Annotated in this window: 73 protein-coding genes and 21 pseudogenes (1 of these 94 running past the window's edge); 78 read left to right on the top strand and 16 right to left on the bottom strand. The window is 50.0% G+C overall.

All coding sequences use genetic code 11. The annotated features are described in order from the left end of the window. Nucleotides 1–705: 705 nt before the first annotated feature. A complete protein-coding gene (locus P378_RS14780) occupies nt 706–1,938 on the bottom strand; it encodes a tyrosine-type recombinase/integrase (RefSeq protein ID WP_099083783.1) in 1,233 nt (410 codons plus the stop codon). 373 nt (nt 1,939–2,311) lie between these two features. Here P378_RS14780 and P378_RS24300 point away from each other — a divergent pair. Then, nucleotides 2,312–2,605: pseudogene (locus P378_RS24300) on the top strand (site-specific integrase); the annotation flags it as partial. 98 nt (nt 2,606–2,703) lie between these two features. Continuing rightward, nucleotides 2,704–3,255 (top strand): annotated as a pseudogene (locus P378_RS14770) (tyrosine-type recombinase/integrase); the annotation flags it as partial. 195 nt (nt 3,256–3,450) lie between these two features. Here the strand turns inward: P378_RS14770 and P378_RS14765 are convergent. Further along, nucleotides 3,451–4,608 (bottom strand): annotated as a pseudogene (locus P378_RS14765) (IS256 family transposase). A gap of 42 nt (nt 4,609–4,650) precedes the next feature. Between P378_RS14765 and P378_RS14760 the strand changes: the two are divergent. The 19 genes and pseudogenes from P378_RS14760 to P378_RS14665 all read left to right on the top strand — a co-directional run. Beyond that, a pseudogene (locus tag P378_RS14760) lies at nt 4,651–5,412 on the top strand (AAA family ATPase); the annotation flags it as partial. Between the two features lie 479 nt (nt 5,413–5,891). Next, nucleotides 5,892–6,233: a hypothetical protein gene (locus P378_RS14755; protein WP_099083779.1), complete on the top strand. Its 342-nt coding sequence runs from the start codon at nt 5,892–5,894 to the stop codon at nt 6,231–6,233. A 75-nt stretch (nt 6,234–6,308) separates the two neighbouring features. Beyond that, nucleotides 6,309–6,734, top strand: a complete 426-nt coding sequence (locus P378_RS14750; protein WP_099083778.1) for a hypothetical protein — start codon at nt 6,309–6,311, stop codon at nt 6,732–6,734. 104 nt (nt 6,735–6,838) lie between these two features. Then, on the top strand, nt 6,839–8,503 hold the full coding sequence (locus P378_RS14745; protein WP_099083777.1) for a recombinase family protein: 1,665 nt from the start codon (nt 6,839–6,841) through the stop codon (nt 8,501–8,503). 520 nt (nt 8,504–9,023) lie between these two features. Next, on the top strand, nt 9,024–10,145 hold the full coding sequence (gene steA / locus P378_RS14735; RefSeq protein WP_099083775.1) for a putative cytokinetic ring protein SteA: 1,122 nt from the start codon (nt 9,024–9,026) through the stop codon (nt 10,143–10,145). Between the two features lie 13 nt (nt 10,146–10,158). Next, entirely contained in the window at nt 10,159–11,091 is a 933-nt protein-coding gene (locus P378_RS14730; protein WP_099083774.1) for a copper transporter, read from the top strand. Next, nucleotides 11,048–11,752, top strand: a complete 705-nt coding sequence (locus tag P378_RS14725) for a glycosyltransferase family 2 protein (RefSeq protein WP_099083773.1) — start codon at nt 11,048–11,050, stop codon at nt 11,750–11,752. The genes P378_RS14730 and P378_RS14725 overlap by 44 nt, the downstream gene beginning before the upstream one ends. Nucleotides 11,753–12,113: 361 nt before the next feature. Beyond that, the gene (locus P378_RS22110; RefSeq protein WP_238473274.1) at nt 12,114–12,428 is read left to right on the top strand and encodes a hypothetical protein; all 315 of its coding nucleotides are present in this window, start codon (nt 12,114–12,116) and stop codon (nt 12,426–12,428) included. 17 nt (nt 12,429–12,445) lie between these two features. After that, on the top strand, nt 12,446–12,751 hold the full coding sequence (locus P378_RS22105) for a hypothetical protein (protein ID WP_238473273.1): 306 nt from the start codon (nt 12,446–12,448) through the stop codon (nt 12,749–12,751). A 364-nt stretch (nt 12,752–13,115) separates the two neighbouring features. Then, on the top strand, nt 13,116–13,406 hold the full coding sequence (locus P378_RS14715) for a hypothetical protein (protein ID WP_238473272.1): 291 nt from the start codon (nt 13,116–13,118) through the stop codon (nt 13,404–13,406). A gap of 95 nt (nt 13,407–13,501) precedes the next feature. After that, nucleotides 13,502–13,720, top strand: coding sequence for a 4Fe-4S binding protein (locus P378_RS14710; protein WP_099083772.1), 219 nt, complete (start codon nt 13,502–13,504; stop codon nt 13,718–13,720). Then, nucleotides 13,717–14,784: a 3-methyl-2-oxobutanoate dehydrogenase subunit VorB gene (locus P378_RS14705; protein ID WP_099083771.1), complete on the top strand. Its 1,068-nt coding sequence runs from the start codon at nt 13,717–13,719 to the stop codon at nt 14,782–14,784. Before P378_RS14710 ends, P378_RS14705 begins: the two co-directional genes overlap by 4 nt. An 11-nt stretch (nt 14,785–14,795) precedes the next feature. Continuing rightward, nucleotides 14,796–15,531 (top strand): annotated as a pseudogene (locus tag P378_RS14700) (thiamine pyrophosphate-dependent enzyme). Beyond that, complete coding sequence (locus P378_RS14695) at nt 15,532–16,080, top strand: 2-oxoacid:acceptor oxidoreductase family protein (protein WP_099083770.1); 549 nt, start codon at nt 15,532–15,534, stop codon at nt 16,078–16,080. A gap of 121 nt (nt 16,081–16,201) precedes the next feature. Then, a complete protein-coding gene (locus P378_RS14690; protein WP_099083769.1) occupies nt 16,202–17,332 on the top strand; it encodes a M20/M25/M40 family metallo-hydrolase in 1,131 nt (376 codons plus the stop codon). Nucleotides 17,333–17,675: 343 nt separating this feature from the next. Next, a pseudogene (locus P378_RS14680) lies at nt 17,676–18,752 on the top strand (DUF3866 family protein). Between the two features lie 68 nt (nt 18,753–18,820). After that, the gene (locus P378_RS14675) at nt 18,821–19,492 is read left to right on the top strand and encodes a hypothetical protein (protein ID WP_099083767.1); all 672 of its coding nucleotides are present in this window, start codon (nt 18,821–18,823) and stop codon (nt 19,490–19,492) included. A gap of 319 nt (nt 19,493–19,811) precedes the next feature. Continuing rightward, nucleotides 19,812–20,444: a stage II sporulation protein M gene (spoIIM, locus tag P378_RS14670; protein ID WP_238473271.1), complete on the top strand. Its 633-nt coding sequence runs from the start codon at nt 19,812–19,814 to the stop codon at nt 20,442–20,444. A gap of 128 nt (nt 20,445–20,572) precedes the next feature. Then, complete coding sequence (locus tag P378_RS14665) at nt 20,573–20,854, top strand: alpha/beta-type small acid-soluble spore protein (RefSeq protein ID WP_238473270.1); 282 nt, start codon at nt 20,573–20,575, stop codon at nt 20,852–20,854. A gap of 48 nt (nt 20,855–20,902) precedes the next feature. Here P378_RS14665 and P378_RS14660 read toward each other — a convergent pair whose 3' ends face one another. Then, entirely contained in the window at nt 20,903–21,358 is a 456-nt protein-coding gene (locus P378_RS14660) for a DUF441 domain-containing protein (RefSeq protein ID WP_099083766.1), read from the bottom strand. A 101-nt stretch (nt 21,359–21,459) separates the two neighbouring features. Continuing rightward, nucleotides 21,460–21,696 (bottom strand): hypothetical protein, encoded by a 237-nt coding sequence (locus tag P378_RS14655; protein WP_099083765.1) that lies wholly within the window; start codon nt 21,694–21,696, stop codon nt 21,460–21,462. 170 nt (nt 21,697–21,866) lie between these two features. Between P378_RS14655 and P378_RS14650 the strand changes: the two genes are divergently transcribed. From P378_RS14650 to P378_RS14590, 13 genes and pseudogenes are all read left to right on the top strand, one after another. Continuing rightward, nucleotides 21,867–22,133 carry a hypothetical protein gene (locus P378_RS14650; RefSeq protein WP_099083764.1) on the top strand — a complete coding sequence of 89 codons (267 nt, stop codon included), beginning with the start codon at nt 21,867–21,869 and terminating at the stop codon, nt 22,131–22,133. A 74-nt stretch (nt 22,134–22,207) separates the two neighbouring features. Then, a pseudogene (xerD, locus tag P378_RS14645) lies at nt 22,208–23,097 on the top strand (site-specific tyrosine recombinase XerD). A gap of 27 nt (nt 23,098–23,124) precedes the next feature. Further along, complete coding sequence (locus P378_RS14640) at nt 23,125–24,306, top strand: phosphopentomutase (RefSeq protein WP_099083763.1); 1,182 nt, start codon at nt 23,125–23,127, stop codon at nt 24,304–24,306. 28 nt (nt 24,307–24,334) lie between these two features. Then, a pseudogene (locus P378_RS14635) lies at nt 24,335–25,665 on the top strand (pyrimidine-nucleoside phosphorylase). A gap of 489 nt (nt 25,666–26,154) precedes the next feature. Continuing rightward, entirely contained in the window at nt 26,155–27,408 is a 1,254-nt protein-coding gene (locus tag P378_RS14630; protein ID WP_099083762.1) for a D-alanyl-D-alanine carboxypeptidase family protein, read from the top strand. A gap of 132 nt (nt 27,409–27,540) precedes the next feature. Continuing rightward, nucleotides 27,541–27,879 (top strand): anti-sigma F factor antagonist, encoded by a 339-nt coding sequence (gene spoIIAA, locus P378_RS14625; protein ID WP_099083761.1) that lies wholly within the window; start codon nt 27,541–27,543, stop codon nt 27,877–27,879. 14 nt (nt 27,880–27,893) lie between these two features. Beyond that, nucleotides 27,894–28,340: an anti-sigma F factor gene (spoIIAB, locus tag P378_RS14620; RefSeq protein WP_099083760.1), complete on the top strand. Its 447-nt coding sequence runs from the start codon at nt 27,894–27,896 to the stop codon at nt 28,338–28,340. Between the two features lie 18 nt (nt 28,341–28,358). Then, nucleotides 28,359–29,141 (top strand): RNA polymerase sporulation sigma factor SigF, encoded by a 783-nt coding sequence (gene sigF, locus P378_RS14615; protein WP_099083759.1) that lies wholly within the window; start codon nt 28,359–28,361, stop codon nt 29,139–29,141. Nucleotides 29,142–29,757: 616 nt separating this feature from the next. Continuing rightward, nucleotides 29,758–30,214: pseudogene (gene spoVAC, locus P378_RS14610) on the top strand (stage V sporulation protein AC). A 17-nt stretch (nt 30,215–30,231) separates the two neighbouring features. Then, complete coding sequence (gene spoVAD / locus P378_RS14605) at nt 30,232–31,245, top strand: stage V sporulation protein AD (protein WP_099083758.1); 1,014 nt, start codon at nt 30,232–30,234, stop codon at nt 31,243–31,245. Nucleotides 31,246–31,257: 12 nt separating this feature from the next. Then, complete coding sequence (gene spoVAE, locus P378_RS14600) at nt 31,258–31,611, top strand: stage V sporulation protein AE (RefSeq protein WP_099083757.1); 354 nt, start codon at nt 31,258–31,260, stop codon at nt 31,609–31,611. Between the two features lie 8 nt (nt 31,612–31,619). Continuing rightward, nucleotides 31,620–32,195 carry a stage V sporulation protein SpoVABEA gene (gene spoVAEA / locus P378_RS14595; protein ID WP_099083756.1) on the top strand — a complete coding sequence of 192 codons (576 nt, stop codon included), beginning with the start codon at nt 31,620–31,622 and terminating at the stop codon, nt 32,193–32,195. Next, nucleotides 32,177–33,708: pseudogene (locus tag P378_RS14590) on the top strand (spore germination protein). Before spoVAEA ends, P378_RS14590 begins: the two are co-directional and overlap by 19 nt. 128 nt (nt 33,709–33,836) lie before the next feature. Here P378_RS14590 and mobA read toward each other — a convergent pair. After that, on the bottom strand, nt 33,837–34,358 hold the full coding sequence (mobA, locus tag P378_RS14585) for a molybdenum cofactor guanylyltransferase (RefSeq protein WP_238473269.1): 522 nt from the start codon (nt 34,356–34,358) through the stop codon (nt 33,837–33,839). A gap of 473 nt (nt 34,359–34,831) precedes the next feature. On the opposite strand from mobA, the gene tatA reads away from it, so the two are divergent. The 10 genes and pseudogenes from tatA to fdhF all read left to right on the top strand — a co-directional run bounded on the left by tatA (nt 34,832) and on the right by fdhF (nt 47,300). After that, on the top strand, nt 34,832–35,083 hold the full coding sequence (tatA, locus tag P378_RS14580) for a twin-arginine translocase TatA/TatE family subunit (RefSeq protein ID WP_099083755.1): 252 nt from the start codon (nt 34,832–34,834) through the stop codon (nt 35,081–35,083). A gap of 49 nt (nt 35,084–35,132) precedes the next feature. Next, nucleotides 35,133–38,251 (top strand): annotated as a pseudogene (gene fdnG / locus P378_RS14570) (formate dehydrogenase-N subunit alpha). A 29-nt stretch (nt 38,252–38,280) separates the two neighbouring features. Then, complete coding sequence (locus P378_RS14565) at nt 38,281–39,096, top strand: 4Fe-4S dicluster domain-containing protein (RefSeq protein ID WP_099083753.1); 816 nt, start codon at nt 38,281–38,283, stop codon at nt 39,094–39,096. A gap of 36 nt (nt 39,097–39,132) precedes the next feature. Then, nucleotides 39,133–40,298, top strand: a pseudogene (nrfD, locus tag P378_RS14560) (NrfD/PsrC family molybdoenzyme membrane anchor subunit). A 24-nt stretch (nt 40,299–40,322) separates the two neighbouring features. After that, nucleotides 40,323–41,018, top strand: coding sequence for a hypothetical protein (locus tag P378_RS24555; RefSeq protein WP_476588334.1), 696 nt, complete (start codon nt 40,323–40,325; stop codon nt 41,016–41,018). Continuing rightward, nucleotides 40,952–41,134, top strand: coding sequence for a hypothetical protein (locus tag P378_RS24550; RefSeq protein ID WP_476588333.1), 183 nt, complete (start codon nt 40,952–40,954; stop codon nt 41,132–41,134). Before P378_RS24555 ends, P378_RS24550 begins: the two co-directional genes overlap by 67 nt. A 36-nt stretch (nt 41,135–41,170) precedes the next feature. Beyond that, nucleotides 41,171–41,974: a twin-arginine translocase subunit TatC gene (gene tatC / locus P378_RS14550; RefSeq protein ID WP_099083752.1), complete on the top strand. Its 804-nt coding sequence runs from the start codon at nt 41,171–41,173 to the stop codon at nt 41,972–41,974. Nucleotides 41,975–42,172: 198 nt separating this feature from the next. After that, nucleotides 42,173–42,646, top strand: coding sequence for an NADH-quinone oxidoreductase subunit NuoE (gene nuoE / locus P378_RS14545; RefSeq protein ID WP_238473268.1), 474 nt, complete (start codon nt 42,173–42,175; stop codon nt 42,644–42,646). A 14-nt stretch (nt 42,647–42,660) separates the two neighbouring features. Then, a pseudogene (locus tag P378_RS14540) lies at nt 42,661–44,608 on the top strand (NADH-ubiquinone oxidoreductase-F iron-sulfur binding region domain-containing protein). Nucleotides 44,609–44,622: 14 nt separating this feature from the next. Next, nucleotides 44,623–47,300 (top strand): annotated as a pseudogene (gene fdhF, locus P378_RS14535) (formate dehydrogenase subunit alpha). A gap of 653 nt (nt 47,301–47,953) precedes the next feature. On the opposite strand, the gene P378_RS14530 reads toward fdhF, so the two are convergent. From P378_RS14530 to P378_RS14510, 5 genes and pseudogenes are all read right to left on the bottom strand, one after another. Then, nucleotides 47,954–48,292, bottom strand: a complete 339-nt coding sequence (locus tag P378_RS14530; RefSeq protein ID WP_099083751.1) for a hypothetical protein — start codon at nt 48,290–48,292, stop codon at nt 47,954–47,956. 49 nt (nt 48,293–48,341) lie between these two features. Then, complete coding sequence (locus P378_RS14525; protein WP_238473267.1) at nt 48,342–48,506, bottom strand: ATP-binding protein; 165 nt, start codon at nt 48,504–48,506, stop codon at nt 48,342–48,344. A 16-nt stretch (nt 48,507–48,522) separates the two neighbouring features. Then, a complete protein-coding gene (locus tag P378_RS14520) occupies nt 48,523–48,744 on the bottom strand; it encodes a hypothetical protein (protein ID WP_099083750.1) in 222 nt (73 codons plus the stop codon). Further along, nucleotides 48,726–48,911, bottom strand: a pseudogene (locus P378_RS24295) (IS3-like element ISHahy4 family transposase); the annotation flags it as partial. The gene P378_RS14520 and the pseudogene P378_RS24295, both read right to left, overlap by 19 nt. A 105-nt stretch (nt 48,912–49,016) precedes the next feature. Next, nucleotides 49,017–49,550: a helix-turn-helix domain-containing protein gene (locus tag P378_RS14510; protein ID WP_099083748.1), complete on the bottom strand. Its 534-nt coding sequence runs from the start codon at nt 49,548–49,550 to the stop codon at nt 49,017–49,019. Nucleotides 49,551–49,846: 296 nt separating this feature from the next. Between P378_RS14510 and P378_RS14505 the strand changes: the two are divergent. From P378_RS14505 to P378_RS14485, 5 genes and pseudogenes are all read left to right on the top strand, one after another. Then, nucleotides 49,847–51,271 (top strand): annotated as a pseudogene (locus P378_RS14505) (PocR ligand-binding domain-containing protein); the annotation flags it as partial. Nucleotides 51,272–51,350: 79 nt separating this feature from the next. Next, nucleotides 51,351–51,578, top strand: coding sequence for an HD-GYP domain-containing protein (locus P378_RS24290; protein ID WP_099083746.1), 228 nt, complete (start codon nt 51,351–51,353; stop codon nt 51,576–51,578). 89 nt (nt 51,579–51,667) lie between these two features. After that, a complete protein-coding gene (locus tag P378_RS14495; RefSeq protein WP_099083745.1) occupies nt 51,668–52,132 on the top strand; it encodes a CHASE3 domain-containing protein in 465 nt (154 codons plus the stop codon). A 14-nt stretch (nt 52,133–52,146) separates the two neighbouring features. Beyond that, entirely contained in the window at nt 52,147–52,644 is a 498-nt protein-coding gene (locus P378_RS14490) for a PAS domain-containing protein (RefSeq protein ID WP_099083744.1), read from the top strand. Next, the gene (locus P378_RS14485; RefSeq protein ID WP_180261122.1) at nt 52,623–53,786 is read left to right on the top strand and encodes an HD-GYP domain-containing protein; all 1,164 of its coding nucleotides are present in this window, start codon (nt 52,623–52,625) and stop codon (nt 53,784–53,786) included. Before P378_RS14490 ends, P378_RS14485 begins: the two co-directional genes overlap by 22 nt. Before the next feature lie 105 nt (nt 53,787–53,891). On the opposite strand, the gene P378_RS24285 is transcribed toward P378_RS14485, so the two are convergent. Together P378_RS24285 and P378_RS14475 are read right to left on the bottom strand one after the other, a co-directional pair. Then, nucleotides 53,892–54,323 carry a tyrosine-type recombinase/integrase gene (locus P378_RS24285; RefSeq protein WP_420796010.1) on the bottom strand — a complete coding sequence of 144 codons (432 nt, stop codon included), beginning with the start codon at nt 54,321–54,323 and terminating at the stop codon, nt 53,892–53,894. Nucleotides 54,324–54,566: 243 nt separating this feature from the next. Further along, entirely contained in the window at nt 54,567–56,006 is a 1,440-nt protein-coding gene (locus P378_RS14475) for a [FeFe] hydrogenase, group A (protein ID WP_099083790.1), read from the bottom strand. A 229-nt stretch (nt 56,007–56,235) separates the two neighbouring features. Between P378_RS14475 and P378_RS19795 the strand changes: the two genes are divergently transcribed. Together P378_RS19795 and P378_RS19790 are read left to right on the top strand one after the other, a co-directional pair. Continuing rightward, nucleotides 56,236–56,373 (top strand): hypothetical protein, encoded by a 138-nt coding sequence (locus P378_RS19795; RefSeq protein WP_180261120.1) that lies wholly within the window; start codon nt 56,236–56,238, stop codon nt 56,371–56,373. Nucleotides 56,374–56,421: 48 nt separating this feature from the next. After that, on the top strand, nt 56,422–56,565 hold the full coding sequence (locus tag P378_RS19790) for a hypothetical protein (RefSeq protein ID WP_180261119.1): 144 nt from the start codon (nt 56,422–56,424) through the stop codon (nt 56,563–56,565). An 18-nt stretch (nt 56,566–56,583) separates the two neighbouring features. On the opposite strand, the gene P378_RS14470 is transcribed toward P378_RS19790, so the two are convergent. Then, nucleotides 56,584–56,823 carry a hypothetical protein gene (locus tag P378_RS14470; protein WP_099083741.1) on the bottom strand — a complete coding sequence of 80 codons (240 nt, stop codon included), beginning with the start codon at nt 56,821–56,823 and terminating at the stop codon, nt 56,584–56,586. 158 nt (nt 56,824–56,981) lie between these two features. Between P378_RS14470 and P378_RS14465 the strand changes: the two genes are divergently transcribed. From P378_RS14465 to P378_RS14455, 3 genes and pseudogenes are all read left to right on the top strand, one after another. Then, entirely contained in the window at nt 56,982–57,962 is a 981-nt protein-coding gene (locus P378_RS14465) for an acyl-CoA dehydratase activase-related protein (protein ID WP_099083740.1), read from the top strand. Further along, entirely contained in the window at nt 57,959–59,059 is a 1,101-nt protein-coding gene (locus P378_RS14460; protein WP_099083739.1) for a CoA protein activase, read from the top strand. Before P378_RS14465 ends, P378_RS14460 begins: the two co-directional genes overlap by 4 nt. Continuing rightward, nucleotides 59,059–60,044: pseudogene (locus P378_RS14455) on the top strand (acyl-CoA dehydratase activase). Before P378_RS14460 ends, P378_RS14455 begins: the two are co-directional and overlap by 1 nt. Nucleotides 60,045–60,208: 164 nt before the next feature. On the opposite strand, the gene P378_RS23145 reads toward P378_RS14455, so the two are convergent. Further along, nucleotides 60,209–60,331 (bottom strand): hypothetical protein, encoded by a 123-nt coding sequence (locus P378_RS23145; protein ID WP_274378735.1) that lies wholly within the window; start codon nt 60,329–60,331, stop codon nt 60,209–60,211. Nucleotides 60,332–60,463: 132 nt separating this feature from the next. On the opposite strand from P378_RS23145, the gene P378_RS14450 reads away from it, so the two are divergent. The 9 genes and pseudogenes from P378_RS14450 to scpB all read left to right on the top strand — a co-directional run bounded on the left by P378_RS14450 (nt 60,464) and on the right by scpB (nt 70,897). After that, nucleotides 60,464–62,626: a Tex family protein gene (locus tag P378_RS14450; RefSeq protein WP_180261118.1), complete on the top strand. Its 2,163-nt coding sequence runs from the start codon at nt 60,464–60,466 to the stop codon at nt 62,624–62,626. A gap of 146 nt (nt 62,627–62,772) precedes the next feature. Continuing rightward, a complete protein-coding gene (locus tag P378_RS14445) occupies nt 62,773–63,030 on the top strand; it encodes a hypothetical protein (protein WP_238473278.1) in 258 nt (85 codons plus the stop codon). 262 nt (nt 63,031–63,292) lie between these two features. Continuing rightward, entirely contained in the window at nt 63,293–63,460 is a 168-nt protein-coding gene (locus tag P378_RS14440; RefSeq protein ID WP_099083737.1) for a spore protein P, read from the top strand. A 280-nt stretch (nt 63,461–63,740) separates the two neighbouring features. Next, nucleotides 63,741–65,081 carry a diaminopimelate decarboxylase gene (lysA, locus tag P378_RS14435; RefSeq protein WP_099083736.1) on the top strand — a complete coding sequence of 447 codons (1,341 nt, stop codon included), beginning with the start codon at nt 63,741–63,743 and terminating at the stop codon, nt 65,079–65,081. Between the two features lie 160 nt (nt 65,082–65,241). Beyond that, nucleotides 65,242–67,956, top strand: a pseudogene (locus P378_RS14430) (CBS domain-containing protein). Nucleotides 67,957–68,206: 250 nt separating this feature from the next. Next, nucleotides 68,207–68,572, top strand: a complete 366-nt coding sequence (locus P378_RS22095) for a site-2 protease family protein (protein ID WP_338013936.1) — start codon at nt 68,207–68,209, stop codon at nt 68,570–68,572. Nucleotides 68,573–68,590: 18 nt separating this feature from the next. Next, on the top strand, nt 68,591–69,580 hold the full coding sequence (gene trpS / locus P378_RS14420; RefSeq protein ID WP_099083734.1) for a tryptophan--tRNA ligase: 990 nt from the start codon (nt 68,591–68,593) through the stop codon (nt 69,578–69,580). Nucleotides 69,581–69,593: 13 nt separating this feature from the next. After that, a complete protein-coding gene (locus P378_RS14415; RefSeq protein ID WP_099083733.1) occupies nt 69,594–70,346 on the top strand; it encodes a segregation and condensation protein A in 753 nt (250 codons plus the stop codon). Between the two features lie 2 nt (nt 70,347–70,348). Beyond that, the gene (gene scpB / locus P378_RS14410) at nt 70,349–70,897 is read left to right on the top strand and encodes an SMC-Scp complex subunit ScpB (protein ID WP_099083732.1); all 549 of its coding nucleotides are present in this window, start codon (nt 70,349–70,351) and stop codon (nt 70,895–70,897) included. 4 nt (nt 70,898–70,901) lie between these two features. Here scpB and P378_RS14405 read toward each other — a convergent pair whose 3' ends face one another. Continuing rightward, nucleotides 70,902–71,132 carry a hypothetical protein gene (locus tag P378_RS14405; protein ID WP_099083731.1) on the bottom strand — a complete coding sequence of 77 codons (231 nt, stop codon included), beginning with the start codon at nt 71,130–71,132 and terminating at the stop codon, nt 70,902–70,904. Between the two features lie 154 nt (nt 71,133–71,286). On the opposite strand from P378_RS14405, the gene P378_RS14400 reads away from it, so the two are divergent. The 13 genes and pseudogenes from P378_RS14400 to P378_RS19780 all read left to right on the top strand — a co-directional run bounded on the left by P378_RS14400 (nt 71,287) and on the right by P378_RS19780 (nt 80,893). After that, the gene (locus P378_RS14400) at nt 71,287–72,156 is read left to right on the top strand and encodes a Gmad2 immunoglobulin-like domain-containing protein (RefSeq protein WP_099083730.1); all 870 of its coding nucleotides are present in this window, start codon (nt 71,287–71,289) and stop codon (nt 72,154–72,156) included. A gap of 371 nt (nt 72,157–72,527) precedes the next feature. Then, nucleotides 72,528–73,034, top strand: a complete 507-nt coding sequence (locus P378_RS14395; RefSeq protein WP_238473266.1) for a DUF2953 domain-containing protein — start codon at nt 72,528–72,530, stop codon at nt 73,032–73,034. After that, nucleotides 72,982–73,411, top strand: a pseudogene (gene ytfJ / locus P378_RS14390) (GerW family sporulation protein). Before P378_RS14395 ends, ytfJ begins: the two are co-directional and overlap by 53 nt. A 109-nt stretch (nt 73,412–73,520) precedes the next feature. Next, nucleotides 73,521–75,266 carry an ATP-binding protein gene (locus P378_RS14385; RefSeq protein ID WP_420796008.1) on the top strand — a complete coding sequence of 582 codons (1,746 nt, stop codon included), beginning with the start codon at nt 73,521–73,523 and terminating at the stop codon, nt 75,264–75,266. Between the two features lie 51 nt (nt 75,267–75,317). Continuing rightward, on the top strand, nt 75,318–75,908 hold the full coding sequence (locus P378_RS14380; RefSeq protein WP_099083727.1) for a nucleoside recognition domain-containing protein: 591 nt from the start codon (nt 75,318–75,320) through the stop codon (nt 75,906–75,908). A gap of 5 nt (nt 75,909–75,913) precedes the next feature. Beyond that, nucleotides 75,914–76,444, top strand: coding sequence for a spore maturation protein (locus P378_RS14375; RefSeq protein ID WP_099083726.1), 531 nt, complete (start codon nt 75,914–75,916; stop codon nt 76,442–76,444). Between the two features lie 81 nt (nt 76,445–76,525). Continuing rightward, nucleotides 76,526–77,530, top strand: coding sequence for a pseudouridine synthase (locus P378_RS14370; RefSeq protein ID WP_338013934.1), 1,005 nt, complete (start codon nt 76,526–76,528; stop codon nt 77,528–77,530). Between the two features lie 114 nt (nt 77,531–77,644). Further along, nucleotides 77,645–77,860, top strand: coding sequence for a hypothetical protein (locus P378_RS19785; RefSeq protein WP_180261113.1), 216 nt, complete (start codon nt 77,645–77,647; stop codon nt 77,858–77,860). Nucleotides 77,861–77,946: 86 nt separating this feature from the next. Continuing rightward, nucleotides 77,947–78,381, top strand: a complete 435-nt coding sequence (locus P378_RS14365; RefSeq protein ID WP_420796009.1) for a hypothetical protein — start codon at nt 77,947–77,949, stop codon at nt 78,379–78,381. 56 nt (nt 78,382–78,437) lie between these two features. Beyond that, nucleotides 78,438–78,905, top strand: a complete 468-nt coding sequence (locus P378_RS14360; RefSeq protein WP_099083724.1) for a hypothetical protein — start codon at nt 78,438–78,440, stop codon at nt 78,903–78,905. Nucleotides 78,906–79,011: 106 nt separating this feature from the next. Next, entirely contained in the window at nt 79,012–79,434 is a 423-nt protein-coding gene (locus P378_RS14355; protein ID WP_099083723.1) for a HutP family protein, read from the top strand. Between the two features lie 19 nt (nt 79,435–79,453). Next, nucleotides 79,454–79,752: pseudogene (gene aroH, locus P378_RS14350) on the top strand (chorismate mutase); the annotation flags it as partial. A 988-nt stretch (nt 79,753–80,740) separates the two neighbouring features. After that, entirely contained in the window at nt 80,741–80,893 is a 153-nt protein-coding gene (locus P378_RS19780) for a hypothetical protein (RefSeq protein WP_180261117.1), read from the top strand. Between the two features lie 44 nt (nt 80,894–80,937). Here P378_RS19780 and P378_RS14345 read toward each other — a convergent pair. Next, nucleotides 80,938–82,124 (bottom strand): annotated as a pseudogene (locus tag P378_RS14345) (pyridoxal phosphate-dependent aminotransferase). Nucleotides 82,125–82,423: 299 nt separating this feature from the next. On the opposite strand from P378_RS14345, the gene aroF reads away from it, so the two are divergent. Then, entirely contained in the window at nt 82,424–83,437 is a 1,014-nt protein-coding gene (aroF, locus tag P378_RS14340) for a 3-deoxy-7-phosphoheptulonate synthase (RefSeq protein ID WP_099083722.1), read from the top strand. Between the two features lie 147 nt (nt 83,438–83,584). After that, nucleotides 83,585–83,713, top strand: the 5' portion of a protein-coding gene (locus P378_RS14335) for a prephenate dehydrogenase (RefSeq protein WP_099083721.1). 807 nt of this gene lie beyond the right edge of the window; 129 of the gene's 936 nt are visible here — the first part of the coding sequence; the start codon lies at nt 83,585–83,587; its stop codon lies beyond the right edge, outside the window.

Here is an 83,713-nt window from a genome sequence, read left to right as displayed (position 1 = left end):
CAGCTATACCTGGGAAAAGTTCCTATTGCTGCTCAAAGTTAAGCCGCTACCCAAACCGAAAATTTATTTCAGTATATTATCGGCTTAGTAGTGCTTAGGCATAAGTGCAAATCTCCAAGTGAGGAGCCGTGTGCGTGAATAGCGCAAGCACGGTTCTGTGAGGGTTGTGTGTTCAATTTAGCCATGGAGCAAATATTGTGGCACTCCCAGAGGAAACGGGGAGAAACGGTGAAAACAAACCTGCTTCTAAAGTTAGAGAGACGCACTTCTACTCGACATTGGATTATTCCKTTATGATKTTGGGTAGGCTTWWAGTGGCTCTTACCTGYCGGGAGGATAGGGCAATRCTKKGGAGCAACCCGAGCGCCCCGCAGGGTTCTGCCGGAGATAGCTGAGGATATTATTCCCAGCTTTCTTCCTTTTATGACTATCTCCGGGAGAACTAAAGCGATATTATATAAAGCTTTTCATAATATCGCTTATCGAAAGTTTTACATTATCTAAAGTTCACTCCAAAACAAACGTATATAGTTCAAAAACAGGCAAATAACTTTTCATAATGTATTATCTCCTTTGAATTCAATTTAAAGGAGGTTACATTATGTACACAACATTTTCGGCCTATTTGCCGGAGCAAGTAGAAGCCACAAGGAAGTATAAGAAATATAGCCTCAATGAGCGGGGCTAAAAAGGATTGGAATTGCTTCATACCGACACCCCCTTCCGCAAGGGGAACTGTTCTATGCTGAGCGAACATTCCTTAAGGTGTGAAAAATCTGCGCTCAAGTAAGTGTCCAGCGAGGCAGGGGAAGAATGCCCCAGTGCCCTGCTGATCACTGGCTGTGGGATTCCGTTTCCCAGAAGTGTCGTTGCAAGATGGTGCCGGAAAATATGAAAGCCTTTCCTGTCACCATTTGCGCCCCTCACATTTRCGGCTTTCATGATCTTATTGGCGACATTGGACAGGCTTCTGCTTTTCAGTCCGGCATATGGGTGACATTGGGAAATGAAGATTTCCAGATGGTCAACCTGAGGGCGCTCCTTGGTTAGATAGTCATAGATGGCATTGCCTACAACCGCAGTGAGGGGCAATTCCAAGGGAACATCCGTTTTTTGCTGTCTGATGTGAAGTCGGTCATTTGTCCAGTCTATAGAATCCATAGTCAGGGCGGCGATGTCGCAGCACCGCAGACCTGTGTACAGGGTGAGTAGCCCAATTGCTTTGTCCCGAAGGGAAAGGGACGATTCTTCCGCTGTCAATGCAGCCTTGATCCGGCTAACTTCCTCAGATGTAAGGTACTGAATGTTCATCCTCTTTTCCCGGAGCGCTGGCAGGAAGGACAAAACCCTTGTGCAGGTACCTTCGGGGAAGAAAGGAGCACATGCCTTGAATACAGCTGCAATATTTTTCTTATAAGAGCAGCTTCGTGATACTTTACCGTCGGGAGATGCAAACACGTCAATTACTGCCTTTTCCGTAATCTTCTCCAGAGTATCCATGCCTTTGTGTCGTAGCGATAATAAGAACGAGGTGGCGTTATGTGACTCTGTATAGATGGTCGATTCCTTTTTGCCCCTTGTTCTTTCAGTCTTGCAATAACAGTCAATGACAGATTTGAATTCCTCGGGCAAAGAATTGTATCCGGTCCTTCTTAAGATTCCATGCCTGCGTCTGCCGTCCGGACATTGCCCAAAGATGTCAAAGTTTTCAATCGCTCCGATAATTGTCCGCTTGTTACGGAGATAGGATGGGGAATGGGATGTTTTGGTATAAGCCAGATAAACATCCGTATAGGATTTCCAACCTTTTGAATCCGACAAAAGAAGGATTCGTTTAATCTCTCTCCTGAATCTGACTACATRCGATTCTGAATAACCGTTCTCTGTCATGTAGGAAATGAGTCTGGGATAGTTCTCCCGTAAATTTTGCACATTCATATATGCGTCCTCCTTATATAYTTGATATAAGGAGTATATAACTTTAGTAAAATATCCAAACCTTTTTTTAGTGAATCCACCAATAATTAAATGCTATCCAAAAAAGGTTTGATTTTATTTAAGTTTTGATAACGAAGAAAATCCAGACGTTTGGATTTTATTCGGCACACATTTATTGTTCACTCATATGCGAGAATGACCGGGGAGCTTGGGCTGGACCTGTACACTACTATGCCGATCATAGCGGCATACGCAGGTCATACCAACATTAAAGATACTGAGAGGTATATTCACCTTCCGGAATTTGACTATTCAAACATCACGACTGCTGGCGCACCTTTTTTGGATGCCTGTGTACCGGAGGTGACGTTTGATGTCTAAGCAGTCAAAACCTGACTTTGCTGACTATATCTATTCGTACTTTATGAAGTACCTCCCACTCCAAAGAGGATTGAGCCCCAATACGATCTCCTCTTACAGCTGTTCGCTGATGCTGTTATATCAGTTCTGCAAAAGTGAGAGGGGGATTCCATATGAGAAACTGTCATTGGACAGAATAGACAAGCAAGTTGTGGATGATTACTTGCTCTGGTTGGAAGCCAGCAGGAATAATTCAGCAGCAACCAGAAACCAGCGTTTATCCGCACTCAAATCACTGTTTCAGTACATTCGGTCTGAATCGGTTGTTTATACCGCTCTTTGCTGTGATATCCTGTCCATACCRGAGAAGAAGACCCCGACTGCCCCCCTAAATATTTATCTGCTGGAGAAATGGAAGTGCTGTTCTCTATGCCGGATATCCAAACCAAGCATGGCCGCAGGAATCTTAYTCTTTTACTGCTTCTTTACGATACCGCAGCACGCGCTGGTGAATTGGTTGAGCTTAAAGCTGGAGATATTTCCTTTGGGAAAACTCCGACCGTAAAACTGTTTGGAAAAGGTAACAAGACGAGAGTCGTTCCTATCACACAAAAGACATCTGATATATTACAGGGGTATATCAAGGAAAATCGAATCAGCAAAACGGAACAATATTTGTTTGAAAACCGAAGCCACGAAAAGCTGACAACCGTGGGTGTTTCCTACATCCTCAAAAAATATGTGGAGATGGGGAAGCAGATTCATCCGGATATGTTTCATGTGTCCATCTCTCCCCATTTGCTGCGGAGTACCAAAGCCAGCCACTTGATTCAAGGCGGTGCAAATATCTATTACATCCGGGATTTTCTTGGACACGCATCTGTAGTGACAACCGAGAGGTATGCGAAAAACAATCCCGAAGTTGTCCGGAATGCAAATCGGCAAGGCATCGTCTGATTTGACAGGCGATACAGAGTATTTCGATGACAGCGAAAAATCGGCAATGCTTGAATTCCTGAAGTCGTTGCAGTGAATTTGATTATTTAAAGTTGAGCTTGCGGTTTTCCTGCATTTTCGTGGGTAATTGCACTCAACTTTAAATAATGTAAAACTTTCGATAAGCGATAAACCCGTTACCTAACCCATTGTTTTTTAGGCAATCCCTRGCTGAATTCTATCCCCAAAGTAAATTGCAAGTTGGGAGATACAATTCCTCCATTCCCGGATTGGCATAGTCCACTTCTTTGAGATTGATTCTGTTGCCAGGTAAATAATCTTTTTCAAAGCATCATCCGTTGGGTAGCAGTTTTGGTTTTTGTCACCTTTCTTAACTGCCGGTGGTATCCTTCAATGATGTTGGTGGTGTAGATCATTTTCCTGATCTCATAAGGGTATTCAAAATATGCCGTTAGTTCCAGCCAGTTGTTTTCCCAAGACTTGATGATGATGGGGTGTTTCTTACCCCATTTCTCCTTAAATTCCTCAAAGGCAAATTCGGCTTCTTCAAGGGTTAATGCCTGGTAAACCTTCTTAAGGTCGGCCATTACCGCCTTCTGCTCCTTGTAGGTTACATATTTCATAGAGTTACGAATTTGGTGAATAACACATAATTGTATCCTTGTCCTGGGGAAAACAGCGTTAATGGCCTCGCTAAAGCCGGAAAGACCGTCTTTACAGGCTATTAAAATGTCTTCAACCCCCTATTTTTGAGGTCATTACATACGCCAAGCCAGAAACTGGCACTTTCATGCTCGCCAATCCAGATGCCTAGTATTTCTTTTTGGCCGTTCATATTAATGGCCAGTACACTATAGGCTGCTTTATTGACAATGCGGTTATCCTTACGCACTTTGAAGTGAATAGCATCAAGGAAGACTACGGGGTAAACCCGATCCAACGGTCTGGATTGCCATTCTGCAATCATAGGTAGGATTTTATCAGTCACTTTGCTGACCATAGCTGCAGAGACTTCAATGCCATAAATATCCCGCATATGGTCCTCTATATCCCTGGTGGACATGCCCTTAGCATACATGGCAATAATTTGTTCTTCCAGTTCATTGGCCGTAGTTTCGTATTTCTTGATGATTTGTGGTTCAAACTCGCCGTTACGATCACGGGGAATCTTAATTTCTGTTCTGCCCATTTGGGTCTGAACAGTCTTTTACTGTATCCGTTCCTACTGTTGCCAGAAAGATCCCCGGCAGGGTCATGTTTTTCATAGCCCAGGTGGGCATCCATTTCCGCCTCGAGAATTTTTTGAATGGTGTCCTTAAAAAGATCCCTCAGCATGTTATGGACATCATCCATGCTTTTGCATTCCTTAGCTAATTCTGTAGCCAATCTGTTCTTTACAGAGTCATCTACCAGTCGGCGGAGGATGGTCTGGCGGATACCATTAAGCCGAGGCTGGAGGCATCCGGCGCTGACTGTTCCCATGTACTGGTCATTGATGAAACTGACAAGGAGCTGACATTATGCGATGAACGGCTGGAGCAGGCTGTGCGGGAAACGGGCGCAAAGCTGATTGTCCTTGATCCGCTGCAGGCGTATCTCGGCGATAACGTGGATATGCACCGAGCCAATGAAGTGCGTCCTGTGTTCAAGCGTCTGTGCGCCATGGCTGACCGGACAGGCTGTGCCATTATACTCATCGGACACATGAACAAGGCGCAGGGATTGAAATCATCCTACCGTGGACTTGGCTCCATCGACTTTCGAGCGGCGGCAAGGAGTGTGCTTCTGGTCGGCAGACTGAAAAGCGATCCCGCTGTTCGTGTCGTTGCTCATGATAAAAGCAGTCTGGCGCCGGAGGGTAAATCCATCGCTTTCTCTCTGGATGCTGAGAACGGCTTTCAGTGGATTGGTTATTGCGATGTATCGGTGGACGATGTTCTCTCCGGCGTAGGTTCGGTGCAAACCAAGACAGCGCAGATGGAGGATGAACTCAGAAGGATGCTTGCCAAGCCTGTTCCAGCGGACGATGTGCTTCGCCGTGCAGCAGAGCTGGGTATCTCCGAACGGACAGTCAACATTGCAAAGAAAAATGTCGGAGTGGATTCGTATAAGGTCGGAAACCGTTGGTACTGGCGGAAATCTGATTCAAGGATGTAAGGGTGCAATGTATTATATACTTTGCACCCTTGCACCCTTCCCGAGAATACCTGAACAGAAAAGTAACCATGTTGGCTCACTTTATATGCCGCCAGTATCATATCAGCGAAAAAGCAATCCATCATGGCTCACTTTCTCGGTCAGAGCGTGTGTCGCGAGAATATGGCTGATGGACAGAACCGATACTCTGCAGTGGCATAAAAACGCCGAATTGGGGGTGAACCATGGGGTCGAAAACCATGCAGGTTAAAGGCGAGGTGCTGTAAGAGGTTCCCCGCGCCGGAAACACCGCCCCGCAATGCGGGTCGGGGACCGTACCTCTTAGGTGGTCGTTAATCGCCTCTTGGTACCTTAAAAGGTGGTTGTAAGAAAAGGCTCTATTAGAATAATCCGCCTCATTACGGCATTTGGCATGGAGTCGTAGGTGTACATTTAGTGGTACCTTATCAAAATTACAAACGGAAAGGAGAAAACCATATATGGATCAAAGAGTAAAAACAGGGCTGGCTTTAACGCAGAAACATCTTTCTCTCTGCGATGAAAACCGCCGCAAAGCGCATGCCGATTCACGCAATACCTTCGTAGAAAAGGCCATCGAATTCTACTCCGGATACCTAAACGCGGAGCAAAATCCTAAATTCTTTGATGACATATTTGCCACAAAAGTACAGCAAAGGGTGGAGCAAATCGGAAAAACCTTCGGCACAGGACAGTACAAAATTGCCGTTGAGCTTTCGATTTTCAGCCACCTGCTTGCCTCACAAATGAAGGTGTCGGACGATACGATGCGCAGCTGCGCCATATTTGTTCAGATGAAGTAAGGAAGCTCGAAAGCCTGCCGACCTTCGAAGAGATCTATAATTTTCAGCATGAAAACAGAAAGGAAGAATGAAATCATGAAACCACAACAGGAATGTATCACCGCTTATGTTTTTCCTGAGTACATTTTTTTGCTCCCGAATGGGCATCCGAGCAGACCAAAAATCGAGGAACTGTTTAAAGAGATGGGCATACGGAAGCACCGGCTATGGGGCAGGAAAACCAAAATAGAATCCCAACACTACATCGAAACCGGCGTCTGGGGTAGCTACGAAACGGTGGGAATCAAGGACAGAACGCTTGATGGTAAACCTATTCCGCTGTTTGGGGATACGGAATTAAAGGAGCAGTCCGACAGTATATGTCTCGAACGCCACATGATTGTGGGCGGGAAAAAGTTCGCCGTAAGCTCTGTGTTCCCCAAAGCCGCCGCCTCATTACCCACAGATAAGCTCCTCTCCCTGATCGATAAGGAGCTGGAAAAAGAGCGAAAATCTTTCTGAAAATTCAGTAGACTTCTGGCAAACTCTTCGGTATGCTTGGGATTGCGGAGCAATCCGCAGTCCCAACATTCCGTATCGGTTTGCCAGACGAAAAGGAGGTATTTATGAAACGGGCAAACCAAAAATACACAATACTCTATGGCAGGCTGAGCCAGGAGGACGAGCGTGAGGGCGAATCCAACAGCATCCAGAATCAAAGGCTGATGCTAGAGAAATACGCCGCCGACAACGGCTTTGAGAACATTCTCTTCCTTTCTGATGATGGCTACAGCGGCACAAACTTCAACCGCCCTGCGTGGAAAGAGCTGATGAAGATGGTGGAAAACGACGAAGTGGCTACGATTATCGTTAAGGATATGTCCCGTCTCGGCAGAGATTATTTACTGGTTGGGCAGTATACTGAGATGATATTCCCCAGCTACGGAGTCCGCTTCATCGCCGTCAACAACAACGTGGACAGCCTCTATGGTGATAACGATTTTACCCCGTTCGTTAATCTGTTCAATGATTTCTACGCCAAAGACACCAGCAGGAAAATCCGCGCAGTCGTGAAATCCAAGGCGGAACGGGGCGAGCGTGTGGCAACCAGGGCACCCTATGGTTACAAGAAGGATGAGAACAATCCCAAAAGCAAGATTGTTCCCGATGAGGATGCTACACCAGTTGTTCAGAGGATATTCAGTCTCTGTGTCGGAGGGAAAGGCCCTACTCAGATTGCAAAACAGCTTAACAAAGAGCAGGTATTCTCTCCCGGTTATTATTACTACAGCAAGACCGGCGTCCTTCTGACCAATGTAGATGTAACAAGACCATACACCTGGAACAACACCATGGTAGCCAAAATTCTGGAAGATGAGGTTTATATCGGTCACACCATCAGCCTGCAGTATACAACGCTGTCCTATAAAAATAAGAAGCGGATTGACCGTCCCAAGTCAGAGCATCTGAGGTTTGAAAACACGCATGAACCGTTAATTACAAAGGAAACATGGGACATCGTGCAGGATATCCGTAAGCGCAGAAGGCGCAGGGCGAACATGGCTGAACAGGATATGTTCTCTGGTCTGGTTCGGTGCATCGACTGTGGTGAAAAGATGGTACTCCATCGGGCGCATACAATGGCTGCCGTAAAAAACAACTTCATGTGCTCTACCTACAGAAAACGCGGTAAGGAAAAGTGCAGTGCACATTACCTTCGGGAAGTCCATCTGGCGGCAATCGTCCTGGATGATTTGCTGAGAGTTACTCACTTCGCAAGGCAGCGGGAGGCGCTATTCATCCAGTACATTAACCGGAAAAACAATGCCGAAACTCGACGTGAGATTGAGCGGCTCCAGAGAGAACTGGAATTGATGCGCCGAAGGGACACAGAGCTCAGTACTTTGTTTAAACGGTTATATGAGGATAATGTGCTTGGCAAGGTGACCAACGAGCAGTTCAGGATGCTGTCCGGAGATTACAACGCAGAACAAAAAAGCCTGAAGGAGCGAATCCCTCAGATTGCGGAGCGGATCGAAGAACTACAGGACTCCATCTCCAATGTCACCAGGTTTATCGATAAGGCGAAACGGTATACCGAGATAAACGAGCTAAGCGGTGAACTGCTGAACGTATTTATCGAGAAGATCGAGATCGGCGAACGAGCGGAAAGGTACTCCAGAACTGCAGAGCAGGAAATCATAATTCACTACCGTGACATTGGCGTTGTCGGTGCTTTCGCTGAAGAAGCCGAAAAGATAGCCGAACAACGGCAAAGGCAGACAGCTTAATCTGCTGTCTGCCTCACACAATATCCATGGTTCATAAAATGTCCCTATGGAAATGCGCCTAAAGGACGTGTTTTTTACTTTAGCATTCAGGTTCTCGAAGGACAAAATCCTGGCAATCGGGAATGGACTTATTTAACAGACTCTCTATCTTTTCCCTACCGTACTTATTTACCAGTTCAAATCCACTGACGTAGGTACATTTTTTTGTCACTTCCGGTATGGCTAAAATACAGGACGGGTAAACCTGTTTGTTTAGGATAATTTTTCTCTGAAACTTGCAGTTTTCACAGGACACAAAGCATCACCTCTGTCACCCATTTAAAAATGAATATAGAAAAAAGCATAACATAATACAGACAAATGTCAATCAATGTTAAGAAAAATTTATCTGTGGGATTGGCAAAGGTTTTTGAAATTTCTACCTTTTAGGGAAAATAATAGCATGAAACTCCTATGGGTATACTTGACTTAACGTATTTATAACATTAGAATGAAAGTTGGTAAGGTGGTGATTTGTGTAGTGAATTGTAAAGCAATCGCCCGAGTTGATAAAAGAACGAAAGATTTAGCCAAAAGAATACACACCAATGAGATTGCTGTAATCTGTCATCATGAGCTTGATAAAGTTGCCGCTGATTCGCTGATTGCCGCGAAGGTAAAGGCTGTTATAAACGCTGCGCCTTCACTAAGCGACGATTATCCCAACCAGGGCCCCATTACTCTGTTGAAGGCTGGTATTCCCATCCTTGATAATGTCGGTAAAGACATTATGGAGAAAGTAATTGAGGGGGATGAACTGGAAATACGGGACAACGTTGTTTTACGAAATGGCGAGACCCTGGCAACAGGAACCCCCTTGACCTTGAAACAGGTTAAAGAACACATGGAGCAATCCCGCAGCCGTATGGACCGGGTGTTATCCCGGTTTATTCACAATACACTGGACTACGCCCGCAACGAAGTGGATTTTGTTTGTGGGGGACTGAACATACCGGAGGTAAACACTTCTTTTAAGGGCAGGCATACCCTAATTGTGGTAAGAGGTCATAATTATAAAAAGGACCTGAATGCCATTAAATCTTATATTGATGAGGTTCAACCCATACTTATCGGGGTGGACGGGGGAGCCGACGCCTTGTTGGAATTTGGTTATACCCCGGATCTGATTATCGGTGATATGGACAGCACCACCGACAAAGCCCTTTGCAGTGGTGCGGAACTGGTGGTTCACGCCTATCCCGACGGCAGGGCGCCGGGCATGGAAAGAATCAAGGCCCTTGGTTTAAACGCGAAGGTCTTTCCGGCCCCCGGCACAAGTGAAGACATTGCCATGATGTTAGCCTATGAAAAGGGTACCGAGCTGATCGTAGCAGTAGGTACCCACTCCAATATGTTGGACTTTTTGGAAAAGGGCCGCAAGGGGATGGCCAGTACATTCCTGGTCCGCCTGAAGGTTGGAGACATCCTGGTGGATGCCAAAGGTGTCAGTCAGCTTTATAAAAACCGTGTCAAAATGAAATATGTGGGTCAGATATTGCTTGCCGGCCTGGTGCCGCTTGCAGTGGTGATTGCCATGGCGCCACCCACCAGGGAATTGTTCAGGTTGCTGGTTTTGAACGTAAGATTAATCTTTGGTGTTTAGGAGGAAGTTCTGAGTGATAATTGATTATCGCTACCATATTGCCTCTTTGGTGGCTGTTTTTATCGCCCTGGGCATAGGCATTTTAGTTGGTAGTGCAGTACTGGGAAATGAGGTTATTGTAAAAAGGCAGCAGCAGTTGGCCGACAGGCTGGAAATTCAATTGGAAGAATTGCGCCAAAAAAATGAAGCTGTACAAGCCAGGGCCAACAACCTGGAAATTGACAATAACATTCAGAAACAGTTTGAAAAGCAGGTTTTACCGCCGCTGGTTGCCGGAAAGCTGACCGGCAAACGGTTGGCCATTGTGGAGACCAACAGTTACGGGTTCCGGGATGACCTGGTCAATACGTTAACCATGGCCGGGGCCACCGTCCAGTCCGTTACCACCGTCCTTGACGGGTTTGATTTGACCGGGCGCAAGGACAGGCTGGTCAGTGAGTTAAACCTCAAGGAAGCGGATGACAATGCCCTTGTTAAGCAGCTGGCCGCGGAAACCGCCAGAGGCATTTTAACCGGTGAGAAGCAAGCGTTGTTGAATACATTGGCCCAGGCAGAACTGCTTAAGTTATCCGGTGATTATGGTGTGCCGGTTGACGGGGTAATATTCATTGGCGGCAGTCAGGACCGATCATTGGTCAAGACGGAAATTCTGGATTATCCTATGATTGATTATTTCTTGCAACAGAAACTGCCGGTTTTTGGGGTTGAAGAGACAGACGTAACGTATTCCTATATGAAGGACTATCAAAAGAAACGGGTCAGCACGGTGGATAATGTGGAAACACCTCCCGGTCAACTGGCGTTGGTGCTTGCCATTGCCGGAAAACCCGGGCATTACGGGGTAAAACCCACTGCCAAACAGTTGCTGCCACCCATTGATACCGCCACTGGAGGTGTGGGTAATGTCAAACCTGGCCAAAGTGTCAGTGGTAATTCCCGCACATAATGAAGCGGCACGCATTATCGATACCGTGAAAGGAGTCCTGGCGATTCCCGAAGTATCGGAAATTATTGTAGTGGATGACGCATCTTCGGATGAAACTGCGGAACTGGCCAGGCAGGCAGGGGCCACGGTTATTTCACTGCCGAATAATATGGGAAAGGGCGGGGCCCTCAATACCGGAGTGGCCAAGGCCACCGGTGATATCGTGGCCCTTTTGGACGGTGACCTGGGCAGCAGCTCCCTGGAGGCCAGGGCGCTCATTTTGCCGGTTCTGCATAACACCGCCGACATGACCATTGCGCAGTTTCCCCGGGCCAAAAAGAAAGGCGGCTTTGGCCTGGTAAAAAATCTGGCCCGGGCGGGTATCCGTCGTTTCGCCGGTTTGGAAAGCAATGCCCCTTTATCCGGCCAAAGGGTGATGACCCGCAGGGTTCTGGAAAAGGTGGTTCCCTTTGCTTCCGGTTACGGTGTAGAGGTAGCCCTTACCATTAAAGTGGCCCGGGCAGGTTTTCGGGTGCTGGAGGTTCCCACTCAAATGTCTCACGCCGAGACCGGCAGGGACCTGAAAGGCTTCCTGCACAGGGGCAAACAATTTGTCCACGTAGCCAGAGTCCTCGCAGGCTGCTTTATGAAATACGGCTTTACGCGGGTACGGAACCAGTAATAAACGGTTGATAATAAAAAACCGATCAATAAGGTGCCAGGCCACTTCACTTCAGAGGATCAATGAAGGGCCTGGCACCTTACAGATTTAAAAAGTAAAATATCCCTAAATTTTGGCAATAATAGGTATGCGTAGTTTTACATATATGGAAAACTAGCCTACGCGAATAAGGTTTACATAAAATATATGTTAAGTTAGCCAACTTCATGCCGTGAACGGGAATAACAAGATATCCTCTTGACTTACTTTTTCATCTGTCCTAAAATTGGCTGATGGCTGATGGCTGATGGCTGATGGCTGATGGCTGATATTTCCGGCGTCCGACGACTGACGACCGACGTCCGATTTTCGAGGTGTTCCTATGTTCCAAAATGCTTACTGGACCATGTTTCCGGCCGCACTTGTGGCCTATGGAGTGGCAAAGTTTCTCCTGCCCAGCGTGTTAAAGTTAATTAGCGAGGCAGGATTCGTCAGGCCTAACTTTCGGGGCGACAGCATCCCTGTAGGGGCGGGTTTTTTATTTTTTCTCAGCGCCCTTTTGCCCACCGGCCTGCTTTTATTCATCCAACCGGAACATTATCGCACAACAGGGTTCATTTATCTCTTTGTCCTTGGTTCTATGACCTTGCTCGGCATGGCCGATGATGTCTTTGGTTCCCGGGCGGACAGCGGCTGAAGGGGCACATCAAAAAAATGCTGCGAGGAGAATTAACCACCGGGGGACTGAAACTGGCGGCGGGAGGCTTGATGTCCCTGGCGGTGGCCGTCGCCATCAGCCATGGCTGGCAGCAAGTCATCATCAACACCCTGGTCATCGCCCTGTCGGTAAACGCCATTAATTTGCTGGACCTCCGTCCGGGCAGGGCCGGCAAAGGATTTTTGCTGGGGGTCATGCTGTTATTCCTTGGGGGTTGGCCCGCCGGCGATTTGATTTGGGCTGTCATAACCGCAGGGGCCTGTTGGCCTATTTACCTACGGACCTGCGGGCCGGGGCCATGATGGGGGACACCGGCTCCAACGCCCTGGGAGCAACCATCGGGATCACTTCGGTGCTGGTTTTGCCGGAGGCGGTTAAAATCGGTTACCTGGTTTTTTAATTGTTTTTCACCTGTTTACCGAGAAATACAGTCTTACCAAGGTCATTGAGAAAAACAAAATGCTGAATTACCTGGACCAGTTGGGGCGGAATTAACCAAAGTGCCTCAACCGGTCATTTTTTACGCCCGCCGGGGAAGGTTTTTTGTGAGATTAGACGAAATATTTAGTAAACAGCGGAGGTTTTGTTCAATGCAAATTAACATAAAACCAGTTACAATTTTTACCGCCAATCTTGGCAGCGGCAAAACGGAGATTTTCATTAACTTTGCCCGCATGCTGCACCAACGGGGAGAGAAGGTCTCCCTGGTGGACCTGGATATTATCAGTGACGGGCCTTGTCAGCAATACCAATCTGAGCCATCACACCGACGCTCAGGTGATGGTGGAAGGTTACGGTAAAGTCTCGGAGATGGCCGCAAGACTTGGCCTGCCGGTGGCCTTTCTGGCATCCCCCGGGCCGCTGGAAAGGAAGTTGAAGCAAAGTTACCGGGGGTTCCCATTCTGCTTGGAGTTTTATATGAAAACCCCCTGGGAGGAAGCTTTCGGCGAAGGCTAACGGGGTCAGACCCCAGTAAAAATTGTCGAATCATTGGCGCAACGCCAGCTAATTTTTACCATAGATCAATTAACGAATCAAGGAGGGAATAGAACTTGGCCACAGTATCATTCCGGGAAGAGCGCTGCAAAGGCTGCGAACTATGCATCACGGTTTGCCCAGAAAAGATCATTGTCCGGGCAGAACACTTTAATGCCATGGGTTTTCACCCGGCAACGGTGGTAGAGATGGATAAATGCAAGGGCTGTGCCATGTGTGCCCGCATGTGTCCGGACGTGGTAATTGAAGTCGTAAAAGAGGAGAAACAGGCTTGAGCAAGGTGCTGATGAAAGGGAACGAGGCCATCGGCGAGGGAGCCATTCGGGCCGGCTGCCGTCATTTCTTTGGTTATCCCATTACCCCCCAGAGTGAGTTACCTCACTACCTGGCAAAACGTATGCCTGAGGTAGGAGGCGTTTTTTTACAGGCGGAAAGTGAAACCTCTTCCATTAACATGGCATACGGAGCTGCCGGTGCCGGTTTCAGAGTACTGACTTCATCCTCCAGCCCCGGGTTAAGTCTCATGCAGGAAGGGATTTCCTACCTGGTTGGGGCTGAGCTGCCCTGTGTGATTGTGAACGTTATGCGGGGGGGTCCCGGCCTTGGCAACATTGCCCCGGCCCAGTCCGACTATTTCCAGGCTGTCAAAGGCGGTGGCCACGGCGATTATAAGCTGGTTGTACTGGCCCCTGCGTCCGTACAGGAAATTATCGATTTGATGCAGGTGGCCTTTGACGTAAGCGATAAGTACAGGACACCGGTGATGCTGGTTGGGGACGGTATCCTCGGGCAAATGATGGAACCGGTGGAACTGGCCGATGAGGTCACAGTGCCTGAGATTCCTGCCAAGCCCTGGGCTGCCGGCGGTTTAAAGGGCAGAGGAAAACCCAATATTATCAATTCCTTATACATTGTGCCTGAGGTCTGTGAAGAACTGAATAAAAAACTGTATGCCAAGTATGAAGTGATTGCCGCCGAGGAAACCCGCTGGGAGGAATACCAGCTGGACGATGCGGAAATTGTCTTAACGGGATTTGGCACCGCGGCCCGTATCGCCAAGTCCGTGGTGGATAAAGCCCGGGCGGAAGGCATTAAGGCCGGTTTGATTCGGCCCATTACCCTGTGGCCTTTCCCGTCCGAGGTTTACGCCAGAGCTGCGGAGCACACTGAAAAGTTTTTATGTGTTGAGATGAACATGGGCCAAATGGTTGAAGATGTAAGGCTGGCTGTCAACGGCAAAAAGCCTGTCTGCTTCTATGGCCGCAGCGGCGGTATGGTGCCCCTGGCCAAGGATGTTTTGGCAGAGGTTAAGAAAATCATGGCAGGGGGTGCTGAATAATAGATAAGGTTATGTTTAAGCGTCCGGAAACCCTGACGGATAAGCAGTTCCACTATTGCCCCGGCTGCACCCACGGCATTATCCACCGCCTGGTGGCCGAAGTGATTGACGAGATGGGAATCCGGGATAACACCGTGGGTGTTTGCCCCGTTGGCTGTTCTGTGTTTGCCTATGATTATTTTAACATCGACATGTTCCAGGCTGCCCATGGTCGTGCTCCCGCCGTGGCTACCGGGATCAAGCGCACACTGCCTGACCGGATGGTGTTCACCTACCAGGGGGACGGCGACCTGGCCTCCATCGGAACCGCCGAAATTGTTCACGCCGCTGCCCGTGGCGAGAAAATTACTACTATATTTGTTAATAACGCCGTTTATGGCATGACCGGCGGTCAAATGGCACCCACTACCCTGCCGGGCCAGAAGACAACCACCACCCGAAGGAAGGGAAAAGGATGCTGCCGGCCTGCCGGTGAAGGTTTCTGAAATGCTGTCCACCCTGGACGGGGCGGCTTATATTGCCCGTGTTTCGGTACATGATCCCAAGCATATCATGCAGGCCAAGAAGGCCATCCGGAAGGCCTTTGAAGTTCAACAGGCCGGGCTGGGCTTTGCCCTGGTGGAAGTTCTTTCCACCTGTCCTACCAACTGGGGCCTGTCACCCAAAGAGTCTCTCAAGTGGCTGGCGGACAACATGCTTCCGTACTATCCTCTCGGTGTATATAAAGAACCGGCGGAGGTGAAGTAAATGCTGCAGGAAATTTTGATTGCAGGCTTTGGCGGCCAGGGGGTTCTCTCCACCGGTCAATTGCTAGCCTACGCAGGAATGATTGAAAATAAACAGGTGGCCTGGATTCCTTCCTATGGTCCGGAAATGCGCGGCGGTACCGCCAACTGTGGTGTCACGATTTCCGACGATCCCATCAGTTCGCCCCTGGTCACCGAACCCACCACACTGATTGTGATGAACCGCCCCTCCCTAGATAAGTTTGAAAAGGCCGTGGTGCCCGGGGGATACATTCTGATCAATTCCTCACTGGTTGACCAGAAGGTAAAACGGGATGACGTTCAGGTAATGGAAATTCCGGCCAACCAGATTGCCGAAGAGTTAGGCAATACAAAAGTTGCCAACAACGTTATTCTTGGCGCTTTAATTGAATTAACCGGCATTGTCTCTATTGAGTCTGTGGTGGAATCTTTAAAGAAGGTGCTGCCTGCCAGGCGTCACAACATGATTCCGGTTAACCAGCAGGCCCTGGAGAAGGGTGTGCAGTTGGTCAGGGAGATGAAAAAGTAAAAAGAATCCAAAATCAGTCAAGCCGGTGGCATAGAATGAAATGTATGCTTCCGGCTTGACTTTCTTTTAACCATGTATTAAGTTGGTGGACAGCAGGTAGAAAATTCTGGAGGTGACCCCTTTGGTTAACGCAGAAAGGGTAGTTCAGGAATTTATGGAACTGGTCCAGGTGGACAGTGAATCCGGTGCAGAACGGCAGCTGGCCGACCTGCTCAAGGAGAGACTGGCGGCCATGGGTCTTGAAGTGATTGAGGATAATGCCGGTGATCATGTAGAGGTAGGCCGGGGAACCGGCAATGTCATTGCCACCCTGCCAGGGAACGGGGGAAAAGGACCCATGCTGCTCTCCGCCCATATGGATACCGTAAAACCGGGCAAAGGAGTCAGACCCAGGCGGGAAAACGGTGTCATCACCTCCGCCGGCGACACCGTTTTAGGCTCGGATGACAAAGCAGGCATCGTGGCCATACTGGAGTGCCTGCGGGTGGTTAAGGAAAAGAATATCGCCCACGGCGGCATTCAGGTGGTCTTTACCGTAGCAGAGGAAATCGGCCTGGTGGGCGCCAAAAATTTGGACTACAACTGTATTCAGGCCAAGATTGGTTTTGTTCTTGACAGCGGGGGTCCCCCGGGGGAAATCATTATCCAAGCCCCTACCCAGTACAGCTTGACTGCCACCATTAAAGGAAAAGCAGCCCATGCCGGAATTGCCCCGGAACAGGGCATTAACGCCATCGTGGTGGCATCCCACGCCATTGCCGGCATGAAGGTAGGCCGCATTGATGAAGAAACCACTTCCAATATCGGCGTGATTGCCGGCGGGGTGGCCACCAATATTGTGCCGGAACAAACCACCATCAAAGGTGAAGCCCGCAGCATTAACCCTGCCAAAGCAAAGGACCAAATCGATCACATGGTGGATGAAATAAACAAAGCAGCGGAGAAATTCGGAGCCACAGCGGTGATTAAGGTGGAAAAAGAATACGACCCGATCAATCTGGCGCCGGAGGCCCTGCCGGTCCGCATTGCCATGCAGGCAGCGGAAAACATCGGGGTCAAGCCGTTCCTGGGGCAAACCGGCGGTGGCAGTGACGCCAATATTTTCAACGGCCAGGGCATCGCCTGCGCCAATCTGGGTATTGGCATGTCCAAGGTCCATACCACGGAGGAATTTATTACCGAAGAAAACCTGGTGGCAAACGCGCAACTCATGGTTGAGATCATCAAGGTGGCCCAGGCAATAAAGGAGTAGTGCCATGGAAAGTTTAGGTTTTAACGCGACCTTGCTAGCCCAGCTTTTCAATTTTATTGTTCTTGTGGTGATTATGGTAGTGTTGGGTCGTATGGCTTGTGTTCTATTAACAGGCCGTACCTCTAAGAATCATTTCGGGAAAATAGAGGAGGAGTTGCGTGAAATAAGAACCGTCTGGGTGAGATTGAGAAAAAGTTGGATAAAAGTTAGACAACTAAACAAAAGTTTAGAGAGAAGATATTATGTAAATAATTGCATTAGGTAGAACTGGTTTTAGTTTACATAAAATTCCACGACCATACTATTGAGTTATAACCAACCTTAAAATCAAGGAGGTCTTTTTTTGATTCGTACTCGTTTGGGGGTCGTAAAAGAAATCACCGGCAACAGAAAGGGTATTACGGAATGCCTGGTAGAAATGCAGGGCGAGACCCAGCGGGCTGTTAACTATGATGATCTCACAGGACCGTGCAGCCGGGGGATAAGGTGATTTTAAATACCACCGCCGTTTATAAAAAGTTGGGCACCGGAGGTGCTCATTTTGTTATGGGAAACCTGTCCAGCCCGGAAAAAGATGTTTCCGAAGAAGGACATATTATGAAACTGCGTTACAGCCCCTGTCAGGTAAAGGTCCTGGCGGTGGAGGAACCGGACAGTCCCTATGCGGAGATCATGCAGCAAACGGATTCCCTGGAGGGGACCCCTGTGATTATTGGCACTCTCCACAGCATGCTTGCCCCGGTGGCAGCCGCCATTAAAAAACTGGGTGGCGGCAAGCTGAAGGTAGCTACCTAATGACCGACGGTGCAGCCCTTCCCATGGCCCTGTCCAGAATGGTTTTTGAACTCAAAGAAAAGGGCCTCCTTCACCAAGCCGTCACCTGCGGCCATGCCTTTGGGGGCGATCTGGAGGCCATCAACATCTATACGGGTTTGCTGGCCTGTAAGGCCGTGGCCGGAGCGGATGTTATCATTGCGGCCATGGGACCGGGCATTGTGGGCAGTGGTTCCCGCTACGGCTTTACCGGGGTGGAGCAGGGCGAGATTATCAATGCCGTCACTGTTCTGGGCGGCAAACCCGTTGCCATCCCCCGCATCAGCTTTGCGGATGTCCGGGAAAGGCACCGGGGCATCAGCACCATACCCGTACCGCCCTGGGGAAGATCGCCTTAACCAAAGCCACGGTGGCCCTACCGAAGCTGGAGCCGGCGAAGCTGGAACTGCTGCTGCAGCAGGCTGCAGAGAGCGGCATCAGTCAGAAACATGATATCGCCGTTGTTGACGCCCAACCGTCCCTGGAGGCCCTGCAAGAATACAACATCAAAGTCACCACCATGGGCCGGACTGTGGAGCAGGACCGGGAATTTTTCCTGGCTGCCGGAGCCGCCGGCATCTATGTCACAAATAACTTAATATCTTAGGTACCAGGCACCGTTTTAATTTTAGATTTCTTAGTACAATGCACAATCTTTGGAAAGGAGTTAGCAGGATGAAATTTGTTACCCTGACGGCCAATGCCAGCGGGGCCGCCCGGGCTGCCCGGGAGGGGTTGGTGGTAGTGGTGGTGGACGTCATTGATATGTCCACCACCCTGGAATCTGCCCTGGATGCCGGGGCACTGGCCGTTTTGGGAGCCAGTCCGGACGGCGCTTCCCCGCCGGTGGAGCTGAACCCTGAAGCCGTTGGCAGGCGGGCAGCGGAAATCGCCCTGGCGGCGGGCAGTAGTGTGGTCCTGGTGACGGAACCCCGGGTGGGGACCGACCGGGAAAGGGCCGAAAATGCATCCAGGCTGCTGGCGGGGGTGCGCCAGGGTGGCGCAGAAGTAACCGCCATTATTCCCAACCTGGGGGCTGAAACATCCAAAATCTGTGACCTGTCGGGCAAAGTTGTGGTGGCTGCCACCGGAACCGGGGGTGTTGCCTATGATGCCGCCTTTACCGCCGGCGCTCCGGCAGTGACCACCGGCACGGTGGCCAGAACCCTGAGAAAAAAAGCTGCCGCCCCGGCCAGGGCCGCCGCCCGGAGAGCCATCGAAGCGGCCCATCAGTACAATACCGGCATTTGCGTGGTGGCGGCCAGCGCCAACTCCCTGGAAGACCTGCTGGCGGCGGAATACATTATGAAGGCGATTATCGAAGAAGGTTTCTTGGCTGGCAAATAAATGGCTCCTGACCAAACGATAATCACAGAGTATGCATACCCGGGGGGCGGGGTGGGTTCTGTTATCCCCGCTCTCTCCAATGCTCCGCACCGACAGCACTACGGCTCGCTCCGGGCACAAGACTGTTTCCGGTGCTCCGCCAAGTCGTTCGCTAAGGATAACAGAACCCACCCCTGCAAGTTCAAGGCACTTTGTTAATACTTAGCACCCGACCAAGCGGTACGGGGCTTTCTTTAACCTTGGGTACTATTTGACCAATCTCCCCGCATAGATATGTACAGGAGTTGTCAACAGTTCTTGGACATGGCGGGGTGATGGCTTGGCAAATAGTTTCAAAAAAATGTGGAAATCCTCCCTGCGTGAGAGCTGGCCCATTTATTTGTTAGCCCTGGTAACTCTCACAGCCGGCATTTGCTTTGGCAACTGGGGAGCCCACAACCTCGACAGCGGGCAGGCCGGACAGCTTTCGGTGGTTCTGGACAGCTTTGTCAACCAGGTAGGCACTGTTGCGGTGGACCGTTCCCAGGTGGTGAAAAGCACCATTACCAATAACCTTTTCTTTATCGGTCTTATTTATTTCCTGGGACTCACCGTCATTGGAACACCGGCCATCCTGGCCCTGTTGTTTGCCAGAGGGTTTTCCCTGGGATTTACGGTGGGTTTTCTGACCAAGGAAAGGGCCGGTGAAGGAGTGGTCATTGCCTTAACCTCGGTGCTGCCGCAGAATATCCTGCTCATGCCGGCTGTTTTTATGGCCGGTGTGGCGGCTTTGTCCTTTTCCTGGCTGCTGATCAGAAGGTTTCTTAATTCCAGAAATCCTGTGCTGCCGGGCCTGATCGGGTACCACCTCCTGATCCTGGTTGTTTGCTGTATCGCTGCGGCGGCAGGCCTGGTGGAAGCTTTTATCACGCCGGACTTAATCAAAGCAGCCGTGAATATTTTGATTAAATAGAGGAATTTAATGCAAACAATTGTAAAAAGTTCCTACATAATTTCTGTTTTTTAAGGGCATAATACTATCAAACAAAGGGAAAGCTAATTTCTTACCTTAAAGCAAATCTTTCTAGGAGGGAAAACAGCATGTCAAAAGAGTTGATCCCGCTAGATTTGCCCTATGATCTTATTAAAGCAACAGCCTTTTCAGGATTGGTGCCGGTGGAATTAGTTCCCTATGTAAAACCCGCCCTGGAAGAATTTCGCAACGAAATGGCTGCTGAGTTGGGTATGCCCGATTATGCACAAATCGATAAAGGAGAACTGCCAAGCCGGCGCAACGGCCAGGTCGGGGGCGGTATGACCAAAAAATGGTTGCCTTTGCCGAGGCTGTGCTGGCCTGGCATTATAAAAACAGGTATCTTTTAAAGGAATAAAAAATAGGCTCCGGCCAAATCACACAGGCGGGAGCCTATTTTATTTAAACCAGTAAATGACTTCCAAAAATAACGCCGTTAAACCCGCCGCCATTAAAGGGCCGATGGGGATGCCGCCCAGAAAAACAATCCCTATAATTGAACCGATAACCATGCCAAAAATCAACTGGGGGTCCAGCTTCAGCAGTTTAAGACCTTCACCGTTCATATGGGTGGCCAGCGCTCCCCCAATAAATGCCAGGATGCCCTGGGGGGAAATGGTATTTTTAAGCAAGTCCATATAAATAACATTGTCATGGGCCAACGGCACCAGAACAGATAACATTAAAAAGATCAGCCCCACCTCAAGACCCCGTCGTTCTAAAATGCCAATAAACCGGTGCAGCTTGCTTAATTTCAAGATTAACAAGATACAGGCAGCAGTGGCCAGCAAAGTGGAGTCAGCAGCAAAGCCCATCAATAATAAAATCAGCAAGAAAATATTCCCCTTTTGCAACCGCTCACCTCCCAACTTCCACCACCCTCAACTCATCCTATGCTGATTCAAGAAAACAATATGCCAAAAAAAAGGCCCTGCATTGAGGGCCCGGCAGAATACTATTTTTTTTGTTGTAACTCCATCAGATGAGTATGAAAGGACAACATATTGGCCTGCATGTTTTCAAAACCTCCCCGAATGCTTTCCAGGGAACGCTTGGTTTCCAAAACAAAGGTTTTTGCATTTTCGAGGTAGCGTTCTACTTCCTGCTCGGTACCTAATATTAATAAAATTAAAATTAAAAAAAGAGTAAAGGGACTCTGACCGTCCAGGGTACGTAAAAGGTTTTGATTCACTGGGGAACACCTCCGGTAATATTGTATCCTTACTGTCAGGATATGGGTACATTTCTAGTTTTGTGATAGTCCTAATTTTTGTTTGGTCTAAAAACCGGCGTATTAGCATAGTTTTGAAGATAGCCCGACAGCGAGTCATTTTTATCCCTGTAATAAAAGGAGGGAAATACGTGCTGGTCGTCTTTGTTACCAGGATAAAACATAAAGTACTAAAGGGATTACGGTTTGCCCTGGTCCTGACCATACTGGCCATTTTGCTGGTGCAACTGGCCAGTTTGTTGAAGACGTCCGGGTTTTCCACACAGGAGAAGATACCCAGCGGCAACCCCATGAAAGTGAGTGCACCGGTTGTCGAGGCCTGTGACCATGAAAGGGAACACGGAATTTTGGAAAAATTAATAGAACAATTACTAAAATATAAGCAGGGAGAAAAATAAAAAAAGGAAATCTATGGATTTTGTTGAAGTAGTCCTAAAATTTTGGACTACTTTTTATGTTAAGGAGGAGGAGAATGGAACGCTGGTTGGAAGAATTCATCCATTACCTGGCAGTTGAGAGGGGTCTGGCCCAAAATACCTTAGCTCCTACCGAATAGACCTCAGCCAGTATCTGATGCACCTACGAAAACAAGGGATTACTTCCCTGTCACAGACAGACCGGAACCAGATTTTGTCGCATCTTTATAAAATACAAAAGGAGGGGAAGGCACCTGCCACCATCTCCCGGCATCTGGCAGCTCTCAAGCATTTCTATCGTTTTTTGCTGGCCGACGGGGTGATTTCGGAAGATCATACCACCAGCCTGGAATCTCCTAAGCTGGCCCAGCGGCTTCCCCAGGTGCTCTCAACCACTGAAGTGGAAACCCTGCTAAGCCAACCGCAGTTGGCGGATCCTGTCGGGATCAGGGATAAAGCAATGCTGGAACTAATTTATGCCACCGGCATCCGGGTTTCTGAATTGGTATCCCTGAACCTGCAGGATGTAGAGCTGGATATGGGGTACATTCGCTGCTTCGGCAAGGGGTCCAAGGAACGCATCATCCCTTTTGGTTCGGTGGCGGTGCGCTATGTGCGGGAATACCTGTCCAGATCGAGGGTCAAACTAACCAAAGGAAAAACCGAACACCCGGCACTCTTTGTCAATGTGCAGGGGAAAAGATTGACCCGGCAGGGTTTTTGGAAGATTATCAAAAAATATGCCCGGGAAGGGAAAATCGATAAACCGATCACACCTCATACGTTAAGGCACTCCTTTGCCACTCACCTGTTGGAAAACGGAGCAGACCTACGGGCGGTGCAGGAAATGTTGGGCCATGCGGATATTTCCACCACCCAGATTTATACTCACCTGACGAAAATCCGGCTGAGAGAGGTTTACACCAACGCCCACCCGAGAGCTTGAGAGACCATTGCATAAGGGGTGATCCTGTTGAGTCAAAGAAAAGTGAACAGAGTAACATTGATCGTCTTAGACAGTGTGGGAATCGGAGAATTACCGGACGCCTGTGATTACGGGGATCAAGGGTGCAACACACTGGCCAACGTAGCCAAGACAGTAAAGGAATTAAAGCTTCCCAACCTGGGCCGGTTAGGACTGGGCAATATCCATCCCATTGAGGGAGTCCCGCCGGCTGCCGAGCCCCTGGGAGCCTATGGCAAAATGGCTGAAAAATCCAAGGGCAAAGACACCACCACAGGGCACTGGGAACTGGCCGGCATTATCCTGGAAAACCCCTTTCCCACCTATCCCCAGGGATTTCCCCCGGAAATTATTGCGGAATTTGAAAAAAGAATTGACCGCAAGTCGCTGGGCAATGTGGTGGCTTCCGGCACCCAAATCATTGAGGAATTGGGAAAGGAACATATGGCCACCGGTTTTCCCATTGTGTACACCTCGGCAGACAGTGTGTTCCAGGTGGCGGCCCATGAAGAAATTATTCCCCTGGAGGAATTGTACCGGATTTGTCAAATTGCCCGGGAACTGCTGGACGGTGAGCACCGGGTGGGCCGGGTCATTGCCCGCCCCTTTGTGGGACAGCCCGGTTCCTTCAAGCGGACCGCCAACCGGCATGACTATGCGGTGCCCCCGCCAACTCCCAATATTCTTACGGTCCTCCAGGAGGCCGGCATTAAGACCATGGGTGTGGGCAAAATTTACGACATTTTTGCCGGAGTCGGCATTTCCGAGTCTGTTAAAGCCAAAGACAACATGGACGGTGTGGACCAAACCATTAAATTAATGCAAAACTCCCGGCAGGGCCTGATTTTTGCCAACCTGGTGGAATATGATTCGGTTTACGGGCACCGCAACGATCCGGTGGGTTACGCCAGGGCGCTGGAGGAATTTGATCAAAGGCTGCCTCAAATTATGCAGGCCATGCTGCCGGACGAGGTATTAATTCTTACAGCCGATCACGGCTGCGATCCCACCACCGACAGCACCGACCACAGCCGGGAATATGTTCCCCTGCTGGTGTACGGCAAACCGGTGAAGTGCGGCGTTGACCTGGGTGTCCGGGCGTCTTTCAGTGATGTGGCGGCCACCCTGGCGGATTTCTTCGGCCTGCCCTTTAAGGTCGGGTCAAGCTTTGCTGCCGAAGTATTACTTTAAAGGAAGGTAGAAGAGAGGGATTTATTCTATGCGCATGGTGGATATCATTCTTAAGAAAAGACGGGGACAAGAACTGAGCACAGAAGAAATAAACTTCTTTATCGAGGTTATACCAGGGAAAACATACCGGATTACCAGGCCGCTGCCTTCCTGATGGCGGCCTTTTTTCAGGGCTTAACCCCCCGGGAAACCGGGGATTTAACCATGGCCATGGCCCGTTCCGGGGACCAGGCAGATTTGTCTGCCATACCGGGCATTAAAGTGGACAAACATTCTACAGGCGGGGTGGGCGATAAAACCACACTGGTACTGGGACCGCTGGTGGCAGCCGCAGGCGTCCCGGTGGCAAAAATGTCCGGCCGGGGGCTGGGCCATACCGGCGGCACCATTGATAAGCTGGAGTCTATCCCGGGCTTTCAGGTGGCCATGGACAACAGGAGCTTTTTGGCACAGGTAAACAGGGTAAAGCTGGCGGTGGTAGCCCAAACCGGGCACCTGGCCCCGGCGGATAAAAAACTTTATGCCCTGCGCGATGTCACCGCTACGGTGGACAGCATTCCTTTCATTGCAGCTTCGGTCATGAGCAAAAAAATTGCTGCCGGGGCGGATGCCATTGTGCTGGATGTGAAGGTGGGCAGTGGGGCCTTTATGAAATACCCCGAGGAGGCCTTTACCCTGGCCGGGACCATGGTGGACATCGGAACCCGGGTGGGGCGGCAAACCGTCGCCCTGGTCACCGACATGGACCAGCCCCTGGGTTACGCCGTCGGCAATGCGCTGGAAGTCAGGGAGGCCATTGATACACTCAAGGGTGAAGGTCCCCGGGACTTGCGCGAGCTATGTCTTACGTTAGGTACTGAAATGATCCTGCTGGCCGGTATTGAAAAGAACCTGGCAGCTGCCCGCAGCCGTCTGGAGCAGGTGCTTGACAGCGGCTTGGCCCTGGAAAAGTTCAGGGAGTTCATCACGGCCCAGGGCGGTAATCCCGAGGCTATCGAGCGGTATGACCGGTTGCCCCTTGCTCCCGTTGCTGTTACCGTTACTGCCGACGCTGGTGGCTACGTGACAGGAATTCAGGCTGAACAGGTGGGCCTGGCAGCCATGTCCCTGGGCGCCGGACGTGCCACCAAAGACTCGGTCATTGATTTGTCCGTTGGCGTGGTGCTTAATAAAAAAATCGGAGACAGAGTTGAAACCGGTGGCCCGTTGTTTGAAATATACGCTAAAAATAAAGAAAGTGCTGCCCGGGCAGAGGAGATCATCCGGCAAGCTTACAGCATCGGCAAGGAATTGCCGGCCCGGGGAAATCTTATACTGGGGAAAGTAACAAAAGAAGAGGTATTCAAATACCAAGGCTAAACCAATTCAAATCGGGGACGGTTCTTGACTTGAATTTACAAGATTGAATTCAAGTCAAGAACCGTCCCCGATTTGAATTGTCCCCTGTTTGTTTAATCAATAAAAACGATTTATATTGCCAATACTATTCATAAAAATTATGGAGGGGTATAAATGTTTGATCTGACTCCTTTTAGAAATTGATATTCATTAGAATCGAAGACCTTGATCTATTATCAGGGTCTTTTTTTTAGGGTTGAACAATAAAAAAGGTGAGCATGACCAGTCCTAGCCCATAAATAAGTCAACCCTGGGGTCAGGCCCAATTTATTGACTTATGTGCTTAATAAGTCAATAAATTGGGCCTGACCCCGGAGTTGCACCCCAGAGTTGTTAGTTAGAACAGGAATTTTTCCAAAAACTCCCTCCCCCTTTTACAGCATATAACACCGCCAAAAGATAACAATAATAGGGAGCAGATGAAAAGAGAACCTTGGAGGGGGAAAATCAATGAAACGGAAGTCCAAAACAATCCTAATTACATTAGTATGCCTGCTTTTATCCTTAACCCTTTGTTTATCTGCTGCTCTGGCAGTGCCGGCAGCTCAAAACCCGGCGGAAACCCGGCAAAGCGAGAGGAACCAGGGGCCAAAGCCGGTTCCCAAAGCCGGTGCAGGAGATAAGTCGTCCTCTTCGGCCCAACTGGAAACCACTGCAGAAACTGCTGTTTTGATGGATTACAGTTCCGGGCAAATTTTATTTGACAAAAACATGCACCAGTCCCGGCCTATGGCCAGCGTCACCAAGTTGATGACCATGCTGCTGATCTGCGAGGCAGAGGCCCAGGGCAAAATTAAAATGACCGATAAAGTGGTGGCCAGCGAGCATGCCGCTGGCATGGGCGGTTCGCAAATTTTCCTGGAGCCCGGCGAAGAAATGACAGCCAAAGAAATGCTGATTTCCATTGCTACCGGTTCCGCCAATGATGCCAGCGTTGCCATGGCCGAGCAGGTTGCCGGTTCGGAAGAAGCCTTTGTGGCGATGATGAATGACAAGGTTAAAGAACTGGGCTTAAAAAATACGCATTTTGCCAATCCCACCGGTTTGCCGGCGGACAATCACTATACATCTGCTTATGATATGGCCCAAATCCTGCGTGAATGTTTGCGGTATCCTTTATTTCGGGAAGTCTCCGCCATTTATGAATATGACCTGCGGGGCGGGGAATTCAAGCTGTGGAACACCAACAAGCTCTTGAAATGGTATCCCGGAGCAGATGCCGGCAAAACCGGTTGGACCAACGAAGCCAGTTATTGTTTGGCTGCATCGGCCAAACGGGATGGTTTGCGTCTTATCTCGGTGGTACTGGGCTGCCCCATGCCGCGTACTCATTTCCAGGAAACCATCAAGCTGTTTAACTACGGCTTTGCCCGGTACAAAGCAGTGAACCTGGCCGAAGCGGGACAGGTGGTCAGGGAAATTGAGGTAGGCAAAGGGGAAATTGATAAAGTAAAAGTCATTACCAAAGACCCGGTTGGCCTGGTTGTCCCCAAAGGACAAGAGAAAACCGTACAGGGTAAAATCAACCTGCCGGACATGCTGGACGCCCCGGTTAAAAAGGGACAGATCATCGGTAACTACGTCTTGACCAAAGACGGTCAGGAAATCTTGAAGGTGGATCTGGTGGCTGCCCGGGATGTCAAGAAAGCCTCGCCCCTGCAGTTGTTAAATGATATGCTGGACAGAGTTTACAGCCTGGATTAATTCGAAAAAGCAGCCGTAACCATACGGCTGCTTTTTCGACATTCATTTTGGAAAAATTTAGCAGGATTTTCTCCCGCAAAAGTAGAAACTTGACACTGGTAACAAGATTTTGGGGAAGGAGAGACTGGCGGGATGCACGTGGACATGGAGTATCAACAGGATACCTTGCTAGTCCGCCTGGGAGGGGAACTGGACCTGGGCGTGGCGGATAAATTGCGCAAAGCTTTAGATAGTCAACTGGCGGAAAAGAAAACCAAATATTTAATCTTAAACTTATCTCGGGTTACCTTTATTGACAGTTCCGGATTAGGCGTCATCCTGGGTCGTTACAAGCGCCTGGTCCATTCCGGGGGTAAAGTCATTCTGGTGGGGGCACAGCCGCAGGTAAAAAGAATCTTGGAGCTCTCAGGTCTCCTGCAAATCATGGAAGATTGCCCGGACGAAAACAAAGCCCTCAGCAAGATCGTTTAAAAGGAGTGGTCATGGTGAAGATTATCAACCGGTGTACCATAGAGTTTGCCAGCATTCCGGAAAATGTGGCCTTTGCCCGGGTAGCTGTGGCAGCCTTCGCCTCACAGTTGGACTGCACCTTACCGGAATTGGAAGAAATTAAAGTGGCGGTTTCCGAAGCGGTGGGCAATGCCATCATTCACGGCTACCGCAATAAACCGGATAAAACGGTGCGTGTCATCGTCACCATTTACAAAGAGGGTTTGGAAATCAGGGTGGAAGACTGTGGTACCGGCATCGCCGATATCGACCTGGCCATGCAGCCGGCCTATTCCACCGACCCTGAACGAATGGGCCTGGGGTTTGTTTTTATGCAATCCTTCAGCGACCGCCTGCAGGTGGATTCGTCTCCGGGGCAGGGTACCACGGTGACCATGTTTAAACAAATCGGGCTGCGTGGCGCCAAGGCACGGGCAAATTAAGAAAAGGCGGGGTTGCCCATGAGCTCAACCAGGCTTTTAGAAATGAACCTTCCCCGCTTCCCCCTGCTTGGGGATAAGGAAATGAGGGATTTGCTGAAAAAGGCCCAGGCCGGAGATACGGATGCCCGGGAAAGATTGGTAAACTGTAATTTAAAACTGGTCTTCAACCTGGTACAGAGGTTTAACAACCGGGGTTACGAGCTGGAGGACCTGTTTCAAATCGGCTGTATCGGTTTAATGAAGGCCATTGACAAATTTGACTTGTCCTATGACGTAAAGTTTTCCACCTATGCGGTGCCCATGATTGTGGGTGAAATACGACGTTTTCTGAGGGATGACAGCCCGGTAAAAGTAAGCCGCTCCCTGAAGGAAACGGCCTACAAAATTCAACAGACCCGGGACCGGCTGACAGCCAGGTTGGGACGGGAACCTTCCATCAATGAAATCGCCGATGAACTGAGCTTTAGCCGGGAAGAAGTGGTCAATGCCCTGGAAGCGGCCCAAACGCCCACCTCCATCTACGAAACACTGCATCAGGATGACGGGGACCCCATTTATATTTTGGACCAGTTAAGCGGCGACGAGGACGGGGACTCCCCCTGGCTGGAGAAACTGGCAGTCAAGCAGCTGCTGATTGAACTTCCCGAACGGGACCGACAAATCCTGCTCTGGCGATTTTTTGAAGACAAAACCCAGTCTGAAGTGGCCCTCCGCCTGGGACTTTCCCAGGTGCAAGTGTCCCGGCTGGAGCGTCAGGCCCTGAGAAAACTAAAAGAATTAATGCTGCAAACCGGCAGTTGAACAAGGAATTCGGTCACAGTGACCGGATTTTTTGTTTCCGGAAGTATACATAGACTTTCAGAGTTCGACAAAAACGATAATTAAAAGGCTTATCGGTCGAATAATGGCCCAATCTGTTCTGGTAAAGTAGAATACCAAAATTTGTTTCTATGTCAATGCCGTGGCCCCCGGATTCATTGTCACCGATATGACCGCCAAAGTGCCTGAAAAGATCCTGGATCTGATGAAGGAAAAAACACCCCGATATTAAGTTCTCTGACATTCAAGTGGGTGACCAGGCTTCCCTATCCAAACCATTTCCGAATACGATGTGCCGGTGTGACCGGTGATTTCAACCCGGCAGGACGGTGTGGTTGTGCTGGACGGCCAGGCGACGGTTATGAAGAAGCTCATGTAACAACGATTATTAAGCCCATCATTGAAAGACCCTTGAGAAGCCCTTAGGGATTCTTAAGGGCCTTTTAGTTTGGTTAATAGACTCTGGTTGAATTCACAGGCCTAAAGCATAAATCCCGGCATAAGACACATAATACCGTTAGGTTTGTAATTTAAAACCAGGGACACCGGCACAGGTGCCCCTAAAAACTATTAAAAGGTGGTGTGGAATGACTGAAAAATGAAATCCCCCGATCCTTTCGAGCGGCAGAAAAAGGAATATAAAAAACTGGTCCAACAAGTAAAGCCCAAACCCACGGTGTTGAAAAACGGCATTATGGCCTTTCTGGTGGGTGGAGCCATCTGTGCCGCCGGGCAGCTTTTAACAAATTATTTTAAGGTCCAGGGATTGGCAACTCAGGACGCCGGGTTGGCCACCTCTGCTGTTCTGGTTTTTCTGGCAGCTTTTTTACGGGGTTGGGCATTTATGATGAAATCGCCAAATACGCCGGGGCGGGTACCATTGTTCCTATCACGGGATTCGCCAACTCGATGGTTGCGCCGGCCATGGAGTTTCGCAGTGAAGGAATGGTCTTCGGGGTGGGAGCCGGTTATTTACCATCGCCGGTCCGGTGCTGGTCTTTGGTATTGTCTCTGCCTGGTTGGCGGGACTGGTTGCCTATATCATTTCACGTTAACAAAGGGGGTTTCAGGCATCAAAGCAGTGAAAAAAATCGGACAGCAGACCATTGCTTTTACCAACCCCCCGGTTATTATCGCTGCCGCCTGTATAGCGGGGCCCAAGGAAGGCAAGGGTCCGCTGAAAGACTCTTTTGATAAAGTCCTGGAGGACATATACTACGGCGAAAAGACCTGGGAAAAGGCTGAACAAAGGATCTTTCAGGAAACCATGGAACTGGCCCTGGAAAAAGCAAATCTTAAAACCGGTGATATTGATTTTATGCTGGCCGGTGACCTGACCAATCAAATCATCGCCGCCAATTTTACTGCCAGGAGCCTGGCCATTCCCTTTATCGGTCTTTACGGGGCGTGTTCCACCATGTACGAAGGGCTGGCCCTGGGCAGCATGTTGATTGACGGGGGATTTGCCCGGTATGTTCTGGTGGGAGCCTCCAGTCACTATGCCACAGCTGAAAGGCAGTTTCGGTTCCCTACCGAACAGGGGGTTCAAAGAGCCATGTCGGCACAATGGACTGTAACCGGCTCCGGCGCCATTGTACTGGGATCGGAGGGCCAGGGGACGAGAATCACCCATGCCACCGTTGGCAGGGTCGTTGACTTTGGTGAAGGCGACGCCAGTGATATGGGGGCAGCCATGGCCCCTGCTGCCGCAGACACCCTACTGCAGCATTTCAGGGATACGGGTAGATCCCCCGGGGATTATGACCTGATTGCCACCGGGGACCTGGGAAAATACGGCCGGCAGTTGGTGATTAAGCTAACTGAGCAGCAGGCGCCGGCCCTTTCCGACCGTTACACCGACTGCGGAGTGTTGATCTTTGATGAAAGCCAGGACACCCATGCCGGGGGCAGTGGCTGTGGCTGCTCGGCGGTGGTCACCTGCGGTCATATACTGGATCAAATCAATCAGGGAAGGATCAAAAGGTTTCTGGGCGTCGGCACAGGAGCGCTGCTGTCTCCCTGCAGCTGCCAGCAAGGGGAGTCCATTCCCGGCATTGGACATGCTGTTGCCATGGAAGCAGGCTAAGGAGGGGAAAGGATGCTGTTGAAGGCCTTCCTGGTAGGGGGGACCATCTGTTTAATCGGGCAGCTTCTTATGGATTTAACCAGCCATAAAATCACCCCCGGGCATATCCTGGTTGGTTTTGTCACCGCCGGGGTCGTGATCAGTTCCCTGGGCTATTACCAGCCCCTGGTGGACTTTGCCGGCGCCGGAGCCACTGTGCCCCTGACCGGTTTTGGTCACCTGCTGGCCCAGGGCGCCATCGAAGAAGCCCGCAGAGCCGGCATTTTAGGGGTCTTCAAGGGAGCATTAAGTGCTGCAGCCGGCGGCATTACAGCGGCGGTGGTATTTGGTTACCTGGCGGCCCTGGCATTTAAACCAAAGGGGTAGGTGGTTAGATGACCCAAAAAAGAAACGTTATTATTGTAACGGACGGGGACCAGATCGCCCGCCGGACCCTGGAGGTGGCCGCCAGAAACATCGGAGCCAGGTGCATCTCCATGTCAGCGGCGAACCCGTCCCGCATGAACGGTCAGCAATTGGTGGAGTTAATCAAGGCCGCAGCCCATGACCCAGTCATCGTGATGTTTGATGACAAAGGATCGGCAGGCCAGGGCAAGGGCGAAAGGGCCATGCTGGAGGTTTACAACAGCCCGGACATCAATATCCTGGGAGTACTGGCTGTGGCGTCAAATACAAACTGCATGGACGGGGCCAGGGTGGACCTGTCGGTAACCGATGCCGGTGCCATTGTGAAAAGACCGGTGAATAAGGACGGCAAAACAACCAGGAGCCATGAACTCCGGGGGGATACGGTGGAGATTATTAACGACCTAGAGGTTCCGGTGGTGGGCATCGGAGACATCGGCAAGATGAACGGGGCGGATGATTATCATTACGGGGCCCCTGTAACCACCCAGGCTTTGCAGGCAATCATAGAAAGGAGTGGTTTTCGGTGGGAACAGCAACAGTAGAGAAAGAAGCTCCAAAGGTATCTGCCAACCTGGAGAGAAACATTGCTTACTTAAACAGTACCCTGGGCTATGGCAAAAGTTTTGACATCGTATTAAGGCGCTTTAACGTTGCCGGTAAAGAAATTGCTATTTACTTTGTCAACGGGTTTGTAAAAGATGAAGTAATGGCACTGATTTTACGCAATTTGGATGAGCTAAAAAGGGGTGAAGTGAGTCCCAACAGCTTGAAGAAGCTGTTCAACGAGCACATCAATCATATCCAGGCGGAGGTGGTTGATGACCTGGAAAAGGTCATTGACCAGGTATTGAGCGGTCCTCTGGCGTTGCTGATCGAAGGGGAGGAGCAGGCGTTAATCATTGATTTGCGGGTGTATCCTTCCCGTGCACCCCAGGAGCCGGATTTGGAAAAAGTTGTGCGAGGACCCAGGGACGGGTTCGTGGAAACCGTGTTGATAAACACGCTTCTGATCAGGCGACGGTTAAGGGACCCCCGGCTGCGCAACGAAATAATGCAGGTAGGAACCCGTTCTAAAACAGATGTTTGTATATCTTACATTGAAGATATTGCCAACCCGGAACTGGTGAAAAGAGTCAAAGAAAAACTGCAAAAGGTAAAGATTGACGGCATTCCCATGGCGGAAAAGGCCATTGAGGAGCTGATTGAACCGGGCAAATACGGGCACCTGTTTCCCAAGGTCCGCTTTACCGAGCGCCCGGATGTGGCTGTTTCGCACCTGCTGGAAGGGCGAATTCTGGTGATGGTGGACACTTCCCCCAGCATCATCATTACACCCTGTACGTTATGGGATCACCTGCAGGCCGCGGAGGAATACCGGCAGGGTCCGCCGGTTGGGGTATACATTCGGTGGGTCAGATATATTGGTATCCTGATATCTCTGTTCTTGCTGCCCCTGTGGTTCCTGTTTGCGGTACAGCCGGAACTGCTTCCGCCGGCCCTAAGGTTTATCGGTCCCAATGAAACGGGGAGAGTTCCTCTCATCGTGCAGTTCCTGTTGGCCGAACTGGCCATCGACATGATCCGGTTGGCCACGATACATACCCCGTCCCCGCTGGCCACTTCCACCGGTATTATCGCGGCTATTTTAATCGGCGACGTAGCCATTACGGTAGGCCTGTTCAATGCGGAGGTGATTATGTATACCGCCATTGCCGCCGTAGCATCCTTTATGATTCCCAGTTATGAGATGAGCTGGGCTGTCAGAATTGTCCGGTTGTTCCTTTTACTGACTACCGCTGCCTTCCGGCTGCCTGGTTTGATCATTGCAACCCTGCTGGTGCTGGCTTATTTGGTTCGCACCAAATCCATGGGTATTCCTTATATGTGGCCGTTAATCCCCTTCAACGCCAAGGAAATGTTGGCGGTACTGGTCCGCCCGCCGGTATCTGTCAGGAATACCGACCGGCTATCCTCCGCCCCCAAGATGTGATGCGGCAGGCTACACCGGAACCCGCGCGCAAACCGGAAAACGGCAGGAAAGGGCGGGAGAAATAAAAATCTGGTATTGCCGCGGACTAAAAGGCAAAATACGAACAAACAAAAGAAAAAGTTTTTAGATTCAAAACAAAAAAGTCCTGCACAATTCGGCTGCAGAACTTTTCAAGAGTTTTACATCTTCATCTTTAGAGCCTGTTCGTAATCCTCCGGCGTATTAACATTAAAAAAACTTTATCCCAATGGTATTGCGGGTGTTTGTCAAAATCAAAATAACTTATGTTAACCCGTTCATAGAAAGACATGATTTTCGGCCGTTCCCTTTGCAAAGCATCTTCCACCGCAGGCAGGCAATCTTTTCGGTAGGCGGCGTGGAGAGGCTGTAAATAGTGGCCCAGCCGGGGCACCACAGCTTGATAAGCATCCAGGTTGGCCGTCAGTTCCCTGGCCAAACCGAGGTTGACGAAGGGCATGTCACAGGCCACAAAAAAAGCCCCACGGGAGGAGATGTGTGTAAGTCCGCTGTGAATCCCTGCCAGGGGCCCCTGATTGAGAAAAATATCACCATAAATGGGCAGGCCGAAATGAGAATACTGTTCGGGTTGATTGCTGATAATTAGCATTTCTTTAAAATGAGAAACCAGACGGTCAATAATAATCTGTATGATGGTCTTACCGCTTATTTCAAGCATCGCTTTGTTCGTTTTCATACGACTGCTGCTGCCACCTGCCAGGATTATTGCAGAGAAGGGGCTTTTGTTGTCCAATGATTACCACATCTTTCTAAATATTATTTGTAAGTTTAATAAAGAAACAATTAACTAAAAATTTTATTCGTAAAAAAATCTACAATAGTATAAAGATTAAGATAATAGAAGAACAACCTTAACAAATGTTAAAAATTTAACGCATGCACCTGTCCGTAGATAAACCAGTATTTTTAAATTGTTCGAAAAATATGTTATTATTATACTTGTATAATCATATTTTGGAAAGGAGGGTCTGTTAAGTAGAGGGCTTTCCTGACAGGAGATTGTTCACTGGATACCCAATAACTTACAAGTTTATTAAATTTTCAGACAGTAATTTATATTCATGTTGCCAAGCACCTTGATTGTTGGCATAATGGATACAGGCATAATTTAATATGGGGTGGCGTCTGACAGGGGTTGTTACCTTGTCTATGCCCAAAATACAACCATTGGAAAGGGGAGTGAACATCTTCTTCGAGGGACTTTTTCAACCAACTCACCTCATTCTTATCTTAATTGTGGTCCTGATTATCTTCGGACCCGGTAAGCTGCCTGAAGTGGGTAAAGCCATGGGCAAGACTGTAAGCGAATTCAGAAGGGCCACATCGGCCAGCTTTGAGCAGGAAGAGAAAAAAGAAAAAGATAAAGAAAAAGCTCAGGCTAAAGAAGAATCAGACAAATAGTCAACCCATACTAAAGAATCCCGGTTAAACCGAGGGGGTTAAAGGTTACATGAGAAAAATAAGCAGGCGCGATTTTTTAAAAAATCTTGGACTGGGGACAGCGGGACTGACCTTAGTGGCGAGCCCCGCTCTGGCTTCCGAGTCCCACGAAAAAATTACCGGAGAGAAATTACCCTCCAAAATCAGAAAAGTTAAGGAAACCTTCACCATCTGTGCCTTCTGCGGCTGCGGCTGCGGTATTATTCTGTATAGCAACAACGACAACAAAATTGTCTACTGCGAAGGAGATCCCGATCACCCGATCAATGAAGGATCCATCTGCTCCAAAGGTAATGCCATTATCGATACCTATAACACAATTGAAAAGGGTGGGAACCGCGTTATTAATAAACTGCGGGTAACCAAACCTCTTTACAGGGCCCCCGGCAGTACCAAATGGGAAGAAAAGAGCTGGGATTGGGCCCTTTCTGAGATTGCCAAGCGTATTAAGAAGACAAGGGATGCTTCATTTGAAGAGACAGATGACAAGGGTGTAACGGTCAACAGAACCACCGCCATTGCCACCTTTGGCAGCGCATCCCTGGATAATGAAGAAAACTACCTGCTTCACAAAATGTTTAGATCGTGGGGGCTCCTGAATATCGAGCACCACGCCCGCCTCTGACACTCCTCCACAGTAGCCGGTCTGGCTGCTTCTTTCGGACGGGGTGTAATGACCAACCACTTTATTGATTTTATCAACACCAATGTTTTCCTGATGATTGGTTCCAACTCGGCCGAAAACCACCCGCAGTCCATGAAGTGGGTTATGAAGGCCAAGGACAAGGGAGCCAAGCTGATTGTTGTGGATCCCAGACTTACCAAATCCGCAGGGCTGGCAGATCTTTTCGTACGTTTGCGTCCCGGTACCGACATGGCGTTCATTAACGGAATGATTAACTATATAATTGAAAACAATCTTTACTTTAAAGATTATGTAGTTAATTACACCAACGCAAGCTTCTTAGTAAATCCCGAATATAAATTTGAAGACGGTGTCTTTTCAGGCCTTGCCGAAAAAGACGGTAAGAAGACCTACGATACCAAGACCTGGCAGTACCAGATGGACGGCGACCCGGTGAAGGACGGCATCCGGGAAGAAGCAATTAAGAAGGATCCTACATTACAGGATCCTAACTGTGCTTTCCAAATCCTGAAGAAACACGTAAGCCGTTATGACCTGAAGACAGTTAGCCGGATTACCGGTACTTCCGAGGAAAATTTGAAAAAAGTCTACGACTTATATGGCTCCACCGGCAGACCGGATAAAGCCGGTAACGTAATCTATGCCATGGGTATCACCCAGCATACCTATGGTTCCCAGAACTGCCGGGCACTCTCTGTTTTACAGTTGATGCTTGGTAACATTGGTATTGCCGGCGGTGGTCTGAATGCCCAGCGCGGTGAGTCCAACGTGCAGGGTTCCACCGACTTTGCCATGCTGAACCACCTGCTGCCCGGTTACAACCCGATGATTTATGCCAGCAAGCACAGCAAGTTGCAGGATTATCTCGATAAGGACGTACCAAGACCAGTTACTGGTCCAACCGGGGCAAATTCCTCATCAGCATGTTAAAGGCCTGGTACGGTGACAAGGCCACCAAAGAAAACGATTTTCGTTTTGACTGGGTGCCCAAGCATGACGGCAAGAACCGCAGCCACATGGGTATTTTTGAACAAATGTCCCAGGGTAAGATTAAGGGTATGATTGCCTGGGGTCAAAACCCCGCCGTTGGCGGACCCTCCTCCTTCCAGGGACGCAAGGCCATGGAAAATTTGGATTGGTTGATCGCAGTGGACCTGTTCGAGACTGAAACTGCCGCTTTCTGGCACCGTCCCGAAGCTGATCCTGCCAAGATCAAGACCGAAGTATTCATGCTGCCCGCCGCCATGTCCTATGAAAAAGAAGGTACCGTCATTAACAGCGGTCGCTGGCTGCAGTTCCGTTACAAGGCTGTTAACCCGCCGGGCGAGGCCAAGAGTGACCTCTGGATTGCCGACAGGATGTTCAAGGCTGTCAAGAAAGAATACCAGAGCGGTGGCAAGTTCCCGGATCCCATTTTGAACATGGTCTGGAACTATGACATACCGGGCGAAGATGAACCCAACATTGAACAGGTGGCCATTGAGATTAACGGTTACGATGTAGCCACCAAAGAAGTCCTGCCCGGCTTTGCCAAACTTAAGGACGATGGTTCCACAGCCTGTGGCTGCTGGATTCACAGCGGTTACTGGGCGATGGATAAAGAGGCAGGCACCGTTGCTGCCAAGCGGAAACTGCTCAAAGACAAGTCCGGCTTGGGCTTATTCCCGCAGTTTGCCTTTGCCTGGCCGGCCAACCGCCGTATTGTTTATAACCGCTGCTCCGCAGACCCTGCCGGCAACCCCTGGAATCCGAATAAATCCCTTGTGAAGTGGGATGCTGCGGCAGGCAAATGGGTCACTGCGGATGTACCGGACTTTAAGGCGGCCGAACCGCCCAAGGATCCCAAAGATCCCAATGCCAAACCGACCCCTGTTCCTCCGGACAAAACCACTCCATATTTCATGTTGGAAGAGGGTCGTGCAAGACTGTTTGCTGTTAAGGGTGTCGTGGACGGACCTTTGCCGGAGCATTATGAACCAATTGAAAGCCCGATCCAAAATATCCTGTCCAAGCAGCAAAACATGCCTTTGGCCTCCAAATATAAAGGCGATTTCAGTAAAGTGGCTGAAACCGCCACTACCCAGTATCCCTATGTAGGTACCACTCACAGGGTAATCGAGCATTACCAGAGTGGCGCTGTCACCCGTAACTGCCCGACCTTAGCAGAAATTTCTGCTCATATGTTTGCCAACATCTCGCCGAAACTGGCCCAGAAAATCGGTGTTAAAACCGGTGATGATGTGGTGATTGAAACCATTCGTGGTTCCATCACCTGCAAAGTTGCTGTGTCCGGTGTCTGTGTGCCCATGACAGTGGATGGCAAGGAAATTGAAGTAATTGGTATGCCCTGGTGCTTTGGTTATCAAGGTATTGCCACCGGTGCCACTGCCAACGACCTGACACCCAGTGTAGGCGACCCGAATACCCATATTCCGGAGTACAAGGCCTTCTTGTGCAACATCAAGAAAGCCGGCAAACATTAATAAGAGCAGTGCTAATGGGGGTGTAAAAAGTGGCAAAAGGTGTATTAGTTGATATAACCAGATGTATGGGTTGCAAGGCATGCCAGGTGGCCTGCAAACAGTGGAACGACCTGCCGTCCAGCAACCCGGTGTTTAAAGACGGCCTTACCAGCCCGCCGGAGATGGACGGCTATACCTATACCACCGTCCGGATTGAAGTTGTTAAGAAAGAGAAAGACAATGACTACACAATAAGATCTGCCAAGCGCCAGTGTATGCACTGCGACCATCCGGCCTGCGCCTCGGCTTGTTTTGCCAAGGCACTGCAAAGGGATGCCAAAACCGGTGCGGTTGTTTACTATCCACACCTCTGTGTGGGCTGCCGCTACTGCATGCTGGCTTGTCCCTTTGATGTTCCGAAATACGAGTGGGATAAAGTGTTTCCGCTGGTGGCAAAGTGCCAGTTCTGCTTTGATCCCAACGGCAAGTATGACCGCCTTGGCTATGGTTTAACTCCGGCCTGTGTGGATACCTGTCCTACCGGAGCATTGAAGTTCGGCGAGCGGGATGAACTGCTCAAAGAGGCCTGGGGCCGGATCAACAGCAACCCGAACTATATCAAACACGTAATGGGTGAGAAAGAAGCCGGTGGTACCTCCTGGCTGTATATTTCCGACGTGCCCTTTGAAACCTTTGGCTTCCGTCGCAATCTGGGTACCAGACCGTTGCCGGAGTACTCCCACAACTTCCTCAAGTGGACACCGATTATCGCAGTGGGTTGGGGTACCTTATTGACGGTCCTGTACCACTATACCAAACGTCGTGAACAGATTGCCTCCGAGAGCGGCAAAGATGTTCACATGTAGGCAGCGGAAAAAAAGAGGTTATTGGGGGGAAAAATAATGTCGGCAAATAAAGGATTGCTAAAGGAAATTGCGGAATACAAGTGGAAGTTTACCATGACTCCCGCCCGCAAAGTATTACTCCTGCTGGCCGGCCTTGCCATCGTCGTGGCGGTCTACCGCCTGGCCACAGGATTGGGAACAGCAACCAACTTAAATGACAAGTGGCCCTGGGGCCTTTGGATCGGCTTCGACGTACTGACCGGTGTGGCCCTGGCCGGCGGTGGTTACGGTACGGCCATTATCGTACACGTACTGCACAGAAACCAATATCATGCCATTGCCCGTAGTGCTATGCTAACTTCAATGTTGGGTTACCTGTTAGTCATGGCCGGGCTGTTTATGGACATCGGCCAGTGGTTTAACTTCTGGCGCCCCTTTGTATCCTGGGGTCACGCTCCGTACTGTTTGAAGTGTTTTGGTGCGTGTCCTGCTACACCACCGTTCAGGTGCTGGAATTTGGTGAAATTGTAACCGAAAAGGTCGGTACCAAATACCACAACATATTTAAGAAGGCTTTGCCTGTGTTGTTAATCGTGGGTATTATTTTCCCCACCCTGCACCAGTCCTCTCTGGGTGCGCTGTACCTGATTATGGTGGATAAACTTTACCCGCTGTGGTGGTCACCTTACATCGGTTTGCTTTTCCTGATGTCTTCCTTCTTTGTAGGACCCGCCATGACCTGCATTGAAACCGCCCTAGCCGGGAAGGCCTTCAAGCATGAAGTTCCCATTCATGTTTTACGGGGACTGGTTCGGATTGCCGGGGTCTTTATGATTCTTTACCTGGCACTGAAGTTTTACGACCTGGCCAATCGTGGAGTCATTGGCCTTATGTTTAAGGGCAATCTGGAAGGCAACATGTTCTTACTGGAAATCGTCCTTGGCGTCATCATCCCGATCTTTATCGCCTTCAGCGGCATGAGCAACACCCGCAAGGGCCTCATAACGTTTGGTGTGCTGGTCAGCGGCGGGGTCATTTTCAACCGCATGAATGTTGTGTTTACCGGGATGTCTGCAGCCCTTGGCGGTTGGTACTTCCCCTCCGTTATGGAATGGGCCTTCAGTATCGGTCTGGTGGCCATCGGCTGCCTGGCGTACTGCTTTATCGCAGAAAACTTTAATATTTTAGAACATGAGGAACACCATCACAAGGCAACAGCCTAAAAGGAACTCAAAGGAGCTGCTCTAATGGAGATGAAGAACAACATGGAAAAGCTGGCGAACTTTTATTTGGAAGTAATGGAACTGGAAAATGACACAGAGGCATTAGAGTGGAAAGTGGTTTTGGATCCTCAACAACTAAAGCAGTGGGAAGAGGGGGAAGCAGCCCTAGCGCTGGTTCCACCGGAACTTCCCTGGGAAAAGGTATATGAACGTTTTTGTTCTGTGGCCCGGTTTTGCCAGAAATGGCAGGCCGGCCCACAGCCTGTTTCTGATGCTTTTTTAAAGGCCCTGGAGGAAGTGGATGAATCCCAGAGAAAGGCGTTCATCACCTCACTCTTTAAGGTGGACGGTCAACTGGTTAAGTGGGCCAAACAACTGGAGGTCCCGGTTGACCTCCTGGACTTTATTGCCCGGGTGACCTTTAAACCGTTTTTCAAAACCTACGGAGAGGCTGTTTTAGAACAAGTTCAATTAAATGATTGGATGCAGGGTCATTGTCCTGTTTGCGGCGATCAGCCACCATGGCCAAGCTGGCCGGCAAGGAGGGCTACCGCAAGCTGTACTGCGGGCGGTGTGAAACCGAATGGCGTTACAGAAGACTCGGCTGCCCCTATTGTAAGGATGAAAATGCTTCCCAGGCTTCGTTTATTACCATGGAGGACAGTAAACAATACCGTATATATCTTTGCGAACGATGCAAAAGTTATCTCAAAACCATAGATGAGCGGGTGTGCGGGGAAGTGGATCTGTTTTGTGAGGACTTAGCCACTGTTGAATTGGATCAGTTGGCCCAGGCTGAGGGATACCGGCGGGGTGACAGGAGACAGCAGGTATAACAGGGGTAACTTGCAGAGCAGAAGGGGGTATCCGTCTTGTTAGAAGATCAAGACCAGACAATGATGGAGCACCTGGAGGAACTCCGCCGGGTGCTGATCATCTCTTTGGTGGCCACCGTCATTATGGCCGGTGTATGCTGGTTTTTTAGCGACCGTATACTGGAAATCATTCTCCAGCCGGTCCTTGCCACCGGCAATAAGATGCATTATATTGGCATCATGGAAGCCCTGATGACCAAAATCAAGCTCTCCTTTTTTCTGGGCTTCCTGGCAGCCCTGCCTGTGATTCTGTGGCAATTTTGGTCCTTTATTATGCCGGCACTGCGCAAGGTGGAAAGGGTTTATTTCACCCTTTTTGTGGTAGTGTCCTACGTGTTTTTTATTGGCGGCATTTTGTTTTCTTTTTATACGGTGTTCAGCATGGGGGTAAAGTTTCTGCTTCACTTTGGCGGTGAAGAGCTTTTGCCCATGCTCACCATTGGTAATTATGTATCCTTTGCCATGATGTTTATCTTGCCCTTTGGGATTATTTTTGAACTTCCCCTGGCGGTATTCATTTTAGCCCAATTGGGGGTCATCAATTACGAGTGGATGGTGAAAAAACGGAAAATGGCCATCCTCATTTCCGTTGTGGCGGGCGCCGTTCTGGTTCCATCCCCGGATATTATTACGCCCTTGATGATGGCCGCACCCATGTACCTGCTGTTTGAGCTCAGCGTTTCCATCGTTAAAATAGTGGATTGGCTTAAAAAGCGAAGGGCCAAAAAGAAAGCAGAGGAAGAGCAAGCCGAAGAGGTTCAGGAAGAAAATAACGTTACCGGTACGGAAAGTAACGATTAAAGCTAATAACAGCCACGAAAGGTCGGTTTTTTGCCGGCCTTTTAATTTGTATTAAAAACAAGGGGGCAAACTTTGTGAAATAAGCCCTGGCTCGTCAATCTTACTCTTTTTTCGACAGGAAGGTACATTGACGATAGAACTTTGTTCATAAAAATAGTACAATAGTCACTGTGAAATGACATCGGGAGGTGTGTATCGGTGAAGGAAAGCCATTGTTTGAGCAAGGAAAACAAGCTGGCGGAATTGCTTTTACACTATAAAGATATGCCCGGAGCCTTGATTCCGGTGCTGCAGCAGGCCCAGGAAATGTTCGGCTATCTGTCGCCGGAACTTCTGCGGCAAATCTCCGCCGGTTTTAAAATACCGCTTTCCAGGACCTATGGCGTGGCCACCTTTTACTCCCAATTCCATTTAAAACCCAGGGGACGCAACATCATCAAAGTGTGCCAGGGAACTGCCTGTCATGTCAGGGGCGGCAGTAAGGTGCTGGAGGCCATAAAGAGTTACATGGGGGTAGAAACCGGGGAAACGTCCGAGGATTTGCGATTTACCTTAGAAACAGTCGCCTGCCTGGGAGCCTGTGGGCTGGCCCCTGTAATAACGGTAAACGAAGAAACCGAGGGGCAGTTAACCCCTGACAAAGCGGTAAAAAGAATCGCAGGCTGTGAATAGGGGGAAGTAAAAAAATGTTGAATTTGATGGACAACTGCTGTCCCAAGTGTGTCCATACCTCATCGGCGCCCTGTTCAGACTATATCACCTGTCGTACCCGGGGGCCTTTCTGTCACGATGATAAGGGCTGTCAGGATAAACGGCAGCATTATGTCAACAATGTCAGGGTACCCGCCGGGGGAGAATTACGACAAATCATCGTCTGCAGCGGTACAGGCTGTATATCCTCAGGCTCCGTCCAGCTGGCAGATCAGCTCAAACAGGAACTAGACTGTACAGGTCTGACTGAAAGGGTAAGGGTTAAAAGGACCGGCTGCCTGGGTTTTTGCGAAAACGGTCCCATTGTACAGGTTCAACCGGAAGACGTGGTTTATGTCAAGGTTAAACCAACTGACATTAAGGATATTGTGACCCGTCATTTAATGAACGGAGAAATCGTGGAGCGGTTGGTTTTTCATGATCCTGCCGGAACACCTTATCCCCATTTCGGCCAAATCCCCTTTTATGCCCGGCAAACTCGAGTTTTACTGGCCAACTGCGGGCACGTGGACCCCGAGCAAATTTCTGAGTATGTGGCCACTGGCGGTTACCAGGGCCTGGTTAAGGTATTGCAACAGATGTCACCGGAACAGGTCATAGAGGAGATCCAGCGGTCCGGACTCAGGGGCCGGGGTGGAGCCGGTTTTCCTACAGGCAAAAAATGGGCCTCCGCCCGCCGGGCGGCAGGAGACATCAAATATATTATCTGCAATGCCGACGAAGGGGATCCGGGGGCTTTTATAGACCGCTCGGTGCTGGAGGGAGACCCTCACGCGGTACTGGAAGGGATGCTGATTGCCGGTTATGCAGTGGGGGCAAAGGTGGGTTATATTTACTGCCGAGCGGAGTATCCCCTGGCCATCAAGAGACTTAAAACCGCCATTGAGCAAGCCAGGCAATACGGTCTGCTGGGCAGCAACATTTTAAACTCCGGTTTTGACTTCGATGTCTATTTAAAGGAGGGGGCAGGGGCCTTTGTCTGTGGTGAGGGAACCGCCCTGCAGGCTTCCATTGAAGGACTAAGGGGTATGCCCAGGGTGAAGCCTCCCTGTTCCACCGAAAAGGGACTCTGGGAGAAACCCACGGTATTGAACAACGTGGAAACCCTGGTCAACGTGCCTTTCATTATCCGACACGGTGCGGCAGAATACAGAAAAAGGGGTACCGAGAAATCCCCGGGGACCAAAATATTTGCCTTAAGCGGGGCGGTGACCAATGCCGGCCTGGTTGAGGCGCCTATGGGGCAAACCTTGAGGGAAATTATATTTGGCACCGGCGGAGGAATTCGCGACGGTCAGGCTTTAAGGCCGTTCAACTGGGGGGACACTCCGGCGGCTGTTTGACGGAACAGCACCTGGATCTCCCGGTGGACTTTGATTCCCTGTTATCGGCGGGAGCCACCATTGGTTCCGGGGGCATGGTCGTTATGGATGAGAACACCTGCATGGTGGATGTGGCCCGTTTCTTCCTTGCCTTTACCCAGGCCGAATCCTGTGGTAAATGCAGTCCCTGCCGGGAAGGCACCAAACGCATGCTGGAGATCCTGCAACGCATGTGCCAGGGCAAGGCAAGCATGAAAGATCTGGATGACCTGGAAAGCTTTGCCGGGTGGTTAAAAACACTTCCCTCTGCGGACTGGGACAGGCCTGCCCCAATCCTGTTCTGTCCACCCTGAACTATTTTCGGGATGAATATATGGCACATATTATTGAAAAACGCTGTCCTGCCGGAGTATGTTCTGCACTGGTTCATTATCGCATTGACGGCAGCCTTTGCCGGGGCTGCGGCCTGTGCCTCAAGAACTGCCCGGTTCAGGCCATTCAGGGTGAAAAGAAGCAGCCTCACACCATCAACGATCGTCTATGTATTAAATGCGGCGTCTGCCTGAACAAATGCAAGTTTAAGGCTGTTGTACGGGCCTAAGGAGGTGATAATCCGTGTCAGATATAACATTAACCATTAACGATAAGCCAGTGACTGTTCCCGGGGGAACCACCCTTTTGGCAGCTGCGGCACGGCTGGGCATCCATATCCCTACCTTTTGCCACGACCCGGAGTTGACCCGCTACGGTGGCTGCCGCATTTGTGTGGTAGAGGTGAAGGACTGGGGAAAACTGCCCGCTTCCTGTGTCACCGAGGTCCGGGAAGGCATGGAAGTTTATACCGAATCTGAAAAGGTTCTGGAAGCTAGGCGCACCATCCTGGAATTGCTGCTGGCCAATCACCCGGACGACTGTTTAACCTGCGAGAAGGCCGGAGACTGCCTGCTTCAAACATATGCCTACCGCTACGGCGTCCGCAAAGGGGCCTTTTTGGGAGCCGGCCGTACCTACCCCTTGGAAAGTGATAACCCGTTCATCGTCCGGGATATGAATAAATGCATCTTGTGCGGCAAGTGTGTACGGGTCTGCGCCGAGGTGGTGGGACGCAGTGTTATTGATTTCAGCTTCCGGGGCTTTAACGCCAAAGTTGCCACCCCCATGGACAGCGGTTTAAGAAACGCAGGCTGTGTATTCTGCGGTTCCTGTGTGGAAGTCTGCCCCGTTGGGGCACTTTCCGAAAAACAAAGGACCGGTAAAGGGCGTCCATGGGAAACAAGCTCTATACCCACCACCTGTCCCTACTGCGGTGTGGGCTGCCAGATCAACTTGCTGGTGAAAGACGGCAGGGTTCTGGGGGCGAACGCCGCAGGCAAAGGGGTTAACGGGCGCCACCTGTGTGTAAAAGGGCGGTACGGCCACGGGTTTATTCACCATCCCGAACGTCTGGTCAACCCGCTGGTGAGAAAAAACGGAGAACTGCAAGAAGCAACCTGGAAGAGGCAATGGAAGCGGTGGCCCGGCGCTTTGACCGGATCAAGCAGGACCATGGCGGCCAGGCCATCGGGATACTGGCCTCCGCCCGTATCACCAATGAGGAAAACTATTTGCTGAACAAATTAGCCAGATCGGTCCTGGGAACCAATCATATTGACCACTGTGCCCGCCTCTGACACGCCCCCACAGTCGCCGGTCTGGCGGCTGCCACGGGGAGCGGGGCCATGACCAACTCAATCGAGGAAATTGCCGGGGCTGACCTGATCCTGGCCATCGGCACCAACACCACCGAGGCCCACCCGGTCATTTCCCTGCGCATACGCAAGGCCATCCAACGGGGGGCCATGCTGGTGGTGGTGGATCCCAGGAAAACCGAACTGGCGGAATTGGCCCAAATACACCTGCAAATTAAACCGGGATCGGACATTGCTTTGCTGAACAGCCTGGCCAAGGTTATCTTAGATGAAAACCTCTGGAACAAAGAGTTTGTAGAACGCCGGTGCGAGGGTTTTGAGGAACTGGTGGAGGCTGTGCAGGCCTATACCCCGGAATATGCCGGGGAAGTGACGGGAATCCCGGCAGACACCATCCGGCAGGTGGCCCGGGCCTACGCCACTGCCGGTAAGGCCGCCCTTTTATACACCATGGGACTGACCCAGCATGTCTGCGGCACCGACAACGTCCTGGCGGCTGCCAACCTGGTCATGCTCTGCGGTCAGATCGGAAGAGAATCCACAGGCATCAATCCCCTGCGGGGGCAAAACAATGTCCAGGGCGCCTGCGACATGGGGGCACTGCCCCAGTTTCTGACCGGCTACCAGCTGGTGGCGGACGAGGCCTGCCGGCAGAAATTCAGTGAAGCCTGGGGCGGACCCCTCCCTGATCAACCGGGATACACCGTCGGGGAAATGCTGCAAGCCGCCTTGGAAGGCAGCATTAAGGGCATGTATATCGTGGGGGAAAACCCGCTCATCTCCGACGCCGATGCCAATCATGTGGAAAAGGCCTTAAACAACCTGGACTTCCTGGTGGTGCAGGATATCTTCCTTACGGAAACAGCCAAATTGGCAGACGTGGTGCTGCCTGCGGCCAGCTTTGCCGAAAAGGACGGCACCTTCACCAACACCGAGCGCAGGGTGCAGCGGGTGCGGCAGGCCGTCCAACCGATGGGTAACAGCAAAGCCGACTGGCAAATCATTTGTGCCCTGTCCCAGGCCCTCGGCACGCCTATGAGCTACCAGAAACCGGAGGAAATTTTCAATGAAATGGCTGCCCTGACCCCCTCCTATGCCGGGATTCGTTATGACCGATTGGAAAAGGAGGGCATCCAGTGGCCCTGCCCGCAATCAGACCACCCGGGCACCCAATTCCTGCATAAGGGACAGTTCGTCCGGGGCAAAGGGAAGTTCCATGCCGCAGGGTATCTTCCGCCCGACGAATTACCGGACCAGCGATACCCGCTGGTATTAAACACCGGCCGGCGGCTGTTCCATTACCATACCGGCAGCATGACATTGCGTACCGATTTAGTGGAAGTTTGCCCTGTGGAGCAACTGGAAATGAATATCTATGATGCAGAAGGGCTTAACCTCTGCCAGGGGGACCAAGTAAAGGTCGTTTCGAGGCGAGGAGAAGTTAGAGTAACCGTCAATCTCTCGGATACTGTGCCCGAGGGCATGGTGTTTGCCTCTTTCCATTTCCCGGAGGTTGCTGTTAATAAACTGACAAACAGTGCCCGCTGCCCTAAATCAAAGATTCCAGAATATAAAGTATGTGCGGTGAGGGTTGAAAAAATTTAGAGTATCAAACGACTAAGAATATACTTTCCCAAAGAGAGGCTAATGGGACCTGTCCGCCAAAAATTTTTTGTAATTGCTGAAGTCTATTGGAAAAGCACTAAATAGACTATAGATGTTATTTCAAATAAAAAGTAGAAAGCCGTAATCCCTATGAAAAAGGATTACGGCTTTAGTTTTGGTGAAAAATTTTTCAAAGTCGAGATGCTTTGATATTTTATTTCCCTATTCGACATACTTTCCGCTTTTTTGACCTAATGATTTGATAAAATGGGTTTAGTTTAAGAATTTTTTTTATAAATTTCGATAGAGGTTCTTTCCGAACCTATTATTTATACACAATATTTATTTTTAAAAATAATCCTTATATGTAACCATGGAAAATAGACAATTGTTTCATCAGTTAAGTCAAATGGTCTATGAGCATAAATGCTATTACACGATAAGCTTTGGACTTAGTGAACTATTTAAAAGAAAAGGTTCCTTTGCAAATGAATGATGACAGAGAAGTTTTAAACTACGGCGACCTTTTAACCGAGACACAAGGACAGGAGCTCAACGTAAAATTAAAAGGTTATTGGGAGAGCCCCCAGGAACGAATTATCCTAATTTAATAAAAGCCCCACCTGAAATTAAACAGAGGTGGGGCCCCTTTATTAAGGGGGTGAGTGGAATATTGCCACCTTTAAAAAGCCATCCGGATCAGGAACTAAAGGACCATTTGTTAGGTGCGTGGCAGTTGGCCAGACAACTTTGGGGAGACAGACAGATATTACCTTCTCGAATAATTGCTTGAATTTTTGGCATGCCGGATAATCGTCAAACACCTCGTAAATATCGCTGTGAATGTTTTCATATGGCTTGTGCTTAAGTGGAGGGATAAGGGCATTTACCTCCTGCCTCAGTTCAAGTACCATAGCCTCAAGATTTTTGGTGTAACCCAGAAGAGCTCCGATGAGCTCATAGGCTTCCAGCTCCTTGATAGATGCCAGCATGCGTCGTCATATATCGGTTCGTCAGTAACAATAACTCTATTCATAATTTTCAGCCCCTTTTTCCGTTTAATATCGTCTGTTCCAATCGATAGGAATCCTTGACATTCATATGGAGCATATGCGAGCGGAAGGTAACCCTGTCAATCAAGGCGGCGACCATAATTTCATTTTCAAAAAGGTCGGTCCAGCTTGAAAACTCCAGATTGGCTGTCAAAATAATGCTGGCTCTCTCAGAACGCTCCGATATCATTGGGTGTCTTGAATGGTATCCTCTCGTGCTCAATATTCAGCTCTACACAGGTCCCTTCAAAAAGGTTGCTGATGAACTGCGGGCCGTTATCGGACCTGATTACCGGAAATTCTTCCGATTCGTACAGCTGGCGCTTTAAAAGGATAAAGAAGAACATGTTTTCGCCGGTGATATAGCCATATTTTACATCTGTACTTCCCATAACTGGTTGGGACCTGTAATGACCCGGTTACATGCCAACCTCCTGGGGTGCTTGGTTTTGACCTTTCGCTGCGGCCGTAGCACCTGCAGTTCTTTACAAAGGCGAAATACTTTCTTCTTGTTAATGATCAGGTTGAATTTTTTCCGCAAGCAGTAGGTCAGTTTTAAATAGCCATAAGCGTATTAAATACTATTTGCATAGCAATTACCACTTCATTCCAAAATCATTGTAGCTTTTTAGATTGCTGGAATAAAGTGATATTTTTTATCACATTAAAAAAGCACCCCGGGCTTTCTCAGATTATTCAATGTGAGAAAACTACGGGTGCTTTGGGAGAAATATAGTAATAATTTACACTTTAACCAGGCAGATGTTTTCCCTTTGCCGGGCTCGCCATTTTTCCTGCATTGTATACACTTCTTCTTAATGGCACATAAAACTATTTGCCAGTGTTCGGTCAAAAGCTCCTTTTCCTCTTCATTCAGGTCGGGTACGTAGAGGAGGAGGTCGAGTATTCTGGGGTCCTCCAGGATGTTGCGCAGGCGATCGTCCTTTCCCGGTACCGTCAAATAATAACCCTGTATTTCCCCGACGGCCGCCATCCTCGGGTAATCCGTCCTCCCCACCAGATAATCAATGGAGGTTCCAAAATAATCCGCAATTCGTCTAAGCATGTCTGTGTCAGGCTTGCGTGTTTCGCTTTCGTATTGTGAAATTGTTGCTTTTCCGACTCCCAGCATTTTTCCAAGCTCTTTTTGAGTAATATCACGGTTGGTCCGCAACAAACGCAGACGCTTTCCCACCATTAATTATCACTCCTGGCTACCATTCCATAAAAATTTGTCACTACTTATAAGTATAAGTTATTTTTATGCTATATTATATTGGTGATTTCCTTTTATCGTATGACTTGCCAGAGACCTTTTAATTATTTATTTAATAACTTGATGATTTAGATACTTTATTTCTACAAGCCTAATTATATCACAATTTGTGAACCAGCGCTATGGCTCCCCGGAACGTTAACAAAATGCAATTTTTTCATTGACTGTTAACGCTATGCAAACTACAATAATGTCAGTAGAGCTTAGATCCGGGGATAATGGATGGTGACAATATGCGGGAAAAGCTCCAGGCCGCGAGAAGATCAATGGGCTACACCCAGAAGCAAATGGCGAAAATGCTCGGCTACAAGTCGAAAAGCCAGTATAGCATGATCGAAAATGGTCAACGCGGCGTTTCGGTAGAACATGCGATTAAGATAGCCAGCATACTCCAAAAACCCGTGGAGGAGCTTTTTAATGCCGCCGCAGTTCACAATTTGTTAACCACCAGTAGCGCCGGTCTGCAAAGGGCCGCCACCGGACAGGCCAGCAATCCGTCCAGTAACCAGGGAAAGAGGCCTGCGGCGATGGCCCCCGCAGAACCGGGCCAAAGACTCCGGACCTCACCGGCGGAAGCTTTTGCGTCACTTAAAGGTGGGCACCAGGAACCTGCCGGAGCCACCGCCGGACCGGAAAGGAAGCCGGACAGACTGGAAAATAATCACGTGGAATGGCAAAAAATAAGGCTCGCCGATTTCCTGGACCTGACGGTGCTGCAGCAGGTCATCGACCACCTGGCGAAAAGCCTCGGGCTGGCGTACTTGATCACCGACGCGACGGGGGATCCCGTGACCGGGATCAGTAACCCCAGCCGCTTTTGCAACCTAATCAACCTCAATACCGAGGGACAAAGGCGGTGCACCATTACCCGGGTCCGGAACACGCTGTCGGTTCTGGGGACATCACAGCATAAGCACTGCTCATGCCATACCGGACTGGTGCATATCGCCGTACCCATTACCGTGCACGGACTGCCGGTGGGAGCGCTCCTGGGCGGGAACATCGCCATCGCGCCGCCGCAAAAAGAAGATGTCCGCCGCCTGGCCGGGGAACTGGGGCTGGACCCAGACGAACTGTGGACTGCCGCCGCAGAAGTACCCGTCTGGTCCCGGGAGCAACTGAACGAAACAATAAGGTTATTTTCATCCGTATCAAATATAATCTCACAACTATTTTACGATCGCTACCAACTTCAACAAATAATCGCCATGAACAGGCGGATTGCCTCATCCCTCGACATTGAAACGATAAGCCGGCAGACGGTAAATGCCGTAGCGGAGATACTTCGGACCAGATACTGCATCCTGAGGCTCCTGGACGAAGAAAGGCAGGAACTGGTGATCAGGGCCGCCCAGGGCCTGCCGGAAGATATTTGTACCATGGCCACCGCCGTACCGGTGGCAGACACAGTAATTGAGCGCCTGCTGCAGGGCGGGGAACCGCTGGCCGTGCCGGACATCCGCGAGAACCACGAGTTTCGCCGTTTTATTTACCTCGATGAAGACACGCGGGCGGCCCTGGTGGTGCCGCTGACCGTGCACGGCAGGACAATCGGAACACTGGCGGCCTATTTGAGCAAGCCACATATATTTACCCAGTGGGAAATAGAGATCGTCTCCACCATCGCCAGGCAGGCGGCCAGAGCCGTCGAAAACGCCTGGCTCGACGAAAACCTGCGGGGATACTACCTGACCACCATCCGCGCCATAGCCGCGGCCGTGGATGCAAAGGACATATACACCAGGGGCCAATTCCCTACAGAGTGTAATTGCAGCGGTGCGCCATCATCACGAAAATTTCGGCGGAGGCGGCTATCCCGACGGGCTCAAAGGGGGCGAGATCTGCCTGGGTGCCCGGATTATCCGCGTAGCAGACGCCTTTGACGCCATGACCTCGGACAGGTCCTACCGGCTGAATCTGCCGGCAGAAAAGGCGGTAGCGGAGCTGTGAAGGAATGCAGGCATCCAATTCGACCATAAAGTGGTGCATGTGTTTTTAGAAGTGCTGCAGTTTACTAAAATTAATCAGCGGAGGTTGTCATGTCTTTTTTAAAGAACACATACATCCTTCAATTCTTCGGCATACTGGTGATTGTCCTGTTTTTCTCCAGTGTTGTCATATATCAGGTATTAAAAATTAACCGGGGTTTGGAGCGGATGCCGCCACAATTTGAAAAAGTGATTTTCATTGCCGATCTGAAACGGGATATCATGCTCCAGTCCTCCAGCATGAGAGATTATATTATATACGGGGATGAGCGGTTTTTAAAAGATTTCAGGGAACTCGCTGCAAAAAATTCAGAAAAGGAGCAGGAGTTGATAAATGTTATCAGGGAACAACGCAGGCCGCTGGCGATGGAAATAAAGAACTTGAACGACCGCTATACGGCACTGTGTGAAAACGAACTGGTTCCGCTGGTGAAAAAGGACCTCTCTGTCCAGGCGATGAATGTGACCAGCCGGGGGGAGATCCTGGAAGTATATGATTCGTTAATTAAAAAATAGAAGAAATACAGGAAATGCGGCAGAACGACACCTGTATAGCCATCCAGAGTACCCTGGACGAATGCCGGAGCGCCGCCTTATCGTCAATTTTGTTCATGGGGCTGGCACTTGTTTCCGGCTTTATCTTAAGCATTTATTACGGCAATAAAATTATACGGGAAAATACGTTGTTCAGGCTGATCCTGTTGACCACCAGGAATGCCGTGGTAACCACAGACTCCAGGGGGGTGATCACCTATTTCAACCGGGTGGCGGAGAACCTGTTCGATATTCCCAGGAGGGAAGTCCTGGGCAAACACTTCGACTCCGTTTTTACGGGAAAAAAAGAAAAGGGTCAGATCCCCCTTGCCTTTTCCCTGGAAAGTTACATGCACTCACAGATTTGTGCCTGTTCCAATGAGGGGTGTTATACCAACGGCGAGGGCCGGCATTATGTTCTGAGTATTGACTGCCTGCCTTTGAGTCCGGCGGGAGCCGGCCACAGGGCTACTTGTTTGTTGCAAGGGACGTGACTGAAAGCAAGGTGATGGAAGAGGAGTTGAAAGGAATGGCCCAGCGGGACAGTCTGACCCGCCTCTACAACCATTCCTATTTAAAACAGAGGCTGGGGGCCGAGTTGGAAAAGGCAAGAAATAACAATTCCAGTCTTTCTTTCATGTTGCTGGACTTCGACAACTTCAAGTATTATAACGACACCTTCGGCCACCCGGCCGGGGATGAGCTTTTAAAGGTTTTCGGCAGGATGCTGGAAGCAAAACTGAGGCAAAACGACATCATCGGGCGTTACGGGGGAGACGAGTTCGGTATTATCTTAACCGATACCGATGAGGAAAAAGCTCTGGAAATCGGTGAAAGGATCAGGAAGGCAACTTTAGAGCTCGCTTTTCCCAACAAAGAATACATGCCGGTAAAGGCCTTGACCATATCCGTGGGTATCGCCAGCTTCCCCAAAGACGGGAGTGATGCTGCCGAACTGATCAGGACGGCGGATGAGGCTTTATACAATGCCAAGCGCAACCGGAAAAATAAAGTGAAGCTTTATTTCTCGGCCTTTAAAGGGCTGGAAAAGGAGCTGGGTTCGGAATCAAGCATTCTTGCTACGGTCAGGACCCTCATTTCCATTATCAACGCCAAGGACCGGTACACTTACGGGCACTCGGAAAAGGTGATGGAGTACAGCGAGATGATCGCCGGTAAAATGGGCATAAAGGGACAGGACTTGCTGGATCTGAAGCTGGCGGCTTTACTGCACGATATTGGAAAGATAGATATCGACCCCGAAGTCCTGAACAAAAAGGACCCCTTGACCCGGGAAGAGTGGGAATTAATGAAGGAACACCCCGAAAGGGGAGCCAGGCTGTTGATGGAATGCAAGATCTTGAAACAGGCCGGTGTTATAACTTTATATCATCATGAGCGTTATGACGGAAAGGGCTATCCCCATGGCCTGGCCGGGGAAGATATCCCTCTTGGTTCCAGGATCATAGCCGTGGCGGACAGTTTTGACGCAATGACTACTAAAAGAAGCTATAAGAAGGCCAAAGATATGAATGAGGCTATCCTCGAGCTAAAAAAGGGAGCCGGCGAACAGTTCGATCCAAAGATAGTTGAGATTTTTATACAGATTTTAGATTTTTATGCGGATTTTAATTGAGAATATGTTTGTCCACTTCAGCCAGAAACCAGGCAGTCATTTTGTATAAGTACACTTGCCCCAATTGTGGCAGATCATGCTGGTCTTCATCCGAGCCGGAACTACTCAATGAGCAGGCCTGCTGCCCGTACTATGAATCAAGCCGGGACGGTTCTGACTTGAATTTGTTTTTGGGGATAATCCGAAGACTAAAAAAGGAACCCCTGAATTCAAGGAATAATCTATTGAATTTTTGACTGAGTCAGTAACATTTACTCCTCTTTTGATTAAGTAGGCATAAGTCTTGGTTATAGTTTCGATAGTATCCCCAATTAGATCTGCAACGCAGGCTAATGAGAACCCCTCTTCAAGAAGAATACTAACCACCGTATGTCTTAAATCGTGAACGCGCATATGAGGCAGCCCTGCCTTTTTAAGAATCCTATTCAACGAATTCCTTACTGCGTTTGCTCGGAGAGGCCTTTGATTCTCATTAAAAATTAACACGTCATTTAGCTTTATGGGTGATATCTTTGACCTTTCTTGAGCTCTTTTCATTGTCTTAAGAGTCACAATGACCTCTGCATCAGGTTCGATGGTGCGAAGACTGTTCATAGTTTTGGGTTCGTCTTTCAACTTCCGGGATCTAATATTTACTGCCCTCTGAATGGTGATTGTTCCTTAGCAACTGTGAGGGTTATCTTTACAAAAGAATTAAAGCGAAAAGCGTCTGCCCCGGCAGACGCTTTTCTATGATCCGGTTGATTTAACAACCGGCCATGAATTATTATTTTTACAGAATTACACACCCCGGGCCACATATTCCGTGTGCAGGAGTTTATGAGCCTTATCGCTTAAGGGTTGGCCCAGGTATTCCTGGTAGAGTTTCTGGACTTCCTGGTTTTCGTAACTTAAACGCTTGGGAGCGTTGGAGTCGAGTTTGTACAGGCTGTTGGCGCGGGCACTTCTGGTATTGTCGGTGGTTTTTGGCTGGCCGCCGCCCCCTACGCAACCGCCGGGGCAGGCCATGAATTCAATAAAATGCCAGGAGGCATTGCCACCTTTGACAAGATCGAGAACTTTCCTGCCATTGCCCAGGCCCTGGCAGACCGCTACGTTGAGTTTGCCAAACCCGGGGATATCCACCGAAGATTCCTTGATGCCGGTCAGCCCCCTGACGTCCGTAAAGTTCAGCAGTTGATCCGGCGGTGTTTGATTGGTCAGTAAGTAATAAGCGGTACGAACGGCAGCTTCCATGACGCCGCCGCTGGAACCAAAGATGACACCGGCCCCGGTTTTTTCACCCAGGACGGAGTCATAGGCTGTGTCCCCTAATTTGGTAAAATCAATATTCTTCTGCTTAATCATGCGGGCCAACTCCCGGGTGGTAAGAACAGCATTCATGTCCGTCATGCCGGAATCATTCATTTCGGGACGCTGGCACTCAAATTTCTTGGCGGTGCAGGGCATGATGGAAACGGTAAAAATTTTAGACGGGTCGATACCCTTTTTCTGGGCATAATAGGTTTTTACAACCGCCCCCAGCATTTGCTGGGGAGACTTGCAGGTGGACATGTTGGGCAAAAGCTCAGGATAAAAATGTTCGCAGAATTTAACCCAGCCCGGGCTGCAGGAAGTAAACTGGGGCACAGGCTTGTTTATTTCACCCTTCAAACGTTTCACAAGCTCGGTGGCTTCTTCCATTATGGTCAAATCGGCTGCAAAACTGGTATCAAACACTGCGTCGAATCCCAATTTCTTTAGGGCGGTCACTTGTTTTCCCTCAACGATGGTCCCTGCCTTCAGGCCGAACTCTTCCCCCAATGAAACCCGGCTGGCCGGGGAGGTCTGTACTACCACATGCATTTCGCTGTCATTTAAGGCCTGCCACACCTTGCTGATGTCATCCCGCTCAGTAATGGCTCCCTTGGGGCATGTCAGGGCACACTGGCCGCAATTGACACAAATGATTTTACCACCGCTGCTGTCATAATAGCCTAATACGGTTTGTACATCTTTACATGCGCCTACACATTTGCCGCATTTAACGCACCGGCTCTCATGCCAGACGATAGAGGGATTGTCACTGGCAATGGGGACAACCTTGAATGATCCCCAGGCAAAGCGGGGCTGGTAATTGATAACCCCCATGGTAAGACCGGTGATACCGACCTTTCCTACAATTTCAAGGAACTTGCGTCTGGAGATGTCTTTCTTGAGAAAATTAGAAAAATTATCCATATCAGCCATCCACTCTCCCAACAATGATAATGATAATTGTTATCATAGCCAATTGCTGGGCATTTGTCAACTAAATAGAAAAAACAGGACCCCTGTCCCATTAAAACTAGTACAAGACCAATAATTTTTTTGAGTCTGCTGAATTCGATGAAAGAACGCTACATAATTTGAACTCATCCCAGGAAGATTATATTTAGTCCCTTTAAGTTTAATCTTCACGGAGGAAAAAATGAAAATTAAAGCGGAGAAGCAAAGAGCCTTTAACACAAGCACAATGACGTCCGGCGGTAATTATGATGTTGAAGCTGCGCAGGAACTAACCGTAACCGGACAAACAAAGGCCGGCAAACAAAAGAAAACGAAGTAGCAGGAACACCTTAGGAGCAATTCAAAAAAACTAAACGGGGGGATAAGGATGGCCAAGAAGGAGAAGGATCAGGGGCTGTTAGAAGGTGCGGCGAAAGGAGCCGGCGACTTTTTGGAAGAAGTGGGTACTGAACTGGGTTTAATCGAACAGCCCAAGGTAAGGAAAGAAAAAAACAAGAAAATAAGACAATAAGGCCAGAAAACTCTGGCCTTACTCTCTAGGTAGAAACCCAATGGGCTTCCTTTGTTTTTTGGAAGGTGCCAAACGCGCTAAAATATAGACTTCCTGTTGTTCGGCCTGGTTAAAATACATGCTGACAAACAGGTATCCTTCCGCCAGCAGCCTGTTGGCCTCCTCGATTCCATTGACCCTCGTTAATTCGGTGACAGTTTCGCCGCCCCCTACGGAAATGCCGGCCAGACTGCCGGAACTGCAAGTGGTGCAACTCAAAGCAAACCCTCCCTTTAGATTTCTTCTTAGTCTTGTTTTAAGACAAGTTTTGAGAAATAGTTTTAACCCTATTATACCAACTTTTGCCTGGGAAAGCATATACAACTGAAAATTTGCCAATACTAACAGATGGATGTGTTTTAAAAAGGAGGGATCGTATGCCTGTTCGGGTGGGGATACCGAGGGCGTTGCTTTATTATTATTACTTTCCCCTGTGGAAAGAATTTTTGGAACGGCTGGGAGCCGAGGTGGTTGTTTCCGACCGCACCACCAAGGGCATCTTGACCCGGGGTGTGCAGCATTGTGTGGATGAAGCCTGCCTGCCGGTTAAATTAGCCTTCGGGCATGTGCAAAATCTGGTGGACAAGAGAGTGGATTTCATCTTTTTACCCCGTATGGTCAGCGTGGCCCACAGGGAATATATCTGTCCAAAATTTCTGGGTTTTCCGGATATGGTGAGACAAAATATCATCGGGTTACCGACGGTGCTTGATACTGCCATCAATCAAAGGAAAAAGCAAAGGGATATCCATCAGTTTACCCGGCAGGTCGGTGCGGCTCTGGGGAAAGGTCCCATTCGGTCCTGGCTGGCGTTTCAAAGGGCCTGGGAGACCCACCAAAAGTACATGGGGCTGCTGGAGCAGGGGCTGCTGCCCGAGGAGGCCATGTCTGTCCTGGCAGGGAAAGAGCCAAAACAAACAGCGGACAATACCGACCTGACGGTGGCGGTCATCGGTCACCCCTATAACATTTACGATCCCTTTATCAGCATGAACCTGATTAACCGGCTGCGAAAATCCGGGGCCAGGGTGCTGACGGCGGACAACCTGACGGAGCAGATGGTGAACCAGGGGGTTAAGAGGCTGCCCAAAAAGCTTTTCTGGACCCTGTCCCGGCGCATGACCGGCGGCGCCTTTAACTACCATGACCAGGGGAAGGTGGACGGCATCATCCATGTGGCGGCCTTTGCCTGCGGACCGGATTCCATGACCGGAGAGTTGATTGAGAGATTTATCCGCCGGGAAGGAAAGGTGCCCTTTATGAACATCAACCTGGATGAACATACCGGGGAAGCGGGGATCGTCACCCGTCTGGAAGCCTTTTTGGACATGGTGCGCTGGAGGAGGACAGCCGTATGAAGGTAACCTTCCCACACATGGGCTACATGTATGTGTCCCTGAAGGGGATGCTGGAATACCTGGATATCGAGGTTGTGGTGCCGCCGCCCTGCAGTAAGAGGACACTGAATTTGGGGGTGAAGCATTCCCCTGAATTTGCCTGTCTGCCCCTGAAGTTAAATATCGGCAATTTTATCGAGGCCCGGGAACTGGGGGCCGACACCATCATGATGGCCGGGGGCTGCGGCCCCTGCCGCTTTGGATATTATGCCTATGTGGAGAATGAAATATTAAAAGATTTAAACATTCATTACAATCTGGTGGTATTGGAGCCCCCGGAAAAACATATCGGGGAACTGCTGGGACGCATCCGGAAAATCACCGGCAACCGTCCCTGGATCAAGGTGATCAAAGCCCTGCGCTTTGGTTATTTGAAGGCCAGGGCGGTGGACGAAGTGGAACAGATGTCCTTTCAAATACGACCCAGGGAACTGGTCCGTGGAGCCACCGACAGGGCCTTGCAGAAAGCGGTGGAAGAAATTGACCGATCAAAAAACCCGGAGGAAATTCCCCCTGCCCTGGGCCGGGCCAGGGAAATCATGGAGGCCGTTCCGGCAGATATGTCCCGGCCGGTCCTCAAGGTTGCCCTGGTCGGCGAAATTTACACCCTGCTGGAGCCCTTCTCCAATGTAAATATTGAACGTCACCTGGGATACCTGGGCGTTGAGGTGGACCGCTCCATGATGCTCAGCCAGTGGATTAACGACCACCTGTTTATGGGTCTGGTGCAAAACGTGGTTAGCAGCGAAAGGTTTAAAAAAGTGGCCTCGCCCTATTTGTGTCATTTTGTGGGAGGGCATGGTGAGGAAACCGTAGGTGCTGCCGTATGGTATGCCCGGCAGGGATTTGACGGGGCCATTCAGGTGCTGCCCTTTACCTGCATGCCGGAAATCGTGGCCCAGAGTATTTTACCCAGGGTCAGTGAAGATACCGGGCTGCCGGTGATGACTTTGATTATGGACGAACATTCCGGGGAAGCCGGCATGATCACCAGGCTGGAGGCCTTTATTGATTTGCTGCACAGAAGGAAAGAACAAAAGGAGGCTTTAACTTCCTAGTGAAAGGTTACCTTGGCATTGATGTGGGTTCTGTAAGTACCAATATTGTCTTTATGGATGAAGAGAATAACGTTTTTGAAAGCTTATACCTGCGCACCAACGGTCAACCGGTGGCAGCGGTGCAGCGGGGCTTGAAGCAGATCAGTGAAAAACTGCCTGCCATACGGTGGTAAGGGGGGTGGGGACCACCGGCAGCGGCCGGCAGCTGACAGGCATCGTCGTGGGGGCGGATGCGGTAAAGAATGAAATTACCGCCCATGCAGTGGCGGCCTCCCACCTGGTGCCGGGTGTGCAGACGGTTCTGGAAATCGGGGGGCAGGACAGCAAGATTATCGTCCTGCGCAACGGCGTGGTGACGGATTTTGCCATGAATACCGTCTGTGCGGCGGGAACGGGAAGTTTTCTCGACCAGCAGGCCAGCCGGCTGAATATTGCCATTGAAGAATTCGGAGACATTGCTTTAAGGGGCAAAACACCGGTGCGGATCGCCGGGCGCTGTGCGGTTTTTGCGGAATCCGATATGATCCATAAACAGCAAATGGGCTTTAACCTGGACGATATTCTGGCCGGGTTGTGCGAAGCCCTGGTACGAAACTACCTGAATAACGTGGGGAAAGGGAAAGAAATTCTCGGTCCGGTGGTGTTCCAGGGCGGCGTAGCCGCCAATGCCGGCATGCGGAGAGCCTTTGAAAGGGCCATCGGCATGGAGGTCCATATCCCCAAATACTTCAACGTGATGGGAGCCGTGGGGGCAGCCATTTTGGCCAGGGAAGCTGTGTCCAGGGGTATGCCCACCCGGTTCAAAGGCTTTGGCGTGGCCGATATGGAATACAAGGCCGGCAGCTTTGAATGCGACGGCTGCCCCAACCTGTGTGAAGTGATCGAAATGGCCGAGGCAGGCCGGGTCATCGCCCGCTGGGGTGACCGCTGCGGCAAATGGGCCAACGCCCTGACCGCCGGGGAAGCGGCCGGCAGCTGCAGTTAAATTTCATAATAAATACAAATGCCCGTTGAACAGAACGGGCATTTCATCGTCTTGGGTGGACCATTTTTTACTTGGACTCCGGTGGTACCGGGTACATTCCCGGTTGCGGATAGGGCATTTGGATAATTTGCTGGTGTAAGCCGGCTACAACATTGGGAGCAAGATTAATATTCAAGCAATTGGCAACGTTTATCAAAAAAAACCGGGTGTTCACTACTTAGTTTTACCCAAAGATATACTTCCCGCAGGCCGCACTCCAGACTGGTTAAATAGGTGTAGCAATACATAAATCCCTCCTAAATTTATATGATGCTACATAATATGGAAGGAACTGTATTTTTGTGCATTTGGAGGAAGAAAAGGGCAGGCGTCGAAAAGTGTTAAGTGTGTTTATTCTATTAATAGGGGAGAATTTGCTGATGGACAATGAAATAAATCTGTACCGGCAAATTGCCGGGGAGCTGGCAGTCAAAGAAAGACAGGTGGAACAGACCGCCAAACTGCTGGACGACGGAAACACCATCCCCTTCATTGCCCGCTACCGGAAAGAGATGACCGGCGAGCTGGATGAGGTGCAAATCAGAAAGATATCCGAGAGACTGACTTCCCTGCGCAATCTGGTGAAGCGCAAGGAGGAAGTGATTCATTCCATTGAAGAGCAGGGCAAGTTAACAGAGGAACTGAAGGAGAAGATCCTGGCAGCGGAGACCGTTACAGCGGTGGAAGACCTGTACCGGCCCTACCGGCCCAAAAGAAAAACCCGTGCCAGCGTGGCCCGGGAGCGGGGATTGGCACCGCTGGCCCAGTGGTTGTTTGAGGCCCCGGCCGGCGCAAACCCGCTGCAGGAAGCTGCCCGTTTTATCAATCCGGAAGCGGGTGTTGCCACCGGCGAGGATGCACTGCAGGGAGCCATGGACATCATCGCGGAAATGGTTTCTGACGACCCGGAAACCCGGGGCTGGGTGCGGGAGTTTACCTTCCAGCGGGGTGAACTGGTCTGCGAGGTAAAAAACCAGGAAGCGGACCAGCGGGGCGTTTACCGCATGTACTACCAGCACCGGGAGCCGGTAAAGCTGGCGCCACCCCACCGGATACTGGCTATCAACCGGGGTGAGAAGGAAGAAATTCTAAAGGTAAAAATAGAAGCCCCCGAGCAACCCATTTTAGATAGAATGAACCGCCGATGGATGCCCGCCCAATCCGGCGCAGCGGACATTTTGCAGGGGGCGGTGCAGGACGGTTACCGGCGATTGCTGGCCCCAGCGGTGGAGCGTGACATCCGCAGCCAGCTCACCGAGGTGGCAGAGGAACAGGCCATCCATGTATTCTCCAAAAACCTGAGGCAGCTGCTTTTACAACCGCCGGTCAAGGGTAAAAACGTCCTGGGCATAGACCCTGCCTACCGTACCGGCTGCAAGTGGGCAGTGGTTGACGCCACCGGCAAACTGCTGGAAGTCGGCGTGGTATATCCCACGCCGCCCCAAAATAAAGTGGAAGAGGCCAGACAGGAAATCAACCGCCTGGTCAACCAATACAAGACTACAATCATTGCCATTGGCAACGGGACGGCTTCCAGGGAAACCGAGCAGTTTGTGGCGGCGCTGATCCAGGATCAAGGCTGGCGGGAGGTCCGGTATATTATTGTCAATGAGGCCGGCGCCAGTGTCTATTCAGCGTCGGAACTGGCCGCCAGTGAATTCCCCGGGCTGGATGTGGCCCAGCGCAGTGCTGCATCCATCGCCAGAAGACTGCAGGACCCCCTGGCGGAATTGGTTAAAATTGAACCCCGGTCCATCGGGGTGGGTCAATACCAGCACGATGTCGCTCCCAAAAGACTGGAAGAAAGCCTTAAGGGAGTGGTTGAATCGGCGGTGAACCTGGTGGGCGTGGACTTAAATACCGCCTCCACCTCCCTTTTATCCTATGTGTCCGGCATTAATGCCGCGGTGGCCAAAAACATCGTGCAATACCGGGAGGAAAACGGTAAGTTTGCCGAGCGGATCCAACTGAAAAAGGTGCCCAGACTGGGGCCCAAGGCCTTTGAACAAAGTGTCGGGTTCTTACGCATCCTGGACGGCCATAATTCCCTGGACAAAACCGGCATTCACCCGGAGTCTTACCCGGTGGTGAAAAAGCTGTTAAAGGAAATCGGCTCTGCCGAGTCCGACATTGGCAGTGAAGAAATGAAAACCAAACTAAAACAGGTGAACCTGGAAGAAATGGCTGCCCGGTTGGAGACCGGCGTGCCAACCCTGCGGGACATTGTGGACGGTCTGCTGCGTCCCGGCAGAGACCCGCGGGAAGATTTACCGGGACCCCTGTTCCGCAGTGATATCCTGAAAATCGAAGATTTGCAGCCCGGTATGGAATTGAAGGGAACTGTGCGAAACGTTGTAGACTTTGGAGTTTTTGTGGACGTTGGCCTGAAAAATGACGGGCTGGTGCACCGTTCGGAACTCAGTGACCGCCGTTTCCGGCACCCGCTGGACATCGTTTCGGTGGGGGATGTGGTCCTTGTAAGGGTCCTTGCGGTGGACATTGAACGAGGCAGGGTATCCCTAACCATGAAAGAGAAAAATTAAAAACCGTCCTTTGCCATATCCTCAATAATAGAACCAAATTTTGTCTCTACTATCTGTAAATATATTTAATTATCAGCGAAAAACGTGTATAATATAATCGTTAACTTGGTTCAATTTGCCTTCAAAAAGAAGGGTAGGTCGTGGCGATGGTGGCGGACCGAAAAGAATTGTTATGGAGAATTGAAAGGGCCATGCTCTCCATGCAGGCCCTGGGTTATAGCGCGGAACAAATCGAAAAGGTGCTTCTGGATGTTTTCCATCATCAACCCCAGGGGATTTATACCAACCAACAGTTGTTGCCACTGGTACAGGATTTGGAAAAAAGGGTGCACCAGGCAAAACGGTGGATACTCTATTTAAACAGTGGCAGCTGTGGCTTCAATCCGGTTTCAAGCCATAAGTAGACGCCTTCCTGCATGAATTAGGAAGGCGTTTTTCAACCTATAGTGATTTGTTTAAGAAAATATTAAAAACATTTAACAAAACGACCATACAAATTTAATCTTCTATCTCTAAAATAACTTTTACTTATGTTGTTATCACGGAGCTGGGTGACCGGTACATTTTTTTAAAGAGGTTCTGTGCCAGTAATTACCGGTTGAAGTATTTATTTTTATCCTATATAATTAGTAGCCTAGCCAGTATAATTTGGGAGGGGTGTTCTTCATGTCCGATAACAGGGTTCACGATTATGTGTTGTCTCCCGAAGAACTAAAAGAGGTCTGGGCGAAGTACGGTAAACCGGGTGAAATTGCTCCAGGTACCAAGGCTACTAAAAAGCGTAATCATAGAAGAAACCAGGAAAACATTGAAGAGACCGAGAAGTCCAGCTAACAGTTCCTTGCTGCCTTACATGAGGCGGCAGGGAACTTTTAGCTTGGGGGACAAGTATACAGCATTATCGCCGCCGGTAACTTGACCCTGTTTTTTGCCCATGCTATAATTTACACAATTTAAATGCCTCATCTTAGTGATTTTTCTTAAAAGATGTATGGCGGCCCAAGAAATCCTTGCGGCCGTTCAATTTTATGCAACCAATTCCATAATAAGGTACATGGAGTTTAGTGACAGTATTCACCTTGGTTGGCGTATTATAGTTTGGGAGGAGAAATAAATGAGACTACAGGGTACCATGCGCGTTAACGATAAGAATCATCTGGAAATCGGTGGTTGTGATACGGTTGATCTGGTCAGGGAATTTGGCACACCCCTTTATGTGATTGACGAAACCATGTTCCGGCAAAACTGCCGGGCCTACTACCGGGCTTTTACCGAAGAACATGGAGTGGAAGTGATTTATGCCAGCAAGACGTTAAGCAACCTGGCCATTTGCACCATTGTCCAACAGGAGGGACTGGGCCTGGATGTAGTATCCGGGGGCGAATTATACACGGCAGCCAAAGCCCGTTTTCCCATGGAATGCATCTATTTCCACGGTAACAACAAGTCACCGGAGGAACTGCGTTTAGCTTTGGAGTATAAAGTGGGCCGTATTATGGTGGATAATCTGTACGAATTGGAACTGCTGAATGCTATAGCCGGAGAGTTGGGGGCACAGGCAAAAATTATGCTTCGCCTGAGTCCCGGCGTGGAAGCCCATACCCACGAATACATCAAAACAGGCCAAATTGATTCCAAGTTCGGTCTTGCCATTGAAAACGGCATGGCCATGTCCGGTGTAAAACGTGCCCTGGAACTGCCAAATATTGTGCTGAAGGGATTTCACTGTCATATCGGTTCCCAAATCTTTGAACTGCAGTCCTATGCCCATGCTGCGGAGGTCATGATGACTTTTGTTAACGTTGTTTACCGGGAGACCGGCTATGCGGCTGAGGAATTAAACCTTGGCGGGGGATTGGGCATCTACTACTGCCAGGGGGACCAGCCCCGCCCGGTTAAGGAATACGCGGATATCATGATTGGCGCTGTCAAGGCCAAAGCCGCAGAATTTGATTTACCCGTGCCGAAGGTTATCGTAGAGCCGGGCAGGTCCATTTCCGGTCCCGCCGGCTCCACCCTCTATACCGTGGGAGCCATTAAGGATATTCCCGGTATCCGCAAGTATGTTTCGGTGGACGGCGGCATGGGAGATAACCCCCGCCCGGCCCTTTACCAGTCCAAATACGAAGCCTGCGTGGCCAACCGGATGAACGAAGAGCCGGCTGAAAAGGTATCTATTGCCGGCAAGTGCTGCGAGTCCGGCGATATGTTAATTTGGGATATCGAGCTGCCCCAATTGCAACCCGGAGACATTCTGGCCGTGTCCAGCACAGGGGCCTATAATTACTCCATGTCCATGAATTACAACAGACTGCCCCGTCCTGCCATGGTGCTGGTGAACAACGGCAGGGCCGATTTAATCGTCCGGCGGGAGGACTATGCAGACTTAATTCGCAATGACGTGACACCTGAGCGTTTGTGCAGTACAGTCGTAAAACTGGCTTCTTCTCGGTAAGGAATAGCACCTGGCATGGGTGCTTTTTCCTTTACTGCAACAAGAAAGCGGAGGGCTTGCACCTTTTTGTGCAAGCCCGGCTTTTCTAATTTTATTTACGTATGTTATAATGGAATGTATTTACATAATGAAAACCTTTTTTCTTCAGGGGGTGTACTGGTTGGAGATTATCACCACTCACGTCAACACAGACCTGGACGGCCTGGCTCCATGGTCGCAGCTCAAAAACTTTATCCGGGAGCGGAACTGATTTTCCCCGGGAAATTATCCCGTAACGTTGAAGAATTTCTCGCCCTGCACAAGGACACCCTCAAGAATGTGCGCAACATTAAGGACATTAATATTGACAAAGTGAAACGCCTCGTCATGGTGGACACCAAAAGTCCGGGGCGGGTTTCCAAACTGAAGGAGTTGTTTGGCCGACCCCAGGTGGAGGTGCACATCTACGATCATCATCCCGGGCTGAGGGAGATGTTTGCGGCAAGGTAGAGGTTGTAGAGCCTGTGGGGGCTGCCACAACGCTTCTGATTGAGCGGGTCCGGGCCAAGGGGTTGGAGATTACGCCGCTGGAAGCAACCATTATGATGCTGGGCATTTATGAAGATACCGGCTGCCTGGTTTTTACCAATACCACGCCCAGGGATATCCGGGCGGCTGCCTTTTTGCTGGAACAGGGCGCCAACCTGGCCGTCGTGGCGGACTTCCTGGGCCGCCCGCTGACCCAGGATCAAAAGGCGCTGTTGAAAAAACTGCTGGTCACCGCTGAACACCATCAAATCAACGGCACCAAGGTCCTAATTGCCCGCGGCAATGTGGATGAATTTGTGGGCGGGCTGGCTTTGCTGACCCATAAACTGTCCGAAATTGAGCGGACGGATGCCGTTTTCGCGGTGGTGGAAATGGAGGACCGGGTCCACCTGGTGGGACGCTGCGCCCTGAAAGAAGTCAACTGCAAGGAAATTATGGAGCAATTCGGCGGGGGAGGACACCCGGCAGCCGCTTCTGCCACCATCAAGGGCCAAACTGTTGATGAAGTGGCGGACCGCCTGCTGGAGCTGATTAATGAAATGGTCCGGCCTCCCCTCACCGTGCAGGACATTATGTCCAGTCCCGTCAAAATGGTCTTTCCCGAGACAACCATCGAGGAAGCGGGCAAAATTATGCTGCGGTACGGGCATACCGGTTTGCCGGTGATCAAGGACGGCAAGCTGGTGGGCGTAATTTCCCGGCGGGATGTGGAAAAAGCCACGCACCACGGCCTGGGCCATGCCCCGGTGAAGGGGTACATGACCGCCAGCGTGATTACTGTACACAAAGATATGAATATTAACGATGTGCAGGACTTAATGATTGAAAGGGACATCGGCAGGCTGCCGGTGGTGGAGGGAGACATGGTGATCGGCATTGTTTCCCGTACCGATGTGCTGCAGACCCTGCACGAAGGATTTAAGGGACGTTATTCCACCACCTATACCGATAAGGCCACCACCAAAACCGCCAACATCAGGCCGGATATGCAGCGGGTGCTGCCCGGTCGCATCATGAATATCCTAATTAGGGCCGGCGAAGTGGCAGAAAGGATGGACTATCAAGTCTATGCCGTGGGTGGTCTGGTGCGGGATGTGCTGCTCAAGGTCGAGAACCTGGATGTGGACCTGGTGGTGGAAGGCAACGGCATCGAAATGGCCAACGAGCTGGCGAAAGAGATCGGCGGGCGGGTGCGCCCCCATGAGAAATTCGGTACGGCGGAAATTATTTTCCCGGACGGTTACTGGGTGGATGTGGTGACCGCCAGGGTCGAATATTATGAATACCCCGCTGCCCTGCCCCAGGTGGAGCAGTCCTCCCTCAAACACGATCTTTATCGCCGGGACTTTACCATCAATGCCATGGCAGTGGCCCTGAACCCCGAACGGTTCGGGGAACTGGTGGATTATTTTAACGGCAGGGAAGACTTGCAAATCGGGGCCATCCGGGTATTGCACAATCTAAGTTTTATTGAGGACCCCACCCGCATCCTGAGAGCCATCCGTTTTGAACAACGGTATGACATGGCCGTTGAGCCCCAGACCCTCCGCCTGATTAAAGAGGCGGTCCGGGAAAAGGTGATCTCCCGCCTTACCACAGAGCGAATGTGGGGAGAACTGAAAAGCATTTTGGAAGAAGCGGACCCGGAGCATATGCTGGACCGCATGTCAGAGTTGGGAGTATGGGATTATCTTTTCCCGGAAATCACCTTCTGGGAAGTGCAATATGTGATCAGTGAAATCCCCCAGGCCCTAATGATTCTGCGCAACTGGGGATGGGCTGAACCCGCTGAAAAGTGGTTGCCCTATTTCCTGGGCATTTTACACCTGACCACCCAGGAAAAGGCCTATCAAATTTGCCAGCGATATAATTTGGGACGACGGCAGACCGACAAGGTCCTGGATACCATTGCTTACGGGCGGGTGGCCCTGAAGAGGTTGTCCGCCACCGAGGAAGTGCCTTTATCGGAGTTGACCAAAATCGTGCAGACCCTGCCCAGGGAAGCGTATCCCTTGTTCTTGACCTTGCTGGAAGACAAAAACGCCATCCGCCGTTTCCGGATGGTGATGGAATCAGTGCATAAAAATAAACCCACCGTAAATGGGAAAGATATACGGGAAATGGGTTATCAACCGGTCCCATGTACCGCGAGGCGCTGGATGCGGTATGGCGGGCCAGGCTGGACGGTCTGGTGCAGACCCGGGAAGAAGAACTGGAATATGTTCGTTCCTTTTTACAGCATCATAACGCACCAAAAATACAGCCCAAGCAGCCAAAGGGAAACGCTTCCCAGGGAAACCGGCCAAACCAGGCGAAAAAATCAAAGGGGACGAAGGCAAGTGTTTAGTGTACCATCCTTTGAAGAGTTAATTTTAAAACTGTTGTTAATCTTTTTTGCTTTGCCCCTACATGAGTATGCCCACGCGCTGGTTGCCTATAAATTAGGTGATAATACAGCCAAATATGAAGGCAGGCTTACGTTGAATCCCATTAAACATCTTGATCCTTTGGGTACGTTGTTAATTTTCTTCGGCCCCATCGGTTGGGCCAAGCCTGTGCCCGTGAATCCCTTCCATTTTGAGAACCGGAAGAGGGGCATGATGCTGGTCTCCCTGGCGGGACCCGGCGCCAATTTCCTGCTGGCGGTTGTAGGGGCGGTGCTTTTGGGGATTTTTCACGCGTCTGCTGATTTGCAATATATATTGTATTATTTTATGGTATTGAACGTTTGGTTAGCGGTGTTTAATTTGCTGCCGCTGCCGCCACTGGACGGTTCTAAAATTTTGGCAGGGATTTTACCGGGACGCCAGGAATGGCTGTATCAGCTGGAAAGATATGGTTTTCCGATTTTATTTCTTTTAATTTTTTTTGGTTTTTTGACCCCGATCCTGACATTCTTTGCAAGTCCGATTATCGAGCTGTTTGCTGTTCTGGCAGGTTTTATTGCCAGACTGCCACTATAAGTTAAAGGAGATATCGATATGGCTGTCAAAGGAACAATTTTAAGTGGGATGAGGCCCACCGGCCGACTGCATTTGGGCCACGAGAATTTATTAAGCAACTGGGCTCGCTTGCAGGATGAGTACAATTGTTTTTTCATGGTGGCCGACTGGCATGCCATTACGACCGGTTGGGAAGAGGCAAAGGAGATTGAGCAAAACACGTTGGACATGGTAGCGGACTGGTTGGCTACCGGTCTGGACCCCGATAGAAGCGCTATATTCCGTCAATCAAAAATTATGGAACATGCCGAATTGCATTTGATGTTTTCCATGGTCACCCCCCTGTCCTGGCTGGAACGGGTTCCCACCTACAAGGATCAAATTCAAAAACTGGGGGAAATGGGAAAAGACATCAACACCTACGGGTTCCTGGGTTATCCTTTGCTGCAGGCGGCGGATATCTTGATTTACAAGGCCACCGCTGTGCCGGTGGGAGAAGACCAACTGCCCCATGTTGAATTAACCCGTGAAGTGGCCCGGCGGTTTAATCACTTGTTTAAGCCGGTCTTTCCGGAACCGCAGGGCATCGTGAAAAAGGAAGTGGCTTCCTTACCCGGCATTGACGGGGCTAAAATGAGCAAGAGCTATCACAACTATATTTCCATCGGGGCCGACCCCGAAGAAATTAAGAAAAACGTCAACCTGATGGTTACCGACCCGGCCCGCATCCGCAAGACCGACCCGGGGAATCCGGAGGTGTGTGTGGTTCACAAGTTTCATCGCATCTACAACCCCGATCTGCTGGAAGGCATTGAAGTGGAATGCCGGGGTGGCCGCATCGGCTGCGTAGCCTGTAAGAAGCAGCTGGCCGGTTCCCTGGAGCTGCAGTCTGCAGCCGTACGTGAACGCCGGCAGGAGATCCTGAGCAAACGGGGCTATATCGAAGAAGTTTTAAGGGACGGCGAAGCAAAGGCCAGGGCCGTGGCCAGGAAAACCATGGAAGAGGTCAGGCAAGCGATTTTTGGCTAGCAGGTGATCATCGTTGTCTTACGAAGTCAAGCTCTCCGCCTTCGAGGGTCCCCTGGACCTGCTGCTGCACTTAATTGACAAAGACCAAATCAATATTTACGATATTCCCATTGCCCAAATCACATCCCAATACCTGGCTTATATCGAACAAATGCAGGGACTGGATATGGACGTGGCCAGTGAATTTTTAGTAATGGCAGCTACCCTGGTGTCCATAAAAGCCAGAATGCTGCTGCCCCGTTCCTCCGGGAAACAGGAAGCGGCGGAAGAGGGGCCGGACCCAAGGGAAGAATTGGTGCAAAGACTTTTGGAATACCGCAAGTTTAAGGAAGTGGCTTCCTACCTGAAGGACCGGGAGAAGCAGGCCGGCAAAGTTTATACCAGGAATAATTCCATTGAACTATATCAACATTTGTTTAAGCCCCAGGACCCCCTGGGTGGGATTACTATGGAAACGCTGCTGCAGTCCCTGCGGCAGGCCCTTCAACGGGCCGGAGCCGGTCTTTTCATTCCCGAGGAAATCACCCGGGAAGAAATTCAGGTTCCCGAGAAAATGCGCCAATTAATGGCCATGCTTCTCTTGTACCCGCAAGGAATGCCTTTCTCCAGGCTTTTCAATGAAAGAGGCGAGCGGACGGAAATCATTGTAACCTTTTTGGCTGTACTGGAACTGTTAAAATCCGGTCAAATCACGGCCATACAAACTGAGACCTTTGGTGAAATAACCATCTTGCGTCGAGCTCAGGATTTAACTGAGGAGGCTTAGGGTTGGCTGTATTATTTAGGGATCAAACAAAAGCGGCTTTGGAGGCATTGCTCTTTGTGGCCAGTGAGCCCCTTTCGGTGCAAGCCCTGGCCCGTATCGCAGAAGTGGATGTGGCAGATGCCCTGGAACTGCTCCGGGAACTGGCCGGGGATTATGAAGAAAGGCCCGGCGGGCTCAAGTTGGTTGAAGCGGCGGATACCTGGCAAATGTGTACCCGGCCTGAATATGCCCCTTATATCGAAAGGCTTTACAGGAGAAGCGGCACCGGCTTGTCCCGGGCGGCGGTGGAAACCCTGGCCATTATCGCTTACCGGCAGCCCATCACCAGAACGGAGTTAGAGCTCATCCGGGGAGTAAAAGTGGATTCACCCCTCAGCACATTGCTGGAGAGAAACTTGATCGAGGAGAAGGGCAGGCGGGAAGGACCCGGCCGGCCGGTTCTCTACGGCACCACCCTGGATTTCTTAAAATATTTTGGTTTAAAAAATTTATCCGATCTTCCCTCGTTGGAAGACTTTCTGGTGGAAAACATAGAGGATACAGAATCCTAAGGCGTCACGGGTGATCCTGCTCGGACGCCTTATTTTCTTTCGTTACTTTGGCCAGGGGGACGCCGCAGCCAGGGCAGGCGTATTCACCGGCCTCCCGGGGTATTTGTGTGGTGTGGCCGCATCGTTGGCACTTTACATGATAGACCGGCCGCATTGACCTGGCAGCCAGCACAAGCATACCTGCGGCCCCCAGGAGACCCAGTATCAGGATAACCAGGCCGATTGTCGATACCACCGATGGCACCTCCTGTCGTGGTTTTATGCAAAAATCATATCATAAAAACAGTTCTTATATACCGAAATACGCATATTTCTCCAAAAATTGCTAAAAATATTAATCAAAGTATATTTACTTTTAATTTTCATAATACCTTTTTGGAGGAATAACGATGCGAAAAATTCTATGGTTCTTCTGTCTTATTTTGCTTGTCATGATTCCGCTGGGTTGTGCTCCGGCGAGAAAACCCGAACCGAAACCGGAACCCAGGACCATTGTTGTGCCGGATGTTTCCCGGATCACCTTTGAAACCATTGATTATGACAAGGCCCCGGAGATTGTTCAAGCATTGGCCAGAACGCTGAAGGATAAGCATTTTGCCACCTGGACGTCGGTCAATGGCAGGAACTATGTCATTGTCAGTCAGAAAAACCTGCCGGTGGGCAGCGGCATACAAATTACAGAAATTGAACGCCGGGTGCCGGCCAATGACTTTGACTGGATCAATGTAAGACTGAAGTACCTGCCGGCCGTCCCTGATTTACCCACGGGCGAAAAACCCGATCTGGAGAAACCGGTTGTGGCAGCATTTACCATTGACAGACCTGTTAAAGCCCTGGGATTTGAGATTGAACGGGAGGCTCCCCAGGCCCGCACACCTGCCGCTCCCCCCGCGCCGCCGGCTCCTCCCCGGAGAGAGGACAACACCGCTGTGGAAAAGGGTTTAAAGTTGGATACTCCCAGACCCGGGGAACAGGTTAGAAGTCCCATGCAGGTATCAGGAACTGCCAGCGGGGTGGCAGGGACCATCAGAATACGTCTTAAAGATACCGGTGGATTAACCCTGGCCGAAAAGCCTGTACAAATGAACGGCAGCAAGTTTAGTACCACCATGAGCTTCAGCTCACCCCCGAATCCGGAAAAAGGTACCGTAGAAGCCTTTGTTACCGGTGACGGCGGTGTTGAGAAAGACACAGTATCCGTCCCGGTAACCCTTCTGCCCAACACCACCGGAGAACCGGAACCCATCGGAGCGCCCTGAGCGTAAAGGCAGTTGATTGCCTTTGGGGCATTCCTGTTGGGTCCAGTTGTTAGTTATTATAACTTGACCCCATAGACCAACCTATAAGACTAACAACAGGACCACAGAGAAATACACAAGAGACTGGACCCCATAGAAAAGCAGGATGAGGCTAAGAAAGGAGTGACCAAAGTCTGTTAACCATTGTTGTGCTGGCGGGTATAGGACTGTTACTGGCTTTGGTCTTCTTTTCCTATATTAAAATTCACTTTAAATTTTTTCGCTTCCAAGAGGATGATACCGTTAGTCTGGAATTTTTTCTTTGGGGTTTAATTAACTATAAAATCGAAGTCCCCGTCCTGATCCTGCAGCAGAAGTTATCGGGGTTTTCTTTGACCACACGCACGGAACTGGAAACAGGCGGCGACAATTCCAGGGAAATTATGGGCAGGGGGAATGAATATACCTATGATTTAAAACAGCTTCTTGATAAAATCCGTGACTGGTTGCCTTGGCTGCGGGCCGTCTGGGAGGATATCGAGTATTTATTGCGCCATTTAATCATGGAACGATTTCAGTGGCGTGTCAGCATCGGCACGCCGGACGCCGCAGCCACAGGCATGTTGTCCGGGCTGGCCTGGGGCCTGATGGGCAACCTTACTGCCACCTTTTATAGAAAAATTGCTCCCAATGGCATCCGGCCGGAACTCCTGGTGGAACCAAACTTTAAAAAAGAAGGCTTTTCAACTTCTTTAGACTGCATATTTAAAATTCGTATTGGCAATATTATGATTACGGGTATCAGAATAATGAAGAAAAAGGTAAACAGACGGGGGGTGAATATTCTTGGCAGAACATCCCATAGAAGGACTCATGAAAACTGCCATGGAAAGCATTAAAGAAATGGTTGACGTCAATACAGTGGTTGGAGACCCCGTAGAAACCCCTGATGGCAGTGTAATTATACCTGTATCCAGGGTTGCCTGTGGTTTTGCTGCCGGGGGGGGCGAATATGCCGTAGGAAACAATGGTAAAAACCAAGGAGAGGCAACCGGGTCGCTTCGGGGGTGGCAGTGGTGCGGGGGTATCGGTACAGCCGATGGGCTTCCTGGTGGTTGGCAACGGTCAAATCCGCCTGCTGCCTGTGGACGACAGCCATGCTCTGTTTGACCGCCTGATTGACGCGGCTCCGCAAATGCTGAATCAAATACAGGGCATGTTTAACAGAGGGGGCAAAAACGCGGGAACCGCCGGTCCTACACAGCCGGTGATTTGAAGAATGTAAAAAGTGGGGCAACCCACTTTTTATTTGCCGTTTTTTAGAGGGATATGATCTTTTATGGCGAAACAACAATTGTCTCTGCTTTAGAAGGGAGGTAATGATTGTGATCGATCGAATCATTTCGGTTCCCCACTTAAACCAATCTCGACTTTACATAAGGTGGAAAAAGTTGATCAGTGGGCAGCCCATCGATGGAGAAAAACTCTTTAGCGAGACCTACAGTGCCTGGCAGCGGTGTGCTGCCTGCGGGGTAAACCCTTTTAAGCTGCAAATCAAATGTTTATCCGAAGAAGAACTTCAATACAGAAAATCCAGAATGCGTGAAATACTGAACCTTTTGCAGTCACATATTGAGACCATCAAAAGAACGTTAAGCACCCACAGTAATGTTTATTTTATAGCTGTGGCCGATCAAGAAGGGTACATTATGGAGGTTTACAGCGATAGAGCTTCGGAAAATACCGTTTGTAACCTGCCTCTATACCCGGGTGTTTGCTTTGATGAAAAATATATAGGGAATAACGGGATTGGGTCTGTTTTGGCCATCGGTAAGCCTTTGGCTGTTATCGGGGCGGAGCATTATAGCAAGCTCTTTCATAAATGGACCAGTGTGGGTGCCCCCATCCTGGGTGATGACGGCAAAATTTTGGCAGTTATCAAGGTGAACATTCCCTGTGGTTTGGAAAGTCCTTATACCTTCAGTTTAACAGTGGCGGCAGCTAAAGCCGTGGAAGCGGCCCTGAAGCAGACCCAAATGGAGAGGCAACTGCAGGAATTCAAGAAGATACTGAGGCAGCTGATGCAGCAAAGGGACATTATTTTTAATGCCATATCCCAGGGAGTTGTCATCTTGAATAAAGAGGGGACCGTCACTTTTTTTAATAAAGCCGCCGAGAGAATCTGGAACCTGCAGGCCAGCGAAATCGGCGGGGAGAATTTTAACTGCCTGGACGAAAGCCGCTGCCGGCGGTTGGAACTCCTGCTGCTGCGGACCATTCGCGAAGCCAAGCCTTTTACGAACATTGAGTGCAAGTGCAAAAATGACCAGCATGATAAATTCCTGCTGGTGAATACAAGCCTGCTTCGGGATGAAAACGATGCGGTTGCCGGCGCCATCGGCATCTATACCGATGTCACCGAATTGCGCCGTCAGGAAGCCCGCATCAGGGAGCAGGAGAAACTGGCGGTGGTGGGTCAGATGGCCGCCGGTATGGCCCATGAAATACGAAATCCCCTTGCTTCGGTCAGGGGTTTTGCCCAATTAATGAGTGAGAAAATAGGGCAAATAAACAGTACATTTAAGGAATACATGGAAATTATGATTCAGGAGATTGACCAGGCAGACAGTTTCATCAATAACTTTCTTCAACTGGCCAGGCCAAAACCTCCCGCCATGCAGCAATGTTCACTCAATGAACTCATCACCAGTTTTGCCCGAATTTTTGAGTCCCAGGCCTTTCTTCGGGGTGTTAAACTTAAAACCGATTTACAGGAAGACCTGCCGCCCATTATCATTGACAGGGATCAAATTAAACAAGTGCTGCTTAACTTGTGTCAAAATGCGCTGCAGGCAATGGACCTGCGGGGTACTATAATACTGGCCACCAGTCATCATAAGGAGGAGAAAGAAATTTGCCTGTCTGTTATAGATGACGGCCCGGGAATCTCTCCCGAAAACCTGGATAAGCTGGGAACCCCTTTCTTTACCACCAAGGATAAAGGCACCGGCCTGGGCCTGTCCATTTCTTATACCATTGTGGACCGGCACAGGGGACGTATTGAAGTGGACAGCAAGCTGGGAGAAGGAACCCGTTTCTCCATCTACCTGCCGGTGGATCAACAGTTCTAATTGGCCAACCCCCCTCATAAGATCAGGATAGGAGGACAAGGGGGGAGAACATTGGTAAACTACGTTTGGCTAGGCATGATGGTTTTTGGCATTCTGGTGGCCGCAGCCCAGGGACATATTGAAGTGGTCACCAAAGCTGCTTTGGACGGGGCACAGGTGGCAGTGAAAACTTCCCTCAGCTTAATCGCCATCATCACCTTCTGGCTTGGTATTATGAAGCTGGCCGAAGCCGCCGGTTTGGTAAGGGCATTGGCCCGTTTGGTAAGGCCGGTCACTGGTTTTTTGTTCCCCAGTGTGCCCAAGGACCACCCTGCCATGGGGGCCATTGTCATGAACCTCAGCGCCAATATTCTGGGGCTGGGCAACGCCGCAACCCCCATGGGGCTGATCGCCATGCAGGAGCTGCAAAAACTGAACAAGCACCGGCCGGATACCGCTTCCGAGGCCATGTGCACCTTTTTAGCCCTGAATACCGGGTGTATCACCATTATACCTACAACCATCATCGGGATCCGGGTATTGTACGGCAGTCAGGATCCCACGGAAATTGTTGGCACCACCATATTTGCCACCCTTTGCGGTATGACTGTCGCCATACTGGTGGACAGGATTCTGCGCAGCCTGTACCGGAATAGGTGGTGATAGCGGTGTATGAAGTAATCAACCAAATTTCTCGCTGGGCCATTCCGGTCATGCTGCTGGTCATCCCGCTGATTGCCTTTATTAAAAAAGTACCGGTTTTTGAGACCTTTGTGGAAGGGGCGGAGGCCGGCTTTTCCACAGCCATCAAGACAATTCCTTTTCTTACCGCCATGCTGGTGGCCGTGAGCATCTTTCGGGCCTCCGGAGCCATGGAGCTGTTGGCCTCCTGGCTGGGGCCGGTTTTAAGCGTCATCGGAATCCCCGCCGACATCCTGCCCCATGCGGTGATGCGCCCCCTGTCGGGGGGAGCGGCCCTGGGGATTGCCACAGAAATCATTAAGACCCACGGGCCGGACAGTTTCATCGGCCGGCTGGTTTCCACCATGCAGGGCAGCAGTGACACAACCTTTTATGTTTTGACCCTGTATTTTGGCTCGGTGGGCATTCGCAAATACCGCTATGCCGTGGCCTCCGGCCTGGCGGCGGATTTTACCACACTGATTGCGTCCATCCTTATTTGTAACGTGATGTTTTAGTTCCATCCAGCTCGGGAAAGCTATTCACTGAACTGGTTATTTTTTTGTGCAAATAAAAACAAGAAGGGATTCATAACAGAGATGGAAGAAAGACTGCAAAAAGTGCTGGCCAAAGCCGGTATGGCTTCCCGGCGGCACGCAGAAGAACTCATTACCGGCGGCAAGGTAAAGGTTAACGGCAAAGTGGTCACCGAACTGGGCACCAAAGTGGATGCCTACAAAGATAAAATACAGGTAAACGGCAAACCAATCCCGCCGCCGGAAAAAAAGGTTTATTTGCTTCTTAATAAACCCAGGGGTTACGTCACCACCCTCAGTGACGAGCGGGGACGCAAAACGGTGATCGACCTGCTGGAGGGAGTGGAGCAAAGGGTTTATCCCGTGGGCCGCCTGGACTATGATTCCGAAGGTCTGCTGCTGTTGACCAACGACGGGGAACTGACCCAGGCCCTGACCCACCCCAAACATCAAGTCAAGAAAACCTATTTGGCCCGGGTGGAAGGCGTGCCGGAGCCGGAAAAACTTCAGGCCATGACCAAAGGGCTGCAGTTGGAGGACGGTCCCACCGCCCCTGCCGAAGTAAAGATTGCCGGCATTCAGGACGACCGGGCGCTGCTGCAGATCAGCATCCATGAGGGCCGCAACCGCCAGGTCAGGCGCATGTGCGAACATATCGGTCACAGGGTGCTCCGGCTGCGCAGGGTCCGCATGGGCCCGCTGGAACTGGACAACCTGAAGCCCGGAGAATTCCGCCCTTTAACCAAGCAAGAACTAAGGGAACTCATGACCCTGGCCGGCTTGCAGCTAAATGTAAAGGACCTGCAGGCAGCGGTAAATGTACCCTCTCCAAAACCAGGTCGGAGAAAGACTGTTAACGTTGTGACTGCGAAGAACAAAAATGCGCGGGATGAAAAGCCATCCTTCAAGCCCGGAGCGAAAGGTTTACATAAAGGCAAGTCAACCGTAGTTACCAAGAATAAAAATAAACGTGATGAAAAAGCATCTTATAATCCAGGAGAAAAAGGTTTACATAAAGGAAAGGCGGGATCTTTCACAACTCAAAAAAGAAAGCCCCGGTCTATATAGAAACAATCGGAATATGCAGCAGCCCAAAAATATGACATATAGGTAATGTTCCGAATTAGCAAGGGAGTTCCGTTATCCTTAACGAGCGACTTTGCGGAGCACCGGTAACAGCTCTTGGTGAGCGGAGCGAACCTTAGTACTGTCGGTGCGGACACTGCCAACGCCCCGCCCTATGGTTTGCTGGGCAATTTTAACGGGGAAGGCTGCCTGACCACCATGGAATGCCGGGGCGCCAGCCTGGATGACGCCCAGGAGCCTTTGAAAGGCCCGAAAAATATTTTGATACCTGCCCTGTCTGCGGTTCTCGGGATATCCGTTGGTAATCCTTAGCAGGATTTTCCCTCGTCGAAATCGAATGTTTTAAAGGAAGGTTTGGCGAGGAGGGTTTTCCTTTGAACGTACAAAATGACGATCTTATGCACCGGCCCCTCAGGGTGAAGGTCCGGATGGATTTCAGGGGTGTTGGCAAACCAGGGCGCTTTTTATTTGGGGGGAAACCCAGCGACAAGGCTGCCGAAGATCTGAGAGAACAGCAGGTGGCTGTATTTCGCAATGTTCCCATTCAGGGCATCCAGGTTGAGGATATCGACATGAGCGCGGAAGTATACACAGTGCAGGATGAGGTGTCCAGCGCCGAGGTGGCCTATGCCCCGGTGGTCCTGCAGCTGCGCGCCGAAACACTGGAGGATGTGGTAAAATTTATCGCCAGGGATGACTTTCGCAAAATTGAAATTATCGACCCACCCAACCTGACACTCACCAGGTATGATGTGGAAAGGCTACTTTTCAGGGTGGCCGAGGAAATGCGGGTGTACCGTTCCCTGCTGGAAAGAAAATATAACAGCCGTTAGGGTTGGCATAATTTAACATACAACCGCATATACAATCAGTGGTAGGAGGCGGTGGTATGAAAAGCAGAAAAAACCGTTCATTCAGCATTAAAAGGGCAGAAAGGTACTTACTTTCGCTGATCGCGCTAGGCGCTGCTTTTTTGTTGTTTTACCATTCCTTTTTAGCGCAGTCACCCTCGTGGCAGGTGATCGACCGGGTGGGGTCCGATGCCCAGAAGGTTATGAAACCTTTGGAGGGGTCTGAGAATTCTATCATCCTCCAACTAACAAACTTCTCCACCCTTCCCAAGGCAAAAGTTCTGGTAAACGGTCAGGTGAAGGGGGATTTTACCCACCCGTATGTTACCGTCCCTGTATCCAATGGAGATGTGTTGGAGGTGGATACCACCTATTATGACCATTCCGTCACCATCAAGGTGCTGGACAGCACCAGGCAGATTATTGCACCTGCCAGGGGAACGGAATTTTCCGGCAGGAAGACAGTATTTACCCTGGGGAAAGTCAAACTGGACAAGAAGTCCTAAGACGACATTGCATTTACTAACAAGCTGTAATATAATCTAGGCAACCCAAAGGGGAATAAAGCAAATAGCGCTCCTGCCGGGGTGTTATTTTTTTGGGGGTGTTTGTTTGGTTCTCCACGGAAGCAGAAAAGTGGCCAGGGTTGCCATTGAAATGGCCATGACGGAAACCAGGGAGCAGGAGAAAGAATACAAAACCAAATTTCTGGATGAGGGCATCCGTACAGCCGCAGTGGATTACGGTGGCGATTTTATTTCTTCCGTAAACCGTATTATCGAACGGGCGGTGGTGGCTGCCAAAAGAGAAGGGGTTATCAAAGAAGTCCATGCGGACGAAGGCGCCGTGGCCGGCGCCACCCGGGAAGCCCTTTCCATGATCATGCAAAAGGCGGTGGGCTTAAACGTAGGGGGTAAAATCGGCATTGCGCGCCAGGCGGACCATATCAGTGTGGCCGTGTTTTTTGGCGTAGGTCTTTTGCATCTTGACGAAGTGGCTATAGGGCTGGGACACCGGGCAGTATCAAGCCCGTAGAAGCAGGGAGGTTAGCAGGATGGTTTGTTTTGTAAGGGGAATCAGAGGAGCCATTACGGTAGAACGGAATGACCGGCAGGAAATCGTTGAAGCAACCCAGGAGTTAGTAAAAACCATTATTGAAAGCAACCAATTATCCACAGAAGATATCTGCAGCGCTTTCTTCACGGTAACACCTGATCTGAATGCAGAATTTCCTGCCAAGGCGGCCCGGGCCCTGGGCTGGGATTATGTACCCTGTTATGTGCCCAGGAATTGGATGTGGCCGGAGCAATCGCCAGGTGTGTCAGGGTTTTGGTGCATGTCAACACCACTAAATCCCAAAGAGAAATAAAGCACGTGTACCTGCGGGAAGCGGCCAATCTCAGACCGGATCTTACAGAATAAAAGCTACAGGCCGGGGTTCCTAAACCCCGGCCTGTTTCAATACTTCCCAATGCTATTTTTCTGCGCTGTAGCCGTAGAAGCCTTGGCCGAAGAACAGCAGAATGAGAATTAAGAAGATGATAAAAGCAAAATTGCTGCCATAAGCGCCACCATAACCGTAACCCATAATATAACCTCCTTATTGTTTATTGATTTAAGGGCTGGGGAAGCCCTAAACGCTACTTATCGTATCCGTAGTAAGGGCCTGATCCAAAGACCAGGAGAATCAGAATCAGAAAAAGAATAAAAGAATTGTCTTTGCCAAAGCCACCAAAACCGTAACCCATGGAAACTACCTCCTATTATTTTTTGGTACAAGGGAGGGGCTGAGAAAACAGCCCCCCAAAATATTACTTCTCAGCGCTGTAGCCGTAGAATCCTTGACCGAAGAACAACAGGATCAGGATTAAGAAAATGATGAAAGCGAAGTTGCTACCGAATAATCCACCGTAACCGTATCCGTCAGGCATTGTGCATCCTCCTTTAATTTATTTTTTGTGAGTATCCACACTCCATATTATGGTAGGGGCCTTCACAATGTTACTTGGTACTGCTTTTTTGCTTTTTAATTAAAAAGTTATTTTTCTACACTGTACCCGCCGTAGAAACCATTACCGAAGATTAACAGGATAAGGATCAAGAATACGATAAAGGAGAAATTTCCATAACCATAACCGCTCATCGTAACGCCTCCCTTATTGATAAAATTTTTGGGTTGATACCCTTGCTAACATAATAAGAAAATGGGGTCTGAAATGTTACAATCCAAAAACAAAATTCTTTGCTAAAATACCAGGAATTGATCTTTTCATATTGGGAAGGAAAATATCCATTGACAGCGAAAAAATATACTATAAGTTTATACATGGAGGGTTCAACCTTGCCTTCATATAATTTGGTCAGCAGAGGAACAAGCGGGGGCCGACGGGCTGATGGTGGAAGTTCATCCGGCGCCCAGTCCCTGCGACCCCACCAACTGGAACAATTGATGCAAGGCATACCGGCATTGCTGCAGGTAAGAGAAAACGTGTAAAAACAACCCCGGACCGGGCTTTTTCAGCCGTCCGGGGTTGTTTTTTATTTCATGCCAAGTTCCTGGGCCAGGGCAGTCCAGGCCGGCAGAGATTTTTTGATAATGTCCAGATCAATGCAATAAGCCAGCCGAAAGTAGCCCGGACTGCCAAAGCCGCCGCCGGGAACCACCAGCAGATTGTGGCTTAAAGCCTTGCGGGTAAACTCAATGTCATCCGGTAAGGGTGACCTGGGGAACAGGTAAAAGGCTCCCTGGGGCTTTACCACTTCAAAACCAAGGGAGGTCAGGTGGTTGTAAAGCAGGTCACGCTTTTCTTCGTACTCCTTGATGTCAACGGATTCCCGCTGCAGTCCGGTCACCAGCCGCTGCATCATGGCCGGGGCATTAACAAAGCCCAGGGTACGGTTGCAGAAGACCAGGCCTTCAACGAGGGTATCCATACCGTCGATCCGCGGGCTGACGGCGATGTAACCGATTCGCTCGCCGGGTAATGCCAGGTCTTTACTGTGGGAGGTTACCATCACTGCATTGATTATGTATTTGAAGACCGAGGGGACCTGCACCCCGTCATAAACAATCTTGGAGTAGGGCTCATCGGACACCACAAAATGGGCCGGCCCATTTCCCGGGATTTTTCCTCCACCAGTTTTCCAAGGCCGGCCAGCACTTCAGCCGGGTAGACCATCCCGGTAGGGTTATTGGGTGAGTTAATAATAATGACACGGGTTTTGGCATTTATGGCGCCGCTGATGGCGTCCAAATCCGGCAGGAAAACATCGTTGGTGGGCACGACTTTTAATACGCCGCCCTGGTTATCCACATAAAAACCGTATTCCACGAAATAGGGAGACAGGGCGATCACTTCATCACCGGGGTTTAAAACAGCCTTCAGGACGACGTTAAGACCACCGCCGGCCCCCACGGTCATGACCACGTGTTTGGCTTCAAAGGGCAGCTGGGACTGCTCGGCCAATACTTCAGCCACCGCCGAACGGGTTTCGGGATAGCCGGCGTTGCTCATGTAACGGTGCATACCCGGCTCCGGGTGAAGGGCCAGCCTTTTCAGTTCCTCACGAAATTTTTGCGGTGGTTCCACCGAAGGGTTCCCCAGGGTAAAATCATATACTTTATCGGCCCCGTGAATTTTTCTCAGGCGGTCCCCTTCTTCAAACATTTTACGAATCCAGGAAGCCCGGCTTAGAAAAGAAGACACCTTATCCGACAATACCATCTGTACGACTCCTTTCACTTGGTTTTCCATCTATTGTAACACTACCGGGAGATAAAATTACAAAAAAGATATTATTTTTCCAAAGGGAATTGCCAGCTGCCGGGGGAAGTGATAAGATAAACTTTGTAGAATGGTTTTGTTTTTCAAAACGAAGGATGGTAGGACGGTAAGGAGGGGTTATTATGTCTTTTTTAGGTTTTGACTGACACTCTCTTTAGGAGTGTCTTTTTATTATTTGATTTGATGGATATATTAAGAATGGCAGTGCCCTTTGAGTAAAGGGCGGAAGGAGGAATTTTATGATTGTGGTTATGAGTCAGGGGGCCGGTGAGGATAAAATTAACGCGGTATTGGAAAGACTCAGACGGGCCGGGTTTAAAACACATCTTTCCCGGGGGGTGGAGCGTACCATTATCGGCGCCATTGGGGATGAAACCAGAATAGGCGACTTGGCTTTGGAAGCCATGCCCGGGGTGGAAAACGCTGTACCGATTCTGCAGCCCTATAAGCTTGCCAGCAGGTCCTTTAAGGAGCAGAACACGGTGGTTAAAGTCGGTGACATCGAAATTGGCGGCGGGCAGATTCACGTAATGGCCGGTCCCTGTGCGGTGGAGAGCCGGGAACAGCTTTTGGAGTCCGCAGAGATGGTAAAGGCCGCCGGAGCCACGCTGCTCAGGGGAGGGGCCTTTAAGCCCCGCACTTCTCCCTATTCCTTCCAGGGCTTGGAAGAACAGGGGTTGCAATATCTGGCCGAAGCCAGGGATAAGACCGGGCTTAAGATTGTTACCGAAGTAATGGATGCCGGCACCCTGCCACTGGTGGCTGAATACGCCGATATCCTGCAAATCGGCACCAGGAATATGCAGAACTTCTTCCTGTTACGGGAAGTGGCCAAAGTGGATAAACCCGTTCTCTTGAAACGGGGCGTGTCGGCCACCATTGAAGAATGGTTGATGGCTGCGGAATACATTATGGCCGGGGGAAATTATAACGTAATTTTATGTGAGCGGGGTATTCGCACCTATGAAAGTTTCACCCGCAACACGTTAGATTTGTCGGCGGTGCCGGTGGTGAAACATTTATCCCACCTGCCCATCATCGTGGACCCCAGCCATGCCATCGGCAAGTGGCGGTTTGTGCCGCCCATGGCGGTGGCTGCGGTGGCAGCGGGGGCGGACGGCTTACTGATCGAAGTCCATCCCAATCCCTCCGAAGCCCTGTGCGACGGCCCCCAGTCACTGACTCCTGAAAACTTCCAGTCCTTAATGAAGGAAATTCAGGCCGTAGCAGAGGCAATAGGGAGAAGAATTTAGACTTATTCTGTATTTCTTTGGGATCTTGTTGTTAGACTTATCCTGCATTCAGGTCCTGTTATATGATTTAACTAGACCCATAAGGAATACCTAAAAGGCTAGCAACTGACCCCAAAGCATGACCCGTAAGACATAGGAGGTTATTCTTTGTTCAAAAAGGTTGTCATTGCCGGTGTCGGGTTAATCGGTGGTTCCCTGGGATTGGCTTTAAGCAAAAGAAAATTAGCAGCAGAGGTTGTGGGGGTTGACCCCAACAGGGAAAACCTGAGGCTGGCC

Source organism: Desulforamulus profundi (assembly GCF_002607855.1).
Note: the sequence above shows the minus strand (reverse complement) of the source record. Positions and strands in the feature narration are given on the sequence as shown.

Excerpts from the sequence above, each read along its gene's own strand:
- P378_RS14755 (WP_099083779.1), top strand. The coding sequence starts at position 5,892 with ATGGATCAAAGAGTAAAAACAGGGCTGGCTTTAACGCAGAAACATCTT.
- P378_RS14750 (WP_099083778.1), top strand. The coding sequence starts at position 6,309 with ATGAAACCACAACAGGAATGTATCACCGCTTATGTTTTTCCTGAGTAC.
- P378_RS14745 (WP_099083777.1), top strand. The coding sequence starts at position 6,839 with ATGAAACGGGCAAACCAAAAATACACAATACTCTATGGCAGGCTGAGC.
- P378_RS14725 (WP_099083773.1), top strand. The coding sequence starts at position 11,048 with ATGTCAAACCTGGCCAAAGTGTCAGTGGTAATTCCCGCACATAATGAA.
- P378_RS22110 (WP_238473274.1), top strand. The coding sequence starts at position 12,114 with ATGTTCCAAAATGCTTACTGGACCATGTTTCCGGCCGCACTTGTGGCC.
- P378_RS22105 (WP_238473273.1), top strand. The coding sequence starts at position 12,446 with ATGCTGCGAGGAGAATTAACCACCGGGGGACTGAAACTGGCGGCGGGA.
- P378_RS14695 (WP_099083770.1), top strand. The coding sequence starts at position 15,532 with ATGCTGCAGGAAATTTTGATTGCAGGCTTTGGCGGCCAGGGGGTTCTC.
- P378_RS14675 (WP_099083767.1), top strand. The coding sequence starts at position 18,821 with ATGAAATTTGTTACCCTGACGGCCAATGCCAGCGGGGCCGCCCGGGCT.
- P378_RS14665 (WP_238473270.1), top strand. The coding sequence starts at position 20,573 with ATGTCAAAAGAGTTGATCCCGCTAGATTTGCCCTATGATCTTATTAAA.
- P378_RS14630 (WP_099083762.1), top strand. The coding sequence starts at position 26,155 with ATGAAACGGAAGTCCAAAACAATCCTAATTACATTAGTATGCCTGCTT.
- spoIIAA (WP_099083761.1), top strand. The coding sequence starts at position 27,541 with ATGCACGTGGACATGGAGTATCAACAGGATACCTTGCTAGTCCGCCTG.
- sigF (WP_099083759.1), top strand. The coding sequence starts at position 28,359 with ATGAGCTCAACCAGGCTTTTAGAAATGAACCTTCCCCGCTTCCCCCTG.
- spoVAE (WP_099083757.1), top strand. The coding sequence starts at position 31,258 with ATGCTGTTGAAGGCCTTCCTGGTAGGGGGGACCATCTGTTTAATCGGG.
- spoVAEA (WP_099083756.1), top strand. The coding sequence starts at position 31,620 with ATGACCCAAAAAAGAAACGTTATTATTGTAACGGACGGGGACCAGATC.
- mobA (WP_238473269.1), bottom strand. The coding sequence starts at position 34,358 with ATGAAAACGAACAAAGCGATGCTTGAAATAAGCGGTAAGACCATCATA.
- tatA (WP_099083755.1), top strand. The coding sequence starts at position 34,832 with ATGCCCAAAATACAACCATTGGAAAGGGGAGTGAACATCTTCTTCGAG.
- P378_RS24555 (WP_476588334.1), top strand. The coding sequence starts at position 40,323 with ATGGAGATGAAGAACAACATGGAAAAGCTGGCGAACTTTTATTTGGAA.
- P378_RS24550 (WP_476588333.1), top strand. The coding sequence starts at position 40,952 with ATGGAGGACAGTAAACAATACCGTATATATCTTTGCGAACGATGCAAA.
- P378_RS14530 (WP_099083751.1), bottom strand. The coding sequence starts at position 48,292 with ATGCTGGCATCTATCAAGGAGCTGGAAGCCTATGAGCTCATCGGAGCT.
- P378_RS14520 (WP_099083750.1), bottom strand. The coding sequence starts at position 48,744 with ATGGGAAGTACAGATGTAAAATATGGCTATATCACCGGCGAAAACATG.
- P378_RS14510 (WP_099083748.1), bottom strand. The coding sequence starts at position 49,550 with ATGGTGGGAAAGCGTCTGCGTTTGTTGCGGACCAACCGTGATATTACT.
- P378_RS24290 (WP_099083746.1), top strand. The coding sequence starts at position 51,351 with ATGCAAAGGACATATACACCAGGGGCCAATTCCCTACAGAGTGTAATT.
- P378_RS14495 (WP_099083745.1), top strand. The coding sequence starts at position 51,668 with ATGTCTTTTTTAAAGAACACATACATCCTTCAATTCTTCGGCATACTG.
- P378_RS14490 (WP_099083744.1), top strand. The coding sequence starts at position 52,147 with ATGCGGCAGAACGACACCTGTATAGCCATCCAGAGTACCCTGGACGAA.
- P378_RS24285 (WP_420796010.1), bottom strand. The coding sequence starts at position 54,323 with ATGAAAAGAGCTCAAGAAAGGTCAAAGATATCACCCATAAAGCTAAAT.
- P378_RS14475 (WP_099083790.1), bottom strand. The coding sequence starts at position 56,006 with ATGGATAATTTTTCTAATTTTCTCAAGAAAGACATCTCCAGACGCAAG.
- P378_RS19795 (WP_180261120.1), top strand. The coding sequence starts at position 56,236 with ATGAAAATTAAAGCGGAGAAGCAAAGAGCCTTTAACACAAGCACAATG.
- P378_RS19790 (WP_180261119.1), top strand. The coding sequence starts at position 56,422 with ATGGCCAAGAAGGAGAAGGATCAGGGGCTGTTAGAAGGTGCGGCGAAA.
- P378_RS14465 (WP_099083740.1), top strand. The coding sequence starts at position 56,982 with ATGCCTGTTCGGGTGGGGATACCGAGGGCGTTGCTTTATTATTATTAC.
- P378_RS14460 (WP_099083739.1), top strand. The coding sequence starts at position 57,959 with ATGAAGGTAACCTTCCCACACATGGGCTACATGTATGTGTCCCTGAAG.
- P378_RS23145 (WP_274378735.1), bottom strand. The coding sequence starts at position 60,331 with ATGTATTGCTACACCTATTTAACCAGTCTGGAGTGCGGCCTGCGGGAA.
- P378_RS14450 (WP_180261118.1), top strand. The coding sequence starts at position 60,464 with ATGGACAATGAAATAAATCTGTACCGGCAAATTGCCGGGGAGCTGGCA.
- P378_RS14445 (WP_238473278.1), top strand. The coding sequence starts at position 62,773 with ATGGTGGCGGACCGAAAAGAATTGTTATGGAGAATTGAAAGGGCCATG.
- P378_RS14440 (WP_099083737.1), top strand. The coding sequence starts at position 63,293 with ATGTCCGATAACAGGGTTCACGATTATGTGTTGTCTCCCGAAGAACTA.
- lysA (WP_099083736.1), top strand. The coding sequence starts at position 63,741 with ATGAGACTACAGGGTACCATGCGCGTTAACGATAAGAATCATCTGGAA.
- P378_RS22095 (WP_338013936.1), top strand. The coding sequence starts at position 68,207 with ATGATGCTGGTCTCCCTGGCGGGACCCGGCGCCAATTTCCTGCTGGCG.
- trpS (WP_099083734.1), top strand. The coding sequence starts at position 68,591 with ATGGCTGTCAAAGGAACAATTTTAAGTGGGATGAGGCCCACCGGCCGA.
- P378_RS14400 (WP_099083730.1), top strand. The coding sequence starts at position 71,287 with ATGCGAAAAATTCTATGGTTCTTCTGTCTTATTTTGCTTGTCATGATT.
- P378_RS14370 (WP_338013934.1), top strand. The coding sequence starts at position 76,526 with ATGGAAGAAAGACTGCAAAAAGTGCTGGCCAAAGCCGGTATGGCTTCC.
- P378_RS14365 (WP_420796009.1), top strand. The coding sequence starts at position 77,947 with ATGCACCGGCCCCTCAGGGTGAAGGTCCGGATGGATTTCAGGGGTGTT.
- P378_RS14360 (WP_099083724.1), top strand. The coding sequence starts at position 78,438 with ATGAAAAGCAGAAAAAACCGTTCATTCAGCATTAAAAGGGCAGAAAGG.
- aroF (WP_099083722.1), top strand. The coding sequence starts at position 82,424 with ATGATTGTGGTTATGAGTCAGGGGGCCGGTGAGGATAAAATTAACGCG.